Genomic DNA, 114416 nt, shown 5'->3' on the forward strand with positions numbered 1-114416 from the left:
GGGTGGCGGTGGGCGGCGCACTGGTGGGTGCGGGCGCGGCGGTGGTCGGCGTCGGGGTGCGCGGCAACGGGGGCAGGTGCGGGGTCGGCTTGGGTGTCGTCGTCGCAGTGGGCGGTGGGCAGACCGGCAGGACCGAGCCGCGTAGCTGCTCGATCTGTCGGATCGCGTCGTCGAGCGTGCCCGAGGGCAGCCCGGCGATGACCTGGGCGCGTTCGGACGGACGCATGTCGTCGACGGCGAGCAGCCGGCAGCCCAGGTCATCCAGGGATTGTCCTGCGCTGATCAGGGAGAGTTCGTTGCGGGCGTTCAGACACCCGAGCAGGTAGGGCTCCTGCAGCGAGACCCCGGCGAAGGAGCCCTGCACGCCCCGCATGATGGAGACGGTGCCGGCGTGTTCGCTGACGTAGTAGTTGTTGCGCACGATCTCGCGTGCGACGGCCAGGCCTGCGAGTACCACAAGGAGCAGCACAGTGGCGATGATGAACATGCGGCGCCGGGAGCGGGGTTTCGGTGGTGGTTCTTCTGGTTGGTGCACAACGGGTTTGGCGACATTGCGTTTCGGGTTGAACGCCGACGCGCGCCCGGCCGCGGTGTTCGGTGGGGCGCTCTGATCGTCGCTGCCGGACACCGCCCCGGCGAGGATCGGTTGGGTTTGGCCGTAGTCGTAGTCGACGACGTCGGCCACCACCAGGGTGACGTTGTCGGGACCGCCGCCACGCAACGCCAGTTCGACGAGACGGTCCGCACTCTCGGTGACGTCCGGGATCTGCAGCGCCTCGGCGATGGTGTCGTGGCTGACCGGGTCGGTGAGGCCGTCGGTGCACAGCAGGTACCGGTCTCCGACACGGGCCTCGCGCATGATCAGCGCCGGCTCCACCTCGTGGCCGGTCAGGGCCTTCATGATCAACGAGCGCTGCGGGTGGCTGTGCGCCTCCTCGGCGGTGATGCGGCCCTCGTCGACCAGGGTCTGTACGAACGAGTCGTCCTTGGTGATCTGGGTGAGCTCGCCGTCACGCAGCATGTAGCCGCGGGAGTCGCCGATATGCACCAGGCCGAGCCGGTTGCCCGCGAACAGGATGGCCGTCAGCGTGGTGCCCATGCCGTCGAGATCCGGGTCGGCCTCGATGTGCGCGGCGATCGCCGAGTTGCCTTCCCGGACAGCGTCGCCGAGTTTGCTCAGCAGGTCGCCGCCGGGCTCGTCGTCGTCGAGGTGGGCCAGGGCGGCGATGACCAGCTGTGAGGCGATCTCCCCGGCCGCGTGACCACCCATCCCGTCGGCGAGGGCCAGCAGGCGGGCGCCGGCGTAGACCGAGTCCTCGTTGTTGGCGCGGACCAGCCCGCGGTCGCTGCGCGCGGCGTATCGAAGTCCGAGGGTCATTTTGCTCCTCGCGTGCGCAGGATGCCTTTTGCTCCTCGCGTGCGCGGGATGCCGTTTGCTCCTCGCGTGCGCGGCGTCACGGGCGGAGCTCGATCACCGTTTTGCCGACCCGCACCGGTGTGCCCATCGGAACTCGTACCGCCGTCGTCACCTTCGCCCTGTCGAGGTATGTACCGTTGGTCGATCCTAGATCCTCTACATACCACTCCGGACCTCGTGGGGAGAGCCTGGCATGGCGGGTGGAGGCGTAGTCGTCGGTCAGCACCAGCGTGGAGTCATCGGCGCGTCCGATCAGGATGGGCTGGGTGCCCAGCGGGATCCGGGTACCCAGTAGCGCGCCCTCGGTGACCACCAACTGGCGGGGGACGTTTCTGCGGCCTCGGTTGGGTAGCAGGGTCCCGCGCAGCGCCAACCCCCGCCGAGCCATCACCGCGCCGGTGGGTGCGTAGATGTCGGTGCGCAGGATGCGAAGCACCGACCAGATGAACAGCCACAGCAACAGCAGGAAGCCGACGCGGGTCAGCTGCAGAACTAGCCCCTGCATCTGACGTCCTCTCCGTCCCCGTCATACGCCACGCGCAAGCGCTCGTAGGCGTCCTTTCGGCACCGCCACCATACTTCGGCGGCGTTCGACGTGAGGGTCAAGCAGAAAGCTTTCCCCGGGCTGTCGACCCTCAGTGAACGCGGACGATGATCTCGGAGTGGCCGAGCCGGATGACGTCACCGTCGGCCAGCTGCCACTCCTGTACGGGCGCATTGTTCACCGTGGTGCCGTTGGTGGAGTTGAGGTCTGACAATAGCGCGACCTGCCCGTCCCAGCGGATCTCCAGATGCCTGCGGGAGACGCCGGTGTCGGGCAGCCGGAACTGCGCGTCCTGACCCCGTCCGATCACATTGGCGCCTTCACGCAGCTGGTACGTGCGGCCGCTGCCGTCATCGAGCTGCAGAGTGACCGCGGTGCCCGCCGAGGGGTAGTCCCCCTGGCCGGCGCCGTAGCCGGGCGCGCCGTAACCGGGGCCGCCGTACCCCTGATCGCCGTAGCCCTGATCGCCGTAGCCCTGGTCGGAGTAGCCGGCCGGGGGCTCGCTGTAGCGGCCGTAGTCGGGCTGACCGTAGTCCTGGCGCCCGTAGGCCTGGCCGCCCTGTGAACCGTAGCCACCTTGATCCGGGTAGCCGCCCTGGTCCGGGTAGCCGCCCTGGTCCGGGTAGCCGCGTCCCGGCGGCGGGTAACCGCCGTCGTCGGGCCGACCCGGCGCGCGGCCGTAGTCGTAGTCATTGGCGGGGGGTCCGGGCGGGGGACCGTACCCGGGCTGCCCACCGGGAGGTGGACCGTAGCCGGGGGGAGGCTGGCGATACCCCTGGTCGGGGTAACCGCCCTGCGGCGGGCCGTACCCGGCGGGTGGGCGCTGTTCGTAGGACGGAGGCGGGTAGCCCTGGTCGGGGTAACCGCCCTGGTCCGGGTAGCCACCCTGGTCGGGGTAGCCACCACGCGGCGGATAGTTGGGCTCGCCTTGCGGCGGGTAGCCGCCCTGCTCAGACGGTGGATACGGGGGGCGCTGCTGATCGTCCGGCCGGTTGTACCGCTCGTCGTAGTATTCGTCTGCCGGCCGACCCTGTCCCTGGCCGGCGCGGTAGCTCGGATTGTCGGTCATCGGTGGTACTCCTGGTTCTGCGTTGGACGAAAGTTCTCGAGGTGGCGCGGGTTCGCCTGTGGTCGAGTCCGGGTTGACCGCACCACGCGCGCGTAACTGTCCGGTGTGCAGGTCGGGCGACTGCTCGAATCTGACGACCACATCACCATACGTTTGCCACCCCTGCTCATGGATGTATCCCTCCAAGTGCTTGGCGAACGTGGTCGAGGTGATGTCCGGGTCGGCGCTCACCTTGCGGTAATCGGGCACACTGAGGGTAATGACGTAGTCGTTCGGGGCCAAAATTCGTCCGCCACGTACTTCTTGTGCACCGCTGTCGGCCTCGCGTCGGAGCAGCGACTCCACTTCCGCTGGGACGATCGAGCCTCCGAATACCCTGGCGAAGGCGTCACCAACCGTCGACTCGAGTTTGCGCTCGAAGCGGTCGACCAAACCCATCGCCCCGGTCGCCTCCCTCGCTGATGTGCGGCATCTTTTCGCACGGTGGCGCCACCAGCGTGTCGGCTGGCAGCCATGCTTGCATGCATGGTATCGGCCGGGCCCGCCCTCGCGGGACCACCAGAACTCTGAGAAACCCATCGTGGCAGGTCACGGTCCTGGGGAAGCCCCTTTTGGCGATGACGGAGGCCGTGCCAGTACGGTTGGGGCGAGGGCCGGGGTGCGTGATAGGCTCCCTCGGTCATTCGGGCGAGTGGCGGAATGGCAGACGCGCTGGCTTCAGGTGCCAGTGTCCTTCGGGACGTGGGGGTTCAAGTCCCCCTTCGCCCACATAGAGGAGTTCTACGAACTGCTAGCGCAAAGGTCACGAACCAGAAATGGCTCGTGACCTTTGTGTTTGGGTGGGCCCGGTGCTTTGGGGGCGTCATTCGGCGGGCTAGGGACTTCCGCCGCTGAGTCCCGGTGTCACCGGGCACCGGTACTAGTCTGCCGAGGCAACAGTGGGCTTTCCATTCGACAGACACGCCAATCTTCACTCTTGGGGCCGGAAGCTGAGCAAGACGCGGTGCGCAGATGATCGCCGCCATCATCCGTGACTAGTCATCGTCCTTGCCGACCTTCTTCAAGTATCGAAACAAGCTGCAGACATACGCCTCGAATCCGAGAGCTTCACAACCGCAAGTCACACCTGAATCAGTCGCGCGCACCCACCCCGGACGCCTAATTTCGTGTTACGATATTGGAGGTGCATTCGGTGCGGATTCACTCTGCTGCGCTCAAGCATGGGCGCAGCGAAGGAGACATCCTCCACGCGTTGAAGCACGTTCACATCGAGCTAGACGTGATCGATGATGATCCACCGCGGACATGCATTTTCGGCTTCGCCCCTGACGCCACGCTGTATGGAGCTGATCGTGCTCCATACAGCGCAAGCCGATCTCGTAATCCACTGCATGAAGGCCCGGAAGCATCAGCTCGACAAAGCCCTACAAGCCCGAGGCGGATACTGACATGACCAAGAAAGCAGCGACCAGCACCGAGCGAGACGCCAATCGCAGCAGCGGAACCCGCCATCGCAGCGCCATTACAGGCAAGTTTGTGAAGACGTCCACCGCGGCGCGCAATCCAAGGACCACGGTCACCGAGCGCAACCCTGACAACGACAAGGTGACACGGCCGCCGCTGGGAACCCGTGATGACTCGCTGGGTGAAGGGGTGTCTTTGATGGAGCGCCACCTTCCGAGTGATCTCGATGAAGAGACCATCGAGCGACTGGCAGCCGAGGCCGAGGATGGAGTGCCACCCGAGAAGCTGCGTCGACGAGGGCGCCCCTCGATTGCCGAGGACGCCTCCAGTACTTATTCGGTGCGGCTACCCATTGGTTTGGTGACACTCACCGACGAACGTTCGGCCATCGATGGTGTAAGCCGAGGCGAGACTATCCGCCGAGCGCTGATCGAGTACCTCACGAAGTAGCAGAGGTCTCTTTCAAGTACCGGTACGCGGCCGCTCGGCGGAAAGTTTCGGTGGTTTGGTCACCGGCAACTGCCGCGCCCGACGAGTTGCCCGCGATGCGGCGCGGCGTTCACGACCCAACTCAAGTTCCAGTTCGGCCAGAGTAGCCATGATGCCAGCGACCGCGCGCCCGGTTGGAGTAGCGGTATTCACCCCCTCGCGTAAGGCGCGTAACAGAATTCGGCGTCCATCAAGGTCTGCGATGGTGCGTGTCACTTCAGCGGCTGAGCGGCCTAAGCGATCGATCGCACTCACGATCACAATGTCGCCGGAGCGGGCGTAATCAAGCAACCTGGCCAGGCCGGGACGCGCGGTACCAACCGCGCCAGACACCTCGTCACTGAACATCCGTCCGGGAGTGACGCCGGCCGCGCTGAGCGTAGAAACCTGGCCCCCGAGGTCCTGGCCAGAAGCGCTGACCCGCGCGTATCCGAGAATGGCCGTCACACCCACTACAGTCACACCAACCGCCGACAGTGAGGATCTGAGACACGCAGTGTGAGAAAAGAAATGAGACACTGCGACCTCGAGCTATGCGAACGTCACGCAGCGCGTGCAACCCTGTCTCGGTTCTCTAGAAACGAGACGGCAGCGAATGATGACCGTGCCCGGGTGGTCGGATGCCGCGCGTGACCGCCTTCTATGCGGTGGTCTGGCAGAACCGGATCGTGTTGGAGAACGGGTCGATGACTTCCATGGTGGGTCCGCCTGGTGAGTCGGCTTCGATCCCGGGGTTCATGCGGTCGTATCCAGTGGTGTGGAGTTCTTTGTGTAGCGCCGCGACGTCGCTGATCGGTACCCATACGGTCGATCCGGGGGTGCCGTCGCCGTGGTGTTCAGAGAGGTCGAGCACGAACCGGTCCCGGCGCAATCGCATGTAGAGGATTGATTGCGCGTACTCGAAGCGATGTAGCCACTCGATAGCGAAGTGCAGGTAATCGATGTAGAACTCGCGTGCTCGAGTTTCATCGAGGCTACGGAGGACCGGCACAGGAGCGCTCATGCCCCGGTGGGTCGGGAGCCCCGCAGCTGCAGTGTTCCAGTCGCGGAAGCCGAGTTGTTGGGCCACGATCTCCAAGGCCTTGGAGTGCGTGAGATTGGCGGCGGGTACTTGTTCCCGCAGGGTGCGTGCGGCTCGCTTGGCGTCGTCGAGGGTCAGATCCATCACTTCACCTACGTTTCCGATGCCGGTGTGCGATCAGCGCCCGCATTGCTGATTGTCCAGGCACCGTGTGACTCGTAGACGAGTGTGGTGGCGACCGATCCAGATGCGTTCACCTCACCGATATCTCGGCGCGGGCGGCGGGCCGCATCAAACCCGTGAATGACATTACTGACTGCCAGAAACGGAATCAATCCCTGGTCAAGTGTCGGTATAGGCGGGTAGAAGCGGCACGCCGCCGGAGGCAGGATCTGATCGACTTCGTTTCTCTAGAAACTAGACAAGGCGTGAGTCCCGCCGGTGAAGAGAAGGTCTGTTGTAAGGCGCATTGTCGCCTAGACGACCGGCTGCGAGGATCGGACATCGTGGATGTGCATCCCGAACAGCTCCTGATTTCTGAATTGACGGTGCAGACGCTGGTATCGACGCAGTTTCCTCAATGGCGTCACGCGGAGGTTCGACCGATCAAAAGCCCTGGCACCGTGAACGCAATCTTCCGTATCGGCGATCACCTTGTTGCCCGGTTCCCACTGGAGCTCGACGACGTCGCGGTCGTCCGCGAACGCTTAGAAGTAGAGGTCGCGGCAGCCAGTGAGCTGCTCGGCCGGTCACCTTTTGCTACTCCCGAGCCGATCGCTCTCGGCGCTGCAGGGTGTGGCTATCCGCTTCCGTGGTCGATCTACTCATGGCTTCCCGGCCAAATGGCGACAGCCGACAACGTCAGTGAATCGGTATCATTCGCACTTGATTTGGCGAGCTTCATCGAAGCCGTCCGAGCCATCGATACCGATGGTCGAACCTTTGATGGCAACGGCCGCGGTGGCGACATCCTCGCACACGACGACTGGATGCAGCAGTGCTTGACTAACAGCGAAGGTCTCCTCGATGTCGGCCCGCTACGGGCTTTGTGGGCCGAGATGCGTGAGATCCCACGCGGCCCAGACCCGGCTGCCATGAACCATGCCGACCTCATCCCACCGAACATTCTTATCGACGGGGAACACATCGTTGGAGTTCTCGATGTCGGTGGACTGCGTGCCGCCGACCCCGCCCTCGATCTGGTCGGCGCCTGGCACCTGCTCAATGCCCGAGGCCGCGCCATATTACGGGAACGTCTTGATTGCGACGATGCGCAATGGCAACGAGGTCGGGCGTGGGCCTTCCAGCAGGCCATGGGCGCGGTCTGGTATTACGTCGAAAGCAGCCCAACCATGAGCGCAGGTTGCCAGCGCACCCTGCAACGCATCGTCACTGACATCTGAAACAAGACGTGAGACGTCCACATTCTCTAGAAACGAGACGGGGCCACGTCTCCAGAGGCTGCGGGGCAAGCCGAGGGGTGAATTAGCGGGCTGGTTACCGTACGATCATCGGAACGGCAGCAGCTCGCGAAGCGGGATCGAGCGATCTGAGTCGAGCATCACGAGAGTGTCTGCATTGGCCGCGTTGAGCTGGATGATGAATTCGCGGCAGCGCCCGCAGGGAGGTAGGACCGCGCCGTGGCGGTCCACCGCGACGATTCGCATGATCTCGCTCTGACCAGCGGTAAGCATCGCAGCCGCGGCAGAGTGCTCGGCGCAGAAGCCCATTGATGACGCTGTGTCCACGCAGATGCCGACGAACACGTCGCCGCCAGCCGTCTCAATCGCAGCACCGACAGTGCCGCACGCGGCGGTCTCGCTCAACTGGCGTGGAGCGACCGCGGCCCGTGCCGCGGCGAGGAGCTGCTCGAAACCATTCACTGCTTGAGGATGCCCCTCCTACCGGCGTGTCACCAAGGCCCCAGTGTGTGCGGCAGGCCGACGTCAGTCAGGGATTGACCGCTTCGTGCGCACGAAATCAACGGTCGGCTGCCCCGTTATGCCAGGTGTCGCGCCCTACCGACACCCACACAAGACAAGCACCCACACAGATGCGGAATGGAGCAAATGCTATGTCAGACAATCAGATACGCAACGGCGATGAGCGGTCGATCATCGAGGGCATGCTCGACCGCAGCCGCGAAGCGCTCATCGACACTGTTCGCGGGCTATCCGAAACCGAGGCCCGACGCCGGCTTGTCACCTCGTTGACGACGCCGATCTCGCTGATCAAGCATGCCGCCGGCGCCGAGAGGATCTGGTTTCAGCGGTTCTGGGCGGGCCTAGCCGAATCCGAGTGCGACGGGCACTCGCGCTGCGACGAAGGCACCTTCACCGTGGCCGACGACGAGTCGGTGGCCGACATCATCGCCAAGTTCGAGCGCGCCAGCCAGAAATCACGGGCGATCGCGGCCAGGCTTCTCCTCGATGACACTAAGGACAACCCGCGAGAAGGAGCCGTCGGCATGCGCGCACGACCTCGGGGTGCCTGTCGGCAACGTCGTCGTGGATGACGAGTCGATGACGACTGTCGAGAAAATCGTGAACTCGACGCCACTGTTGGCGGATAGCCCGGCGGCGATCAGAATCGCATCGAGTACGTTCCATGCACGTCGTGCACGCCGGATCCTTGGTGATGAATCACCGGCATTGGCTGCGCGTTTGATCCGAGCGCGGGACTATTTGCCGATGGAGTATGGGCTGCTACACGCGGGCTTGGTGGCCTTCGAGGGCTACAGGGAACGGCGTGCCCGTTCCGTTCGGCGGCAGCATCCCAGATGTGAGACAAGATTTGATTGTGCTCGTTTCTCTACAAGCGAGACGGGGCTTGGGTGGGTGCAACCCAAAGAACGCTCACTTCAGCGCTCGCTCGCCGTAGCATCGGCTCTCCGTGAAGGTCTGAAACTGAGAGACTGTTGTGATGGCTTGGGCGCCTGAATCTGAGGCACTTCGTGGTTGTGTCGCGGTGGTTGCCGGCGCAACTAGAGGCGCTGGGCGCGGTATCGCCGCAGCCCTTGGTGAGGTCGGCGCAACCGTGATCTGCACCGGCCGCAGCAGCGTCACGGGCACCGGCGGATCCGACTATGACCGGCCCGAGACCATCGAGGAGACCGCCGGTCTGGTCACCCGGCTGGGCGGCAACGGGATCGCAATCCAGGTCGACCACCTCGACTCCGAGCAGGTTCGCGTGCTGGCCGAACGCGTGCGCGTCGAGCATGGCCGTATCCACGTGCTGGTCAACGACATCTGGGGGGCCGAGGTTCTCAAGGGCACGCCCGCGACCTGGAACACCCCCATCTGGGAACACGACCTCGACGACGGCCTGCGGATCTTGCGCCTGGCCATCGACACCCACCTCATCACATCCCACCATCTGCTTCCGTTGCTGATCGGCGAGCCCGGCGGGCTGCTCGTAGAAGTGACCGATGGAACTCGCGACTACAACGCCTCGCGGTACCGGATCTCGGCGTTCTACGACCTCGCCAAGGTCGCAGTGAACCGCCTGGCGTTCTCCCAAGGCCATGAGCTGAAAGAACACGGAGCCACGGCGGTGGCGATCACCCCGGGCTGGTTGCGTTCGGAGATGATGCTCGCGAATTTTGGTGTCACGGAGGGCAACTGGCGCACTGCTGTGGCACCGGGCGGCATCGAGGGATACCCCAGCGCCCCGGAAGGTTTCGCGGCCTCAGAATCACCGCGCTACGTCGGGCGTGGAGTCGCTGCGCTGGCCGCCGATCCGGAGCGGGCGAGGTGGAACCAGTGCTCGCTCACCTCTGCGCAACTCGCCCGAGAGTACGGATTCACCGACATCGACGGCTCCCAGCCTGACAGCTGGGCCGATCAGTAATGAAGTCCTGCGTGATGAGTGGCCCGAGGATGTGCCAAGTCGGACGATAAGCATCCCCGGACACCTGGAAGCAAGTTTCCGACGCCAACCCCCCTATTAGCTGAGACAGGTTCTGCGTCGACCAACTTCTCTACAAACGAGACAGAGTGGGCGGGTCCTGGCGTCAAGCCGCGGCTTAGCCGCACCCACTCCCGGAGCGGCCATCCCCCGGCCAAAGACCGTACTGACTAGGCGCCGTCACGGTGTTCTTTCACGAACTGTCGGATACAAGCATTCACCTCGTCAGGAAGCTCGGCAGGCAAGGCGTGAGTGGCTTTGGGCCACAGGCGATACCGCCACCCGGGGACTACAGATTCTATTCGCCGAATTCCCTTATCTGAATTGTGGACGGTGTTGCCCGCCAGAAGAACCTGGACCGGAGGATTCACTGAACGTAGCAGGCGCACACTAGGGAGAAATGGGAACGCGCCACGCATCGGTGGCGTGAAGGCGGCGAATCCGGCAACAAACAGCCCAGTGAGCATGTCACTGAAACTGCCCGGCGGATGCTGACCCATAATCCACGCGGCGCCACGTTGAGCCCGCACGGAACGCGGGCGCCGACCCAGCAGCCCAAAATGCCGCCAGCACCGCACAGAGAGTCTCGTTACCGTGCTAGCCGGATCAATCAGCGTCACGGTCGCTAAACGACTAGGCTCCCGCGCCGCGGTCTGGGTGACATGCCACCCCCCATTGGAATGCCCAACCAAATGCACATCGCGCAGCCCGATGCCCGCTAGAACTGCATCAATGGTGCGCGCGCAGCCTGCAGCCGTCAGCGCTGGTTTCGACCGAATACTCGCTCCGGGCTGGCCCAACATGTCCATCGTATAAACGGTGAAATCGCCAGTCAGACCCTTGATTTGTTCGCACCACATAGCCGAAGTCAGGTAAAAGCCGTGTACCAGTACGACCGGCACACCGCCGCTCGGCCCGTGCTGATACACCCGGACAATGCCGAACTCGGTCGGAACGTCAAGCACGACATCCGGCGGTGGGGTCAATGCCCGAAGCTCGTCATAGGTTGCCAGATAGCGCCGACGAGCGTCGGAGCTCTTGAACCCCCCGTCAATCAAACGAAACAAGAGGCAACCCTGCCGCCGTTCTGTTAGTCCTCCGGCCTTTACTGCAGCACTCCATTATTGGGAAGGTACATCTCTGGCGTCGTGTCAGAAACCACCACCCGGTTACCCCCACAGGTCGTCCCCTGCGTTGCGAGAGAGGATCTGAGTCGTCCAACTTCTCTAGAAATGAGATGACCCTGTGGTTCTCGCGCCGCACAACTCTGGCTCTGGCGGCTCAGCCTCGTTCAGCGGGCAAGCGGCGAAGAAGTGTGGCCGCTCCCTGACCGGACAGTTCGCCGAAAGCTGCCGAGCGGCCGGCGAGGGTCATCAGCAGTGCCTCTCCCGGTGCACGCACTTCGGGTCCGCTGCCGTACCTCCAGTCCACATCGGTCGCAATCAGTTGTAGCCCCCGGCCACGCCATGCGCTGCACAGGATCGGCACATAGAGCGATCGCTGTAAGGCAGCGCGGAGGCGCTGGGGCGGAATGACGCGCGCGATGCCCAGGGGCCGGCGGATATCTTGCTGGTGGATCATGGCATCGAGGAGGCCGATGGTGCCTCCGAATGCAGCCATGTAGCCACGTGGCTGCGCACGCTGTCGAATCAGGTCGACCAATTCAGCCGTCCCCAGATCGACGTAGTCAGCGATGGCGTTGGCGTTGAAGCGGTCCATGCTGCCGCCCGCATCGAGAAGGCGTTTTTTCGCGATCTGGGCATAGGAGAGTCCGTCGTAACTGATGACATGTGCGGCGAGATCACGTACCCGCCACTGGCTACACAGGGTCGGGTGGCTCCATTGGGCGGGATTGAAATCGGCAAGCAAGTTGGCAAGGTCTTCTCGCTCGCTTCGAACCATGGCGACGACACTCGCCATCGTCAATCGCGCCCCACAGCGGGCAACACCTGCGACGTCGCGCGCGATCGCAGGACTGCAAGCCCGACGAGGCCGAAAACAATGTCGGCGATGATTTCGAAAACTGCAGTCACCCAAGAGAACCAGGTGATCCGCGCAGCCGGCAACGCATTGATGAAGCTGTCACTAAAGAAGCCCCACGTCGGCAGCAGATGTGCAACGGCGAAGCCCGCTGCGCTGACAAAACCAACGACCACTGCAGCATGCGGTGCCCATCGGCTACCGAGAAACACCAGCATGATCGTGAGGACAGCTAAGGCGATTTGAGTCATTCCCGCCACCATCACTGCGGGCGGGATGACATCCATGCCTCGCCGCAAGTGGTCCGCGCCGTGCAGCGCTACCGCAGCTCCAAAGATTGCGGCGCTGAGACGGAATCGGTTGTCCCAGCGATCCCGGCTGAGCTGTGATTGTCCGCGCACGTGAACCCCTCGTCGCGCCAAACTGCTACTACACGCGGTAGTACTTTTGCGCAACGAAGTACAGGGCGCGATTCCGCTATTTACAGACAAAGACAGTGCTCGGCTTGGCGAAGGGAATTCGGACTGCGCCGTCAGGTTGCGCTCAGGGATGGCTGCCATCGGCTCACTGAGCCTGCCATTGCGCTGAAGAGTCGGTCGGGTGTGACGGCCAGTGACATGTTGCGCGCCGTTTCCAGCGCGGAGATCCTCGGTGTGGCGAAGTACGACCCGGCGTTGGACGCGGCGTACAACGTCAGCAAGCGCCTTCTTCGCTTGGACAGTCCCGAGATACTGTCACGGGCCAAGGTGATCGCGTCCTCCATCGCCAGCGCGGCGCCTTGGCCGAAGGTGGGCCGCATGGGATGGGCTGCGTCGCCGATCAGCACCACCTTGCCGCGCATCAAATGACGAGGCGGCCGAGCTTCGAAAATTTCGGGGGTAGAGACCTGGCTCGACCAGGCGGCGTCGATGAGGCTAGGGAGCGGATCAGGCCAGGTTTGGTAGTCATCCAGTCGCGCCTCGGGGCGGGTCGTGCCGCCGTAGATGTAGGTGCGCCCGTCGTGGAGCGGCAGTATCCCGAAATCGTTGGTGCACCCCCAGATTGGACCGAATCCGGCAGAAAGCTCGCGATCGACGATCCAGGACCAGCCCCGTATGCCGGTGGATCGAACCGGGGATGCCTTGGGCCATAACGATGTCCTGCACACTCCACGTGCTCCATCAGCTGCGACGATCAAATCGAACCGCTGCTCGGAATCGCCGACGGAGAGCACGCCGTCCGCACTGACCTGGGTCACCGTGCTGCTGTAATGCAGGCAATCGTGCGGAAGTTCGTCGGCAAGCCACCTGAGCAGCTCGCGCCGGGGGACGGCGGCGTACTGCCTCCCGCCAGTGAGTTCGGCCAAGGTCCGACGGATGAGCACACGGCCCGCCGGCGTTCGTACAGTGGCGGGCGTGTGTGACCACGGTTCAGTCTTAACGCGGTCGCGAACACCAAGGATCGATAGGCACGCCAAGGCGTTCGCGGCCAGGGAGATCGCTCCACCAGCAAAGGTGGGCCCGCCTGCCTTCTCGAACAAGCTGACATCGTGGCCGCCTCGACGGAACATGATCGCTGCCGCCAACCCTGCGAATCCACCACCGACGATCCCCACCCTCATCACCCAACGCTACGACGAGCTGTAGTAGATGTCGAGAGCGCGGAGTGCGGCGCCATTGCCGCCAAGCATCCGAGACAGAATCTGAGCCGTCCCCATTCTGTAGAAATGAGACACGCCGCAATCGTCGAGTACCGAACCAGAGCAGTCTGGGGGGCTCGCCGTCTTCCGCCGTGGGCGGTGTTGGTTACGGTGCGAGTCGCGGGATGGGCTGGTCGTCGTCGCGTGGACCGAAGAACCCGAATGCGTCGACGAGCTGCGTGCCAGGCGCCGGCGACCAATTCCACGTCCGGATCTGGCGCCGTGAACGGCGACTGAACATGGCGCGTAGCAGCTCATAGCCATCGGCGTGCAGTGTGACGGTGGTGTCACCGGAACCGCAGCGCCATTCGTCGTCGTATTCGTCGCGGACAACGACCGAGGCAATGCCGCGCAGCCGCCGTCCGAGCAGCCGCATCATCACCGGAAGAAACGGGTCGTACCAGTGGACGCGATCCGGCCGGGCCAAGCCCAAGGCCTCATGCAAATCGGCTTCATGGCAGATGAGGTCAGCGGCGATATTCGGGCCGTCAAACGTCTGGCCCACCAGCCCTGCCTCGATGGCCGGCCCGAGGCGGTCCCACTCGGCGAGCAGCTCGTCGAGGCACGCGTCGTGTCGTTCAGCGACGTGTCGCGCGGTCCAGGCGTCGCCCGGTGCTCCCTCAACCCGACCACACACCGCATCTGATGCGCCGCCGACCAGGTGAGACAGCAGGTCGTGAATCGACCACTCGGGGGTCGCGGGCACCGAGCGCCGCAGTTCGTCGGTGTCGAGCGAGGCGACCAGTTCGGTAACCCGGTGGCGGGTGTCGCGGTAGGTGACGTCAAGCATGGGCAGCCGCCGGGGCGTGGTGGCGGTCGCCGCTGCTGCGCGGCTGTGCGTGGAGGCGCGGTGCTCGATGCGGTTGCGGCGCAGTCGATTGCGCCAACAGGCGGGTTGTACGCCATCGACGGATGGTAGCTCGTGTCGGCGTTCGCCGTGCTGCGTCGAGCTGATCGTGATGGGTCATGTGTGTGTCCTCCCGGCGCCCGCCGGGAGCCCACCCGCAGACGCTAACACAAAAATAAGAAACATAAGGTATCGGTAAGGAAAGTTTAAGGCGGTGGGGTCCGGTGATCTTGGTGGCAGGGGGCCTCGAAGCACGGATGCGGCACTGTGAAGGCAAACCACCCACCAGAGCGCAGCACTCGTTGGACCAATCCAGGGGCGGCATCGAGATCAGCCATGTTGTTCAGCGACAACGCTGCCGGCACACCATCCATGGAAATGTCAGGCACGGTGTGCAGGGTGGTTCCGTCATCGACGCGGTAGATAACTCCAGCCAATGGGGCATGCTCGGCCGCTTCGGCATCCGCGATCAGCGTGCGTGTGGGATCTATGCCCACGACGCGTGCTCCGGCGGTTGCCGGCGCTCGGCTGACGATGGCCTCACCGCAACCAACGTCAAGAACATCGAGACCAAAAACTTTGCCTGACAGAGCATTCAGCAGAACGTCCCGCGAGAACTGGTACGTCGCCGACCTGCCGCGAACTAGTTCGGCGTACCGATCCGCGATACCCTCCCAATTGTCTTCCACCAGTGCCGATCTGGTCCAGTACAAGGTGTAGCTGGTGAGACAAGATGTGATCATTCCCGTTTCTCTACAAGCGAGACAGGAGTGCACCGCCTCCCGGGTACGGCAAGGTTTAGTTCCCAGTTTGCCGGGGCGTCATTTCGGGACGCGGTTGGCGCGTTTTGCGGTTCCCTTCCGCGATGAGACGCCAGACTGAGTCTGGACTTGCCGCTCGACGGTGGCGGTGAGCCGGCAGTTGAGCGGGGGCCTATGTCTGAGATCGAGACGGCGCGAGTGTGCCTCAGTCGGGACCGTGCCGTACTCGACATGGCTGGCGGTCGTTGTGATAGTTCGGCGCGGGGTCTGCAACGGCTGGTCTTCTCGGTAGTGGCTTCGCCGTGAGGGTGTTCGTGTTGTTGGGGCTGTGTGCGTTGGTGGCCGCTGAGGCGGTCGGGCTTGCGCTGCCCCGTCTGAGTGCGGCGTCGTGGTTCCCTGGTATCGCACTGGCACTGGCACTGGGGGCTGCCCGGTGGCTGCTGTTTCGTGGGTCCCGACCCGAGCCGGTTGACGACGCGGCCGATGGCACGGGGACTGCGCTGGGTCGGTGGGTGGAGCGGACAGAGTCTCAGATCGCGTGGTCGGAGGCCACGCGGGCGGACTGGGACCGGCGGTTGCGGCCCACGCTGGCGCGGCAATTTGAAATGGCAAGCCGGCAGCCACGGGCGAGAAACCCGGCGGCATTCGAGGCCACAGGCCGCGTCCACTTTGGCGATGACCTGTGGGCCTGGGTTGATCCGGAGAACGTCTCGAGCACGGGCACACGTGAACCGGGTCCGGGACGGGCGGTATTCATCGGCATTATCGAGCGTTTGGAGCGCATGTGAGCATCCCCTTGACGACAACTGCGGCGCGCTGCGAAACCATTCTCGACGAAGTCGCGAACGCCGTGGTGGGCAAACGCGATGCGTTGAGCCAGATTCTGACCACCGTGCTGGCGCGTGGGCACGTGCTCATCGAAGACCTACCCGGCTTGGGCAAGACGCTCATCGCGCGGTCCTTCGGCGCGGCGCTGGGATTGGACTTCATCCGCGTGCAGTTCACCCCGGATCTGCTCCCCGCCGATCTACTCGGCTCCACCATCTATGACATGCAGTCGGGGCGCTTCGAATTCCGCCAAGGCCCGATCTTCACCAATTTGCTGCTGGCCGATGAGATCAATCGGACACCGCCCAAGGCGCAAGCGGCGCTGCTGGAGGCGATGGCCGAGCGGCAAGTGAGCATCGACCGAACGACGCATCCGTTGCCTGCGCCGTTCATCGTGCTGGCCACCGACAACCCCATTGAGTACGAGGGCACCTATCCGCTGCCCGAAGCTCAGTTGGACCGGTTCGCCATCCGGCTCCAACTGCGCTATCTGTCCAAACCGGAGGAACGGGTCATGCTGCGTCGGCGCCTCGAACGCGGTTCGGCCGAGCCGCACGTCGGTCAGGTAGTCAACAAGGAGGAATTGTTGGCGATGCAGGAATCCGTCGAGCAGGTCATCGTCCAGGACGCGGTACTGGACTATGTCATTTCAATTGCCGACGCCACTCGCCAGCACCCGCAGATAGCTGTCGGGGCGAGCCCGCGCGCAGAACTGGACCTGGTGCAACTCGCCCGAGCTCACGCCCTGCTACGCGGTCGCGACTACGTGATCGGTGAGGACGTCAAAGCGCTCGCCGTGGCGGCGATGGCACACCGCATCAGCCTGCGCCCGGAAATGTGGGTGCGCCGGGTGCAGGCGAGTGACGTCCTAGCTGAACTGCTGGCGCGGATGCCCGTCCCACCGACACGGGGCACCCAGTGAACGAGGCCCGCGAGATCGACGTCGAACTCCTTTGGGGCCCGTCGCCATTGACGCGCGCGCTGGCGACGTGCGGGGCCGCGGTCCTGGCCGCCGCAGCGCTCAGCTCCCGTTGGCAACTGATCGTCTTCGCCGCTCCGCTGCTGGGGGTGCTGTGCTCGGTTCGCTGGCAGCGTGGTAGGCCCGCGGTGCGCATCAGCAGCTCTGCAGGTCGGCAGTACTTCTTCGAGTCCGAGCAGGCCCGATCGACGGTGACGGTGACGGCGGATACTGCCGTGGCACTGAGTCTTTCGACTGTCGATGGAATGGACCTCGAGGTCCTCGTCGAGGACGCGGCGGACCGTCAGACGGTCGCCGTGTCGGCGTCGCGGTGGGGACGCTACGTCGTGCGGGCTCACGTCGAAGCATTCGCCGCCGGTGGACTCCTCTGTGGGACGGCGACCGTCGAGGTCGCCGACTGCTGCGTCTTCCCCATCGCACCGCCCCAAGACACCAGCCTGCCCGACACCGACCTGCCAGACCGCCTAGGCACGCACCTCACCCGCCACGTCGGTCCCGGCGTCGAATTCGCCGACATCCGCGCCTACATCCCTGGCGACCAGCTCCGCACGGTGAACTGGCCGGTCAGCGCGCGACGTGGCGCCCTGCACGTAACCGAGCGGCTCACCGATCGTGCCGCCGACGTGGTGGTGCTGATCGACACCCACACCCAGCCACTCGGACCGGCCACCGAGGCCACCGATCGGATGGCCCGCGGGGCGGTGCAGGTGGTGCAGAGCGCCTTACGCCAGGGCGACCGCGCCGGGGTCGTTGCCCTAGGCACTCGCCGGACCCATTGGCTGGGTGCAGACATGGGCAAAGCCCAGTTCTACCGCATTCTGGACACCATCCTGGACGCCACCGGTGGACCCGAAACCGGGATGAGCACACTGGCACCCCCAGGAGCGGTCCCCACCGGGGCCATCGTGATCGCGTTCTCCACCCTGCTGGACACCGACTTTGCGCTGGCGCTGATCGACCTGCGCAAGCGCGGGCACACGGTGGTGGCCATCGACATCCTTGTGGGTGCTCCGTTCGCTGGCGACCGCGACCCGCTGGTAGCCCGGATGTGGGCGCTACAGCGATCATTCATGTACCGCGACATGGGCACCATCGGAGTGGACGTGGTGCCCTGGTCACCCGAGCACACCGTTGATCAGGCGATGGTGCTGATTCCACGCCACCGACGCCCGAAACTGCACCGACGATGACCTATCTCGCGAGGGCCCACCCGCTCTCGACCGGACTCGGGCTGGTGATGACGGTCGCGGCAGGCATCCACACCGCCGGCGTCACCATCATCCTCGCCATCCTCACCGGCCTTGCGGTGTTGGTGGGCATCAGGTTTCGCCGTGCAGCCACGCTGGCGGTCCTACTCGCCGCCGCCGCGGTCATGCTCACCGATGCGCCGCCGCTCGCGACGGGGTTGGCCGGCCTAGCTTCCGCCTGCTACCTGACGCTGCGCCACAACGAATGTGAGTCGATCAGACCGGCACCCGGATACTCACCGGCAATCGTCGCCGCCCTCGCCTTCGCCGCCCTCGCAGTATTGGCCGCCTCACTGCCGCTCGATATTCCGTGGCTGCCCATACTTGCCCCGCCGATCATGTTCCTGGCCTACATGATGGCCATCCAACCGCTCCGCCCCATCGCCATCGCAACCGAACTTTCTCATAGCGACAGGATCTGATCGATTTCGCATCTCTAGAATCGACTCAGCAAGTCCTAGCTGATAGCGGCCCGGACCGTTCAGGGAGGTGCCGCCACCTGTGGCCTGTGCGACAGTACGGTCATGACGATCTTCGTTGTTGACGCGAAAGTGGCCATCGACCTCGCCACCAACGGAGCGACCATTCCAGCCAAGCACAGCCTGACGGCTCCCACGCTGCTGCGCTCGCAGGTACTTGCCCTCGTGTACGAATCAGTCCACCGCGGTGATCTCGACGATCGGGCCGGACGAAAGGTTCTCGATGGTGTTCGTGGGCTGCGCATCCGGCTCCTCGGCGACCGATCGCTGCAGGACCACGCATGGCGAGTAGCCGCCAAGCTGAACTGGTCGGATACCTACCGAGCCGAGTACATCGCACTGACTCAGCTACAAGCGGACGCACTGGCAACCGCCGACCCTGAACTCGTGGCCGCAGCGCGCGGTTTCGTCGAAACCATGCCCCCGGCTGCCATCCTAAGCTCGTAGCACCGCCCTCAAGCATCCGCGCAGGTGACGTCTGGTGCGACACGATCTGATCGATCTCGTACCTCCACAAACGAGTCAGGAGCTGTCGTTGGCGTAGTGCGCCGCGGGCGGCGAGGTGACCACACATCCCATGCACACCACCTCCAGGAGGTGTCGTCGACGAGCATAGGTAGTGGCCTTTAACGCCGAGCCAATACGGGTTTGCAGACCATCGCGGCCGAACAAAGTACGTCCTGAGGTCCATCGAGCCGCGGTTGATGTCGCCCCCAACGTTGTTGGGGTCGTCCCGCTCGCGACGTCGAGTAGGCCCGCGCTGTTGGCCAGGCACAGTTCGATCCACTCGTCGTAGGACGCCAGATCACCGCCACGTCCATTGCCATCGTAGGTCCGGCCGCACGTATCGATTGCCCGCACAGCCAGGATTGGATGCGCGAAATCTATTGCAAAGGAATCGGATTGAGAGCAACTATCGGCAGTAGCCGGTTCACCTGCTAGCCAAGTGAACACCGACCAAGGCAACGGATAACCGGCGCCGGGTTCACCAATCCCCAGCGGGATCGGGGTAGCAACAGGGGTGCGCCCCTGGAGTTCATTCGCGGCAGCGGCCTGTAACTCGAGTTCTTGACGCACCGCCTTGACGTCATCGTTTGCGCTCAAGCGGAAATCTGGCCACTGCATCTTCGCCAACCCGGAAGGTGGCGTTCACAGTGCCATCGCCAGCGGCTTCTTGTATGGGTTTGCGTCGGAGTACGGCGCGGGCGATCTGAAAGGGTGCATAGTCAGCTTGGGCGATGAGTGTCGACTTTGCTGACCAGATCGCCGAGTGGCCTGCGGTGGTCAGATAGCCTGCGCCGGTCGGGCCGGCGAAGCTGGCCATGGCCACCGGCGCCCGGCAGGTCGCCGCGATGTTGCGTGCGCGGCATTGCTGTTCGGCAAGTTCCCAGTCGTGGTGAACGACGCCGCAGGCATAGAGATCCACACCGAGTTGTGCTGTGCCGCTGATATGTTCGTCGATTCCGGTGTCGCGGCATATCCCCAGACCGATGCGCCACCCGTCGAGGCTAATCGCAGTTGGCCCCGGTCCCGGCCAGAACCGTGCCTGCTCGTCGCCGCCGAGGTAGGTCTTGCGGTAGACAACGCTGGGACCAGTGGAGTCGACCAGCACGGTCGCGATGAAGCGGCGACCGTCGGATTCAACGGGAGCGCCTACTAAGGCGGCGGAACCCGTTGCGGCGCAGATTGATGTCAGCGGTTCCATGACGGCGCTGGCGATATCGACCGGGGATACATCCAGCTGGTAGCCAGTCAGGGACAGCTCTGGGAACACCACCAGTCGTGCGTGGGACTGCTCAATCAGCGCGGCGTGGGCATCGACGTTCGCGGCCACTGCGCCCGTGGCAATGCGTGGCTGAGCAACCGCGACCGACAACTCCACATTCAGATCCTGCCTCATATAGTGGCCCGCAGGAGCACTGGTCTCGCTAGTGCATTATCAGTAGTCATGCCGCACTTTCTTTGGGACCAGCACACCTGCCTGCCGTTACAGGTCGGCGCTGACGTCGATGTGTTGACCCGATATGAACACCGAGGCGGGACCTTCGTCTCGGTCAATGCCGGGTACTCACCACACTCATTCGCCGATGCCATTGCCCTGCTCAATCATTACCGCACCGCGGTGGAAGCGCATCCCGATCTTGAGCTCGCGCAAAGCGTAGACGACGTGGACCGCATCACCTCGACGGGCCGGATCGCCGTGGTCTTCGACCTGGAAGACTCCGCCCCGCTCGACGACGACCTCGACAGTTTGGCCACTCTGGCCAGTCTGGGAGTTCGTACCCTGCTACCCACTTACAACCACGCCAACCGTGCTGGCAGCGGCTGCTTGGATAACAACGACACGGGCCTAACGGTCTGGGGGAAAGCCATCATCGCCGAGATGAACGCGGTCGGGATCGTCGCCGACGGGTCACATTGCAGCACCAACACCGGACTCGACATGTGCCGCACGTCCGCAAGCCCAGTCGTGTATAGCCATTCGTGCATGAAGACGGTTTGGGACCACCCGCGCAATATCACCGATGACCAAGCCAGAGCCTGCGCCGATACCGGCGGTGTCGTCGGTATCACCGGGGTCGGGATCTTCCTCGGACCGAACACCCCAACACTGGAGGCGATGACGCGACATCTCGACTACGCCATCAACCTGATCGGGATCGACCACGTCGGCATCAGCAGCGACTTCTCTTTTGACCACGCCGACTTCAACGACGAGATACTGCGCAACCCACACTTGTTCGACGACAGCTACACCAGCTGGGGACCCATCCAATGGATGCCACCGGAGACTCTCCTCACACTGGGTGAGCACCTCAGCAGCGAAGGCTGGGCCGAAGCCGACATTCATGCCGTCCTTGGAGGCAACTTCTACCGAGTCGCACAACAAACGTGGCCGGGCGCCCAGATTCGCAGAAGCGAGTAGCCAAATCTCAGCTGAGGTGGGAGTAGCGCAGAGCAGTGTGACGACCCACGGTGCAGCAGGTCTCGTTCCGGACGTCACATCCGAAGCTGAGGGCTAGAAGTGTCCGCAGTTGGGAGTTGTGGGTACACCGTTGAATCGGTCAGCGATCCATTGCATGGCTGGCTCGGCGTCGACGACCATGGGTAGCGCGTGGTTGATGATCAGCTTGTTGAAGATCGGCGGGCCTTCGTTGGTGCGGAACTCGACGTCGCTGCCTTTCGCGCACCAGTCCCGGCCCAATTGGACTGCGGGTGCGTAGGGCACCAATGGGTCGTATCGGTTGCTGTTGATCAGCACGGGGGAATTGGGTTTCAGGGCGCCTAGCTTCTGCAGGTCGAGAATTCCCCGGAACTGTGGGTCTGCCAACAGGTCCGGTATCGGCTGATTGAAGTAGGGTTGTAGGTGCCGGAACGTGAATTTCATGATCGATTCCGCAATGCACTGGTTCTTGGTCTTGTCGACGAAATCCTGACCGCGGGGGGTCAGCAGGGCCCGAATCTTGGGCTCAGCTTCGGGGTAGGCCTGAAATACGCTGTTGAGTGCGTAGCCGATCACTCCGACAAGGGCGCTGCCGTCGGCGTAGGGCAATAGTTCGGCCAGGTCTGCCGGCGGCGCGCCGGCGTAGGTGCCCACGATGTCCAGTCCCGGGGCGTAGGCCGGTGCCAGTTCTGCGGCCGACGCCGCGGCGCCACCGCCTTGTGAGTACCCCCAGAACGCGACGGGGCCGTCGGGCAGAAGTGATGTGTTCGATAGTTTGCGGGCGGCCCGTGCTGCGTCGAGCATGGCATGCCCCTGGGAGAGTCGGTTGACGTAGGTGTGCGTCACGCCGATGGTCCCCAGACCCTCGTAGTCGGTCATCACGATGGCGAACCCTCGCCGGACCAGGGTCTCGACGAACCCCATGTCATAGTTGACCATGAAGTCCAGATAGGGCGACCAGTGGATGCCTTGGTTGAACATCCGCGACGGCGCGCACTGATCGCCTTGGCCTTGCGTGCCCGGGCCGTAGACGATCAGCGGCCGCGGCCCCTGTCCGGGCCAGGGGGTGAACGGTTCGAAGTAGGTGCCGGTCACCACATTGGGTTTGCCGTGGGCGTCGGTACTGCGGTACATGATGCGCGTCCCCGTGGCCTCTATGACCCCGAGTTGACCTGATGGTTCGAGCACCAGCCGGGACGGTTCGGTGCGAATGAGTTCGCCGGGACCGACGGCGGGCAACGGATCCGGTGGTGTGTAGAAAGCGGTGTACTCGTCCTCGTTGTAGTAGGGATACCAGTCATCTGCGTGGGCCAAACCGGCTGGTAGACAACTGATGACAACTCCAACAGAGATGGCGACCAGCAGCGCCCCGACCCGAATCATTACCGGACAGTAACAAAGTGATTGTGAATCGGCTACGTATTCGGTACTTGACACTCCGGGGTGTAGATGTAATGGGAACGTCCGGGTCGGGCTGGCAAAGGCAGTTGTGCGCAGAGCGAGAAATCGATGCCTGATTGAGTGGAGCCTGTCCGGTATGGCTCGCCCGCGGTGTGCGTTTGCGCGCAGCGCGCCGGCCGAGCGGGGCTCTCCGGTAACCACATCCCCGTCGATGTAGTCCAAAACCAGTGGGCTGCTCGCAGCTCGCCACCAAAAGTATTTATGCGCAGGCCTGTTCGGACGCTGTACGGACTCGGATATGGATCATCGGACTCGGGCCACTAGCGTTGCTGCTCGGCAACCGGCTCACCTCCCTGACCCGATCACTGCGTGTCAGCAACGAAAGGTTCATGGCAGCGACCGGGTGGTGCCCCCGCTTTCCCAGCGTCCGCGAGGGGTACCTGGCGATGGCCGAAACCCCTGTGTCAAAGGACTAACCGTATCCCAACACTTGCGTTCGCCGGATTCCCTGTTCGGCGTCATGGCCGGATCAGTCAGCCGATGGCGACCACCGATGCTCGGAAGCGCCACCATTTAGAGATTGTCACGGCGCCTGTGCGGGCGCGGTTTCGACGTGCGCATCGGCGCTGGGCGACACTGGACGGGTGTGGAGCGTGCGTGAGTTGGCCCGAGCGCAGCGGTGCGAGTTCGCCGACCTTCTCGACGAGCTGACCGCCGAGCAGTGGCTCGCGCCGAGCCTGTGCGAGGGCTGGCGGGTGTGCGATGTCGTCGCCCACACAATCGCCTACCTCGCGCAGACTCGCGTCGGCCTGGCGGTGGAGATGCTGCGGGCGGGGGGCAGCGTCGATCGTCTCAACGAGCGCGCGCTCAAGGGCCTCCGCCGTGACGACCCGAAGGCGCTCGCCGAGTTGATGCGTGCGGGCGCGCAGCCCGCTGGTGCCGGTGCGCTGTACGGCTGTCGGGTGGCGTTGATCGAGTGCCTGATTCACCAGCAAGATGTCCGCCGGCCGCTGGGGCTTACCCGGGACATTCCCGCGCAGTCGCTGATGGTGGCGCTGCGGTTCGCTTGGTGGAGCCCGGTGATCGGAGGGGCGCGCCGCATGCGGGGACTTCGTGCGGTGGCCAGTGACCTCGACTGGTCGGCCGGCCGTGGTGCGCAGGTAACCGGACCGGGGGAGGCGTTGCTGTTGGCGATGACCGGCCGCGCCTCCGCCGTCGTGGACGACCTCGCCGGTCCCGGCGTCCAGCGGCTGCTGGAGCCCCACCGATGAGGGCGCTGGCTGCTGAACCGGAAGGACCGTAGTGCTTCAAGGGAAAGTGGTGCTGCTCACCGGAGCCGCTCGAGGAATCGGCGCCAGCATCGCGCGGGCTGTTTCACCAGCGCGCCGTACGGGAACTCGACCACCGCTGACCGAGATAGCTGCCGTGAATACTCGGCGACATCGCCGCGGGAGTGACACGATGAGACGACCGCATTAACCGAACCGACACCGGGAGTGGTCGTGGAGTTCATCCAGGAGAATCTGGTCGCGCCCGTCAGCGACCTGCTGTACAGCTACATCCTGGTCTATCTGCTGGTGGGCGTGGGCATCTATTTCACGGTGCGCACCCGCTTCATCCAGGTCCGCTACTTCACCCGGATGATCAAGCAACTCACCCACTCCCGCACCCATTGCGACGGGGTGTCGCCGTTCCAGGCGTTCTGCGTCGGGTTGGCTTCCCGGGTCGGCACCGGCAACATCGCCGGCGTCGCCATCGCGCTGACCATCGGTGGGCCGGGGGCGATCTTCTGGATGTGGGTGGTCGCCGCGATCGGAATGGCCACCGCGCTCATCGAGTCCACATTGGGCCAGATCTTCAAGGTCCGCGCTGACGACGGTTCGTTCCGCGGCGGCCCGGCCTACTACATCCAGCGCGGCCTGGGTTCCCGGGCAGGCGGCGTCGTCTTCGCTGTCCTGCTGATCTTCACGTTCGGCATCGCGTTCAACATGGTGCAGGCCAACGCGATCAGCGATGTCGTCAACGGCGCATATGCCGTCGACGTCCGATGGATCACCGCCGGTCTGGTCATCCTCGCCGCGCCGGTGCTGTTCGGCGGGGTGCGGCGGGTGGCACGGGTCGCCGAGGTGGTGCTGCCGCTGATGGCGATCGTCTACGCGCTGCTGGCGCTGGTGATCGTCGCCCTCAACATCGACTTCCTGCCCGAGGTGCTGACCCAGATCATCGGCGGCGCTTTCGGTTTGACCGAACTGGCCGGCGGCTTCACCGGCGGCATCGCCGCGGCGCTGCTCAACGGCGTCAAACGCGGTCTGTTCTCCAACGAGGCCGGTATGGGCAGCGTCCCGAACGTGGCGGCAACGGCAACCGTGTCGCATCCGGTGAAGCAGGGCCTCATCCAATCGGTGGCCGTCTTCGTCGACACCATGGTGATCTGCACCGCGACCGCGTTCATCATCCTGGTGTCCGGGCCCAGCGTCTACGACCCGGCGACGCCCACCCGGGTGGAAGGTGCGACGTTGACGCAGGCGGCGATCGCCGACAGCCTCGGTACCTGGACGGTGTGGTTGGTGACGGTGCTCGTCTTCGTCTTCGCCTTCTCCTCGGTGCTCGGCAACTACGTCTACGCCGAGATCAACTTGTTCTTCTTGGGCGCCGGACGAAAACTGATCAACGTGTTCCGAGTGCTGGTGCTGGTCGCGATCGGCGTGGGTGGCGTCTCGCAGCTGACCGCGGTGTGGGCGCTTGCTGACGTGGCCATGGGGCTGATGGCACTGGTGAACCTGGTCGCGATCGTGTTGCTCGGCAAGTGGGCGTTCGCGGCGATCAAGGACTATCACCGGCAAGTCGACAGCGGCGTCGATCCCGTGTTTGTTGCCGAGGAAGCCGGCCTACCGGGGAGCCTGGAGGGCGACATCTGGCAACGTGAAGCCAAGGTCAAGAGCGAAACCTGAGCGCAGCACGATAAAGCAGCAGCGCCATCCCGCTGAGCAGTGACATCGCGCCGGTCAGGACGAGCAGCGTGCTCAGTCCAAGCCCGGGGATCACCGCACCGGCAAGGGCCGGCGCTGCGACCGAGCTGACGGCCCCCACGACCAGACACGCCGTGAACGCCGCGGCCGCGCGGTCGGGCACCAACTCGGCGGTCCAGACGGCCAGTACCGCTGACCCGGTCATGTAGCCCATGCCGAAGATGCACGCTGAGGCCGCCGTCGTGATCACGGAGTCACCTGCCAGCCCCAGCAGGGCCAGCGCCGCGGCGACGATCAGTAGGCACAGCGCGGCGACCCTGCTGCTACCGAGCCGCTGTGCGGCGGCCCCGGTCGCCACACCCACCACGCCGGTGACGCCGATCGCCGCGTACAGCGCCGGCACGGCGGCGGCCGGAAGGTCACCGCGGTCGAGCGCGTCCGATGCGTAGGTGAAGTAGATGACGACGGCCGCGAAGTACACCACGGAGTAGCCGGCCGGAATGCGCAGCGCTCGCGCGAGCGAGGGGGCGTTGGGCCGATCGTCCGGGCGTGGGTCCGGTTCCGTGCGCGGCACCAACCGGAGGTTCACCACGGCGGCGACCACGGCGCAGAGAGCGATACCGACCCAGACCAGCCGCCATGAGCCCAGCGCCGCGAAGACCGCTAAGCCGCCCAGGACCACCAGTCCGCCGCTGGTGCCGGTCGTGATGATGGCCAGCGCCCTCGGCTGCTGCCGCAGGGGCACCACGCGCGTCACGATGTCCGAATACGGCGCCCAGACCCAACCGCCCGCACCGCCGGCCAGGACCGCACCCACCGCCAACAGCCAGGGTGACTGCGCGACCGCCACGATCACCGCGCCCACTGCGCCGCAGACTCCGCCGACGGTCGTCGGAGCGCGGGAGCCGTGACGGGCGGCCAGCGGACCGGCCGACAGCAGACCGGCCAGGTAGCCCGCGAACGTGGCACTGGCGACGAGGCCGAGCACCAACTCCGACAACCGCAGTTCCTGGCGGATGTCGGGCAGCGTCAGACCGTATGCGTAACGGGCCATCCCGAAGGCGACTCCGACCACCGCCGCCCCGGCCAGGCCGACCCGGCCACCCGCGGACAGCGTCATGAACTCTTCCTCATCCTGTGGCCAAAGAACCCTGGAGTCGGTTCTACCCTGCGTCGGAGCTCACGTTACGTCGACGGTGCCGGCAGCAGTTCGGGCGGGCCGACGAGATGACCCACATGGTCAGGGCTGGGTTGTAGAATCCGGTGCCCAATCCGTTGCGCGCGGTCGGCTGAACACCGTGACGCCTGCCAGCAACTGCCACCCGATGATCGTGTAGATCGCCACCCGCTCCCAGGCGCCGTCGCCGAAGACCAGGTGAGCGTCCAGCATGCTGTTGAGCAACAGAAAGCCGGCCGAGACCAGCCCGACGATTCCGAGGGCCACCCCAGACCCGCCGAGAACGCGAAATCGACTGCGGCGCAGGAAAGCAGCGCCGGCGCTGATGATGGCCAGATTGCCTCCGACGATCGCGGCCGTCGCTCCGGCGACATGCACGACCGCGCCGGTGTCGGCGCCTCCGCCGGGGAACAGGCCCACGGCTGCGGAACCGACACCGTAGATCAGAGCCAGGCCGAAGAACCGCAGTCCGCCGGGGCCGAGCCGCATCGCGGCGACCACCAGGGCGGCGGCGAGCGCGAACGCCGCCCCTTGCACAATGAACGCGCCGCTCATCCAGGAAGCCCATGGTGAGCGTGCCGGCTGGCCGAGGTCGCTGATGTAGTCCACGGAGTAGCGGTAGCCGGGAATCTGCCCGGCGACAACGGCTTCGGTGACGAGGTACCACGCACCCGCGATCACCCAGAAAGCGCCGGCCAGTCGAAGCGCCGGTGATTCCGCGGTGATACGCACCCCGACAGGGTGCCACGGCCGTGAGACCGGCCCGGCTATCCTGGGCTGGTGAGCAGCCAGACAGTCGCGGGCGGAGTGGTGCACGAGCTGCCTGCCGACCTGCACGAGGCGCTGAAGGCCAATGGCGCTGCGCTCGCGGCCTGGAACGACATCACACCGTTGGCGCGCAACGAGTTCATCTGCTGGGTGGAGGACGCCAAACAGCAGAAGACGCGAGAACGGCGTATCCGCAGAACTCAGGAAGAGCTCGAGGAAGGCCAGCGTCGGCCGTGCTGCTGGCCTGGGTGCAAGCACCGCGAGCGCACCGGCAAGGCCTGAGGTTCGAGACGTCACCCACCGATCAGACCCAGCATGTTCAAGAAGTAGAGAACCGCGAAGGCGGCGTAGAAGAGCCCGGCGAAGCCCAGCAGTCCGATCGAAAACCGGCTTGGCCGCAGGGCATCGGGGATGCGGCGATTGACCGCCAGCGTGGTCAGCACGATGAACGGGGTGTGCACGCTGGCGACGATTCCGGACGCCGACATGACGACGACGGGATCCTGCACCACCACGATCACGAGGGCCGGGATGAGGCTGGTGAACGTCACCGCGAACAGGATCTTCAGTGCTCGCGCGGTCCCCATGGATTCCGGGCGCCAGCGGGTGACGCGCTCTGTCCACGAGATGTCGGCTTTCTCGCCGCCGCCGGCGGCGGCGTTGCGGCCCGCCCTTCCAGACAGCAGCATCGTGATGTCGGCGAAGGCACGCGACCATCCGTCCTGGTTGGCCAACACGCTGCCGCCAAGCGCAACCACGATCGCGGTGAACATCAACCAGTGTCCGACGGTTCCCCACACCTCTGACAGCAGCAGCATCAGATCGTCGGCGACATCGATTCCCGACGGCACGATGCCGGCTGGCGCGAGAAGTTCGGCGCCGAGAACCAGGAAAGCCGTGATGATCACCGTTCCGGTGAGCACGCCGACCGCGGCCGTGTTCGACAGGGTGCCGAACCACGAGCGCAACCGCGCAGTCCGCCCTTCCGCGGATTCCGGCGACCCGGTGTCCGCCTGACCTTCGGTTGAGGTCATCCCTCCGCCATACCCGCGGCGGGCGGTCCAGTAGGAAAACCACACGATCCCCATCGACCCCGCGAGGATCGTCCCGACCCAGGGCAGGATGAAGGGCACGCTGAGGTCCGACGGGACGCCGGGTACCACTCCCGCTAGCGGATCTCCGTCGGCCTGGAAGACCCATGCTGCTGCCACCACCGTGATGGCCACCAGGACCAGCGCCAAGACCAGGGCCACCCGGGAAACGGCGGGGTAGCCACCGCTGACCACCACCGTTGTCGTGATCAGCAGCAGCAGCAACGACCACAGGATCAAGCCGCCCGGTAGGACCGATGCGAATGCGCTGCCCACCAGGGCGCTGAGTCCTCCCACCCCGGCCACGGCAGCAACAAGCTGCGGAAGCAGAACCACCCACAGCGCCCAATTTCGGGGACCGGGAAGCGTGGAGAAACCGTCCAGCAGCGTCCGGCCGGTGGCCACCGCGAATCGACCAGCCTCCCGAATCATCACCCACATCAGGACGGCGACGCCCCATAGCAGCCAGAGCAGTTCGTAGCCGTATTCGGAGCCGACCCGCGGGGTGAACAGCACGGAACCGGACCCCACCGCCGACATCGCCCACAAAAGGCCCGGACCCCACCAGCGCAGGCGGGCAACACCGGTGGGCGGATCCGGCACGTGCTGTCGAAGTTCCACAGCCTGTCGAGAGGTCGTCCTGTGCATATTCTTCAGCCTTTGCCCGCGGTCCACCGCGCTAAACCCGGGAGGGAGGAAACGCGGCTGGGGCCGGTGTGCAATCAGAGCTTGGGCGTCGGCCCGGACCCCATCACCGTGTTCGTGACGTCCGCCGGGGTAACCAGCATTCCGTGATGGTGAAAGCGGTTGCCTCCCGCTCGTTTTGCGCGGTACATCGCATGGTCGGCCACGATCACGAGGTGGGTGAGAAGCCGATGAGCGTCCCCGTCTTCCGTCGGAACTCCGGTCAGCGGTGCACAGACGGTACCGACGCTGGCGGTGATCGGAACGGGCAGACCGGCGATGGTCTGACAGATCCGGGCGGCCAACGGCGCCGTGTCGGGAGTGGCCGCCAGTGTCGCGATGAGGAACTCTTCGCCGCCGCTGCGGCCGATCACCGCGGTCGGGCCGGCCGCGACGGGCAGCGCGCGGGCCACGGTGACCAGTGCCGCATCGCCGACGTGGTGGCCGTGGGTGTCGTTGACCGCTTTGAAGTTGTCGAGGTCCAGCAATGCCACGAACAGGTAGTGGACGGTGTCGTCGCGCTCGGCGAGCAGTTCCAGGGTCGCTTGAAAGAACGCGGGGCGATTGAGCAGCGTGGTCAGTGGGTCACGCGCGGCGTGCACCAGATCCGTGCCCAGCGCGCGGACGAGGAACTGGATGGCCAGCGGCATCGCAATGTTGATCAGCAAGACCAGGAACAGGTCGACGACGGCCAGGGCCGGGTGCCCGGAGGTCGCCAGCCTGATCGCGGCGGCCATGGCGACGCCCGCGGCGACGAAGAAGTTGTAGAGGACCAGCGCGGTGGAGTGGAAGAACGCGATGTAGGCACCGATGATCGCGAACGAGATGCAGCCGTTCAGCGAGGCCAGCGGGGTGGGGTAGGCCAGGCAGGCCAGGGCGATCGCGCCGTTGGACACGACGGCGAACAACTGCGACTGGCGTTGCGTGGGCCAGCGCCAGGCCCACAACAGCACCCCGGCCACCCCGCCACCTATGGCGAGCCAGGTCATCGCGACCGGCACGGCCCCGCGCGGGCCGTCCGAGCTGAGCAACAGCACCAGCAGACTCAACGCCAGGGAACCCGCGATCAAGGCCATCATCAGCCGCACCGGGGTGGTCATGCCGCGGGCACGCAGGTAGCCGCTGAGCCAGTCGTAGTGGCTGGGCTGCAGCCACCGTGGACTCTGCCCTGCGGCCATCGTCATCCCCCCGGTCGGTCAGGGCTTCCACCATCTACCGCGCAACGCCGGCGTTCGCAGAGGCCCCGCAAACAACATACTGACTGCGGTGACATGTCGACGACACCAATTTCGTAGCGCCAGGCCGCTGGTTGGCGTTCATTTCGGGGTTTCGGGTATGAAGACGGAGTGCGTCTGGACGATCGCGCTGCGCTATCTGCGGGGGTGGCGGCTGTCCGCGCGACCGCCGGTGCATTGCTCGGCTGGCCCGGCGGCTTGTTCAGTGCCGAGGGTGAGACCTTCGACGCGACCTTGACCATCGACGACGACGCCCGCGTGCCGGGCTCGGTCGCCCTACTTCGCCCGGGATCCGTCCATGAGGCTGTTGTGCAGGTGGGTCCGGACCGGCGGAACTCCGCGGTCCGCAAACTGTGCGTGAAGATCCCGGACGCCTACGGTCGCGGCCGCGATCAGGACTTCCTGCTGGCGTCTTCCGGCGACGGCGCGCCACTGCATCACGCCGCGCTGCCGACCGATTCGGTAGCCGCGCTGTACTCCTCGCTCTGGCTCTACCTTGCCGGCCTGCAACCGGTGCTGTTCGGGGCGCGCACCTCGACAACCGGCCGTGATCTACGGTTCGGCCCCGGAGATGAATTGAGCTTCGCGCTCAGCCCCCCGCTCGGTGAGTTTCGTCGAATCGCGGCGTTGACGCTGGCCGAACCGCACGACGGCCCCGTGCGGTTCTCGGGCCGCAACAGCGGTGGCAACCTCTGGCCGTTGCCGCCGGTCACGTTCTACTGAGCCGGTTAGTCCGGTGAGCCCTCGGAGTCGTCGAAGAACGCCCAGTGCCCGTCGTCGCCGGACTTGACCTCCATCCGCCAGCCGAGTTCTGAGTTGTCGGCTTTCTGGTCGACGAACCAGGCATGGGCGTCCTCGGCGCTCTCGATGTCCTTGGTGTCGACGACGTCTCCCTTGGGATTCAGTACGCGGTATGTAGCCATGGGCCGCGTATTCCCGTTGTGCCGCAGTCGAAACTGACCCGACCTACTCGCCGCGGCCCGTCTGCTGGCGTAGATCGTCGATCAGCTCGGAGGCCTGTGCTTTCGTCGCGTCCTCGGGAACCTCTTGGTCGGCCTCCTGGGCCAGCGTGTGCAGATAGCTGCGCTGCGCGCCCGTCATGGGCTCGTCACCGGTCACCCACTGAGAAGGCGTGGGAGGCGTCTCGCAGCTGACGACGGTAAGGGCGCCGGCCGCGAGAGTGCCCTCCGACCGGCAGTCGCCGCTGCCGACGATAGTTGCACTGCCGAACTGATTGTTTTAGTACAAACTTTGCTTGTGGCAGTTAACAGGTCGAAACATCGTGACCTGAGAAACATCGCCGGTCTGCAGACGCTGGTGATGGTCAGTGAGCTGGGCAGTCTCACCGAAGCCGCCCGCAGACTAGGCGTGACCCAGCAGGCGGTATCGGCTCGTCTGCAGTCACTTGAACAGGCGGCTGGGCGGCCGCTTCTTGTGCGCGGGCCCAAGGGTAGGACCCTGACAGCGGACGGCAAAGTGATTGCTGACGTCGCGTTGGAGGTCCTGAGCGCACTCGAGCGACTGGACACGGTGGTCGACTGCCTGCACACCCAGCGGTATGTCCTGCGCGCCGCCGCTAGTTACACCGTCGCCGAGTACCTGATTCCTCGTTGGCTGATGCAGCTGTCTCTGACCCACGGCGCCGACAATGCTCAGGTGACCGTGGCGGCGGTGAACAGCGCGACGGTGTTCGCCGAGGTCCTGGACGGCCTGCACGACGTGGGGTTCGTCGAGTCGCCCGACGTACCCGCAGGTCTGCATCATCGGGTCGTCGGTCGGGACGAGATGGTCGTGGTAGTGGCACCGAACCACCCCTGGGCCGGGACTGACGGCCGCGCGGTCGGCATCGACGAACTAGCCGCGACGCCGCTGGTGTGCAGGGAGGCAGGGTCCGGCACGAGATCGAGTTACGAGCGGCTGATCTCCTCGCGTAACCCTCGTCTGGCTGTCGCGCCGCCGGCGATCGAGTTGCCGACGACAGCGGCAATCAAGAACGCAGTGCGGTGGGGATTTGCACCAGCCGTACTGAGTTTGCTGAGCGTCCGTGAGGACCTCGACTACGGCCGCCTTCGGCGAGTAAGAGTCGACTCACCCGCTTTTGTGCGCGACATCAAGGCAGTGTGGCCCGCGTCGGTGAAGAGCTTGTCGGCGCCGGCACGCCAATTGATCGAAGTCGCGTCGAGGCGGCACTGAAGCTGGATCTGAGCGCCGTTAACCAAGCCGTAACTTCTCCCGTGGTAGATCCGCGAGACCGCTGTGAGTATGGAGCGCGTTGACAGCCGCAACCGATAGGACGGCCAGTATGCAGCTTCAGATGTGTTCGTGGATAGACGATCTGGGAGGCGGTGCACCCATTGGAGATCCGTTGGGTGTGCTGTGTTGCAGCGCGGACGAGGCAGCCGATGTGTTCGCGGTTGGCGGTGCGGTCCTCATATGTGATTTGAGCGCAGGCGAACTAGTGGCTGAACTGTGTGTGCCCGCCGAGGGGCTCACTACCAAGAAGTCGGCATTCCTGGTGCGACACACCTCAGGCATCATGACAGCCACCATTGACACGGTGGCAGCACAGCGTCTCGACCTGCCCCCGCTCCGCCTTGACTTTGAGCGAGACGCAGGAAGGTTCTGCGTTGCCGTAGATGCGAAGTCGCGCACGACAGGCATTTCTGCACAAGAGCGCGCACGAACCATCACGCGGATCGCCGATATAGACGCGAGACCAACCGACTTTGACCGTCCGGGACACGTGTTGCCGGTGGTGACCGGCGGCGCGTTCGCGGGAGCGCGATGGACGCGCTATGACGCCGCGGCTGCCCTCAGCCGTCGCGCGGGACTGAGCGGCGTCGTGGCGAGCGCTCCTCTCGTCGATGGCCTGGGCGCAACTGCGGTCCCATTCGTAGCCGACTTCGCGCGGGCTCATCAGATGAATCTGGTGTTTGCGAATCAACTGAAACCGAATTAACGCGTTTCCACATCTGTCCGTCAACGGCGATGGCCGGAACAGCCTCAGCGCATTGCCGAGCTGAGGCAACAGACCGACCCCTTGAGTTCTTCCACTAAGGAGATTTCATGTTCAGCCCGCCTGATCTACCTTCCGGCATGGGCATTGCGCTCATGCTGGGACTGGGAGCAGTACTGTTGGCCATCGCTCTGATCGTGCGGACGATGGTCAAGAACACGCACGATTTCGTGATCGCCGATCGCCGCATTGGGTTTGGGTTCGGAGTCGGCTCGGTCATCGCCGTGTGGACGTGGTCCATGGCAGTCATGATGTCTTCAGCCCAAGCGTTCACCTTTGGCACGTCCGGTTTGATCTGGTTCGTCGTGCCGAACGGCCTAGCTGTAATGGTGATGGTGGTCTTCGCTTCCCGGTTGCGGCGACAGATGCCAGCCGGGTACACGATCGTTGAGTTCATCCGGGAACGCTTTCAGAACAAGCCGGCAACCACCGTGATGCTCGTGGCGATGTTGTTGGGCTTGCTGGCAGAGATCTTCATTAATCTCTTCGGGGTAGTGATGGTCATGAGCGTCGTCTTCGAGCTGAACACCACTACGGTGCTCGTCGTCGCCCTGGCTACCGTGACGGTGTACTCCTACTTCGGCGGGCTATGGACCTCGGCCGTCACCGCAACCTTCAACACCTTGCTGATCACCGTGCCATCGGCCATCGTGGTGCTCTACGTACTGGCGAAAGTCGGGGGCCCCGGGGTGGTGTTCCAGGCGGTCGACGAAGCTGGACCCAATACCCTCAACGCATTCGACGGTACAGCCGCAGCCGCCTTCGGAATCTCGCTGGCGCTGGGACTTCTCGCGTCGACCATGGCAGATCAGACTTTCTGGCAGAAGGCATTCGCCATGAAGCCGGCCACCATGAGCCGCACATTCCTCTGGGCGGGAATCTGGTTCTACCCAATACCGCTGGTGATGGGCTTACTCGGCCTCGTGGGCTTGGGCCTCGGAGTTACCACCGCAGATCTTGGCGACGTAGGGTCGGGTGGGATCGGGCCGTACGTAGTCAGTCACCGGGGACTGCCTGTCATCCTGGTTGCGCTGTACGTCCTCGTGATTCTCAATGCCTGCTATTCATCGATGGACGGGGCGTTTGCCGCGCTTGCTTCCATCGTCGCGGTCGACTTGTTGAAGCGAGTGAGGCCGAATATGGCACCCAAGAAGCTCTTTCGTGCAACGAAAGCTTCGATCATCATTGCTGGGGTCATCGGTGGTCTGATCGTAAGTTCCGGCATCGACTACGTGGAGTTGGTGACCACCGTCTTCTTCCTCAAGGCGGCACTGATCGTTCCGCTTGCGCTAGCGATCTTCTGGTCACGAATGACCTCGACGGCATTCGTCTCGAGTCTGGTCCTGGCCATCGCCATCGGATACCCCGTGCGGCAGTACGTCGGTGAACTGCCGGGAATCGTGACGCTGGAGAGCATCTCGCTGATTGCCGCGGTGGGTGTCAGCTTGATGTCCCGGCAACGATTCGACTACACGACCTTGCGAAACAAGGGACCAGCGTTGGGTCAAGAGGAGCAGGCCATGCTGACGAACGTCCGAGCCGGAGCTAGCGAGAAGGATCCTGTCCTATGACCATCTTCTGGATCGTTGCCGTCCTTGGTGGCCTGGTGTGCATCGTCTATCTGACGCTGGGTGTGCGGGCCTTTACCACTGTGCGGCGAGACATACTGGCAGCAGCAGGCGGGACCACCGATGACCCTGGGGAACTTCCCACCGATATTCACCGCGGGTTCGTGTGGAAAGCGCTTGTGGGAGTGACCGCTTCGTCACTGGTAATTGTGCTGCTCGGGGTGGGGGGCATCTTCTGGTACCTACCCGTCATTCTGGCGATTGGTTCAGCAATAGCAGTGATCACGGGCTTCGTCATTGACGGCCGGCAGGCAGTCGCCGATGGCATCGGTCGTTCGAACCTACCCGAGAGGACAATCTAGATGACCAAGAAGAAGATGCACCTGCTGGGATTCGTCCAGCACGGGGTGATGAACCATGCGTCTACGATGTGGGCGCATCCGCGCGACAAGGTCGGATACCACTGGTCCAAGCCGGAGTACTGGCGGGATCTGGGCCGCACGATGGAACGCGGCCTTTTCGATGCGATGTTCATCGCCGACGAGTTGGCGCCCTACACCACCTACAAGGGCAGCTCGGACCCGGTGGTGAAGTATGCCGGGCAATGCCCAGTGCATGAACCCGCAGCGGTGGTCCCCATTGTCGGCGCGTTCACAAAGCACCTCGGAATCGGCATCACCTTGTCGACTTCCTTTGTCCCGCCGTACATGATGGCGCGCCAGCTCTCCACTCTCGATCACCTGACCGGTGGACGAGTCGGATGGAACATCGTCACCTCGTACTCCAAGAGTGAGTTCCAGGCGATGGGCAAGGACAACCTCACGCCACGCGACAAGCGCTATGAGGTCGTCGAAGAGTACATGGATCTGTGCTACCAGTTGTGGGACTCCTGGGATGACGATGCGATCGTCTACGACCGCGAGAACGGCATCTTTGCTGACCCGTCCAAGGTGAAAGAGGTCGACTTCCAGGGCGAGTTCTTCCGATCGAAGGGCCGGCATTTTGTCGCCCCCTCACCGCAGAAGCGCCCGGTGTTGTGGCAGGCTGGGTCGTCACCGCAAGGTCGTGAGTTTGCGGCCAAGCACGCTGAATCGGTCTTCGGCATCTTCCCGACGCCGAAGAGCATGCGCACCTACGCCGACGACATCCGCACCAGGGCCGATAACCTCGGACGCGACCCAGAATCGGTGAAGTTGATCTACGGCTTGCAGACCATCATCGATCGTGACAAGTCTCGGGCTAACGACAGGTACGCCGAGTTCGTCGAAAAGGTGCAGATCGAGAGCGCGCTCGGAATCCTCTCCGGTCACACAGGATTCGACTTCTCGACGCTCGGCCTGGACGACAACGTCGTGGATGCAGACGTGCAGGGTATCCGCGGTCTGTTTGACGCGATACTCGAGGCCAAGGATGGGGCTCCAGTCACGGTGCGGGAGGCCGCGCAGATCTACGGAGTGTCATTGGGCGCACCCGTTGCGGTGGGCACTCCGTCCGACGTGGCTGACCAGATGGAACAGTACATCGACGAGGGCGGATGCAATGGATTCATGATGCTGGCAACCGACACCCCGGGGTGTTTCAACGACATGACTGAGCTGCTGGTACCAGAGTTGCAGCGCCGCGGGCGCTTTCGGACGCGTTATCCAGGAACAACGTTGCGGGAGAGTCTGCAGGAGTACTGACGATACCCAGCTGAGTCAGATCATCCTGGTTCGCCCCAGCCGATCGAACTAGCAAGCGCACCGCTCGAGCGGACGCAATCGGAGTCCATGTTGCCGCGATCCCAATTGAAGCGGCTGAGGACGACCGTCGCCTCGTCCTGCGCAAGAGGAGTCAAGAACTACATGAGCACCGAACCGGATCTTGAGACCGAAGTCGACGACAGGGACCTACGGGCACTGCTCGCCCGGGTACCAAGCTGCGTCGTCGCGGTGACCGCCCGGGTGGACGACCGACCTGTGGTCATGGTCGTCAGCAGTTTCGTTGGAATCTCCCTGGCTCCAGCGTTGGTTGGGTTCTGTGCACAGGCCACGTCGACGACCTGGCCCTTGATCAAGCGGGCCGACTCGATCGGGCTTAGCGTGCTGGCGGAGCAGCACAAGAATGATGTCCGCACTATGGCAGCAAGAACCGGAGACAGACTTGCTGGCATGGAAACATTTGCCGTGGCCGATGGAACCCCCTTCATTTCTGGTGCCACAGCGTGGCTGCAGACCGATCTGCTGAGCGAAACGCTCCTTGGGGATCACGCATTCGCGGTGCTCTCAGTCAGAGGTCTGCGGGTCGGTGCGAAGGGGGCGCTCGTCTTCCACGAGGGCACGTTCAAGGGTTGCGCTCGACTGGTAGCGCACCCAGCAGGGTGACTCAGTGCCTAGGTCCACTTCACTGGACACAACGAAATGAACTGAGGCGGACGTGCATACAAACAGTCGGCTGGAGATGTACGTTCAGACCGAGGAGGTTCAGACCGAAGATCCGAGTGCAGTCGACAGTGGGGCGCCACCCAGCTGCGGGGAAAGCGGGCATCCCGGGATCGGATTCTTCCATCAGGTAACGCCGAACCTCTTCGCGTCGGTCATGGGCACGGGCATTGTCGCCACCGTGTCCGCGCGGTTCGTGGGGATCTCATCCGGGTTTGCATACTTCGGAACCGCGGTGTGGATCCTCGCTTCGACGTGGTTGTTCGTACTGATTGCGGGGCTCACCGGCAACTGGCTGAGGCACCGCGAAGAGGCGCTGGCACTCTTGCATAATCCGGTCAATCTCCCCTTCTACGGGACGATCCCCATGGCATTACTGACGGTCGGATCGGGTGCAATGCTCTTCGGGCCGGCCTTCTTCGGGTCGGCGGCCGTCTGGATAGCCGGAAGCTTCTGGATTCTCGGAACACTGCTGGGTATCGTCACCGCTGTCGCGGTACCCGTGCGGGCTGTGTTGTCCACGTATCAACCGTCCGATTACACACTGCCATCGTGGATGCTGCCGGTCGTACCCCCAATGGTGTCAGCCACCACCGGCGCTGGGTTGTTAGACCACATCCCGAATGCAGGGCTGCAAACAGCTCTCCGGATTTGCTGCTACAGCTTGTTCGGCATGGCGCTCATCGTCGGCATGCTGACTCTCGCAATGATTTACAGCAGACTTGTCTGCGACGGCACCCTCGCGCCAGCGATCGCACCCACCGTCTGGATTCCGCTGGGAGTCATCGGGCAGTCGATCGCCGCAGCGAACTTTCTCGGTGTCCACCACGGTACGGAGCTGTCAGGCGCGCTGTTTTCGCTCCACGAGTTGAGAACCATCGGCGTCGTATTCGGCACCGCCATGTTCGGGTTCGCGGTGTTCTGGGTTGCGTTCGCCATGGCGCTCACAGCTCATGGTGCTCGGGTGGGCATGTCCTTCTCGCTGAGTTGGTGGAGCCTGGTATTCCCCGTCGGCGCCACCGCACTCGGACTGTCTGCCCTCGCGGAAGCCACCGGACTGGCCGCGCTGGATGTGGGCGCGCTGTGCTTGTACGTCGCGTTGGTAAGCGTCTGGTGCGTTGTCGCAGTTGGCTCGATAGTCCGCGGCCAACTCGCTTGGTGGCGCTAATGCAGATCAGCGCGACTGACGACGGCGCCGTGAGTTTGTTGGCCAATCAACTCTCGCCGCGGCCCGTCTGCTGGCGTAGATCGTCGATCAGCTCGGAGGCCTGTGCTTTCGTCGCGTCCTCGGGAACCTCTTGGTCGGCCTCCTGGGCCAGCGTGTGCAGATAGCTGCGCTGCGCGCCCGTCATGGGCTCATCCCCGGTCACCCACTGCGACGTGTTCTTCTCGGGGTTCTCGCTCGGTGCTTGCTTGATGTTGTCGGTCATCTGGTCACCTCCGCACCCCGGGTGCCCGTCGCAAGTCTGTTCGAAACGCGGCGGTGGATGGGAAAACCGACAACCCGGATGAGCAGGGGAGTGCAGACCTGAAAGTATCGACACGTGGGCAACAACGAACGCTCGAAGATCGTGATGTCGGACGGCGAGATCGCTGAATTCATCGAACACAGCCGCACCGCCACGATGGCCACCGTGCTGCCGAGCGGCCGACCGCACCTGGTGGCGATGTGGTACGCCGTGCTCGACGGAGAGATCTGGTTCGAGACGAAGGCCAAGTCGCAGAAGGCGGTCAACCTGCGTCGTGACCCGACGATCACCGTGATGATCGAGGACGGTCAGACCTATGACACGCTGCGCGGTGTGTCCATCGACGGCACGGCCGAGATCATCGACGACCCCGACACCAACCTGCGGGTGGGCATCAGCGTGTGGGAGCGCTACACCGGGCCCTACAGCGATGAGATGCGCCCGTACGTCGACCAGATGATGAACAACCGCATCTGTGTGCGGGTCATCCCGTCCCGGATGCGCAGCTGGGATCACCGCAAGCTGGGCATGCCGGGCATGCCGCTCTCCGGCAGCACCGCCCAGTACCTCTGACCGGTCAGCGGCTCGCCAGGATCCTCTTGACGTCGGACGTGACCGGATCGACGAGGTCACCGAACTCGGCGTGCTTGTCGATGAAGCCAGAGACCATCGGACAGACGGGCACGATCCGTAGCCCGGCTTCCCGGGTCACTTCCAGCGCCTCGCGAACCACGATGGTCCCCAGCCCGCGTCCGCCGAATTCGTCGTCGATCTCGGTGTGCGGGAAGATGCGCTGGTTGTCGTGGTCGATGAACTCGGTGAAGCCGGCCTTCTGTCCGTCGACCGAGATGCTGAAGCGGTCAGCCTCGGCGGTGACGTCGGTGGGGGCGCCGGTTTTGTCGGTAGTCATGGTGTACATCTATACCCAGATTCACGGCTCCGGATTGCCGCGCGGCCGCAACCGCCCGTTCGGTAGGGCAGGCGCGGGCAGCCGATCGACGGTGCCGTGGTAGCCGTCGACGGCACCGAACCGCTCGTCGTGGCGTTCCCATTGCTCGCGGTAGGCCACGATCTCGTCATGGCTGCGGCCGACGAAGTTCCACCACATGACAAGGTGCTCGCCGAACGGGACGCCGCCCAGTAGCACTGCCCGCGCCGGACCGTCGCCGCGATTGGCCAGGTGCAGGCGCCGATGCCCCGGACGCTGGTAGGCCAGATCGGCGACCTCGAGCACCGACCCGCACGCTTCGATGACGCCCTGGTCGAGCAGCACGCCGTGCTCGAAGGTGTCGTCGATGTCGAGTGTCAGTTCCGCCCCCGGGTCGAGGTCCAGCTGGGCACCGAGCAGTGGGGTGAAGGTGTGCACCGGGGACCGGTCCCCCTCGAGTTCGCCGAGGAAGACCCGCAGGGTGGCGCCGCCCCGGGACTGCGGCCGCGGGACGTAGTGCGCGAAGTCGCGGCCGGTGTTCCGGGCGGCGTCGGGCAGCGCCACCCACAGCTGCACCCCGTGCAGCACCGAGGTGTTGGCCGTCGACACCTCGGAGTGGCAGATTCCCGCGCCCGCGGTCATCAGGTTCAGTTCCCCCGGCCGCACCAGCGAGTGGATTCCCGCGCTGTCGCGATGCTCGACCTCACCGCTGAACAGCCAGCTCACCGTCTGCAGGCCGGTGTGCGGATGCGGAGGTACGTCCATCCCGGGCCCGCCGCGCACGTCGTGCGGCCCGTAGTGGTCGGCAAAGCACCACGCGCCGATCAGCGACCGTTCCCGCTGGGGGAGGGTGCGGCGAACCCGGATCGCCCGCGGTCCTCCGAGGGGCACCTCGCGAGGGTGCAGCACACCTGCGAATGGCGAAGCGGCACACTCGACTTCGACAGGCGCGGCATCGGTGTTGCTCACGTGTCCACAGTAGCCTCCTCGACGGCGGGCAGGACCATCGCCGACCGGATCGTCTCGCGGTCCGCGTCGTCGATGCGGAAGACCCCGAAGCGGAATTTGTAGCCCCAGCGCGCTTTGTCCTCGATGAAGGCCAGCCGGTCGATCAGCGGCCGGATCGGGGCCGGCACACACTCCAGGAAGTCCACATTGCGCCGCCACGGCTGGAAGTCGGCCGAAACCTCGACCTGATAGGGCTCATCATCGGCGACCCGGCCGATCGCGGTGAACGCCTGCAACGGCGGACCGTCGGGGTGCGTCTCCCGCGGGGAGTAGAAAATGATCCAGTCGCCACGTGCCATCCTGCGCAGCATGTGCGGCTTGCCGTGATTGGCTTGTGTGAAGCGCCCCCGGACGCCGCGCTCGACATGGTCGCGGCTGACGGTGTTGATCCAGTTCGTCATGACCGAACGCTATGCCCGACCGCCGACAACTCGCTGCGTCCGCTCGGCGGGCTGTGGACAACCCGTCAACGCGGTTGTGGATAGAGTTCGACAGCATGGGCGACAGCGGGCTGACGGCAGAGCAACTGCGCATCACCACCTTCGAGAAGCCGCCGTGGCCGAAGCGGGGATATTCCGAGAAATCGGTGAACGACTTCCTCGCGTTGGCCGCACGCAGGCTCGAGGGACGGGGGCATCTGTGCGCCGACGACATCCGCGCGGTGCGCTTCGACAAGGCGCCGTTGGGTAAGCGCGGTTACCACCCGCAGCAGGTCGACGCGGTGCTCGCCGAAATCGCCACGGCGATCGACCATCTCGACACGTGACGCCGGAGGTGGTCGGCCATGACGGTGTCCGCCCCGACCTGGCGGAGTTGCTGCGGCGACGCGCACTGACCCAGGACGCGGCGCGGCCCGACGCGGTGCAACGCCGACACGACCGTGGCGGTCGCACCGCCCGGGAGAACGTCGAAGATCTCGTCGACCCCGGGTCCTTCGTCGAGTACGGCCGGTTCGCGATCGCCCCGCAGCGGATGCGCCGTGACATCGAGGACCTGATCACCCGCACTCCGGCCGACGGCCTGATCGCCGGCACCGCCCGGATCAACGGGGAACACTTCGGCGACGAGCGCTCGGCGTGCGCGGTGCTGTCCTACGACTACACCGTGCTCGCCGGGACGCAGGGCGCGTTGGGGCACCGCAAGAAGGACCGGCTCTTCGAGCTCATCGACCGGATGCGGCTGCCCACCGTGTTCTTCGCCGAAGGCGGCGGCGGCCGGCCGGGCGACACCGACTATCCGGTGGTATCCGCACTGGACACCCGCGCCTTCGCGCTGTGGGCCAAGCTGTCCGGGGTGGTGCCGCGGATCGCGGTGGTCAAGGGCCGATGCTTCGCCGGAAACGCCGTAATCGCAGGCGCTTCCGACCTGATCGTCGCGACCGCGGACGCGTCCCTGGGGATGGGTGGGCCGGCCATGATCGCGGGCGGCGGGCTCGGCGAGGTGCCGCCCGACGAGGTCGGACCGATGTCGGTGCAGGAACCCAACGGCAACGTCGACGTCGTCGTCGCCGACGAAGCCGAGGCGGTTGCGGTGACCAAGCGCCTGCTCGGCTACTTCCAGGGATCGCTGACGGAGTGGACCGAGGCCGATCAGACCATGTTGCGCACCGCGGTGCCCGAGCGGGAGCGACGCGCCTACGACGTCGTCCCCATCATCGAGACGCTTGCCGACGAAGGATCGGTCACCCTGCTTCGGCGGCGCTTCGCCCGGGAGATGGTCACGGCGCTCGTCCGTATCGAGGGCCGGCCCGTCGGCGTCATCGCCAACGACACCCGGTTCACCGCGGGGGCCATCACCGCTGCCGCCTCCGACAAGGCGGCGCGCTTCCTGCAGCTCTGCGACGCCTTCGGGCTACCCGTCGTATCTCTCATCGATTGTCCTGGCTACATGGTCGGCCCGGCGGCCGAGGCGGAGTCGCTGGTGCGGCGCGCATCACGAATGCTGGTCGCCGGCGCGGCACTTCGGGTTCCGATCATCGCGGTGGTCCTGCGCCGCGGATACGGGTTGGGAGCGCAGGCGATGGCCGGCGGCAGCCTGCACGAACCGGTGCTGACGGTCGCGTGGCCGGGAGCGCATCTGGGACCGATGGGCCTGGAGGGTGCGGTGCGGCTGGGCCTGCGCAAGGAACTCGACGTGATCACCGACGCCGACGAACGCGAGGCGCGGGTGCAGGCGGCCACGGCCGCCGCGCAGGAGAACGCGAAGGCCCTGAATGCGGCGATGCTGTTCGAGATCGACGACGTCATCGACCCGGCGGAGACCCGCACGGTCATCGCCGCGACGCTCGCGGCGGCGGGGAAACCGGCGCCGTCACGGGACCGGTTCGTCGACACCTGGTGACGTGGGCGGACCCGGGGATGTCACCTGGCGGTGCGCCTCCGCTCAGTCGGGTCTCGTCTCGTAGCGCAGCAGGACCGTGCCGCAGGGGAAGGTGCGGTTCTCCAACAGGCGCAGCGAGATCCAGGCCGGCAGTGTCGGGAAAAACGGTGTGCCGCCGCCCACGGCGGTGGGGGCGATCACGATCCTGAACTCGTCCACCAGTCCGGCTTGCACGATGGGTGCGGCCAGCGTCGCTCCAGCTACCTCCAACTGGCCCTCGGTTTCAGCTTTGAGCTTCGTCACCACCGCGACCGGGTCGCCGCGTTCCAGGCGGGAGTTCCAGTCGACGGACTCGAGGGTGCGAGAGAACACGACCTTGGGCATGTCGCGCCAGATGTGCGCGAAGTCAACGATCAGCGGGGTGGCGTCGGGGGCCTCGTCGGCGGTCGGCCAGTACGCGGACATCAGGTCGTAAAGCCGCCGCCCGTAGAACGACAGCGCGGTCTCCCGCTCGAAGTCGTTCCAGTATTGATGCAGTTCTTCGCTCGGATCGGACCAGTCGATGTTGCCTTGTGCGTCGGCGATGTATCCGTCGACCGACACGTTGAAGCCGTAGATCAGTTTGCCCATGCAGATCAGACTGCCCCGGAGGGCAATGCTCATCGCGACAACACACGGGCGACTACACCAGCGTAAGAAGTGGGGACGGTGCCGCCATGGCGCCTCTCGGCGAGTGGTCGCTCGTAGCGACTTGGTGGTTGGGGCCCGGGGCATGCCCGGCACCGTCGAGACATAGAACGGCACCAGTCCCAGGGATATTCCGGGGCTCGCACCCGCCGCCGACCCCCCGAGAGCGGCGGCGGGGCGGGGTCCGTCAGGCGGTTTCGGCGTAGTAGACGCGACGTTCACGGACGGGATAACCGTTGCGCTCGGCCAGCGACTGGAGCTGCCGCAGAGCAAACGTCCGTCCGCGGCCGGCCTCGGGCACGTAGATGCCGGCCCAGAGCCCCTCGGCCCGGGGCAGTTCGCATGCTTCCCGTGCGCACATCCACCGCCGGGGGCACGCTCGGCAGATGACCTTCGCCTCGTCGTCGGCCGTTGTCGTCCACCGCTCCGGTTCCCGGGTGCATGCGCCGACCGGTGTTTCGTCCCACGGCTTCACGTTCATCTGTTGTCGCTCCTCTGTGCGCTGGGGCGGCCGGTTCGCCGCGATGCGGGAAAGGTAACCGACAAACCATAGCGATGCAACAGTTACCGCAACGGAAACCGGTACGCGCCGGTGACCACCGGACCGACATCGCACCGCCCGGGCGAGCGAACAACGACGCTCAACTGCGTATATGCGTCGCCAGAGGTCGCTGGGACCGGAGAAGAAAACCCAGCGATTTCTGTAGCGTTGACGCGGTTTCCCGACGCGACAAGGTGTAGCTTTGACGCGGAACCATGGCGGACTATCGGACCGAGCCGTAGCAGTGGCATGTCAGCTCGGTACGATGTCCGCGCCGATCCGACCACACAGCACGAGGAATCCGGGTAGATGACCAACGCGGAGTCGATCGACGAATCGACCGACGCATTGGACCCCGGAATGGTCAGGGCGGGCGCGGCCGCAGCGGCACGCCGCCGAGAACTCGACATCAGCCAGCGCAGCCTCGCCGCGGACGGCATCATCAACGCCGGTGCGTTGATCGCGTTCGAGAAGGGCCGAAGCTGGCCGAGGGAACGGACCCGAGCAAAGCTGGAAGAGGTACTGCGCTGGCCGCCCGGCACCATCACCCGGCTGCGCAAGGGCGAGAGCCTGCGGCCCCGAGAACCCGTTGCTGCGCCGCCGGCCGCGACCGGTGGCGACGAGGTGTCGCTGATCGCGCAGGCGGTCATCACGGCGATCAGCACGTTCAACTCGACCGTCGCCGCGCTGCCGCCGACCGACGACCCCGCGTTCACCCCCCGCGTGACCGCCATCCTGTCGGATCTGCGTCAACTCGAGGCGGTCGCCGCGCGCGCGGCGCGGATCGGGAGGGTGACACCCGCGCTGATCAAGGCGCTGGGCACGGTCCGCAGCCTCTACGACGACCTGATGGTGCGCGCCGCGACCGCGCCGCATGCCACGCTCGGTCAGCGGCTCTACGCCGCCCGCCGCGGCGCGAACCTGACAGTGCTCGAAACCGCCCAGGCAGCAGGAGTTTCCGAGGAGACGATCCGGCAGGCCGAAGCGGAGGAACCGATCGCGGTGGCCGATGTCGGGGCCATCGAGGACCTGGTCACCCAGATCGCCTGAGCGCTGCGCTCAGGGCCGCTCGCGCGGCCGGCTGTCCCGCGTCGGGAAGTGCGACGCGAGGGCCGCGCAGATCTCGAGGAAACGGCGGCGGGTGGGTTGCGACATCTCGCGGGTTCCGTCGATCACGCCGCCGGGGCGCAGCTGGCCGTCGAACGGAACCTCGACCACCAGCTGTCCCTGACTCGAGAACTGTTGCGCGAGAATCGTCCTGGTGCGCTTGTCGGCATGACCGTCGGAGTCGTTGAGGACCACGATGGTGCGTTGCAGCAGGGTGGTCAGACCGCGGTTGGCCAGCCAGTCCAGCGTCTGCCCGGCCGCGGCTGCGCCGTCCACCCACGGCGTGGACACGACGACGAGCGCATCGAGGTCGCGCAGCACCTCCTGGGTGACGGGGGTGTCCATGGTCGAGCTGCAGTCGATGACCGAGATCGTGAAATGACGATCGAGGCGAGCAGTCGCCTCGCGGTAGATGGCCGGGTCGAGCACCCGCCGTCGTGCCGGGGTCGCCTCACCCGCGAGCACGAACAACCCGGCGGCGTTGTGGCCCACCCGGCTGCGCACATCGGCGAAGGTCTCCAGGTGCCGGTCGCCCGCCAGTTCCCAGAACGACCCCTGAGCCTTCGGGTCGACGCGGCTGCCGAGCTTGCCGAACGCGGTGTCGGCATCGACGGCGACCACCCGGTCGTCTTGGCGCAGCTCAGCGAGCACCGAGCCGATGACGGCCGACACCGTCGTCTTCCCGGCGCCCCCCTTGCCCATCACGCCGATCTTGAAGTGGCCGCGCAGCGGTCCCCGGATCGCGGCCTCGAGATCGGCGAGCCGGCGCTCCTCCGGCGACGGCCCGAGGTTGACGAGGCCGAATGTGGCTTTGTACAGGGCCAACCGCCAGCCGCGGCCGGGGGCGGTCTTGCGGGTGGGGACCAACTCCTCGGCGCGGATCCGGTCGGCGTAGGACCCGGGTCCCGGGTCTGGATGGCCGGGCCACGGGGCGCCGCCGCGGTGCTGCTGCGGTGCGCCGGGTGGCGGCGGAGGCGGGGACGGCCGAGCGGGTTGCGGCCATCGCGCCGGCCGCGGCTGGTTCCAGCCTTCGGGACCCTGCGGGCCCGGTCGGCCGGCCGCGGGCGCCGCGGGTGAGGCGTGCTCGGAGGTGGGTTCGAAGTCGGAACCCTCGGGCCCCGTCCACCCCGGCTCTTGCCGCAATGCGTCATCGCGGTTGGTCACAGCGTGTCTCCTCCGTGTGGTCCGTCGCGGGCGCTGCACCGTCCACTTCGGCTCAGCACCCGCAAGGCTAGCGGCCCGACAACCCGAGCAAACTGTCCACCGAGGCGTGCGCGACCCGGACAGTGACCGCCGTAGGACATGACCGGCGTCGGCCGACGGTATCGCGTCACGACGGCGTCCGACGGTCGGCTCGGCCCACGGTTGACCGTCCATGGGCGACAGAACATTTGCTGAGGCAGCGTAGTAACTGCTCCGAGAGGCAATCCGCATTGCTATTTGTGCCCTGCGGCGCCTCGTTGGTGCGTGCGGCCGCGGCCGAAATTGTGCACCGGAGGGGGTCTACCCGCTGGTACGCTCCCGATGGGAAGGGGTGTGCACGCATGGGTGTGTTCGACGATGTCGAGGATATCGGCAAAGTCGCCAGAGATGTCGCCAGAGATGTCGCGGGCAGCCGCGCTCCGCTCGCATCGCCTGTCCTGGACGCCGGGCGGTTGCTGATCGCCGGGATGCGGAAGACCACGGGCTCGGGCACCCCCGAATCGGGCGAGCCGTTCAGGCACGGCGCGGTGCGGTTCACCGGGGCCGCAGAAACGGTGAGTTCGGCGCATCCGGGCGGAGAGTGGCAAGGGGCGGGCGCGGAGGCTTACGCGGCTACAAACCGCCGCCAGTCCGAGCACGCGATGTTGATGGCGGTGCTGGACCGCGACGTGCAGGCCGTGATCGCGCGGGAAGCCCATCAGGTGGCCCACCACCGCGCCAGGCTGGACGACCAGTCGGACCACCTGGGCAGCCTGAGCTACGCGACCTCCGCGATCGGCCGCATTCCCGGCGTCGGCGAGGCGATGAAGGCCGCTTTCGAGTTGTCCGCGGTGAAAATCGCCCTGGGTGTCTGTAGTGAGGAGCTTGATGAGCTCTCGCAGGAGGTCGGCGACAACGCCGCACAGCTGCAGCACCTCGCCGGCCGGTACTCGGCGCTGACACACAGGAAAGCGGCCCCGGTCGAACCCGACGGGTTGCCCGGACAGCCGTCATCCGAGGATCCGACGACGTCAGAGTCGACGGACCCCGCGGCTGATCAGCCTCTGCCGGTCGCGGACCCGCCCCCGCCGACCGCTGCCGGGGCGACCGACCCCCCGCCGACCACCGACGTCGCCGGCGTGGCACCAGCCCCGGCCGGCGGACCTGCACAGCCCGAAACCGCACCCGTGATGCCGGCCGAGGCGATGTCGGGTATGTCGTCGGCATTCGGGCTCGTGGGCGGCATGATCGGGTCGATCGTCGCCCCGATGGCAGCCGTGATGACCGGGGTTGCAGGCGCCGTGAGCGAGTCGTTGTCGACGCTGACCGCGGCAGGCGGGCCCGACACCGATGGGTTGACCAGTGACGAGGTCGACGATCGGATGCCCAACCGCGACCGGACGGACGACGGTGCGGACCGTGACGCCGCCGCGGCAGGCTCCGACGCCGGTGGCGTTCCGCCGGCCGGCGCAGCCGACTCCCCAGGGCCGGCGCCGCCGCCGGCGGACAACCCGGCGCCCGAACGGCCGCCCGCACCCCCGGCCCCGACGAGACCGCCGCAATAGAGAGCAGGAGTTTCATATGTCCGGTGCCTCAGTGCAGGTCACCACCGCTCACCTTCGAGCCCTGGCCGCCAGACACGGCCTGGCGGCAGGCGAGTTCAGCCATGCCGGCGACTCGGTGTTCGATGTGGATGCCGGCATCCGCGCATCACACGGCACCGTCGCATGGCCCACCGCGCGCGCCGTCGAGGCGATTCAGCAGGCGAGGCGCGATGCCGCAGCCAGCGTCGCAGATCAGTCGCGCTCCCTGGGTGACACCCTGACCGCTGCCGCCGGGTGTTACGAGACAACCGATTTCGAATCGGGACGGCACCTCGAGGAACTGGTGGGCCGCGAAGTGATGTCGCCGGCGCCGCGGCTGTGGCGATGACGGCCGGCGCGTTCTTCGGAGACGGTGAGCCCACCCACTACGACGACGTGGTCGGAGTGGAGGTGACCATCGACGGCATGCTGGTCATCGCCGACCGCCTCCATCTCGTGGACTTCCCGCTGTCCCTGGGTATCCGGCCGAACATCCCCTACGAAGACCAGCGCACGATCGTGTGGGACCAGGTGACCAGGGACTTGACCGCGCAGGGGATTCTCACCGCGTTCGGCGACCCGCATCCGGAGGTCGCTGCAATGGTCGACGCGCTGAGCAGGCCCGACCGAACCCTGGACTGCCGTTGGTGGCGACGCGACGTGGGTGGCAAAATGGTGCGCTTCGTGGTGTGTCGCAAGGGGGAACGTCATGTCGTCGCCGCGCGCGATGAGGACATGCTGGTGCTGCAGCGGGTGGCTCCGCAGGTCGGTCTGTCGGCCATGGTGAATGTGGTCGTCGGTGATGCGACCGCGGCGGAGGTCGAACCGCTCACCGGTATCGCGGCGAAGCTGGCGGAAGCGCGCACCGCTGATCAACTCGGAAAGTACGGCTTGCCGTTGTCGTCGGCCCGGATCTACGCCGACGCGACGGCGAACCCGGACAGCTGGGTGGAGATCACCGCCAACGAGCGCCACCCCGGCGGGACGTACTCGCAGGCCGGGGTGGGTGCCGGGGTTCTCGATTCAGCACACGGCAGAATCGTGTCGATCCCGCGTCGGGTCAACGGGGAGCTGTACGGCAGCTTCCTGCCTGGGACGCCGGAGAACCTGCAACGGGCCCTGGACGGGCTCATGGATTTCCTCCCGTCCGGAACCTGGTTCGACCGCCATGTCACAGCCGACGCCGGCGAGCCCGACGCTTCGTTCCCGGACTGAGAAAGGCGATACACGGTGGCCGTACCCCCGCCCGGTGATTCCCCTCCCGAGGAGGTGAATCACGACGACCTGGCGGCGCTGGACTTCGGCGTCGTCGGTGACGGCGCGGGCGAGACGGACCTCGGGGCGATCCTCGGGGGGTACGGCTCCGGCGGTGCGGCCGAGGCCGCGGAACACGACGACGATGCGACGCCCACCTTCACGGTCACCAACCCGCCCGGAACGGTGACGGTGACTACCTACCTGGACGGACGGGTGCACCAGATCGAGCTGTCGCCGAAGGCGGCCGCGATGGCCGAGGCCGCCCTCGCCGAGGAGATCGTTCTCGTCGCCGATCTGGCCACCCGGGATGCAAGATCAGCCCAGTACACCTTCATGCTGGACGGCATGCGAGAACAGGGACACGACAACGTGGCCACCCGAGACTTTCTGAACCGTGATCTCGATCTGCCCACTCCGGAACAGGCGCGGGCCGCAAGGGCCGAACTGTTCACTACCCGCTATGCAGGTGAGGAATGACCGAACATCTGGCAAGTGTCTTCGGCACCGCGGTGGGCATGCTGCCCACCGCCCCGGCGCGGTCGCTGGACATGTTCACCGACATCACCAACGTCGACGAATCCGCCTGTGACGCTTGGGTGGGCCGTATCCGCTGCGGTGACACCGACCGGGTGACGATGTTCAGGGCGTGGTACTCGCGGACCAACTTCGGACAGCTCGCCGGAGCCGCCGAGATCTCGATGAACAGCCTGGGGGCCCGAATCCCGATCGGCGGGCAGTACGGCGATATCACCTATCCGGTGAACTCCCCGCTGGCCATCACGATGGGGTTCGCGGTCACCGAAGCCGCCGAGGGCAACTACGCCGACGCGATGGAAGCCCTCGAAGCCATCCCGTCCGCGGGCGCCGAGCACCTGGTGTCCTGGGTGAAGGCGGTGGTCTACGGTGCGGCGCAGCGCTGGACCGATGTGATCGAGGAGGTGCGGGGCGCCGGGTCGTGGCCGGACAAGTTCCTGGCGGCCGCGGCCGGGGTCGCGCACGGGGTCGCCGCAGCGAATCTCGGCCTGTTCACCGAGGCCGAACGACGCCTGATGGAATCGAACTCGTCACCGGCAGGCGAGGCGTGTGCTCCCGCGATCGCCTGGTTCCTGGCGATGACCCGCCGCAGCCAGGGCAACGAGGAGGCGGCGGTGGCCCTGCTGGAATGGCTGCAGGCCACTCATCCGTCTCCGAAAGTCGCGGCAGCGCTCAAAGATCCGACGTATCGGCTGGAAACCACAACGGCGGAGAAGATCGCTGCCCGGCGCGATCCGTGGGACCCCGCCAGCGTTGTCGCGGACAACTCCGGTCGCGAGAGACTGCTCGCGCAAGCGCAGTCGGAACTGGATCGTCAGATCGGCCTGACCCGGGTGAAGGACCAGATCGAGCGCTACCGTGCCGCCACCCAGATGGCCAGGGTCCGTGCGGCCCGCGGTATGAAGGTCGCCCAAGCGTCCAAGCACATGATCTTCACCGGCCCTCCGGGCACCGGCAAGACGACCATTGCACGTGTGGTCGCCAACATCCTTGCCGGCCTCGGGGTGATCACCGAACCGAAGCTCGTCGAGACATCGCGCAAGGACTTCGTCGCCGAGTATGAAGGGCAGTCAGCGGTCAAGACCGCCCGGACGATCGACCGGGCCATGGGCGGTGTGCTGTTCATCGACGAGGCCTACACGCTGGTGCAGGAACGTGACGGCCGCGCAGACCCGTTCGGCACAGAGGCCCTCGACACGCTACTGGCCCGGATGGAAAACGACCGAGACCGGCTCGTGGTGATCATCGCCGGCTACAGCAACGACATCGACCGTCTGCTGGAGACCAACGACGGCCTGCGCTCCCGGTTCTCCACGCGGATCGAGTTCGACTCCTACTCCCCGGAGGAGATCGTCGACATCGCCAAAGTGATCGCGGCCGGCAGCGATTCCACGCTCAGCGACGAGGCCGCCAAGCAGGTGCTGGATGCGGCGACACTGTTGACCCAGAGCACCGCGAGCGGCAAGCCGGCACTCGATGTCGCGGGCAACGGTCGATATGCGCGGCAGCTCGTGGAAGCCGGCGAGCAGTCCCGGGATATGCGGCTGGCGCGGTCACTGGACATCGAATCCCTTGCCACTGAACAGCTCAGCGAGATCAGCGGTGAGGACATGGCAGCCGCGATCTCGTCGGTGCACGGCCGACTGAATCTGAGCGGGTAGTCGATGGCGGGATTCCGGCTCACCACCAAGGTGCAGGTCAGCGGATGGCGCTTCCTGCTGCGCCGCGTCGAGCACGCGATCGTGCGCCGTGACACCAGGATGTTCGATGATCCGTTGCAGTTCTACAGCCGCGCCGTGACGGCGGGCATCGTCATCGCGGTCCTGATCTGCCTCGGTGCGGCGTTGCTCGCCTACTTCAAACCGCTCGGAAAGCGGGGTGGCGACAGCCTTCTGGTGGACCGCACCACCAACCAGCTGTACGTGGTACTTCCGGACAGCGGCCAGCTGCGGCCGGTGTACAACCTGACTTCCGCACGGTTGGTCCTCGGCAACAACAACACTCCGGTCGCGGTCAAGTCCGAGGAACTCGACAGGATGCCGAAGGGGCAGCCGCTCGGGATTCCGGGCGCACCGTACGCCACCCCGCTGTCTTCGGCGCCCGAATCGCAGTGGACGCTGTGCGACACCGTCATCAAGCCGGAAAGTGTTGCACCCAGCGTTGATACCGCGGTTCTGATCACCCCGCTCGCATTGGATTCTTCCGTCGGGCCGCTGCGCCCCGAGCAGGGCATGTTGATCTCCTACGAAACCCAGGACTGGTTGGTCACCGAGGCCGGTCGGCACGCCATCGACCTGTCTGACCGGGCCGTCACCTCCGCGGTCGGGATCCCCGTCACCGCCCGTTCGACGCCGATCTCCGAAGGCTTGTTCAATGCGCTGCCCGACGCTGGCCCGTGGCGGCTACCCGACATCCCCGGTGCGGGCGCGCCGAACACGGTGGGCCTGCCACCGGAACTGGTGATCGGCTCGGTGTTCATGACCGTCACCGATTCCGGTGAGCAAGCCGACGAACAGAACTATGTGGTGTTGGCCGACGGCGTGGCCAAGGTCAACGACACCACCGCGGCCGCGTTGCGTGCCACCAACTCCTATGGGTTGATCACGCCGCCGTCGATGGAGCCGAGCGCGGTGGCCCGCATCGTCGAGCAGGTGTACAACTCGCCGTTACCGGACGCTCCGATGGACGTCCTTCTCCGAGAGGAGATGCCGACGTTGTGCTGGTCCTGGCAACGTGAACCCGGCGATCAGGCACCCGAGACGACGGTGATCGCCGGGCGCCGGCTACCACTTCCGGCATCTGCGCTGAGCACCGGGATCCGCCAGATCACCGGCGACGCCACGGTGCATATCGACGGCGGCCAGTACATCCGGCTGCAGTCTCCCGACCCCCGCTACGGTGAGAGCCTTTACTACATCGATCCGCAGGGGGTGCGCTACGGACTCCCGGACGAGGACACCGCCTCGAAGCTGGGATTGAGCGCGCCACGAACGGCGCCCTGGCAGGTGGTCGGCCTGCTGGTCGACGGCCCGGTGTTGTCGAAGGAGGCGGCGCTGGTCGAGCACGACACGCTGCCCTCGAACCCGAACCCCCGCAAGGTCGGAGCCGAGGGCGCGGCCGCTCCGGCGGGGGTGAGCAACGGAGGCGGCGGATGACGACTCGCAAGTTCACCCCGATCATCAAGCGGGGGCCGCGGCTGACCCCCGGCGAGATCAACGTGACCCCGCCGGAGGACCTCGGCATCGACATCCCGCCGTCGGGTATGCAGAAGGCGCTGCCGTGGGTGCTCGGCGGATGCATGCTCGGCATGATCGCGATCATGATCTTCAGTGGGGTGCGCCAGCTTTCGCCGTACATGCTGATGATGCCCTTGATGATGGTGATGGCCGCTGTGGGTTTGGTGGCCAGCGGTGGCAGCGGTGGCAAGAAGGTGCCCGAGATCAACGCCGACCGCAAGGAGTATCTGCGTTACCTTGCGGGGCTGCGGACGAGGGTGACGTCCTCGGCCGCTGCGCAGGTGACCTTCTTCAACTACCACGCACCGCACCCCGATGACCTGCTGTCGATCATCGGCACCCACCGCCAGTGGTCGCGCACCGCCAACGCGGACTTCTACGCGGCGACCAGAATCGGTATCGGATCCGAACCCGCCGTGGACCGGTTGTTGAAGCCGGCCGTGGGTGGTGACCTCGCCGGTCCGGCTGGTGCCCCCCAGCCGCACCTCGAACCCGTCAGCCACATGTGGGTGACGAAGTTCCTGCGAACCCACGGCCTGATCCACGACTGCCCGAAACTGGTTCAGCTGCGCACCTTTCCGACGATCGCCGTCGGTGGTGACGCCGACGGAGCGGCGGGACTGCTGCGGGCGATGATCTGTCACCTCGCGGTGTTCCATCCGCCGGACCTGCTCCAGATCCGGGTGCTCACGGACAATCCCGAGGAACCGGACTGGGCGTGGTTGAAGTGGCTGCCGCACGTCCAGCATCAGTCCGATGCCGACGCGGCGGGCCCCACCCGGATGGTGTTCACCCGGCCCGACGGACTCAGCGACCTTGCCGCCCGAGGCCCGCACACCGCGGACGCCACGCCCAGTGGACCCCACGTCGTCGTCGTCGATCTCACCGGCGGTCGGGCCGGCTTCCCCGCCGACGGCCGATCCGGGGTCACCGTGCTGACATTGGGTAATCACCGGTCCTCCTACCGGATCCGCGTCGATGTCGACGGCACCGCCGACGACCGGCTGCCGAACCAGACGTTCCGACTGGTCGCCAGCCAGGTGGACCGGATGACTCCCGGCCAGGCCGAGCGGGTGGCACGCAAGCTCGCCGGCTGGTCGATCACCGGCACGATCATCGACAAGAGCACGCGGGTGCAGAAGAAGGTCGCCACCGAGTGGCACGAGATCGTCGGCGCACAGTCTGTCGAGGAGGTGACGCCCGCACGCTGGCGGATGTTCACCGACACCGACCGTGACCGGCTGCGGATCCCGTTCGGCCATGAACTCAAGACCGGCGGCATCATGCATCTCGACATCAAGGAGGGCGCCGAGTTCGGTGCCGGCCCGCACGGCATGCTGATCGGCACCACCGGATCGGGGAAGTCGGAGTTCCTCCGGACGCTGATCCTCTCCCTGGCCGCCACGCATCATCCCGACCAGGTGAACCTGCTCCTGACGGATTTCAAGGGTGGGTCGACATTCCTGGGGATGGAGAAGCTGCCGCACACCGCTGCGGTGGTCACCAACATGGAGGAAGAGGCCGAGCTCGTCAGCCGGATGGGGGAGGTGCTCACCGGTGAGCTCGACCGGCGGCAGTCGATCCTGCGTCAGGCCGGTATGCAGGTGGGCGCTGCCGGTGCGCTTTCCGGTGTTGCCGAATACGAGAAACACCGGGAACGCGGAGCCGATTTACCGCCACTGCCAACGTTGTTCGTCGTCGTCGACGAGTTCGCCGAGCTGTTGCAGAACCATCCCGACTTCATCGGGCTGTTCGACCGGATCTGTCGTGTGGGGCGTTCGCTGCGCGTGCATCTGCTGCTGGCCACGCAGTCGTTGAACACCGGCGGCACCCGCATCGACAAGTTGGAGCCCAACCTGACCTACCGGATCGCGTTGCGCACCACCAGCTCCGCGGAGTCCAAGGCGGTCATCGGCACCCCGGAGGCGCAGTACATCTCGAACAAGGAGAGCGGCGTCGGGTTCCTGCGGGTCGGGATGGAGGATCCGGTCAAATTCCAGACCGTGTACACCGGAAACCCCTACGTTCCGGCGACGGCGACGTCCGGCGACGGTGATGCCGCACCGCGGGCGGTCGACAACAGCATTCGGATCCACCGCTTCACCGCCGCCCCGATCCTCGACGCGACGGTGGCAGCCCAATGACCATCGAGCCGGAGCAGAAGGTGCTGCGCGAGGTCGTGCTCAACCAGCTCACGACCGGAGACAACCATGCCTATCGGATGTGGTTGCCCCCGTTGGCCGATCCCACTCCGGTCAACGAACTCGTCGCCCGCGACTACGACCGGCGGCCGCTCAGGATCGGGCTGGGCATCATGGACGAGCCACGACGGCACCGGCAGGAGGTGTGGGGCATCGACGTCGCCACCGCGGCCGGCAACATCGCCGTCGGTGGCGCGCCGCAGACGGGCAAGTCGACGTTCCTGCAGACGTTCATCCTGTCCGCTGCGGCGTCCCATACTCCACGCGACGTGCAGTTCTACTGCGTCGACATGGGCGGCGGCGGTCTGATGTACATCGAGGACCTGCCGCACGTCGGTGGCGTCGCCACCCGGGCCGAATCTGACCGCGTCAATCGGGTGGTTGCCGAGGTGAAAGCCGTACTGCGGCAGCGTGAGCAGACGTTCAAGCAGTACCGCGTCGGTTCGATGGCCGACTACCGGCAGATGCGCGAGGACCCGAACAACCCGGCGTCGGCGGATCCATTCGGCGACGTGTTCCTGGTGATCGACGGCTGGCCGGCCTTCGCCGCGGAGTTCACCGATTTGGAAGCCGTCGTGCAGGACATCGCGGGGCAGGGGCTCGCATACGGCGTGCACACCGTGATCTCCACGCCGCGGTGGACGGAGCTCAAGGCCCGCATTCGGGACTACCTGGGCACCAAAGTGGAGTTCCGGCTGGGCGACGTGAACGAGACGCAGGTGGACCGCATCACCCGTGAGATCCCGCTGAACCGGCCGGGGCGCGCCGTGTCAACCGACAAGCACCACTTGATGATCGGCGTTCCGAGGCTCGACGGCGTGCACAGCGCCGACGGCCTGGTGCCTGCCATGTCGGCAGCCGTGCAGGAGGTCGCTGCCCGCCACACCGACGAAGCGCCCCGGGTGCGCGTGCTGCCCGACCGGATCTACCTGCACCAACTGGACTCGGCGCCGCCCGGCCCGGACGCGGACTACCGCACCCGCTGGACAATTCCGGTCGGTGTGCGGGAGTCGGACCTCACGGTGGCGCACAGCCACATGCACACCAGTCCGCACCAGCTGATCTTCGGCGCACCGAAATCCGGAAAGACGACCATCGCCCACGCCGTGGCACGGGCGATCTGCGCCCGCAACAGCCCTGATCAGGTGCGCTTCATGGTCGCCGACTACCGGTCGGGTTTGTTGGAGGCGGTCCCGGACACGCATCTGCTGGCCGCCGGGGCGATCAACCGCAACCACACGACACTCGAAGCGTCGATCAACGCGTTGGCGATCAATCTGACCAAGCGGCTGCCACCGGCAGACCTGACTCCGTCGCAGCTGCGAGCACGGTCGTGGTGGACGGGCCCCGACATCGTGCTGCTGGTCGACGACTGGCACATGATCGTGGCGGCCGGTGGGATGTTGTCGCCGATGGCACCTCTCTCGCCGCTCTTGCCGGCGGCAGCCGACATCGGTCTGCACATCGTCGTGACCTGCCAGATGAGCCAGGCGCACCGGGCCACCATGGACAAGTTCGTCGGTGCGGCCTACGGCGCCGGAACTCCCACGATGTTTCTTTCCGGGGAGAAGCAGGACTTCCCGTCGCGCGAGATCCTGGTCAAGAAGCGGCCACCCGGTCAGGCCTTTTTTGTCACCCCGGATGGGAAAGAAGTGATCCAAGCGGCGTATGTGGATCCACCGGAAGAATAAGTGTGGAGAGCACCCCCTGACGGCGGTTAGTATTGGTTCCGGGAACGTCCAGCAAATTTGGGCGAAACTGCGAAAGCAATCGGGTCGGGGGATCTTCGAGTTCTCTCACTGGTGATTGCCGCCGTGTAAACGACAGTTGAATACACCGTTGTGTCCAAGACTGGTAGGAGTTAGCAAATGCAACCACTCAGCCACAATGCCGCTACTGCCGGTGTCGGCGGTCAGGTCGCCGCGAACGGCGCTCGGGGTCTGGCCACCGGCACTGCCGCTACGGCGCAGGTCACCGCACTCGCGCCGGCCGGTGCCGACGAGGTGTCCGCGAGCGCGGCCCTGATGTTCGCCTCCGAAGGAATCCAGACCCTGGGAATCAACGCGCTGGCTCAAGAGGAGCTGGCCCGCGCCGGTGCGACCGTCACGCAGATCGCAGCCACCTACCAGGCCGTGGACGCCGAGAACGGCGTGACGCTGGCCTGATCGACGAGCTGATTCGAGTCGAGTGAGCCATGGCCGGCCTCGGTATACCCATCCCACCCATCTGGGGGGCTTTTCCTCCCGAGATCAATACGGCGCGTCTGCAGTCCGGAGCAGGAGTTGCTCCGATGGTGCAGGCTGCCGCGGGGTGGGAAGCGTTTGCGATCTCGTTGGAGACGCAGGCTGACGAGTTGGCGGCCAGTCTGGCGTCGCTGGCCCAGATGTGGCAGGGGATGGCCAGCGAGCGGGCCATCACAGCGGCGATGCCGATGGTTCTCTGGCTCAGGACGCTGTCGCTGCAGGCGCACAAACGCGCAGTTCAGGCGTCCGCACAGGCCACGGCGTGGTCGACGGCGGCTACGACCACGCCGCAGCTGCCTGAGATCGAACTGAACCACGTGACCAACGCGGTGCTCAACGCCACGAACTTCCTGGGTGTGAACACGGTGCCGATCGCGGTCAACGAGGCTGACTACGTCCGGATGTGGAACCAGGCAGCCGGGGTGATGACCGCGTACGAGGCCGAGACGATGCTCAACTCGACATTCGAGCCGGTGCCGCCGCCCAAGCCCATCGTGCTCCCTGGTGGCGCCGAGGCTGCGATGGCCGTCGGCATGGCCGGTGCCGCCCCGATGGTGGCCGGTGCGGCGGTCCGCAACGCGACGTTCGCCAAGGTCAGCGGCTACGGCAAGTTCGAAGAGGCCAATCAGAAGGCGGGCCGGATGGAGCAGGCCGCCCACCAGGTCGCCAACCAGGGCCGGTCACCTGCAGATCAGGCGCAATCCCTGCAGCAGGCACCACAGCAGGGCATGCAAATGGGGATGCAGATGGCGTCTCAACTCGGGTCCACGCTGGGCCAGCTGCCCCAACAGATGATGCAGGGGGTCACGCAGCCGTTCCAGCAGCTCACTCAGCCGCTGCAGCAGATGTCGTCGATGTTCGGCCAGATGGGCGGCATGATGGGCGGCGACAAGGGTGCACAGGTCGGGATGCTCGGCGCGACCCCGTTTTCGAATCATCCCGCGATCGGCGGCACCGGTGCCGCGGCCGGTTCGGGCATGGTCCGGGCCGCGTCGCTTCCTGGGGCGGGTGGCACATCGGCACGCACCCCGCTGATGTCCAATCTCGTCGGCAAGGAGCTCGGACCCACGTTGAGTCCGGTCGCGGTAGGCGCCGGCGCGGCGGCGGGTGCCGCCGCCGCAGGGCTGGCCCCCGTTGGCAGCGGCGGCGGGATGGGCGGACCGATGGGAATGATGGGTCAGCGCGGCAAGAGCGGCGGCAACAAGGCCGGACTCAACGCGCCGGCGCCCTTGGAACACGACCTCAGCGAGGACGAAGAGGACGACTGGTGAGCGTCCCCAGCAACTTGCCGACCACCTGGGTCGGGAGGGCCTGCCGAGTCGGCGGGAGCACAGGTAAAGAGAGAGAAGGTCAGCAATGGCATTGGTGAATGCGGATACTCCGCAGTTAATGGCGGAGGCGGCGAACTTCGACCGGATCTCCGGTGAGCTTCAGTCCGTCCTCGCACAGGTCGAGTCGACCGCCGCGGGTCTGCAGCAGAGCCTGCACAGCGAGGGTGCCGGACAGGCCGCGCAGGCAGCGCTGCTGCGTTTCCATGAGGCGTCGAGTCAGCAGATCCGTCTGCTCACCGACATCTCGCAGAACATCCACACCAGCGGTACCTCGTACCTCAACACCGACGCGCAGAACGCCGATGCGCTCGCGACGCAGATGAACTTCTAGGTCGGATTCAAAGGGAAACGGAGAACACCGTGGGACAGATCAACTACGAGTTCGGCGCCATCGAGGCCGGTGCCGGCGAGATTCATGCCGCAGTCGGGCGTACCAACGGGCTGCTCGACGAGGGCCAGGGCTCGCTCGCCCGCCTGCAGGGCGCCTGGGTGGGCGACGGCTCGATGTCATACCAGGCCGTCCAGCAGCGCTGGGACGCCAACTCGACCGAGCTCAACCTCGCGCTGCAGCAGCTGGCGCAGGCAGTCAGCAATGCCGGCACCACCATGGGCGGCACCGAGAACGCCGTGATCGGAACCTTTACATAAGCGCCGGGGAGCACGTTGGTGGGCGACCGCTCCAGATGTTGGGATCGCCCACCGCGTGCACCGCGGCCTCCTTGCCAAAAATCTGAGAGGTACACATGTCGGCCGACTATGACCGGCTCTTCCACTCCCCGGACGCCGTGCGAACGGTCGACGAGGATGCGGACAGCGACACTCCGCCAGCCGGTCGGGACGTCGCGGCACCCCAGGGTGGCGTGATCCGAAATGACGCGACGCCGCCCGCGATGCCGGTCGCGGCGCCGCGGACGCAGGCTGCCGCCGCGCCCCCGCCCCGGCAGACCGAGATCACCAGCCAGATCCCGCCGATGCAGACGACGGGCCCGCAGCGTGTTCCGAACAACGGGATGATGCGCGCCCCGCAGACGTCGTCGTCGGGCGCACGTCACGAGCAGCAGCGTCCCTTGCCGGCTCCGGAACCGCGCCCGGCGCCGGCACCTGCGCCGTCGAGGCACTTCGCTGAAGGCGAGGGAGCCCATCGGACCGTGGCGCAGTCCGCGCCGACGTCGGCGGCGTCGATGGGCAACCACCGTGCGATCGACGCCCTATCGCACGTCGGGGTCCGCAGCGCGGTGAAGATGCCCTCGCAGCGCGGGTGGCGACACTGGATCTACATGCTGACGCGCATCAACCTCGGGCTCTCGCCGGACGAGATGTACGAGATGGACCTGCATGCCCGCATCCGGCGCAACGCCAGGGATTCCTATCAGATCGGTGTGTTCGGTCTGAAAGGCGGAGTGGGCAAGACAGCGGTGACCGTGGCGCTGGGCTCGGCGCTCAGCAAGGTCCGCGGTGACCGGATACTCGCGATCGATGCCGATCCCGACGGCGGGAACCTGGCCGACCGCGCCGGACGCCAGTCGGCGGCGACCATCGCGGATCTGCTGACCGACCAGGAACTGCACCGCTACAACGATATTCGGGCGTACACGAGCATGAACGGCGCGAACCTCGAAGTGCTCTCCTCGGAGGAGTACAGCGCGGCACGGCGCGAATTCAACGATGACGACTGGCAGGCGGCTACGGACATCGTGTCGCGCTACTACAATCTGGTGCTCGCCGACTGCGGCGCGGGGCTCTTCCAGCCCGGTGCCCGTGGCGTGCTGTCGACGGTGTCGGGTCTGGTGATCGTGGCCAGCGCCTCGATCGACGGAGCCCGCCAGGCGGCGATCACGATGGACTGGTTGCGACAGAACGGCTACCAGGATCTGCTGGGTCGGTCCTGCGTCGTGATCAATCACGTCACCCCGGGTAAACCGAACATCGACGTCGAGGACCTCGTGCAGCAGTTCGAGAGGCACGTGTCCCCGGGGCGGGTGATCGTGTTGCCGTGGGACAAACACATCGCCGCGGGCACCGAGATCCAGTTGGAGCTGTTGGGTAAGCAGTTTGAGCGCAAGGTCGTCGAGTTGGCGGCCGCGCTCTCGGACGACTTCGACAGGCTCGAACGGCGTTGACCGCGACGGCCGCGCCCACCTCGTCGACCGCCGTCACCCCCGGTGGGCCGTCGACCACCAGGGTCACGATTCTGACCGGTCGGCGGATGACCGATCTGGTGCTGCCCTGCGCGGCGCCGATCGAGACCTATGTCGACGAAACCGTGTCGGTGCTGGCCGAAATACTTTCGGACACACCGGCAGATATGCTGGCAGGCTTCGATTTCAAAGCGCAGGGTGCCTGGTCGTTCGCGCGTCCGGGTGCGCCGCCGATCAAACTCACCGAGTCCCTCGATGAGGCTGGCGTGGTCGACGGTTCGCTGTTGACCATCGTTCCGGTCAGTCGCACCGAACGCTACCGGCCGCTGGTCGAGGACGTCATCGATGCGATCGCGGTGCTCGATGAGACACCAGAGTTCGATCGCACCGCGTTGTACCGATTCGTCGGACTGGTGCTGCCGTTGGCGGCAGCGGCCGTCACCACGGTGGCGATGCTGTCATGGGCGTCCACGGGGCGTGACTGGTGGTGGGCGGTCGTTCTGGGCGTGCTGGGTTTGGCCCTGATGGGCGGCAGCGTGTTGTCCCAGCGCCGGTTCGGCAACCTCGATATGGCGGAGAGCCTGCTGGTGTCCTCACTGCTGACGCTGGGTGGGGCGGTCGCGCTGGCGGTGCCGCTACCTCGCGGCGTGGAATCGCTTGGGGCGCCGCAACTTGCCGGGGTCGGTTCGCTGCTGCTGCTGATAGTCCTGGCGACCAGAGGTGGGCCGCGGCGTCGAGCCGAGGTGGCAGCGTTCCTCGCGGTGGTCGCGACCGCGGTGACGATCGCCGCGGTGGCGTTCGGGTACGGATGGAATAATTGGGTGCCGGCGGGTGCGATCGCCTTCGGGCTGATCATCGTCACCAACGCGGCCAAGCTGACAGTGGCTGTGGCCCGAATCGCGCTGCCACCGATCCCGGCGCCCGGCGAGACGGTATCCAACGACGAGTTGCTGGATCCGGTGACCACGCCCGACGCGTCGGAGGAGTCAGAGACCTGGCAGGCGATCATCGCCTCGGTGCCCGACTCGGCCGCACGCCTGACCGAGCGCAGCCGGCTGGCGAAGCGGCTGCTGATCGGATTCCTCACGGCAGGTGCATTGATCCTCGCGGCCGGAGCTATAGCGGTTGTGGTGCAAGGGCACTTCTTCAAACACAGCCTGATCGTGGCGGGCCTGGTGACGGTTGTGTGCGGGTTCCGTTCCCGCCTCTACGCCGAGCGGTGGTGCGCCTGGGCGCTGATGGCGGCGGCTGTGGCGATCCCGACAGGCGTGATGATTCGGTTGTGCCTGTGGTATCCCGAGCGAGCCTGGCTGGTGCTGGGAATCTACGCGGTGCTGGCGTTGGTCGCGGTGATCCTGATCGGTGCCACCGAGGGCGTACGGAGGATGTCGCCGGTCACCAAACGGATTCTGGAGCTACTCGACGGGGTCGCGATCGCGGCGGTCATCCCGATGCTGCTGTGGATCGCCGGGGTGTACGACCTCCTTCGCAACCTACGGTTCTAGGGGAAACGACCGATGAGCAATCCACCTCCACTGTCGGTAGATCCGGAACAACTGGGTACGGCGGGCGGTGAGCTGCTGACGTCAGCCGGGCAACTACCGGCGGCCCCTGCACCGTTCATGCCTGTGGGAAAGGATCCGCTGTCGGCCGCGATCATCAGCCAGATCCCCCACATCGAAGAGCCTGTGATGACCCAATTGCCCGCAGTGCAGGCGCAGTCGACGAAGACCGCGAACAACGTCGTCGCCGCGGCGCAGGCGTACTCGTCGACCGACCAGCAACTCGGCGGGCAGATCAGCCAGGAGATGCAGACCCTTCCCAACACGACGCCCGGCGGGGGGTCGGGCGGACCGGCGTCGCCGGCCGGCGCCGATTCGATGGGCCAGATGACGGGTATGGTCGGCCAAGTGGCGCAGATGCCCATGCAGGTGATGGGTGCGGCGGCGGCGCTGCCGCAGGGCGTCATGCAGGGCGCTCAGCAGGTGGGTCAGCAGGTCCAACAGGTGGCCGGCCAGTTCGGTCAGGGCGGCACGGGTGGCCAGACAGGTTATGGCGGGCAAGGAGATTCCGCCGCGACGGCCAACAACTCCGGCGGCGGCTTCCCGGAGGGGGAGCGGGCCGAGGAGCCGAAGCCGGACGGTGGGCACGCCCGCGAGGACGACCCGGGTGACACAGGGCGCGACGGCGCGGCGGCCTCGGATCCGGGAGCCGAACGCGCCCCGGACACAACGGACATGAACCGCGACGGCGCTGCCGCGTCACCAGGTCCCGGACGCCACCGCGCCACCGAGCCTGATGACAGGATCGATCTGTGAGCCGATCGCTGAGGGTCGTCATTCCGTCGACGTCGTAGCGTTCACCGCGGGCGCCTACCCCGACGCCGCCGCCAGAACGGCCTGCACGCGGTTGCGGCGTTCTTCGATGGCCTTTCCGATCTCCTTGAGTAGCAAGGGCTTGCGCATCGCGAGGTCTTCGATGTCGTCGCGGTCGATCTGCAGGACGGTGACCTCTTCTAGCGCGACGGCGCTCGCGGTCACCGCTTCCCGGGTCAGCGCGCTCTGCCCCAGGAAGTCGCCGCGGTGCAGGGTCCGGACCGGGAGCTCTGCGCCGGTGTCGTCGTTGACGGTGAGCTGCACGCGTCCGGCCATCACGAACATCATCTGGGTGGGCAGTTCACCCTGCAGCTGTAGTGCCTCCCCGGCGCCGTATCGGGTCAGACGCACCTTCGGCAGCAGGAGCTCCTGCTCGGTACCGGTGAGGCGCAGCGTGGACGCGATCGCCTGCAACTGCTCCTGTGTCCTTGCCTCGGTGGCGAAGTCGTCGTCAGCGAGGTCCAGGTGCAGACCGGCCCGCCTGGCGGCGTACCAGGCCCACCGCAGGAACGTGGCGCGCGCCGGCCCGTCGTCGGCGGGGGAGCGCAGCGGAATGGTTGTGCGGTACTCGGTGGCGCCTGCGGGCATCGTCGACGGCCGCTCGTCGGTGCGCAACTGGGGTAGGCGACCGGCCACCCGCGACAGTGTCATGCACACCGCATCAGGCGAGTCGGTAGCCGCGAACACCGTCGACACCGAGATGGCGTGTGTCCCGCCCGGCCGGCTCAGGTTGGTGAACGACGCCCCCGCCAAAACCGAGTTGGGCATCACCTGCAAGCCGCTGCCGGTCTCGAGGTGGGTGGCGCGCCAGTTCACCTCGACGACACGGCCACGCGCGGTGGGAGTATCGAGCCAGTCGCCGATCTGGAACGGCTGCTCGAACAACAGCAGCAGCCCGGAGACGATCTGGCCGACAGAGTTCTGCAGCGCGAGGCCCAGGACGATGGAGCTGACACCCAGCGCGGTGAACAACCCGCCGACGTTGGCACCCCAGACCACCGACAGGATCAGCGCCAGACCGATGGCGATCAGCCCGAACCGCGCGACGTCGAGGAAGATCGTCGGCAACCGCTGACGCCAGCTCCCCTCGGGGGCGCTGTCGAACAGGGTCGCGTTGAGGCTCGACAACAACAGCACCAACACGACGAACCCGAGCGTCGTCGACACGATCCGGACGGGGGTCGTGTGCACCGACACCTGGTTGGCGCCGGTCAACAGCACCAGCAGCGCGGCCAGCGGCAGAATGTAGTTGCGCAGCAACTCCACTGGCCGAGTGAGCGCACTCCCACGGCGGTCCAGCGCGCTGCGCAGTTCGGTCAGCGCGATCAGCCCGATCGGCAACCCGATCGCGACCGACACTGCCCAGTAGAACCACGGCTGGCCGAAGTACTCCATCGCTAGCTGCTCTCCGCGAGGCGGTAGGTCTGTTCGTCGGTCCCGTCGTGGCTGATCACGGCAGCGGGGGTGAAGTCGTGGAAGTCGCGGACCACGTCGTACACCCGGGAGGTCACGTAGATGCCGGGTTGGGTAGATCCGCTGCGAACCTGATGGGCGAGATTGACTGTCCTGCCCCACATGTCGTAGGCGATGCTGGTCTTGCCGATCAGCCCGCTGCCCACAGTGCCGGTGTCGATGCCCGCTCGCAGCTGCAGGTTGTAGCCGCTCTCGGCGTTGTACCTGTCGATGATGTGCTGCATCTCGATCGCGAAATCCACAGTGCGACGGGAGTTGTCGAGGCGGGGCTGGTTGAGTCCGCAGCTGGCCAGATAGCCGTTGTGCATGGTGCGGACCTGCTCGATACCGAGATTCTCGGCCGCCGCGTCGAACTGGCGCACCAGCTTGTTGACGACCTTCAGCGACTCTTCGGGTGTCAGCCGCGCGGAGAGTTCGTCGAGCCCGACGATGTCGGCGAAGATGACGCTGACATCCGGGTGGTCGAGGGCGATGTTCTCCTCGCCCTCGCGGTAGCGCTGCACCACGGACTCCGGCATCAGGGACAACAACAATTTGGTGTTCTCCGCGCGCTGTTCCACCAGCAGTTGCTCGTGCAGAGACAGGTTGCGGCTCATCTCATTGAACGCCACCGTCAGGTCACCGAACTCATCGAGTGAACGCAGCGGAAGCACAACACCGTAATCGCCGGCGCTGATCTGGCGAGAGCCCTCCTCCAATCGCTTGATGGGCCGGACGAATCGGCGAGCCAGCACCATCGCGATCACACAGACGAGGAAGATGATCGCGGTGGTCGACAGCACCAGCGTTCGGGTGAATTTGGCGACCGGAGCGAACGCTTCGCTGACGTCGATCTTGGCCACGATGTTCCAGCGCAGTTGATCGTCGGGGATCGGCGCGTAGGCCTGCAGCGTCCTGCGCCCGAGGTAGTCATCGGCGATCAAGGTGCCTGTTCGGCCCTGGTCGGCCAGGCGCGTGGCCTCGGTACCGGCCGGTTGGATGAGCACCGTGGTGCCCTGCTGGATCGCTGCGTCGGCCACGTCGGGTGGAGTGCCGGCCTCGACCACCTCAGACCGGTAGGCATCACGATCCTCGAGGAACAGCCGGGAGTCCGACCGCATCAGCTCGTCGGCGCCCACCAGGAACGTCTCGCCCGTCGTCCCCATGCCGGCTTGTGCCCACTGCTTGTCCACCGTCATCAGGCGGTTGATCTTCGACATCGGCAACTGCAGCGCCAACACCCCGGTGACCTCGTCGAGAGGCCCCACCGGGCTGACCATCCACGCCGTCGGCTCCAGTGCGGGCTGATAGGCGCTGAAGTCGGTCATCTCGACGTAGTCGAGCGCATTGCTCTGCAACGCGTCGGTGAAGGCTTCGGTGAGGTCACCGCCGCGGAACGGGCCGTCGAGGACGTTGGTGCCGAGGTCGACGCCCTTGTTGGCGCTGTATACGACGTTGCCGTCCGTATCGATGAGCAGCGCATCCTCGAATTCGAAACGGTTGACGACGGTGCGGAAGAAGTTGTTGAAGCGGCTGTTGGCGACCGACCATGCGCTGTTGTCACCGGCGTCGTCGACCTCGATCCGCTCCGACGATTTCGCGAAGGGAATCGTGTAGTGGATCTGCAGGTACTTCTGCGCATACGAGGTCGGTAGCAGCGCCGGAACATCCAGTTGGACGCCGGTTTTGGCCTCTTCTTCGCGGGCGAAGACGTTGGTGTAATAGTCGACCAGCGCTTGCTCTTGGGCGGGGTCGATGGGGGGCGCGTCGGGGTTGTTGAGTTCGTTGAAGCCGTTGGTGTACGCCGCCATCGCCGTGCCGGCGTTGTTGGTGCGCGCGAACAGGATGATTGAGTTCTTCATGTCGTTGAGTTCGCCGGTGATCTGGCGACTCTGGGATTCACGAAGCTCGGTGAGGCGGTCGAACGCTGCGGCACGTAGAGATGTGCGGCCTGACTCGAAGCCGATATAGCCCACCACGGCGACCGACAGAATGCTGGTGACCAGCAGCATCAGCAGGAACTTGGACTGGATGCTGATCCGCGAGAGCACCTTGCCGAGGTGCCGGGGCAGCTCCACGGGGTAGGCAGCCTCGGGGTCGATACCTTTGGTCTTGAATCGCCTCGTGGTCATCGGCACATGACACTATCTTGCGGAGGCTGCCTACCGGTGGGAGTTGGGCCGGTGGCGCCTCATCTGGTCAAACGGACGCCTCGGTGTTGACGGCGTCGGCGACGAGGACGGCGAGGTGCTGCCAGTACACCCAGTCGGCGATGGATTGCCGTTGGGCGGCTGGGTCGGGGGCGGTGTGGGCGCGGTGTAGCGCCAGTTCCTGGGCGTGGTTGGCGTAGGTGATGAATGCTTCGAGGTGGGCGGTTCCGCGGTGAGGGCTGGTGCTCATCAGGGGTTTGGCCACTTCGAACCACAGCATGGCGGTCTCGTCGGCGGGTGCGGTCTTGTCGGCTGGTGCCGGGGGCAGAAGCTCGGTCAGTCCGAGATCGCTGACGGCCGCAAGGCGTTCGGCCGCGCCGGGGGCGATGACTTGTAACCGGTTGCGGCCCTGCATCTTCCCGTCGTCGGGGATGTCATCGTCGGTGAGGATGATTTTCGCGACGCCGGGGTCGAAGCTGGCGAACTGCTCCTCGGTGGCCACTACCGCACGCAGCTTGGTGTTGCGGTGCTGGGCCCAGCCCTGCACCGCGAGGATCGGGTACGTCGCCCATTTGGCCCGNTCGGCCGGGGGGATGGCTTCGTCGGCAGTGGCCATGCGCACGTGGTCGGGGAGGTTCACCCCGTCGGGGATGTAGGCCAGGCCGTAGCTGTTGGCGACCACGATGGTGCCGTCGGTGGTGACCGCGGTGACCCAGAAGAAGCCGAAGTCCATCACCCCGACGTTGAGGGCGGCGCCGATGTGGCGGGCCCGCTGGACGGGGTCGCCACCCTGGCTGCTGCGCCGCAGCGCGCCGGCGGTGGCCGCCGACTGGATCGCATCCCGCTCGGCGCGCGCTGTGGAGACGGGCACAGGTGCCGGCGCCGTCGCGGCGCCGCTGGCTGCCGACATGGGGGCGACGCCGGGACCGGTGGCTGCGGCCGGTGCGACGCCGGGTCCTCCGGGTGCAGGCGCGCCGGGCGGAGGTGGGGTCGTCGGTGGTCCCAGCGGCATCGGCGGGGCCGGGTTGGCACCGCTTGCGGGAGGGCCGCTGACCGGTGCGGCGCCGGCGCCGCCGGACGTCCCGCCGCCGCCGGCCGCGCCGGGGGAGGCAGCGCCGCCGGGCGGAGGCGCTGCAGCAGCCTGGTTGGTGGGCGCCGGCGCCGGGGCAGGCGACGTCGCCGGCGCGGACGACGCCAGCGGGGGTTGGGACGTCAGCGGCTGCAGCGGCGCAGTTGGCCTGGCGGACTTGGCCGTATCGGCGGGGGTGGCGTTCGGGTTGACGGCACCGGCGCCGGTTGGGGGATTCGACGCGGAGGGTGAGTCGGATGGACCGGGGCTGGACGAACCTGAGGTGGCTGGTGAGGGCGTTGGGCCGGTGCCGCCAGACGACGATCCGGATGAGCTCATCGGGCTGGCTGACGGTGTGGATGAACCGGACGGGGTGCTGGGACTCGGCCCGGCCGAACCCCCGACGCCGGCGTTCGGCGAAGGGGGACTCGTCAGGCGCGAGTCGATTGGATCAGGTGGCGGGGTACCACCACTGGATGGCGTTAGTTGGTTGATTCCGCCCGTGCCGGCGGCACCTATAGGTTCGACCGGTAGTGATGCCTTCTGGAAGCGGGGCGCGAATGTCCGAATCTCCGGTCGGGACCGCGTCGGGGTATCGGCATTCTTCTGTGGCGGCGTGGGCACGACCGGCGGAACCGATCCAGCAGGCGGTTGCCACGGCCCAAACTTGGGAACCTGCCCGCTCATCTCCCTGACCATTTGAGTGTGATCGAGCTTCCGCCGCTCTACCTCGGCGAGTATCTCCGCTTGGTGGTCGCCCTTCGGATTAGTTCGGATTCTACTAAACTCCGCCTCTGCAGCCTGCAAACTGGCATTTATAGACAACTTCGTATCAATGACAATTTGCGCGAGCCAGCTGTAGTAGGCAGATGCCTTTCCAAGGTGTTCGGTAAGCGTGTCCATCTCGCCGATACGCCCCAAAATGGCTGTGTGACCGGCGTCTGCGCCGCTACCAGACCACACGCCTCTGCTGAAGATCTGACCGAGTTTATCGCGCCAAGCGGAAGTGACCCAACCTACCTCATTTCGGAGGGTCAAGAATTCCTGTGCTCGCGCCAATAGGCCCGACTCGTCGATATCGGGCCAACCGGCAGGCTCTGTCATTTGTTCCACATACTCGACAGGGAACTTGATGATGCCCACGGTCTACATCCCCGCCGCGTAACACGCCTCATCGATTGCGACCACAAGTTCAGAAGCGACGCTATCTAGGTAGTTGTCGGACGGCACATAGGTTGGTATTGCCTGCACGTACGCGAATCGATACTTTGCGATTAGGTTCGCAAAATCTCTCCATACCGGGTTCTTGCTGCGCAGACCGAGTTGTTGGATTTCGCCTGCGTTGTCCCCCATTACCGTGACCATACTGGTGAAAAGCCGTTGTTGAGAAGGGGGCCATTGGCTCGCCGGAATTCCAGGATCTGCATTCTGCATCCAGTCTGACGCATTATCTCGATATGCGGCGACCATAGCGTGCCATTCTGTACAGAGCGGGGATCCGCTCTCGATAAACGGCTGTGGGCTGTTGATATCACCGATCGGGGCAACTTCTAGAGGTGCTACGCCTGGGGTGACCAGCATGCCACGTGCCGCGGCGGACCCGTAGCTAATGGCCCCACATATCCAATTCACGGTGCTTGACAGGCCGTTCGCGACTGCCGCAAGATGATTATCGGCAGCCGTATACTCGGGGATAGTTGCGGCATAAGTGCGCCAATATGCAATAGTCTGTTGGTAGAGTTCCCTCATCACTCGATGGGGCGTGAGCTTGACCAGCGCCGAAGTGGCGTCTGCTGCAGAATTCATTGCTGCCGCAATGTTCATGTGCATTTCTCGCTGATCTACAGTCCACGAACTCGCAGGAACCGACGCATCTCGGTTTTCCCAACCCTTTTCTTGTTGATCGAATAACGTCTGCGCTATCGGTGTCCAGGCGTCACAGGTGGGGTCGTCAGTTACCACATTTACTGGCCCGTCATCGTTGGCGCTGGCTACTTCCGAATTATCGATGGAACTACTCGGCGTCGAGGATGATCCGGGGGGCGGACTTGTGTCTGAGCTGCCGCGAGTGAACAGCAAAATCGCCACCACCGTGACAACGACGACCACGAGCAGAACGAGCCCACCGAGAATCCACTTCGAGCGATTGCCGCCGTTCTGAGGCGGTGGCTGCTGGCCCCACGGCGGCGATGGTCCCCATTGCGGTGGTCCTGGTGGGAAGCCTGGTGGCGGTGGCTGCTGGGGTGGCCAGGGTCCGGGCGGCGGCGCGGTCACGCGCGGCACTTCCGATCGTGCCTCTTCATCCCCGTTCCTCCCAGGTCAACACAACCTCGCTGTTGAGGTCGATCGCGATGCCGACGCAACCAGCTTAAGAGAGGTTGAGCCGAGCTTGTGTCGTTGATTTTGCACAACGCGGCTACTGTCGATCCGCCACCTCGGCGGTGACCTCGTGGTTGCCTATCGAATTCGCTCACTGTCCGCGCCCGTCTTGCGCTGGCAGCAGAGTTCTCGAGTCCGAGAGCCTTTGGTGAACAACCGCCGCCGTGGGTGTCTAGACGCTGAGTCAGCACGTGACTCCCCCTCCGGAACCGATGCCCGCACCGATCAGGAACGGCACGATCGTCAGCGGGATCACGGCCAGCGACACCACCAGGCCCGTGCCGAACCGTCTCGCCGCGCCCGATGCGAGCATCAGCGGGAAACCGACGATGACGAGCGCTCCGAATCCAACGCCGACATCCATCACCTGCAGCACGATCAGCATCAGGTAGGTGGTCCCTAGCAGGACACCCAATAGGCTGGCCGGTCCAAAGAACTCGCCGAGTTTGATATCGCGGTTCATATCGTCACCGCCGCCGCAACGAGTGTGCAAATGCCGGCGATGGCACCCGCGACCGCCGCCCCGGTGGTCCACGAAGAAGACCGTCGCGCCAGCCAGACCGACCCCAGCACAAGCACGAGTTCCACTATGACCACGGGGATGACCGTCGAGCTCAGCAGGACTGTACCGCCTCCGTCGAAGGCCATCTTCATCATCAACAGCAGAAGCAGCGCCGCTGACAGCAGGATCGGCACCCCCAATGTGGCTGCGACCCAGAAGGAGGTGTCTTGTCGTTGCCACCACTGCACGTGATCACTTCGAGAGTTCACTCATACCCTCCTAGCGGACCACGACGAGGTCGGGGATCTTGTCGGTCGGTCCGAGATCGGTCGGGGTACTGGGGTCGACCTGGCCCTGCACGTAGGGCACGGTGTCGCCGGGATAGCAGGTTCGCCCGGCAACTGGGGCCGCACAGGACTCGAACAGCTCGAGGGCCGATGCCATCGCCCGCTACTCAGGCCTGTGCTCGGACGCTTCGGCGGTGATCTCGGCGACCACCGCGTCGAGTCGCTCGCGATCGGCGTCGATCGCCGCACTCGCCTCGGCGCTGGCCTTCTGCAGCGCTTCGTTCACCCGCTGCTCCACCGTCTCCGCACCCAGCCGCAACAAGCCGTCCTGGATGTAGACATCCTTGAGCCAGTGGTGACCGTTCAACGTCACCTCGACAGTCTCGGTGTCATCGGAGGCGGTGAAGGAATCGCTGGCCATCTTGTCGAGCTGCTCGTCCATCAGGGACTGCAGTCGCCGCGCCTGCCTCAGAACGGCGGCGACCTCGGGATGCATGTCGTCCGTCATTGCGACTCCTTCTTCGTGTCATCGGGAGTGCCCCGGCGTCGGACTCGATTACCGATGACGGCCTCAGTCCACGGCCGCTCCTCGGTGTAGAGCTCCTCGTCCTGGGACAGCTGCGGATTCCGCTTCTTCTCGCCACTCCCGCCGCCTTGGCCGGCGCCCATCATCGGCGCCATGCCGCCCATCCCGCCACCGGCCATTCCGCCGCTGGCTGTCCCGCCACCAGCGGTAGCCGCCGGGGTGGTGGGAGCCACCACGGGCGCCGGGCCCACCGTCTCGGCGCTGACCGCCGGCTGCATCGGCGCGCTGGGCACTCCGCCGCCACCCCCTCCGCCGGAGCCGCCGCCCCCTGCCGCAGCAGGCCGCAGGCTCGGGTCTGTGGGCAGCTTCGGGTCGCCTTTGGCCCCCGGCATGCCGCCACCTGGTTGGCCCGCCCCGGGGGATCCACCGCCGGGAGCCCCGCCCGGTTGGCCGCCGCCCGGAGCTCCGCCGCCCTGCTGACTCCCCTGCTGGGCTCCTTGTTGCGCGCCCTGGGATGCCTGCTCCGCGGCCGACATCGGTGACACGGCTGGCTGTTCTGCAGCCGGCGCCGCTCCCGGTGGCTGGCCCCCGCCGCCCGGCTGCTGGGCGCCAGAGCCCTCGGCTCCGGGTTCTCTGGCCGGTACGCCCCGACCGCGAGGATCACCGTTGCCGGTGACCGGCGTGGTGGGGGCGGCGGAGTTCGGTCGAGGCTCGGGCGGCGGCACCTGCTTGGGATTGCCCGTCGCAGCGTATGTTTCGCGAACCGCCTCCGATTGATGCTGCAGCTGCTCCATTTTCAGGCTGAGAGTGCGGGCGGCACTGCCGCCGGCGGCGATCGCTGCGGGCATCTGGGCTTCCAGCGCCTCGTACTCCACCCGAATCGGCTCATGCGTCGACCGCGCTGTCTCGTGCGCGGCCGCCAGCGTGTACGCCTCTGCAGCGAGCTGCTCCCATTTGCCGGCCAGCTCGACGAGCCAACCCCCGAATCGTTGGAACTTCGCGTAGGCCGCCTCGGCCGCGGCGCCCTCCCAATTCTCGATCTTGATCTGGAACGGTTGCGCGGCCCCGAGAAGTGTTGTCGCATTGGCCGACCACGCTGTCGCCGCCGCTCGCAGCGAGGCTGCCTGATCGCCGCCATTGAGCAGCATGTCGGCTCGCTTGACGTCGACGAACCCGTCCTGGTCGGCTGACACAGGTTGAAACGGAGCCATCGACCCGGGGGCGGGCGGCTCGGGCACACTGTTGGAACCGACCGGCACCGGGGCCGGCGGCGCCGGCGGCGGTCCGTCGGGAATCGTGGCGTCGATGCTGGTCTTCGCGGCGTCGTCGACACGACGGTACGCGCCCCCGACAAGGCGCAGGGTGTCGGCAAGTCGCTGGCTCTCCGCGATGCCGTACTTCTGGTAATCGGCGAGCGCGGCAGCGTTCTTCGATAGATTGGTCACCGCGGCATACGAAGACTGCAGCGTGTCCGGACGGCTCAAGGGAACTTCGCCGGGGTCAGGACCCCAGGGAATGGAATCGACAATCTCCGCTTTGCGGTCCAGATCGTCGGGGTCGACCTTGACTTCGTCCCCCGCCATTACGCCTCCTCCAGAAGCACGCTAACTCTCCAGGACCATCTGGTAGCGACTCTCCTCGCGCGGGTTGATCATTCGAATGGGCAGCTGCTTGTGCCTCGGAGTGTCGATGAAGTTGTTGCGCAGCATGACTCGACCGATTCCCGCATGGGGCTCCAGGTAGGTCGTCGAATTCGGCCAGGAGACTTTGGCCTCCGGGCCGATACGGGCGTTGATGTATCCGGCGAACTCCCGGAACTGCGGTCGCAGGGTGATGTCCGCTCCCGCCGCGGCAGAGCGCACCACGAACTGGGTGAACAGTCGGGCGTCGCCCAGGTTGATGCTGACGTCGACGTCGTCGAACGGCATGTACACCGGGTAGCGGTCGGCGGTCTCTCCCACCAGCACTCCCGCCGATCCGATGGGCACCTCGTAGTGCCGGTCGGTGACCGGGCTCTCGCCCAGGAGGGCGGCCCGCTGGCCACCGTAGAGACACGAGAATCCGCGCGGTGTCGACGGATTGGCCAGCGTCGTCAACAGCACCGTGGTGGTCGGTGCCGATCCGGGCACGATGCGGACACGTGTCAGCGTGTGGTCGGCGCGCGCCGACCACCAGACATCGGGCCCGCCTGCTGCGGTATAGGCAGCGGTGAACGTGCTGCGGCCCTTGATCATCGACCAGCTCTCGCGTTCGAAGCTGATCTCGGTGGCGTTGTCGTAATCGTCGAAGCTGCGGGCGGGACGCGCGTCGATACCGTTGCTGGCCAGATGATCTGCGATCCGCGTGGTGGACGCCACCAGATACTGCGCCAGTCCCGAGACGCCGGTGTCCCGGCGCAGCGCTGACTTGCGCGTGGCCTCGGGATCTGCGCGCAGCAGCAGCCAAGTCCGACGGTTGGCCGGCGCCGGATAAGGCCCGACGACCTGTTCGTAGAGCGCGACCAACGCTGCGGGTGCGGTCTTGCCGACGCGGTATCCCGCCGACACCACGTCGGCCTCCAGGTCGGGGCAGTAGCCGGCCAGCAGATCCTCGACCAGCTGGGTGTCGACGACGTCATCGGTGAATGCCTCGCCATTGACGATCACCGTCGGGGTGAACGGCCGGGGAACCAACTCGATCGCCGACACCATGTGGTCGCCCTGCCAGCGCAGCGCGACATGATCACCCGGCATCACGGTCGCACCGACTGCTGGAGCCGATGGCGGAGTCGGCGGCTGCCGACGCCGCCGACGCCAGGAGAACAGCGCGGCGCCCCACCCGGAGGCCCGGCGGCCGCGCACCGTCAACACCGACGCCAGTCCGATAAGGACACCCAGGACGATGCCCAACCACAGCATGTCGAGTTCGGCGAACAGCAGGACGCACGCCGGGATCAGCACCGCCGCCCATAGCGCATGGCCGGTGCTGAACCGCAACCCGAACACTGCGAGGAACTTGGTCATCGGCGCCTCAGCGCCCGTCGGGCCAACGCCCCGATCCCCAGGATCGCCGCCAGGCTGGTGCCGACTACGACGACCCCGGTGATCGGCGCGCGATCGGGCGGTGGAATGTGCACCGGCGGCGGGATCTCCTTGACCGCGTACGGGATATCCGCGGGGCCGGCCGGAACGTCCCACGTCAGCGCGGCGACCGGATCGATGACCCCCGCGCCGACGACGTTGTCCACGCCGCCGCCCGGATGCCGAGCGGTCGCGGTGATCCGGTTGATCACCTGCGCCGGAGTCAGTTCAGGGAAGCGCTGTTTGAGCAACGCCGCCAACCCCGACACGTACGCCGCGGCGAACGAGGTGCCGCTGATCGGGATGGGCCCGTCCTCCCCCTGCAGCGCGTTGACGGGATTGCCGTCATACCCCAGGGCCACCAGGTTCTCGCCCGGCGCGGCCGCCCCGACCCACGGACCCTGCATGGAGAAGCCGCTGGGCTGGCCGTTGGGCGCGATACTGCCCACGGTCAGCACCAGCGGCGAGTACCAAGCCGGCGAGACGACGGTCTGCACCTCCTGCCAGCCGCGCGGGTCGGCGGGCACGGCCGGGTCCGGCGGGGGATTCTGCGTGCAGTCGCCGCCCGAATTGCCGGCGGCGACAACGATGGTCGTGCTCTTGACGTTGACGGCGTAGTGAATCGCGGCGCCGACGACCCTTTCATCGATCGGGCGCGTCACCTTGTAGCAGGCCGCTTCGCTGATGTTGATGACCTGGGCGCCGATGTTCGCGGCGTGCACGATCGCCCGGGCCAGGCTGCGCAGCGACCCCGCGGTCTGCGTGGCGTTGGGGTCGTTGGGGTCGTTACGGGCGCCCACCGGCGAGAAACTGTCCGAGGTCTGCCTCAGCGACAAGATCCGGGCATCGGGTGCCACCCCGATGAAGGCATCGGTCGGGGCCGGCCGGCCGGCGATGACAGCCGCGGTGAGGGTGCCGTGGGCGTCGCAGTCGGACATCCCGTCGCCGGCCTGATCGACGAAGTCACCACCGGGTTCGGCCGGTACCCGAGGCGACCCGTTCACACCGGTGTCGATGACCGCCACAGTTACCCCGGCGCCGGTTGCGAACTTCTGCGCGTCGGCCAGCCTGAGGTAGTCGTTGGGCCACGGCCTGTCGGCGAAGTTCGAGTTCGGGAACACGGTCGGCGCCGCGCAGATCCGGCGCTGCTCCATCGGCTGGTCCGGCCCCGTTTCGTCTGGCGGGATAGCTGCGGGATCGATGACCGGGGGTTCGATCGCCCCGGCCGGGGGAGCCGTCAGCAACACCAGGATCAATGCCGAGATCAGCGCACCTAACCGGCGCACGCGTCGTCACCCCCCGAAACACCCGACCAGCGAATGGTGTGCCGTAACGCCCGCAGCAAACTAGATGCTGCGCTTCGGGCCACACCAAAATCCACGTCGAGCGTACTCACCGATTGCACCAGGCAATCGTAAGGGTGCCCCGCGAGGGGTCATTCCGCTTTCTTGCGGCCCCCACGCGCCGGAACTGCGTTCCACGCGCGCCCCACCTCGGCCTTTTTCGCATGGAATGCAGTTCCGGGGGGAGCGGTCAGGGCGAGCAGTGCCAGTTGTCAGCCAAGATGCAGCGGATCTGCTCATCGAGGTTCTCGTCGAGCAGGACCACGGTCACAGGTGGCCCGCCGATGTCTGGCGCGATGTATTCGGCCAGGTCCCGCATGTATTCCACGTTCGCAGGGTCATCCCACGCACCGCCGGCGTCGACGAACGAAAATGCGCGATCGCGGCCTCGACCCGCGATCAGGACCTCAGCCGGTCCGGAGTTGTCGAAGTAGCCGGCGTTGACCAAGACCTCGCCGAAGCGTTGGGCGTCGTCGCGGGTGGCCCCTTGCGCGTAGTAGACCTGCTGACCCTGGCCGAAGTCGACTGAGTCCTGAAAGTCGACCAGGGCCTTGGGGTTGAGTCCGGAGACGAACAGCATGACCAAGGAGACGCCGACCAGAAGTGTCGTAATACCCAGACCGATGAGAGCGTCGATCCCCGGGGAGACCCGCGTCCCGCCCGCGGCCCGGTGCGCATCGAAGCGGCGGCCCTGCAGCCATCGCGCCGCAAAATAGCCGAACATGACTTGCGGCACCAAGAACACGACGGGTGGAACCCCGGCCGGAACGACCCACGCCAGCCGGCCCAGGATCACCGTCGTGAGCAATCCCCCGACAACGGCCGCCGCAGCGAACCACTTCTGGCCCCATTTCCAGTAGTTGAGCGCGAGCACGATGCCACCGGCGATCAGCATGCCGCAGATGGTGGCCCAGGCGACACCCGACGGCGAGTGCAGCCGATGGCTTGGGGATGGGACCCCATGCGGCGAGGACGGCTGCTGCGGAACCTGCGGGGGAGGCTGAGATTCCATCGTGGCTCCGGGTGCGAGGTTGAAGACCGCGCGTTTTCGTGCAGTACTCCGATGATCGCGCATCGTCCGGCCAGATACCGCCGGAACGGTATTCCACGCGGGACCCATTCGGGATTCCGCGCATGGAATACCGTTCCAGCGGGGGTGAAACTCAGGCGTCGAGGTCCTGCTCGACCAGGTCGGCGACGGCGTTCAACGCGGCCTCGTCCTCTGACTCCACGGTCACCTCGGCGCCCTTGCCGGCACCCAGGGTCATGATCATCAGGGCCGAACCGGCGTCGACGGGCTCACCGCCGTCCGTCGACAGCGTGACCGGAACACCGGCGTTGACGACGGCCTCGGCGATGATGGCGGCCGGACGGGCGTGCAGGCCGATGGCCGAGCCGACGATGACGGACTTGCTGGGCATGGATTCTCCTTAGTTGTTGGTGAGATGGAACTGGTCAGGCGGCGACGAGCTCGGATTCTTGCTTGGCGCCGGGTTTGATGAACTGCTTGGCGGCGACGACGGCGAGCGCGCCGGCGACCATCCCGGCCAGGATCGCGATGATGAAGCCGAACTTGTTGTCGATCGCGAAGAGTACGAAGATCCCGCCGTGCGGCGCGCGTGACGTCGCACCGAAGGCCATGCACAGCGCGCCGGTGATGGCTCCGCCGAACATCATCGACGGGATGACGCGCAGCGGGTCGGCCGCCGCGAACGGGATGGCGCCTTCGGAGATGAACGTCGCACCGAGAAGCCAAGCGGCCCGGCCGTTCTCCCGCTCCGGCTCACTGAACAACCCGGGCCGGATGGTGGTGGCCAGCGCCATCGCCAGCGGCGGCACCATGCCGGCCGCCATCACGGTCGCCATGATCTCGAACGACGCGGTGGTGGCCGCCGCCAATCCGGCGGTGGCGAATGCGTAGGCCGCCTTGTTGACCGGGCCGCCCAGGTCGAAGCACATCATCAGGCCGAGGATGATCCCCAGGAAGATCGCCGACGTACCGGACAGGCCACTGAGCCATTCGGTCAGGCTGGTGTTGACCCAGGCCAGCGGCCGGCCGACCAGGAAGAACATGATCAGGCCGACGAACAGGGACGCGAACAGTGGGGTGATGACCACCGGCATGAGGCCGCGGAACCATTGGGGCACCTTGATATTGCTGATCCACAGTGCTGCGAACCCGGCCATCACACCGCCGACGATGCCGCCGATGAAGCCGCCGCCGATGAACACCGCCAGCGCACCGGCGGTGAATCCCGGTGCGATACCGGGCCGGTCGGCGATCGCGAACGAGATGTAGCCGGCAAGAGCCGGGACCAGGAAGCCGAACGCCAACCCGCCGAGGGTGAACAGGATCGCCCCCAGATACTGGGCGAACCCGCCCGGGGGCAGGTCGGTCAGCGAGTTGTTCAGCGCGATGTCGTTGCCGGTGTCGGCGATCTCGTAGCCCGCGAACAGGAAGCCCAGCGCGATCAGCAGACCGCCGGCCGCGACGAACGGGATCATGTAGCTCACGCCGGTCAGCAGGATCTGGCGCGTCCTGGTGCCCCAGCCGACATTCCCCGACGGGGCGTCCTCGGCCGCGGACCCGGAGCCCTCCACCCGCGGCGCGTTCGGATTATCGGCTGCGGCAAGGGCTTCGGCGACCATCTTGGCTGGTTCGTTGATCGCGCGTTTCACCCCGGAGGCCACCACGGGCTTGCCGGCGAACCGGCCCTTGTCCTTGACCCCGACGTCGGTGGCGAAGATGACGGCGTCGGCCTTGGCGATGGTGTCGGCCGGCAGCGGGGTGCTGCCCGAGGAGCCCTGGGTCTCCACGACCAGCGTGACACCGGCCTCCTTGGCCGCCGCGGACAGCGCGTCGGCGGCCATGTAGGTGTGCGCGATCCCGGTCGGGCAGGCGGTGATCGCGACGATCGACTTGGCCGGCTTCTCCTCGGCGGGCGCCGCGGGCGCGCTCGGCGCCGCCGCCGGAGCGGGCTTGACCACCCCGTCGACGAGGTCGACGATCTCGGCGGCGGTGCCTGCGGTGCGCAGCGATTCGACGAAGTCTTTACGCACCAGTGCCCTTGCCAGGCTGGACAGCAGCTTCATGTGCTCCTGCCCGCCGGCGTCGGGCGCCGCGATCAGGAACGCCAGGTCCGCCGGACCGTCGGGAGCGCCGAAGTCCACCGGCGGACGCAACCGGGCGAACCCGATGGTCGGGGAGTCGACATACGGCGAGCGACAGTGCGGGATCGCGATGCCGCCCGGCAGGCCGGTCGCGGACTGTTCCTCGCGGGCCATCGCGGCACCGATGAGTCCGTCGGCGTCGGTGGTGCGGCCCGCGGCGGCGAGGCTGCCCGCCAGCTTGGCGATCACCGCTTGCTTGTCACCCTCGACGTCGGTGTCGAGCAGCACCAGATCAGCGGTGATGATCGGTGGGGAAGAGGTGGAGCTTGTCATGGCACTACTCTCGTCTTTCGTTGTCACTGGTTGGCAGGAATCGGTGAGATCGGCGACACGTGAACCGCATTCAGGTCGATCTCGGCGGGGGTGGGCAGTGTGGTCCCTGGTAGTGCGGCCGCGGCGCTGCCGTAGGCCACGGCCATCTGCAGCCGCTGGGGTGGCACAGCGCCACCGACGTCGGCGCGGACGTATCCCGCCAGCGACGAGTCGCCGGCGCCCACGGTGCTGCGCGGAACGATCGGTGGCGGCGTGGCCATCCAGGCGCCGTTCTGGTCGACCAGCACGGCTCCCGCGGCGCCGAGGGTGGCCAGTACCGCGCCGATCCCGCGGTCGATCAGCTGGCGGGCCGCCGACACCACCGGTTCGGGATCACCCTGTTCCACGGCGTCTTCCAACGCCTGGGCGGACAACCCGAGGACCCCGGCGAGCTCCTCGGCGTTCGGCTTGATCAGGTCGGGGGCACCGCGGTCCAGCGAGGCGACCAGTGCGGCCAGCGGCGCGTCGGACGTGTCGACCGCGACCCGGCACGGACGGGAGGCCAGCAGCGCGACCACGTCGCCGTACCAGCTGTGCGGGACTCCCGGCGGCAGCGACCCCGACATCACCACCCAGGCGGCGCCGTCGGCCGCCTCGAGCACCGCATCGGTCAGGGCCCGCACCGCCGCGTCGTCGAGCGCCGCGCCGGGCTCGTTGATCTTGGTGGTGGTGCCGTCCTGCTCGGTGATGGTCAGGTTGGTGCGGGCCGGCTCGGCGGTCGGCACGATCCGATAGGACACCCCGGAGGATTGCAGGGCACTCACCAACGGGTCGTTGGCGGCGGCGGGCAGCACGGCGAGCGACTCGACGCCGGCGAGGGTGAGCGCGCGGGCGACGTTGACGCCCTTGCCGCCGGCCTGGCTGGTGACCGACGTGACGCGGTGCACCGCGCCGCGGGTCAGCGGCGACGGCAGCGTGACGGTGCGGTCGATGCTCGGGTTGGGGGTGACGGTGACGATCACGATTGACCTCCTGCGCAGATGACTTCGATACCCTGCTCGCTCAGCTCCGCCTTGTCGGCGGCACTGATCTCCGGGTCGGTGATGAGGGTGTCGACGCTGGTGATGGGGGCGAAGCTGACGAAGTCCTCGCGGCCGACCTTCGAGGAGTCCGCGGCGACGACGACGTAGTTGGCGGCTTGGACCATCGCCCTCTTGACGGCGGCCTCGTCGCTGTCGGGGGTGGACAGCCCGTGGCGCACGCTGAGGGCGTTGGTGCCGATGAACGCGATGTCGACGCGCAGCGTGTCCAGCACCCGCAGCGTCTGCTCACCGACTGCGGCCTGGGTGACCCCGCGTACCCGCCCGCCGAGCAACTGCAGCGACACGGACGGCACGGTGGCCAACCGGGCCGCGACCGGCACCGAGTTGGTGACGACGACCAACGGTCGATCCGTGGGCACCCGCCCGGCGATCCGCATGGTCGTGGTGCCGGCGTCGAGCAGCACGCTGGCGCCGCTGAGGGGGAAGAACTCCGCCGCGGCGGCCGCGATCGCGTCCTTGTGCTCCGAGCGGGTGACGTCGCGTTCCCCCACGCCGGGTTCGACGAGGTGCAGCGCCCGCACCGGGACCGCGCCGCCGTGCACCCGACGCACCACACCCGCCTTGTCCAGGACCGCCAGATCGCGCCGCACCGTCTCGGTAGTGACGTCGTACGCCTGGGCCAGCTCGGTGACGGACGCGCGGCCCTTCGCCATCACCAGCGAGGCGATGGCTTGCTGCCGCTCTTCGGGGTACATATGGCTCCGTTTGTGTGGGTATTCACCCTGCTGAATGTTGATATATTTGGTTTTACTCTTGAATGTGTTGACTTGTCAATGTTTTCTTGTAATCTGGTTCACATGACTGCGACTACTCCGCTTACATCACCCTCCGCCGCGTCGGGAACGGTGCTCCAGGGTGTCCCCGTCGTCACGGGGGTCCAGTACGCACCGGTGATCCGTCCCGGCAAGCTGCCCGACGTCGATCGGGAGTCCACCAAGGACCTCGCGGAAGAGGAGAGGCCGGCCGAGGGGGAGCGCTTCAACGCCGCAGCGTCGGCCGTGGCCACCCGGTTGCGGGAGCGCGCCGCGCACGCCACCGGTGTGGCGTCCGAGGTGCTGGCCGCCACGGCCACGCTGGCGCAAGACCGCGCCTGGCTCGGCGCGACCGAGAAGCGGATCAAGGAAGGCGCCCCGGCGGTGCGCGCGGTCGTCGGCGCCGTCGACCAGTTCGTCGACATGTTCACCAAGATGGGCGGGCTGATGGCCGAACGGGTCACCGACCTGCGGGACATCCGCGACCGGGTGATCGCCGAACTCAACGGCCTGCCCGAACCCGGCGTCCCGGTGCCCGACAAGCCGTCGATCCTGTGCGCCGAGGACCTGGCGCCCGCCGATACCGCCGGACTGGACCCCAAGCTCGTCGTCGCGCTGGCCACCACTCTCGGCGGCCCCACCAGCCACACCGCGATCATCGCCCGGCAGTTGGGCATCCCCTGCGTCGTCGCCGTCGCCGGTCTCGACGACGTCCCCGCGGGGATGATGGTGCTCGTTGACGGCACCCGCGGAACCGTCACCGTGACCCCGGACGAGGCGGCGGCCCGCGAGGCCGTGGCCGACGCCGAGCGCGCCGCAGCGCAGGCCGCGAACTGGTCGGGGCCGGGAGCGACGTCCGACGGGCACGCGGTCGCCGTGCTCGCCAACGTCCAGGACGCCGCCGCGGCCCGCTCCGCTCGGGAGACCCCGGCCGAGGGCATCGGGTTGTTCCGCACCGAACTGTGCTTCCTCAACACCGACACCGAACCGACCGTCGAGGAACAGGCCGACATCTACGCCGAGGTGCTCGAGGCGTTCGCCGGGTGCAAGGTTGTGATCCGCACGCTCGACGCCGGCTCGGACAAGCCCCTCAAATTCGCCGGGCACCCCGACGAGGCCAACCCCGCGCTGGGCGTACGCGGCATCCGCATCGCCGAGAACAACCCCGGTCTGCTGACCCACCAACTCGAGGGCATCGCCGCGGCCGCCGAGCGCTCCGGCAACCAGCCGTGGGTGATGGCGCCGATGATCGCCACCCCGCAGGAAGCGGAACGCTTTGCCGCCCAGGCACGTTCGCTCGGGCTGACCCCCGGTGTGATGATCGAGGTGCCCGCGGCCGCGCTGCTCGCCGAGCAGATCCTCGAGCACGTGGATTTCCTGTCGATCGGGACCAACGACCTTGCCCAGTACACGATGGCCGCGGACCGGATGTCGGCCGAGCTGGCGACGCTCACCGACCCGTGGCAGCCGGCGGTGGTGCAGCTGGTGGCGATGACGGCCCGGGCCGGCGCCGCGGTGGGCAAGCCGGTCGGTGTCTGCGGTGAGGCTGCCGCCGACCCGCTGTTGGCGTGTGTGCTGACCGGACTCGGCGTGACGTCACTGTCGGCGGCCGCGGCGGCGGTGCAGAACGTGGGCGCCAAGCTCGCGCAGGTCAGCCTGGCGCAGTGCCGGGAAGCGGCCGAGGCCGTGCTGAAGACTTCCAGCGCGGCGGACGCCCGCGCGGCGGCGCTGGCCGTGCTGGGCTGACGGGAATCGATCGGCACGCCGTCCGCTGGGCGTGGCCCGCACGGCCTTCGTCGACGGCCACGGGGGAGTGGTTCAGGCTTTCAGGGTGGGGGTCAGCGCCACGGCGAGGATCTTCGTGTCCCGGGTGGCGACGGTGAGATTGCGGCGCAGCGCCTGAGCAACGATGATCCGGTCGAAGGGGTCACGATGATCCCAGGGGAGCCGCCCGGCGAGGATCGCATCCTCGGAATCGATGGGCAGGTCGTCGACGCGCATGGCCTCCAGCTGACCAGCCCAGGTCGCCAACAGCGTCAAGCCAACCAGCCGGCCCAGCCGCCGGATGTGGATGCGTGCCCAGCTGCCCTGAGGCGACTGGGGACGGGTGCCATGATTCCCCCCAATCGCCAGTAGGCGGCTGGCCTCTCACGATGGGTGAACGCGCAGTAGACCACGCCACATAGCACTTTTCACCGCGTGGATACAGGAGCGCGGGCCTTCCCTTGCTTTGATAACAAATCTCTGGTTTTCTATCCACATCCAGGGCTGAACTCGAATGTCGTCATCAACTCGGTGAGGACTTGCAGGGACGACGGGAGTGATGACAATGTCCATCAAGGTGGTGCAATGGGGCACCGGATGGTTAGGCACTCAGGCGGTACACACCTTGCTTGCACACCCAGACCTCGAGTTGGTTGGTGTGTACACGCCAACTGCCGAAAAGGTCGGCAAAGACGTCGGCGATATTGTTGGCCTTCCGAAGGTCGGAGTTAAAGCAACAGACGCGGTGGACGAAATCCTGGCTCTAGGCGCAGACTGCCATCTGTTCATGCTGCTCGGCGCAGAACCAGGAACGGCAAAGCCCGTCACCGAGAGGCTCGTCAAGATCCTGCGCGCCGGACAAAACGTGTGCCAGACATCGTTGATACCAATGTGCTACCCAGAATACGCGCCAGAAGAATTACGTGGTCCCATCGAAGCTGCCTGCGCAGAGGGAAATTCACGATTATTCACCACCGGGATCTTCCCAGGGATTATCAACGACCTCATGACGACGCCGTTCCTGGCGTGTAGTGAACGTGTCGACCTCGTTCGAATCACAGAGATGCTGAACTACGGCGAGTACTACGGTGCTGATTTTGCACGTGGCATGGGCGTCGGCGGACCTATCCCCGATCCGAAGTCCATGGAGGGGGCGCTCGCAGGACATGATGCGGCCGGACACATGAGTCCTCCAATTCGCTTCCTGGGCAGCCGAATCGGTGCTGAGATCGATGAGATTCGCTTGGCAGGTGTTGAGTTCGCTCCTGCGGTAAACCGTGTGGAAGTGGAAGACCTTGTTATTGAGCCCGGATCAGTGGGTGCATACAAATTATGCTACGAAGGACTATCCAAGGGCCGCCCAGTCGTCGAGACGTGGTTCGTCACACGTTTCGACTACGATTCGGCTTCAGATTGGCCTGCGCCACGCAGTGGGTCGAAAGGCTGCTACCGGATCGAGATTGAAGGGTCGCTATCTCTGAAGGTCGATATCGACCTGATGGGCCGGCGCGACTCACCCTCGCAAACAAGGGGATTCCCGACGAGCGGTGCAGCGTTAGGCGCAAATCTTCTAGGCGCCAGCGCCGCGGTCAACGCAATTCCTCTTGTGTTGAAGTTGGATCCCGGTGTTTATGGAATGTCAGATCTTCATCACAACGGAGACCTCCGCCTGTTCAGCGGACTGTGATGCCACACTGCCGTACCTATTCGGGGCACGGCGCTTCTGCTTGATCGAAGGCGCTTATGTGAACGAGGGCGCCGGGGCGCGTTCCACCATCGACAAAGGCGCCGAACGCCGGGTCAATTCACTCGCCGCGACGTGCTGGGGCCTATCCGCCATGCTCTCGCGCGGGGCGTTCCACATCTGATGGCCCCAGCGGCCGCCGAAACGCACTTGGTCGCGTCGTCTTACCGGGTGCCAGTCGCCGCCTCCGCGGCCAACCCTCCTCCCAGCTGCTCGCGCCTGGCATGTATGAAAGCTGAAGCGTGAACCCGCCTTCGGCGGGCAGCATGGCCGAGCACCAGAGGCCCGCCGGCCGACCTTCTTCCCATTCCCGAACCGGGCGCCCCGGCTGGAAAGTGATTGCCTGGTCAGCCGCGCGAGTCGTCACCACGACGCGGACAAATCTCTGGTCGCATCTTGATAAGTTAGAAAACAAGGATTAGGTTACGAGCTGATGGAGTGGCCCACTCCTGATGCCAAGAGCCGAACATCGCTTCGAGTAGGGGGTGACCGGGTGTCTGGTCTACTCGGGCAATCGAGTGCCACGGGTCGCCGCCGGGGGATGGACCGCAATCGGGTTGCCCGGCCGATTCCGATATCGGACCGTTGCACACAGTCGCCACCGGTCCTAGGTGGAGCTGATGCTCCCGGTGTCCATACGAGAGGTACGTTCGGTAGAGCCTCGGATCCAGTACGCAGTAGCCGGCCAGCGGAAGTGTGGCGCATCCGGCGGGTCCGCAGTTGACCAAAGAGACCAACGGGCCTGCCCGCCGATCCGCAACAGCCAAGCAGCCTAACCCCGCAACGAGCGCGCGGAAGCACAGATCTCTCTCGCCCGGACTGTTCCGCCCGCTCGCCGGCGCCACTTTCGTGCTGGTGATCGCTGGAATAGTAGTACTGGCCGCAGCGCTATTCAACGGCAGCCTCACTAAAACCGTTCCAGTAACGGTTATTTCAGACCGCGCTGGGTTGGTAATGAACCCCGATGCCAAGGTCAAACTGCGGGACATACAGGTAGGTACGGTACGTTCGATCGAGGCGCGACCAGATGGTATGGCAGCGATCCACCTATCCATGGACCCATCTCAGCTACAGTTCATACCGGCTAACACAGAGGTTGACATCGCCTCGCCAACCCTGTTCGGTTCAAAAGCTGTGCAGCTGCGGATCCCTTCTGATCCATCGGTCGAGAGACTGCATGCGGGACAGGTCGTCCAAGGCAAGCACGTGATGGTAGAGGCGAATACCGTTTTCGAACGTCTGACTGACGTCCTCGACGGAATCGATCCGGCCAAGCTCAACCAAATCCTCGGCGCCGTCGCTTCGGCGCTCAACGGCAACGGGGAAAAGGTCGGCCAGTCGTTGTCCGAACTGAACGAGCTGCTTGGCGTGCTCGAGCCGAGCCTGCCGAACCTTAGCCACGACATTGATGCATCGGTCCCCATGTTGACCGCATATGCCGACGCTGCGCCCGATTTGATGAACGCCATCGACAACACCAGCCAGATCAGCCGGACGATCACCGACCAGCAGCAGCACCTGGACAAGTTCTTGGTCAGCGCAATCGGTCTTGCTGATGAGGGCAATGCGGTTATCGGCGGCAACCGCGACGCACTCGCAGGCCTCCTTCAGCTGCTCATCCCCACTACCGAAGTGCTCAGCAAGTATCACGAGGGGCTCGGCTGCTCCCTGAAAGGGCTAATACCGTTCGCCAACATGACGCCTTCGCCGGTACCGGGTGCGATGATTGCGGCGGGACTTACTCTTGGCACTGAACGCTATCGCTATCCACAAGACCTGCCAAAAGTCGCCGCCAAGGGCCGGTCATACTGCGCAGAACTCGGCCTGCCCGAAATCAAACCAGGAGATCGTCCGCCGATCATCATCGGCGATGTGGGTTCCAATCCTACGAAGTACGGAAACCAGGGAATTCTCTTGAATTCTGACGCGCTGAAGCAATGGCTGTTCGGACCAATCCCAGGTCCGCCGCGAAACACGTCCCAGATTGGCATGCCGGGATGAGGCGCACCACCGCAACCTTCATCAAGGTGACCGTCTTCGGTGTGGTCATGTCGCTGTGTATGACCTTTCTGTTCCTCATTTTCGCTGAGTCGAGAGCTGGTTCGACGAGTTCTTATTCAGCGATGTTCGCCAACGCCTCCCGATTGGATGCAGGTGATTCAGTTCGGGTTGCCGGCATTAGGGTCGGCACTGTCGAAGACGTAACACTCGACGAAAGCGGCACGGTTCTCGTGACTTTCGACGCGGACCGCTCCGTAGCGCTGAGCGCGGATACCCGTGCCGAGATCAAGTATCTGAATTTGATCGGCGACCGCTACCTAGAATTGGTGGTTGACGAGACGGCCCCGGACCGCCTTGCGCCGGGCGCACGAATCCCCCTCGATCGGACGGCTCCTGCTCTCAGCCTCGACTTGCTCCTCGGTGGCTTGAAGCCAGTGATACAAGGCCTCGACGCTCGCGAAGTCAATGCCTTGACGTCGTCGATCGTGCAGATCTTGCAGGGGCAGGGCGGAACGCTCGAATCCCTGTTCTCCAAGTCATCCTCATTCACCAACGCTATCGCCGACAACAATCAGGTGGTCCAGCAGCTCATCGATCAGCTGCAAGATTCGTTGAGCGTCCTGTCTCAGGAAGGGGACGAGTTTTCGGAAACGGTCGATCGGTTGGAGCACCTTGTTCGCGGGCTTAGTCAGGATCGAGACCCTATCGGCATCGCTATCGAAGCACTGGACAAGGGAACTGCCTCGCTAACAGATCTTCTCGGCTCCGCGCGGGAACCCCTGACAGCTGACATCGCAGAGTTGAATCGCCTCGCCGCGAATATCGCTGGAGATAAGGATCGAATCGACGGCACCTTGCAGATGTTGCCTGACGTGTATCGCAAACTTGCCCGTGTCGGCTCCTACGGAAGTTTCTTCCCGTACTACATATGCGGGCTCACCATTCGAGCAAGCGACCTTGAGGGTCGAACAGTCGTTTTCCCGTGGATTACGCAAGAAACGGGAAGGTGCGTTGAATAGATGATCCAGAAGTATCGGGGCAGCCAACTCATGGCATCCGGGTTCATCGGAATCGTTCTGATGACTCTCATCATCGTGGCGGGCCTTCAACCAGAGCGGATTGTGCAGTGGGCGACGTCGCTCACCTACCAGGCACGATTCGCCGAGGCGGGCGGCTTGAGCGTTGGCAATGACGTCACCTTGGCAGGAATCAAGGTTGGGCAGGTGTCGAGCGTTGCGCTCGACACTGACACCGTTCTGGTGACATTCAGGACAAACTCTCGATATCGGCTCGGGTCGCAGACAACTGCGCACATCGAGACGGGTTCGCTGCTCGGCGAGCGAGTACTTTCACTCGTTTCAGCTGGCGGAGGGACGCTCGATCGCCGCGAAGTGATCCCGCTGACCCGCACCTCCTCGCCGTATTCGTTGAATGAGGCTGTCGGCGACTTGACGACAAACATCGCTGGCACCGACACCGGGGATGTGAACCAGTCACTCGACACGCTCACCGCAATGCTCGACCAAATCGCCCCGCAGTTGGGGCCAACATTCGACGGGGTCTCGCGATTGTCGAAATCGCTGAATGGTCGTAACGAGAGTCTGACTGCCTTGCTCAAGACAGCAAGCGATGTCACCGGAATATTCGCTGAGCGCAGCCAACAGGTCAACGCTCTGCTCCTGAATGCCAACGACCTGTTCGGCGTGTTGGATGAACGCCGCCACGCCATCGCCAGTCTGCTGGCCAATACTTCTGCACTGTCACGTCAGCTGTCGGGACTCGTCGCCGACAACGAGCAGCAGCTCGCGCCGACGCTCGAACGGCTGAACTCGATTAGTCAGATGCTTGAGAAGAACCGTGACAACATCGCCAAGGTACTGCCGGGGCTTGCGAAGTATCAGCTCACCCAGGGCGAGATCGTCTCCAACGGGCCCTACTACAACGCGATTGTTCCGAATCTTCCTCCAGCACAGTTGCTCCAACCGTTCCTGGACTACGCATTTGGCATGAGGCGTGGCCAGGAGGGCGGGCCACCTGTAGACGGTGTCGGCCCGAGGACCGAATTTCCGTTCCCCGTCAACGGCATTCCGCAACCGGGAGACCTTCCTCCACGATGACAAGATCTCGATTCGTCACCGCGACGGCTTTGGGCCTCGTGGTCCTGATCGCCGCGAGTGCTGCGTTCCTGACCTATCGGGCGATGACCGAGTCAAGAACGATCTTCGCGTACTTTTCCTCTGCGACGTCCATCTATCCTGGGGACGAGGTACGGGTCCTCGGCGTGAAGGTCGGCAGGGTTGCCGCCATTACGCCAGATGGAACCGAGGCCGAAATGACCCTCGAAGTAGATCACAACGTGCAAATTCCTGTTGACGCCAAAGCTGTGATCATCTCGCCTAACCTGGTGTCCGCCAGATATGTTCAACTCACCCCCGCGTACAGTGGCACGGGACCGACTATGGGCGATGGCGGCGTAATACCTCTTAGCCGAACAGCCGTCCCGGTCGAGTGGGATGAAGTGAAGTCCCAATTAATGCGACTGGCAACAGATCTAGGGCCACAAACTTCGGCGTCCAGCACTGCCCTGGCTAGACTGATCGATAGCGCCGCCAATGCGATGGGCGGTAATGGTGTGAAACTTCGGGAGACCCTACGGCAGTTGTCCGGCGCAGCGCGAATCTTCGCCGAAGGCAGCGGCAACATCGTCGACATCATCAAGTATCTCCAGACATTCGTCAGTGCGCTCCGCGACAGCAAAGAACAAATCGTCCTCTTCGAGAATCGCTTCGCGAGCTTGACCACGGTCTTGAGCGACAGTTCGTCCGATCTGGATGCAGCCCTGAAGGACCTGTCGACGGTGATTGTCGATGTCCAGCGATTCGTCGCTGGGAGCCGTCACCAGGCGGCTGAGCAGGTGCGCAGCCTGACCAGCGTGACTCAGAATCTGGTAGATAACCGGAAGTCGCTGGAGAACGTCCTGCACCTCACGCCGACGTCGATCGCGAACTACCACAACATCTACTACCCAAACGCAGGCGGAGTGTCCGGTGCTTTTTCGCTGAACAATTTCTCAAACCCTATCTGGTTCATCTGCGGGATGATCGGAGCGCTTGAAAACACCACGGCACCGGAGACGGCCAAACGTTGCGCGCAGTATCTTGGTCCCGCCTTGAAATCGTTGAACTTCAATAACGTTCCGCTCCCGATCAATGCGTACCTACGACCGTCGGTGAATCCGGAGAAAATCATCTACACCGACCCCAAACTGGCCCCTGGGGGCGCAGGGCCGGGCGACCTCCCCGAACCACCACCCGTTGTCTCCGCTTACACAGGACGCGGCGATGTGCCTGCGCCACCGGGTTGGCAACAACCCGCGCCTCCGCCAGGCCTGTATGGGTCCGGCGAGGTTCCGGCTATTCCGTCACCCGCATTATTCCCGAATGCACCGATTCCAGCACCGCCGACGATACTTCCTGGTCCCGCGAGCATTGACAACATGCTCATGCCGCCGACCGCACCGCCCGATGCTCCAAGGGACCAGCCCGTCTTGCCATCAGGTCCGCTCTTGCCTGCCGAAAGGGCCTCCCAACCATGAGACGCGGACGATACCCAGTCCGACAAGGGATCGTAAGCTGCTGCCTTGCGGTTGCGCTCACAGGCTGTGCGTTCCAAGGGTTGAATTCATGGCCGCTGCCTGGGACTCGTGGATCGAGTGCCGATAGCGTGAAGTTTCACGTCGAGGTGCCCAATGTCGCGACGCTGACATCGAACTCGCCCGTGATGATCGATGACGTGGTCGTGGGCAGCGTTGGAAAAATGACTGTGGACGGCGGACATGCTGACGTCGAGATTTCTGTCGAGCCTGACGTTGTCGTCCCAGAAAACGCAGTGGCCACCGTGGGGCAGACAAGTCTGCTGGGCTCAATGCACTTATCTTTGGATCCCCCCCTCGGGGAGAGCCCGAGAGGTCGGCTACAGCCGGGGGCCACACTGGGATTGAACAGATCATCGACCTATCCGACAACCGAGGAGACTCTGTCCTCGCTGTCGACGCTGGTGAACGGCGGAGGCTTGGGTCAGATCGGTGACATCATCCACAACATGAATGCCGTGCTCTCAGGCCGGGAACCCGAAATACGGCAACTGATCAGTCGTCTCGACAACGTCATCGGCGTCCTCGATCAGCAGCAGGCCGACATCATCGCTTCCATTCAACAACTGAATCGGCTCGCCGGCACGTTTTCCGGGCACCGTGATGTCATCGCCCGTGCGCTGAAGGAGATTCCGCCGGCCTTGGACGTCTTGGTGAAAGCACGGCCGCAGTTGACGAGAGCACTTCGCAAGCTCGGCGAGTTCGCCGACATGACAACGCATCTCGTCGCAGATACTCAACACGACCTCGTGACCAATCTGCACAATTTGGAGCCAGCATTACGATCGCTCGCTGACGTCGGGCCTCAACTCAACAACGTGTTGATGTATGCGACGGCCTTCCCGTACGGGCCGGCTGCGGCAGACCGGATAGTCAGAGGCGACTACATCAATCTCTTCGCCATTTTCGACATCACGTATCCTCGATTGAAGAAGTCGTTGCTCTTGGGTACGCGATGGGGCGATGAGAATGCGCAGCTGATCCCAGCGCCGGGAGACCCCTGGTACCTCAACTACACATATGAACCACTGAAGGTCGGCATCGTCGACCCGCCGGCACAGCCCGATGGCCCCAGACAACCTGCGGCGGAACCGTTGCTCCCCGTCCCGACACCTTTGGTGCCCCCGGGTCGTCCAGGCGCTCCGGCGGCGCAGTCACCTCAGATATTCGCGGGTCCTTACGATTTCGGCCCAGAGGGCGCCTCGTCGCCGACTGTGCCTAGCGCTCCTCAACCGACACCGGAGGGCCCAGGCTGATGCTGACACGTCTTGTCCGAATTCAGCTAGTCGTTTTCACCGTGTTCTCGGTTGTGGCTGTGACGGTGATGATGTTCAACTACATGCGTCTCCCGACGCTACTAGGTGTCGGCCGGTTGACGGTGACGTTGGAACTCCCGGCCGGCGGCGGACTGTATCGCTTCAGCAACGTGACGTATCGCGGTGTACAGATGGGCACGGTCACGTCGATGGCCCTCACAGACGGTGGTGCCAAGGCGACCCTGAGCCTGAGCAGTTCGCCGAAGATTCCCGTCGATCTTCGGGCAGACGTGCGCAGCGTGTCGCCGATAGGCGAGCAGTACGTAGATCTGCAACCACTGTCCAAGGGCGGGCCGTTTCTGACTGATGGCGCTGTAATTCCGCTGCAGCAGACTGCTATTCCGCAGCAGGTAGGCCCGATGTTGGACCAGGTGAGTGCTCTCGTGCAGAGTATCCCGAAGGACGAGATCGGGCGTCTGGTCGACGAGGGATTCAACGGACTCAATGGTGCGGGTAACGAGTTCAGAACGCTGCTTGATGCGCTCGCCACAGTAACGCATGACATCAACGGTGTGTCACGCCAAACGCAACGCCTTGTCGACGATGCAGGACCTCTCCTTGACTCACAGGCTGAAACCGCGGACGCGATTCGGGCGTGGGGAAGAGGTCTGGCCGACGTCACAACCGTAGTAGCGGAGAATGAACCAGATTTGCGCGCCATCCTCGAACGTGGACCAGGTTTCGCCGCCGAGGTCTCGGCGTTGCTGGACCAAGTGAAGCCGACGCTACCGCTGCTGCTGGGCAACCTCTCCACTGTTGGCCAGATCCTTGTGACGTATAACCCCGGTGTGGAGCAGCTTCTCGTTCTGGTCCCCGGCGTTGTTGCGGCGCAACAATCATTCGGGCTTCTCAAGAACAACCCGTACGGAATACCATTGAGCGACTTCACGTTTACTGTCGGGGATCCTCCAGCATGCACTGTGGGTTTTCTACCGCCGTCAGAATGGCGCGATCCCGACGAAACTTCTGTCATCGATACACCCGATGACTTGTACTGCAAACTGCCGCAGGATTCCCCGATATCCGTGCGCGGCGCCCGGAACTTCCCCTGCATGGCCCATCCGGGAAAGCGTGCTCCGACAGTGGAGCTCTGCGACGACCCGAGAGGCTTTCAGCCACTGGCAATGCGGCAACACTCGCTTGGGCCGTACCCGTTCGACCCGAACCTGGTCGCTCAAGGAATCCCGCCCGATGACCGATTGACAAACGAACACATTTCCGCCCCGGTCGAGGGAACGCCGGTAGCTCCAGTCCTGCCGCCAAAGCGTGGGGCGCCAGAGGATGAGCCCCCAGTGCCCTCAGAGCCGTTTGACCCCGCCACAACCGAACCGAGTGTTCCCCACGGCCGCCACCTGCCCGAAGGGCACCCGCCGCCCGCTGCTGCGCCCAGCGGTATTGCGAGCCAACGTGGCGGCGAGGCCTCGGGTGCCTCAGTGGCGATAGCAGGCTATGACCCGCGTACAGGCCGCTATACGACGCCGGATGGCAAGTTGCAGCAATTGACCAACGTGGGCGAACCCTCGGGCCCGCGTTCGTGGAAGGATCTCCTACCGTTCTGATGCACGTGGCGAGACCAGTGTCGAGCCGGCCCACCTTCGCGGGCCCACCATGATCGGCGAACACCTGCGTGTTCCCCGTGGTCACCTATTCGAGCTTCTCCAATCGCATAGGTAACTCGATCGTGACAGGTTTGTTGACGCCGCATGCGCCGCTTGGCCCACGAGTCCTCTCGATGCCGATAAGCAAGTCGTTTCCCACCGGCAGCTTGTCTCCCGTCGCGGGATCCATTGCAAAGAACGTCATTGTCTGACGACCGGGTGCCGTCGTGCCGTCTCGGCAAGGCACCCAGTTCTCGACGTCACGTCTCATCAACCAAAAATCACCCATGAAGCGAACAGGGGCCGTCCAGCCTTCGTCACTCACCACTGTGCCCTCACAACTGATCGGACTGCTACACGTGCTATCTATGGTCCAGGTCTGGACTTTCGTGGGCTCGTCCATGTACACCTCGTTGGTTTTTGCCCAGTCGCCATTCGACACGACTCGATAGGGGCCATTGAGTTCCAGCCCGTAGTTGGAGGCTTGGGCGAGGCCGGCCGTGTGCACTCCGTGCAGCATCACCGCCGCCAGTGCGCCGGTGACACTCAGTCCGCCCATGAGACAGCGCAACAACCCAGTACGCATTTCTCTGCGCACTGTTGTCGAGTTCGGCAGGGTCACCGGAAGGCCAAACACGCTGCTGTGCTCAGCCTTCAGGAGTTTCGGGGACGTGGGGCTCCATGTTGTCAGGCATCGCGCTCACCCCACGTCTTTCGCAGAGCTCAAGGATCTCATCGACTATCGAAGTCGGCACGATGAAGTCGTCGACGTTGGCGATCTGTTCAATACGTTCTGCGATGTCCTCGACCGTGGGCTCTTGGTCGACTGGCGCGAGCCACCCTTGGCTGAGTCCGATGAACACCCGTGCGAACCGGCCTGCAGCTGCTGAGTAGTAATGATGCGTAAGTGAGCACGCGCTGCTTGCCAGATAAACCACAATCGGAACGACCAGCTCAGGCCGAATCGAGCGCATGAAACCGGACTGCATCAGGAGCTTCTCGTCCCCTACGGTTTCTGTTGCCATTCTTGAAATGCCGCTGGGCAGAACTGCGTTGGCCTTGATGCCATGCGCCTCACCCTCGATGGCGATGACGTTGGTCAAGCCGGCCAAACCGGTCTTGGCCGCAGCATAGTGAGCGGCCATCGGTTGGCCGAACATACCGGCTGACGAGGAGATGAAGACGAGGCGCCCCCCTCCTTGTCTTTTCATCACGCGGTACGCGGCCTGGCTGAGATAGAACCCGCCGTCGAGGTGAACGTTCAACATCCGTCGCCATTCGTCGGGTTGCAGGTCCTCGAATGCGGTAGTGCCGAAGATGCCGGCATTGCTGATCACCGCGTCGAGACGGCCAAAGCTCTCGACCGCGGCCTCGATGATCCGGCCCGCGCTTTGAGGATCAGACACCGAGTCGTATGACGCGACTGCACTGCCTCCCATATCGACGATCTCTGCGGCCACTTCGTCCGCAATCTTGGAATCGGTGCCGTCCCCCTTCGTCGAACAACCAAGGTCGTTCACCAGGACGCTGGCGCCGCGGCGCGCTACTTCGAGCGCGTAGAGCCGACCCAGCCCACGCCCGGCTCCCGTGACGAGAACTGACTGCCCACTGAAATCAATCAACCTCTGCCGCTTCCGTCGGTAATGGGATCCGACATGCAATGCCGGAGTGGACCGCGACTAGCTTTGACGCCGCGCTGTGACGCGAACCGCACGTGAGTACTCTACCCAGCAGATCAAGCAGGACACAAATCTCTGGTTCTGTGACTCCGGCAAGGAGCTGACCTGCGCCGGGGGGTAGAAACAACGGAACAACTACCAGGAACACGAGCCCAGAAACCAGATCTCTGTTTATTGTCGGCAAGGCTTGCTACAGTTCAGTTCGGAAAGCCGTCAGCTCGCACATGAGCGCCCTGGATCAACGCGAAGACCACATTCGGGCGGGCCTGAGAAGGGAGAGTTGCCTTGAAGTTTGGCATTTTCTACGAGATGTTCGTTCCGGAGTACCCGCCGGACGCGGAGGCACGTATCGTTCGACAAACGGTTGACCAGATCGTGTTCGCCGATAAGCAAGGATTCGACTACGTCTGGTTGACCGAGCATCACTTCCTCAAGCGCTTCTCACACATGTCCGCGCCAGAAGTCGTGTTCGGCGCCGCTGCCTACCAAACTGAACGGATCAGGTTCGGCTTCGGACTGGCGCTCACGCCGCCCGCCTACAACCATCCGGTGCGGGTCGCGGAGCGGGTCGCCATGCTCGACTGTTTGTCGGGTGGACGGGTCGACCTCGGTTCCGGGCGTTCCACCACGCCCGCGGAATTGTATGGATTCGGGCTCGATCCCGAGGAGTCGCGGGCTCAGTGGCAGGAGGGTCTCGAGGCAGTCACTCACCTTCTGGCCACCGAAGACGTCCCGTTTGAGGGTAAGTTCGTCAACATCCCCGCCCGTACCGTTGTGCCTCGGCCCGTTCAGACACCGCATCCTCCGTTGTGGGTGGGCGGTGTGGGGCCAGGCAACGCCGAGCGAGCAGCCAAACGCGGCATGGGCATGTTGTTCTTCGCCCAGCAGACTGACTACGACGCACTGACTACCTCGATCGAGGCGTACCACGCGAACATCGACCAGGCCGAGCCGTTCCACGGTGTGGTGAACAAGCAGACCGCCGGCTTCATCAACGGCCTCTGTAGCTATGACCGCGACGAGATCCGGGCGATGGCAGCAGTCAACATGCTGGAGCACGCGGTGCATGGAACCGACTGGATGACACAGGGCTGGCCAGGCGGACAGGCGACGCCCAGTTATGCCCACGTCACGAATGGCACCGCCGGCGACTTGAAGGCGGCACTCGAGGCCGACCCTCAGGGCGTGCAGGATCTCATGGTCAACGAGGGTTTCCTGATGGCGGGGACGCCGGAGGACTGCGCCAAGATCCTCGATTCGTTCAAGGCGAGCGGTGTGGACCAGGTGATCATCCACATGCAGATGGGCGGTACCCCTCATGACCGCATCATGGAGTCCATTGAGCTCATCGGTTCAGAACTGATACCGAACTACCGATGACGGACTCTCGAACTCGACAGTGGGACGAGTACGAACGTGTCGACGGGGTCGCGGTGGTCACGGGTGGCGCAAGCGGTATCGGGCTATCGATGGCACGGGCGTATGCAGCACGGGGGGCGCGCGTCCTGATCGCTGATGTTGACCAGGCTGCACTGGATCGAGCCTGCGTAGACCTACTGCGTTCTGGTTCAGAAGTCAGGGCCATGACCGTCGATGTGACTGCTCTTGATGCGGTCACGTCATTGAGCCATGTAGCTGGTGAGATGGGCCCCATTGCCGCCGTCTGCCTCAACGCAGGCGTCATGGCTTCTGGTTCTCCCGCATGGGAAATCAAGCCCGAGCTCGTCGATTTCGTCATGAGCGTGAACCTGCGGTCACTTTTCGGTTGCGTAGCCGCCTTTGTCCCTAGATTGATCGCCCAATCGCGTCCCGCGGAGTTGATTATTACGGCATCGATGGCCGGCTTGACAGCCGTTCCTTTCAGTGCGGCCTACGCGGCGAGCAAGGCAGGCGCGATCGCGTTGGCGAAGTCGCTCCGAATCGAGCTGGAACAGACCGCGCCGTCGGTGCGTCTTGCGCTGCTGAATCCGGGAATGGTCGCAACGAATCTGATCCGCACCTCAGCCGTGCGCGGTCCACTCGGGAACGGTCCGGATCCAACAACCGATGGTATGCATGAAGCTCTCAATGCGGCTGGCGTCAACCCGGATGACGCAGTGGGGTGGGCGTTTGACGCGCTTCGAGACGGAACATTCTGGGCGCTACCACCGGCGCGGGATCCCTTCGTCGGCGTGTTGACCGCCGAACTAGATCAGCTCAAAGCGGCCTTGCAGAGTTGACGGTCCACGGTGACGTCACCGTTGTCGGAGAAAATGCTGGGGAGTTCCCCAGGCCGTCACTATGAATTGTCGACCTCGCTCGTCCCGGGATAGCGGTTCAAGAGATGGCGGCCCATAGAGCGCCGTGAAAGAGCACTAAATGGCACCGAAACTCTCAAGCTCCTCAACCGGGCCACCGTCATGGGCGGCAGCGCCATGCCACCCGCACAGCCATTTCGAGCCGCTTGACCCGGTAGTAAACAACTATTAGGTTTCAATGCAACCGCCGGAAAGGATGGCCGGATCGCGATGACCTACCGGGTAGCGCAATGGGGCACAGGCAATGTGGGTAGGCACGCGTTGCGGATGATCATCGAGCGTCCGAATCTCGACCTCGTCGGGTTGCGCGTGTACGACCCAGCCAAAGTCGGTGTTGACGCAGGTAACTTCGTCGGGATGGCACCCGTCGGCGTATCAGCGACCGACGACAGTGAAACGATCCTCGCGCTTGATGCCGACTGTGTGAACTACAACGCGTTGGGTGCGGAATCGAATAACGATGCGCTCGGCGATATCACGCGAATTCTGGCATCGGGAAAGAATGTGGTCTCCAGCGCTGGTGCGGACTACGCCTACGTCCGACCGGATGTGAGCATCGACCCCGACGGACATCGCAAACTTGTCGAAGCCTGCCACCAAGGCGAAACATCGTTCTACATGGGCGGCATCAATCCCGGTTTCGCGATGGATCAATGGCCGATCGCATTGTCGCGACTGTGCCGCCGTATCGAACGGATGCACGTCACCGAGATCGTTGACTGCAGAGGCTATGACTCCTCACTCATGCAGGGCACTATGGGCTTTGGTCTACCCCCGGAGGCAGAAAGTCCATTGGACCGGCATCTGAGCAACGTGACCAACACGACCTTCTACCTGTCCCTGCGCATGCTGGCCGATGCGATCGGGTTGAAGCTCGACGATGTCAAGTACTCGCGGGAGGCGGCGACGACTGACGTACCTCTTGACGGCGTAGTCGGTCGATACGAGCCCGGCACCATCGTTGCACAGCGGTTGCGAATCGACGGAATAGTGGACGGCGAACCGCGGTTGTCGCTGTTCTGGGTCTGGCGGCTTACCGACGATGTCGCGCCCGAGTGGCCGCGGTCCGGATTCAAGTGGTTGTTCAAGGTCGAGGGAGATCCTGACATCGACTCCGAGATCGAACTCGATACCGCTACCGACGCCGGCCGGCCGACGTCGCTGACGACAGCAGCCCTTCTCATCAATGCACTGCCTGCAGTCTGCGACGCGCAACCCGGTCTCATCGACAACCTCACTCTGGCCCCACATAGCGGCCGGGCTCTCTGACTGACTCAGTCAGCCAGCAAAGATCTTCGACGAGGAGAAGACGGATGGCCTATCGCGTGATCCAGTGGGGCACAGGGAATGTCGGTAAGCATGCCCTGCGACACATCGTCGAGCGTCCGGACTTCGAGCTGGTCGGGCTGCGGGTCTACAACCCGGACAAAGTCGGCAAGGACGCAGGCGACGTGCTCGGGGTGCGGTCCACCGGGATCATCGCAACCGACGATCGCGACGAAATCCTTTCCCTTGAGGCAGATTGCGTCTCGTACAACCCGCTGGGCGGCACGCTCGAGGCAGGCGAAACAGCCTTGGACGACATCTGTGCCCTGCTCGCATCAGGGAAGAACGTCGTGTCCAGCGCTGTCGAGCAGATGGCGTATCTGCTTCCCGACCTCGCGCTGGCCGGTGTGGGAGATCGCGCCTACGACCGCCTCAGTGAAGCGTGCGACCAAGGGCAGACGACATTTTTTCATGTCGGTATCAATCCCGGCTACACCATGGATTTTTGGCCGCTGCAGCTCAGCAGGCTGAGCCGACGGATCGACCGCATCTACGTGGCCGAAATACTCTCTATGGCCGACTACCCCTCCGAGCATATGATGCGCGACGCAATGGGCTTCGCGCGCCCGCCGGCGCCAGACAACCCCGTCGATGCGTGGATGAGCAGAACGCACGACACGCCCTTCTATCTGTGCATGCGCATGATCGCAGATAGCCTCGGTGTCGAACTAGACGACGTCCGCTACGGCGGCAGAGAGGTGGCTCTGGCCGAAAAGCCGTTCGAGATCGCCATCGGCACTGTAGAAGTCGGCACTGTCGCTGCGATGAAGTTCCATCTCGAAGGCATCGTCAAAGGCCGTGTCGCCATCCATCTGGAGTGGGTATGGCGGTTGACCGATGATGTCGCTCACGATTGGCCGAAGGGCGAAGGTCTGTGGATCCTCGATATTGCCGGCGACCCTCACATCAAATCGAAGATCCAAACAGCGACGACCTTTGATTCTCGCCGTCCTGTGTCGCTGTTGGTGTCGACAACGTGTCTCAATGCAATTCCCACTGTGTGTTCGGCGAAGCCCGGGCTCCTCAACAATCTTCGCCTGCCCGCCCACGGGGGCGGATACCTATGCTCCCCGGCGTCGGCATAGGCCTCAGGTGCCGCGAACAGCTGTGTATTCGGCGACATCGGCGTGCCCGGGGGCGGGCAAGTCCCATCGATACGCACTCAGCACCCCAGTTCCCACCCTCGAACTGCAGAATGCGTTCCGTCAGCATTGACGCAACACTCGGCCACCTTTAAGGTCAAAACCAAAGGTTTGTATTCCAGGCGGCTTCCGTCAGCGGTTATCGCGCATCCGCTGGGCACACGGACCGTGTGGTGAACGTGGCGCTGACGGCAACAGCCGTCTGGACAGGCGCATCCGCACGTCGGGTGACGCGAGGGCGAGAAGAAGGGGCACTGTGACGGGCTACGACGGAATCGACTACTTCACCGATGAAGGAATTCGAACCGACCCCTATCCCTTCTTCGACCAGCTTCGCGAGAAGTGCCCGATCCTGCCGGGCGCGGTTCCCGGCGTCACCGTCATCACCGGGTACCAGGAAGCGCTGAGCACCTACAAGAGCCAGGCAATGTCATGTGCCAATTCGGTGGTCGGCCCGTTCGCCCCACTGCCGTTCGAACCCGAAGGCGACGACATCAGCGAGCAGTTGGACGAATTTCGCGGCCAGATCCCGTTGGCCGACCACATCACCAACATGGACGCGCCCCAGCACACCCGGTCGCGTGGGCTGTTGAACAGGCTGATCACTCCGAAACGTCTCAGCGAGAACGAGGAGTTCATGTGGCGCCTCGCGGACGAGCGGCTCGATCTCATCGTCGAAGAGGGAAAGTGCGAGTTCGTCGGCGACTTCGCAAAGCCGTTTACACTCCTGGTGATTGCCGACCTCCTCGGAGTGCCTGTTGAGGACCACGCGTCGCTCTGCGCATCGCTGAAACCGGGCTTGGTCGAGGGGATCTCGGATGAGACGATGCACAACCCGTTGATGTGGATCGAGTCAACGTTCGCCGACTACATCCAACAGCGTCGACAAGCACCTCAAAACGATGTCCTCTCACATCTCGCTGCGGCCAAGTACCCCGAGGGCGATACCCCCCCTGTCGATGACGTGGTGAAGCTGGCCACTCTCGTGTTCGCCGCCGGGCTGGAAACGACGGTCAAGCTGTTGAGCGCAGCGATCCGTAACCTGGCAGAGGACAAGGTTTTGCAGGAACGTCTCCGAGCAGATCGCTCACTCATTCCGGCCTTCCTCGAGGAGACATTGCGGCTGGAGAGCCCTGTGAAAACTCACTTCCGCCTCGCCCGCCAATCGACGGAGATCGGCGGGTGTCCGATCAAGGCGGGCACGACGCTGATGCTGCTGCCAGGAGCAAGCAACAGAGATGAGCGGAAATTCGAGGATCCGAACACTTTTAAGCTCGACCGCCCCAATGTCCGCGAGCATCTCGCCTTCGGCCGCGGCGCCCATAGCTGTCCAGGTGCCCCGTTGGCGCGGGCGGAGGCCAAGATCGCACTGAACCGCATCCTCGACCGGATGGCGGACATCTCCATCGACGACGCGCATCACGGCCCGGCAGACACGCGCGAGTATTCCTACGAAGTGCCATTCGTGTTACGTGGGTTGGCTGAGCTCTACATCACCTACGTCCCGGTCGACGCGCCCGCCAACAATCGTCGTCCAGCCAAATCGCAGGCCAGCGCCTAAGCCCGGCATCTGGCGGTCGCACGGCCACCAAGGCTGGTTCTTCCGCGTGCGGATGCCGGCATCTTCGCGCCGGCACATGGTTCTCGGCCGAGGTTGTGCTCACACCCTGCGCTTGGCACGGGTGATGGCGTCGACTGTGTCGGCGTCTCCCTCGAAGTCGGCATTGATCTGCGTGCGTCCGAACACGAAGAGGAGCAACTCACCGACGTCGGCGGTGACCATCACGCGGGGACCGCGTCCGATCTTCGAGACAACAGACAGATCACGCGTGCGCAAAGTGACCTGCGCCGGGAGCCGCGGTAGCACAACGCGGCTCATGACCATGGTCACACGACGGAGGGCGCGCTGCGCCGGCACGCTCATTTCCCGGGGAGTCCAGCCGTCGGCCACCCGCCGAATGTCTTCATGATGCACGAACATCTCGTGAATGCTGGCGACCGAATCGAGCCACTTGAACGGCGAATAGGCAGGCGGCCCAGTAGATAGCCGGGTCAACATCGCCTGCCAGTTGGCGTACGCGCGGATGTCGGCTTGGATCCGCTCGGTCCGGTTGGAGAAGCGCGCTATCGCGATGCCCGGCAGATAGTCGATCCGGTTCTCCCGGGCAAGCAGATGGGCAGCGAGATCTCGCACTGTCCAGCCGGCGCACAGTGTTGGTGCGTCAGGCCCCACCGCGCGCATGCTGGCAAGCAAGGCCGCACGTTCATCCCGGGCGACAGTCATTTCCAGTGTCGGCTTCAGGGAAGGAAGTAGCCGCCGCCGTGCGAGGGTAGGGACAGGTTGTCGAGTATTCCTGGAGGGGCTTCGCAGACGATCGGCACAGCGTTGAGCAACAGGGTCGCCACCGCGATGGACGTTCCGCGCCCGGCGTCTTCTGTTGTGCCGATGTCGATGGAGGACTCGATCGACGGATTGCCCTCGACACGCAGGATCCAACGACTGTCACCTGTGGGCCATTCGGGCGCCACGGAATCGGTGATCCGCCAGATCCACTCGAGCGTGATCGCCGGCCGCTCGTTGATGAATCCACGATAATGGAATTTCACCGCGGCGACGGTTCCGGCAGGGATTTCACCAGCGGCAATGGAGATCGGTTCGTCAGTGACAGCGACTTCGCGGGAATACTCGACATCACCGAGTTCCACCTTCAGTCCGTCGGCGATCATGCGCATCGAGAGATAGAACGCCGACTCGTGAACATCGCCCATATGGGCGTCGATCGCGCTCGGCGCGTCGGGTGGAAGTCCGAAGCCCATGATCTCTCGGACCATGTGGAACGACGGATAGCGGGTCATGTCAACGACTTCGATCGCGTGAAGGTGGTCGATGCGCCCGCAGAGCCTGCTCATGTGCAGCGGCCACATGTCCATGGTGAAGCCGGGATTGATGCCGACGTGGAAGAACGTGGACTTGCCCTGCGCACACGCGCGTTCTATGCGCTCGTGTGAGTCACCGGCGCCCTTCATGGCCAGCCCCGGCGGAAAGTACGCATGGAACTCGACGGCGCTGGAAACGACATTCTTGCCCGACGCGAGTAGTCGGCAGATGTCGTCGAGCGGGCCGCCGGTTTCATCGAGCGTGGAGCCGAGCGGGCTATAGCAGACGCAGTCGGCGTCGAGCGCCAGGATCGCATCGACGTCGTCGGTGGCCTTCACTCCGGTGGGCGGCTGACCACCGAGCAGATCGGCGGCATCGGTCCCGACCTTGTCGGGGTTGTACACACGCACACCGGTCAACTCGAAGTCGGGGCGCTCTACGATAGCCCGCAGCGCGTGCCGACCGACATTGCCGGTGCCCCATTGGATGACTCGATAGCTCATGGCTTCTACACCTCGTCGAATCGGGCGACAAGTTTGGTCGGCGTGAGATCGGTCTTGATGCCTTCCGGGTCGAGCTGATTGGCGACGAGGAAGCCGCTGCCGACCCACCCGCGATGCATCCACTTGCCGAAAGTGATACAGGTGCCGGGTGATCCACACGTCGCCGGCAGCATCTTGACCCGCTCGATGGCTTCCTTTGTTGCCAGAGGTGTCAGCGGATGAGTATCGCCCAGCGCGTGAGCGATGACGTTGGCGATGTCATAAACCTGCGTCGGAATACAGTACTGCGGGCGCCGGCCGTACTCTTTCTCGTAGTCGTCGAGCATCGCTTGGGCGACAGTGTTCGCCGCGTCCCACTGGTCCATCCCCGTCCACCCCTGGACCGCTCGCCAGATATGTTCGTTGATCCACGAATTCTGGAACGACGTCGGCATGTACCGGGGCGGATCCCACTGCAGTTCTTCGAACGTCTGCCAGCTCATGATCATCGGGAAGAAGAACCCGCAATGGACGAGGGCGGGGACCTTCGCGTCGTAAAGGCGCTTGACCGCCGCGGAACTGTCGGTGAACGTCTGAGGTAGCCGCTCGACCGCGGTGATCTGTATGCCCTCTCGCGCGGCGGCCCGAACGAAATTCTTGTAGTAGAGCTCACCCATCAACGACTGCTCGGCCAGAACCCCGACTTCCTTATGGCCGGCCTTGCGAATCAGCCTGGCCCAGAACACCGGTTCCTCGACGTGTGAGCCCATCGGTAGGGAAAAGGTCCATTCCCCGAGGAAGTCTTCAGATGCGCACATGCTGACCGACGGCACATGGAAGCGCTTCTCGATCTCGAGTTTTGTCGGGACGGCATTGTCGACGATCGAGGGCCCAATGACTGCGAGGCAGCCCTCGTCGACAAGCTCGCCGTAGGCGTCGATGACTGCCTTCACCGTGCCCTTGGGCATCCCGTCCACCTCGCGGATCACCAGCTCGACGGGCCGGTCGATCAGACCGCTCTCGTAAGCTCTCTTGAACGCGAGCTCTGCGGGTGCGACGACGTCGGTCTTCAGTCCCTGCGGCCAGTCGTCGGGAATGATGATGTCCATCAAGTAGCCCACCTTGATGGGCGCCTTGGCTTCGTAATATGACGACGTCACCCACAGTCCTTTCGTAGCGTGGTCACTTGGTGAGATAGCCGCCGTCGACCGGCAACGCGAGGCCGGTCACATTGGCGGACATATCCGAGGCGAGATACAACGCCGCCGATGCGCAGTCTTCGGCGGTGATGAGACGACCGAGCGGGTGCAGGGTCTTGGCCATGTCGAGCAGCTCCGGATCGAGCTCGGTGAACGCATCGTCGTCGGATCGGCCGAAGTTGGTCAGCACTGCCGCAGGACATACGCAGTTGACCCGGATGCCGTGTGGGGCCGCTTCAGCGGCCAATGCGCGCGTCAACTGGATGACCATTGCCTTGATCGAACCGTAAACGACGCTGCCCCATCCGACGATCCCTGCGATCGATCCGGTGTTGACGATGACGCCGCCGTCGCCTTGCTTCTTGAACTGAACAACGGCGGCGCGGCACCCGTGGAAAACTCCGCGTCCATTGACCGCAAAGAGGCGTTCAACGTCGGCGTCGGTGTGTTCTTCGAAGGGTTGACCCACCCGGTTGGAGGCAATGCCGGCGTTGTTGAACATGACATCGAGGCGGCCGAATTCGTCCACCGCCCTCTGGACCGCGGCATCGACGTCCGCAGCGTTGGACACATCGCACGTGAGGGCCACGGCGGTGCCGCCGCCCTCGGCCACGGCGCGCGCAGCATCCTCGGCCCACTGGCCGCGGATGTCGGCGCACACCACGCGCGCTCCCTCGCGAGCGAACAGCAGCGCCGACGCAAGGCCTATTCCCGAGCCGGCACCGGTGATGACAACGGATTTTCCCTGGAGGAGGTTCATATTCATGTCCGATCAACAGTCATCGACGAGCCATTTCACGAAGCGTTGCAACGGGTAGAACCCGTCGTGGGGGAAGCCGGGCGCAACGTCGATGACCTGACCCATGGGCACGAGTCGTTGCATACCGCGGGCGGCCAAACCGTCACGCAACCCAACGCCCCGCTCCGGTGGATAGATTCCGATGGTCTGCGTGGCGACGTTGACGTACTCGAAGGCATCCTCAAGTGAAGGCACGGCCACCACATTCACAGTCTTGGCAGAGGGATGGAATTCGACGGGTTCGTCGGTCAATATCACCAAACCCGACCCGTCATCCGCGCCGAACACATCGCACATATCCGACATCGTCGCGAGCACTTGGATCTCCTCGCGGACCTCGGCCGGCAAAGGTGTCGGAACGACAGCATCAGCGAGCGGGCGTTCCTGTGCGAGTTGCTTGGCAAGTGCTTCGCACCACGCGGTCAACTCGGTGCGGGTGCCCTCGGCGTAGATGAATCGGCTTGCAGCACAAACCTCTTGATTGAACAGGCTGGCGTCGTCAGCTGCCGCGCTGGCCGATTCCTGCAACGTTTCGCCACTGTCAAGCGCCTCGCGTCCCAGAAGGGAAATCGAAACCTTGGGATCAAACGAGACCAGGTCGAATCCTGGGGCGACGTATTTGATGGCGTTCTGGATCGCCGCATCACCGCCCCACGCGGAGATGCGATCGAAATACTGCGACCGGAACAGCGCACCCTCGACTACATCGTCTCCACCACGCCAGTAGACGCAGGAGAATGACTGCGTCACAGGGTGGTCCGGATCCATCTCGGCCATTGTCCGCAAGATGGCGGTGCCGGTGAAAAGGTCATTGGAGGGCAACTTGAGAAGATTGACGCCCTTGGTCAAGGCGCCGCGCAGAATGGTGGCGGCGGTGACCCCTGGCGCGTTTCCGGCGAGAATGTGCACGAGCCGCGGCGGAAACGCGCGCACTCGCCGAATTTTTCCGTGGAGATCGATGATCGGTTTCCAGCCGTCCAACGACTCGCGGCCGACCTCTTGATCGACGGTGAACCACATCTCGTCGGGTTGAAACGCGTATTTGAGTCCGCGGTAGCCTTGTTCGAGGATTCGTGCACCCAGCGAGCTGCACGCCACGCTCGCACTCAGGGCTTCCTGCAGGTGCGGGTTGGTGTCCAGATCGAGGCGATTCCCGAGTTCGGTGAGAAACTCGATGATCTCCACCAACGGCATCTCGAAGGCGGGGCCAGGCTCTGATCTCGGCCAGATGAGTTCATCCAGATCGATGCGGGGGGTGGTGAAATCACCGTAGTCGGCGCAATCTGTGCCGTCTGACGGGCGGCGGACCTGCCCGCGGACCACATGGGGGACGGCCATCCGTGTCGCGGTCATTCCATGATCCCTCGGACGTAGGTGTCGATCGTCCCAGCACACGTCAGTCGGTCATCGCCGCCTTCGGCTGTGCTGTATCGCGTAATGCTGTCGAGTGCGATGCTGAAGTTCGGCGTGCTGAAGTCCGCGGTAACCCGGTCGCCGGTGATCACACCTCCCCACCGCCCGTCGACAGCGAGGTCCAAGAAAGCGAAGCGCCCTTCGGCGGTGCCCCCATGCTGGTGGATCACGTTCTGGCCACTGTCATCCAACAACAAGGGAATGACCCACGGTGGTGGGCGGTAGCCGCCGTCGATCCCGGCGAAGGGAGCCGAGAGCTCAGACATGCCATACGCATTGGGCAGGTCAGCGCTACTCATTCCGAAGAACCCCAGAATCTGCTCCTGAAAATCGGCGGGCAGATCCGCGCCCTTGGTCCCGCCGCCGGCTGCCACCCTGGTGTTCGGATGGAAGTCTCCCGCCGTTGCACCGCGCGCTCTGGCCATCGTGACGATCGTCCACATCTGGGCCCATGGGCCGAGGATGATCATCGGGTCATGGCGGTGTTCCAGGATCTTGTCGACGATGAACTCCAGGCGCTTGGACATCGCTTCCTGGCGGGCCGCGCTCTCCTGCTGAAATGTCGCAATCTCGCTCGGTTTCGCCTTGCCTGAGCCGATCGCCGCGCGCAGTCGCGCCAGTCTGCTCATATCGCTGAGCCGCAGTCGTTCCTCGGAAAGATAGAAGACAGCGTCCGGCCGACCCATGGCTTCGGCAAGGCGGCGAAAGTGCCGCACGGATCGATGGGGTCCGTCCTGCGGACCTAGAATGAAGACAACGCGGTCGTTCTTCGGTTCGCCGTAGGAGCGCAGCATCTCGTGGTCGAAGTTGAGCAGGGAGAAGTCCCGATCGGATGCTGTCGCCGGAAGGAACGAGTTCTTCCCACTGGTGCCGCTCGTAACAGTCACATGGTGACCGTTGTCCTTCAGACGATCTAGCCAATCGTCGGAATCACTCAGATCGTCTGTTTCGAAGCCGGTGACGCGTGTCGCCGACAAGGTGTCCAACCACCGACTCATCAGGTCCCACCGACCCTTGGAGATAAACGTTTCCGAGTAGGACTTGTAGTTCGAGTGGGCGAAGAGCAAGGGAACGAGGTCATCAAGGGCCCGAATCTCGTTGACACCTGTCTCTTGTGCCAATCGCGACAGAACGGGGACCTGTGTTCGTTTGAGCCCGAGCACCTCGTTGGCAGCGTCGAGCCACAAGGGTTCGAGCTCCGAACGGGGAATCTCGTGGAATTTCGGGTCGGACACGAGTCCGACTAGGCGGTCGCGGGTGGATGTCATGGCTGTTGTCTCCCAGGTCGGTTTCTCATGGCAGCGGCGACCACCGAACTGACCGCAGGTACCGACCACAGGAGTGCACCCCGTCGGGCAACTGAGGTGTCAACGACCCAGGCCAATCGTCCCAGCCGATGTCGGTGCGCCATGCATTGACGAAGTCGTCCGCGTCGTTGATTCGGTAGACAACGCGCGCCGCGGTGTCGGTTTCCAGCGCCGGCCGGAATGCAGTGTCGAAGGTGAGTACGTCGTTGTTGCCGCCGCGGAATTGGCCAGCAGCCATCGTCTGTGCGAGTACCTCGTCGATCCCCGGCCCTTCGAGGATGTCCTCGCGGAAGAACGCCGTGTCGTGGTCGATGTCTGCCACCGGGATCTCGGCAAGTTCGAGTTCTGGTGCGTCCATCCATTCAGCGCGCACCAGCAGGGTGCTGTGACAGCGGTATCGCAACGCCGCGACCTTGGTGGCATACGCTGCTAGGTCGCCATAGCGCATACGGTGAGCAAGACGGTCGAGCGCGACGCCGTCGCGGACCGCTGTCAGCATCGTCACGAGGTAGCCCTCTGATGAGCCGTGTACCGCGTGTCGATACGACAGAAACCTGGTGTCGTCATCGGCGACCGCCGTCGCATAGCCCTCGCGGACAGCGTCTTCGAAGTCGAACTGATGAGCGCCGATGACCACGACGGTGTCGTGAATGAAAAGCATTACAACCTCATCCGATTGGTGACCACGGCACCGAACGCATCAAGCGCGATGTCCAGGTGTCGCGGACTTTCAGGCCGTCGACCATCCACATGCCGGGCACGACCGCTTCTCGCGGAATCTCCATGGTGAGCATTCTTGTCAGAGCCTCAGCGTTGGCGACCTGGGACACCATGATGTTCTCAGGTTGTGTGCCGCCGCCGATGACAGTTTCGAAGCACGCCCACAACTGGGTACCGAGCTCCGCGAACTCACGCATGAAGGCATGCACTTCAGCAAGTTTCGTCTCGAACTCCCGCTGCATGCCGGGCTGCGGGAGCACGAAGTCGTGGACGTAGAGATCACCTTGTTCCCGATGGGGCTCAGGACCCCCTGGTATCAAAGCGAGATCAACGTCGAGAGTGCTGAAGTTCAGCTGTGAAGCGACCCGTCGGGCCACCGCCCGTCGTGCGGCACCGAGGGCTGTGGCGCCTTCCCGGAGGTCACCGTGTCGAATGCGTTCGCCGAGGCGTTGAAGCGCTGCACCGTCGGCCACGGCCGTCCAGGTGACGATTTCAGGCCCGGAAACGGCGCCGGGCAACGAGCGGGCACACCAGACCAGGCGGACGTCATCGTCGCGCGCCAACGCCGGTGCCCACTGGCATCGAAGAAGCTCTTCGAATGCGGCACCGGAGGTGCCGCTCAATTGATGAACCTCGTTAACGAAGAGCACTCGCGCGCCCGCTCCTCTCCGGGTGAGAACTGCGGTGAGGCCGATCCGAACGGCCTACATTTGCTAGATAACCTAATACTTGTTTACCGATAAACGCAAGGAGAGTGGAGATCTGTTTTCATCCGATTCTAGGAGGTTGGCGCCCGTATCGATGGTGTCGATCGAGCGATCAGAAATTGCTCATGCACCGGCAAAGTCGATGATACCGCGGATGTTTCGGCCATCCCTCATGTCGGCGATCGCCTCGTTGATCTCATCGAGCGCATACCGGCGGGTGACCATCTCGTCGAGATTGAGCGATCCTGCCCGGTACATCGACAAGAGCTGGGGCATGCTCACCCGAGGGTTCATTTCACCGTAGGTGGTGCCCTTGAGTTGCTTGACGGAGTTGGTCATGTCCACCGCGATCAGGGGTACCGACATCTCGGATACCGGCGTCATGCCAGTCAGCACACAGGTGCCCCCTTTGCGAGTCAGCATCATGCCCACGGGGATGAGATCGGCATGGACGACACCTGCGCACAGCACCACTCGATCCGCCATGACCCCCAAGGTCAATTCACGGACGAGTTCGATCGCGTCGTGTGCCCAGCTGGCCGTGTGGGTTGCCCCGAACTGTTTGGCGGAGTCCCGCTTGAAGGCGACGGGGTCGACGGCGACGATGTTTGTGGCGCCAGCGTTGCGCGCACCTTGTACTGCACCCACTCCGACGCCGCCTAGGCCCACGATGACCACGGTGTCGCCAGATCGAGTGCCGGCCGACACGGTCGCCGATCCCCATCCCGTGGTCACGCCGCAGGACACCAGGGAGACGGCGTGGAAAGGGTAGCTATCGTCGACCTTGATCAATGAGTTTTGCGAGACCACAACGTATTCTGCAAATGTGCCGAGCTGCGTCGTGGCCATCAGGGCGTCGGTACCAAGGTGGCGGCGCACGGTTCCGTCGGTGGTCATCTCCTTCCTGAACAGCTGGGCGCCGACGTCGCAGATATAGCTCTGACCACTGACACACCACCGGCATTTGCCGCACGCGGGTATGAACGACATCCCGACATGATCACCCGGCCGGAAGTCGCTGACTTCGGGCCCGACCTGCTCGACGATGCCGGCGCCCTCGTGTCCACCCAGGAGCGGGAACATCTCAGGGGTTTGCAGCCCTGCAGCGCGCATCATGTCGGCCATCTCGGGCGAGGGCAGGCAATCGCCGGTGGCAAAATGGTCATCGGTGTGGCAGACACTTGCGTTGACCATCCGAACCAGGACTTCGCCGGCGCGCGGCTCGTCGAGCTCGATCTCGCACACTTCCCAATCCATACCGACTCCGCGCAGGACTGCGCCTTGACACTTCACCATGTTCTCCGGCTCTGTGGTTGATGGTGGTTCATGTCTCGTCTTCTTCGATCTGCAGTGAGCTGACGACCATGGCCAAGGCGAAATACCCGCCGATCGTCACGACAAGATCCATCAACTCCTCGTCGCTGAAATGCTGGCAGAGTCGGCTCCACGTCGGCTGCGCGATCTTGTAGTACCTCGCGAGATCGTCGACTGCGCGGACCACGAGCTCGTCCTTCTCATCGCTGCATTGCTCTACCCGGATCTCGATCATTTCTGGGACGGTCAGGCCAGTTTCAAGTGCGATCGACACATGGTGCGACCACAAGTAGCGGCACTGGGTGCGGTGCGCAACTCGTAGTATCGCAACTTCTCGAGCACGCGGACTAAGGCGGGAATTCCGTAGCAGATAGGCGTTGAATGGCAGATACGCTCCGGCGAGGTCGGGATGGCGCACCAGCGTCGCCAGCAGGTTGCCGGATTCTTTCGGGTTGGCCCGCTCCGCGGGCATCATGGACACCAGAGCCTCAGCAATCCTGTCGTCCCACTCGTCGGCAGGCAACGGCCGAATTCTCGGCTCTTCGAACTCTGACATCCGCAGGTTCTCTCCTCGGATTGGGCAAATGTTCGCACGCATGTCTGGTGACATGGCACGTCGAGCCGACGACCTCATCTGTCAGAAGTTCAGGTACACGTTCTTGATTGACAAGAACTCCTCGATCCCGAGGCGGCTGCCTTGCCGTCCGTATCCGCTTTGCTTCATCCCGCCGAACGGTGCGGCCGGGGATAGCGATACGGGGCCGGTGTTGTTGATCTGCACGCTGCCGGCGTGCAGCGAATCGACGAGTCGACGTGCACGTGCCATGTCATTGGTGTGCGCGTAGGCCGCCAGCCCGAACTGAGTGTCATTGGCCAGTGCTACCGCCTGGTCCTCGTCGTCGAACGGCATCACGCACAGAACGGGGCCGAAGATTTCGGTCTGAGCAATAGTGGACCTGTTGTCGACGTCGATCAGCATCGTGGGCTCCACGAAGAAACCGGACGCTAGGTCGCCACCGATCCGATTGCCGCCCATGATCACTCTGCCCGCACCGGACGCCTTAGCATCGGCGACGATATGCACGATGCGGTTGGCCGATGCTTCGGTGATCACCGGTCCCATGGTCACACCAGGGTCGAATGGCCGTCCGATGCTCACCTTGCTGACGAGGTCTGCGACCCCGTCGATGACCTTCTCGTAAATGGGGCGTTCGACGAGAAGCCGAGTCGGCATCGTACAGCCCTGACCGGCGTTGAACGTCCAGCGCGCGGCTTGCGGAATGACTTGGCTGAGGTCGGCGTCGGAGAAGACGATATTCGCCGACTTGCCGCCAAGTTCCATCACCATGGGCTTGAGGGTCTGCGCGCATGCCGCTTGGAGCTTGCGAGCCGTCGCAACGCCACCCGTGAAGCTGATTTTATCGATGCCTGGGTGCGAGGCGATGGCGTGTCCGATCTCGGGTCCGCCGTTCACGACATTCACCACACCGGGGGGGATGCCGGCTTCCAGACACAGGCGGCCGAATGTCAACGCCGAAAACGGGGCAATTTCAGGAGATTTGATGACCAGGGTGCAGCCGGCCGCAAGCGCCGGCGCGCCGCCCATGGCGCAGAATCCCAGCGGTCCGTTCGAGGCGACGAACAGACCGACGACGCCGACTGGTTCCGGCACCGTGAAATCCAGGCCCGGCATCGGATAGGCGTTGATGCGTTCGCCGCTGAGTTTGTCGGCCCAGCCGGCGTAGTAACGAAACCAGAGCGAGGGAAACCAACCGGCCATCGGGCTGAAAGGTTGTCCGCCCTCGAGCGCGATGATCGTGCCCAGTTCATCCCCGTGGGCCTGCAGCAGTTCCGCGAGTTTGATCAGAACGTCGCGACGAGCGTCGGGAGTCCACCGCCGCCAATCCTCGAAAGCTGCCCTCGCGGTGGCCACCGCTTCGTCCAGCTCGTTGAGCGAGGCCATCGCGACTGCCTTGTTCACCTGCCCAGTAGCGGGATTCAGATGCTCAAGCTGCCCGCCCTGCGACGATCCGATCCTGCGGTCACCGATGACGAGTTCGGTTTCGAGGCATGCGGTGCGGTCCTCAGCCACGTGCATTTCTCCGATCACCAGCATCGAACAGAACAGGAATCTCAGTGGCCGCACGCTCGTACATCCCAATGATCCGGGGGGATTCGGCCGCGGGATCGAGACGAAGATTCGGGAGTCGGTCGAGTAGGGCGCCGATCGCGGTGGTGAGCTCGGCGAACGCGACATGCATCCCGAGGCACACATGGGGTCCGCTGCCGAACGCGAAGGTCGGCTTCTGGGCGCGGTATATGTCGAACTCGTCAGGGCGATCCCATCGAGCGGGATCTCGGTTTGCCGCAGCGAGATTGATGTGGACGACCGAACCTTTCGGCATGTGAACGCCGTAGAAATCGACGTCTTTGGTGGTGTACCTGGAGAACATCGGGTCGGTGGGCATCCACCGCAGCGATTCCTTGATCACCAACCGAAGCGCTTCGCGGTCCTCGCGGACGGCGGCGAGCAATTCAGGCCGCTGCAGCAGCAGGTGGAGCGTGATCCCCATCTGCTTCCAGGTGGTTCCAGAGCCGGCGGCCAGCAAGAGCAGTGCGAATGAATAGATTTCGGCATCGCTGAGGCGGTGTACCGTGCCGTCTTCGTCCTTCATCTCGGCATGCACAAGAATGCTTATGAGGTCATCCTGGGGGTTGGCACGCCGAGACTCGACGATCGGTGTGAGTATCTCGACGATCTCCATCGGTGCCAGGATCGCCGCCCGAACGTCCAAGGCGCGCTCCACGGGGATACCGAAGCTACCGGTGATCGTCAAGACGGGGATGGCGGCGCAGAAGTCCACGTTCAGCTCAGCATGGCCGTCTTCGACAATGCCGTCGATGAGGGTATG

111 protein-coding genes, 1 tRNA gene and 1 pseudogene (1 of these 113 running past the window's edge) are annotated in these 114416 nt (G+C 64.7%); 55 read left to right on the forward strand and 58 right to left on the reverse strand.

Annotated features, from left to right (window positions below; all coding sequences use genetic code 11):
* The 3 genes from BEMPMBAN_RS15520 to BEMPMBAN_RS15530 form a co-directional block, all read right to left on the reverse strand.
* A partial coding sequence (locus BEMPMBAN_RS15520; protein WP_159231502.1) for a PP2C family protein-serine/threonine phosphatase occupies positions 1 to 1378 on the reverse strand: 1378 nt, incomplete at its 3' end.
* 76 nt (positions 1379 to 1454) lie between these two features.
* Positions 1455 to 1922 carry an FHA domain-containing protein FhaB/FipA gene (locus BEMPMBAN_RS15525; protein WP_159231505.1) on the reverse strand — a complete coding sequence of 156 codons (468 nt, stop codon included), beginning with the start codon at positions 1920 to 1922 and terminating at the stop codon, positions 1455 to 1457.
* Positions 1923 to 2052: 130 nt separating this feature from the next.
* A complete protein-coding gene (locus tag BEMPMBAN_RS15530) occupies positions 2053 to 3468 on the reverse strand; it encodes an FhaA domain-containing protein (protein ID WP_159231507.1) in 1416 nt (471 codons plus the stop codon).
* 247 nt (positions 3469 to 3715) lie between these two features.
* Between BEMPMBAN_RS15530 and BEMPMBAN_RS15535 the strand changes: the two genes are divergently transcribed.
* Positions 3716 to 3798 (forward strand) — tRNA-Leu (locus tag BEMPMBAN_RS15535).
* A gap of 681 nt (positions 3799 to 4479) precedes the next feature.
* Positions 4480 to 4944 (forward strand): hypothetical protein, encoded by a 465-nt coding sequence (locus BEMPMBAN_RS15540; protein WP_159231509.1) that lies wholly within the window; start codon positions 4480 to 4482, stop codon positions 4942 to 4944.
* A 30-nt stretch (positions 4945 to 4974) separates the two neighbouring features.
* Here BEMPMBAN_RS15540 and BEMPMBAN_RS15545 read toward each other — a convergent pair.
* Positions 4975 to 5430, reverse strand: a pseudogene (locus tag BEMPMBAN_RS15545) (recombinase family protein); the annotation flags it as partial.
* A 193-nt stretch (positions 5431 to 5623) separates the two neighbouring features.
* Positions 5624 to 6148 (reverse strand): glyoxalase superfamily protein, encoded by a 525-nt coding sequence (locus BEMPMBAN_RS15550; RefSeq protein WP_159231513.1) that lies wholly within the window; start codon positions 6146 to 6148, stop codon positions 5624 to 5626.
* A gap of 368 nt (positions 6149 to 6516) precedes the next feature.
* On the opposite strand from BEMPMBAN_RS15550, the gene BEMPMBAN_RS15555 reads away from it, so the two are divergent.
* The gene (locus BEMPMBAN_RS15555; protein WP_159232061.1) at positions 6517 to 7407 is read left to right on the forward strand and encodes an aminoglycoside phosphotransferase family protein; all 891 of its coding nucleotides are present in this window, start codon (positions 6517 to 6519) and stop codon (positions 7405 to 7407) included.
* Between the two features lie 105 nt (positions 7408 to 7512).
* Here the strand turns inward: BEMPMBAN_RS15555 and BEMPMBAN_RS15560 are convergent, their stop codons facing one another.
* Positions 7513 to 7887, reverse strand: coding sequence for a cytidine deaminase family protein (locus BEMPMBAN_RS15560; protein WP_159231515.1), 375 nt, complete (start codon positions 7885 to 7887; stop codon positions 7513 to 7515).
* 191 nt (positions 7888 to 8078) lie between these two features.
* On the opposite strand from BEMPMBAN_RS15560, the gene BEMPMBAN_RS15565 reads away from it, so the two are divergent.
* From BEMPMBAN_RS15565 to BEMPMBAN_RS15575, 3 genes are read left to right on the forward strand one after another with little or no spacing between them, the layout of a single operon-like run.
* On the forward strand, positions 8079 to 8519 hold the full coding sequence (locus BEMPMBAN_RS15565) for a mycothiol transferase (protein ID WP_159231517.1): 441 nt from the start codon (positions 8079 to 8081) through the stop codon (positions 8517 to 8519).
* A 7-nt stretch (positions 8520 to 8526) separates the two neighbouring features.
* Positions 8527 to 8943 carry a hypothetical protein gene (locus BEMPMBAN_RS33170; RefSeq protein WP_425294984.1) on the forward strand — a complete coding sequence of 139 codons (417 nt, stop codon included), beginning with the start codon at positions 8527 to 8529 and terminating at the stop codon, positions 8941 to 8943.
* Positions 8927 to 9853: an SDR family oxidoreductase gene (locus BEMPMBAN_RS15575; protein WP_159231521.1), complete on the forward strand. Its 927-nt coding sequence runs from the start codon at positions 8927 to 8929 to the stop codon at positions 9851 to 9853. Before BEMPMBAN_RS33170 ends, BEMPMBAN_RS15575 begins: the two co-directional genes overlap by 17 nt.
* Before the next feature lie 227 nt (positions 9854 to 10080).
* Here BEMPMBAN_RS15575 and BEMPMBAN_RS15580 read toward each other — a convergent pair whose 3' ends face one another.
* The 6 genes from BEMPMBAN_RS15580 to BEMPMBAN_RS33175 form a co-directional block, all read right to left on the reverse strand.
* Positions 10081 to 10977, reverse strand: a complete 897-nt coding sequence (locus tag BEMPMBAN_RS15580; RefSeq protein WP_234897489.1) for an alpha/beta fold hydrolase — start codon at positions 10975 to 10977, stop codon at positions 10081 to 10083.
* Between the two features lie 214 nt (positions 10978 to 11191).
* Entirely contained in the window at positions 11192 to 11812 is a 621-nt protein-coding gene (locus tag BEMPMBAN_RS15585; RefSeq protein WP_234897490.1) for a maleylpyruvate isomerase family mycothiol-dependent enzyme, read from the reverse strand.
* A gap of 20 nt (positions 11813 to 11832) precedes the next feature.
* Positions 11833 to 12291, reverse strand: coding sequence for a hypothetical protein (locus BEMPMBAN_RS15590; protein ID WP_234897491.1), 459 nt, complete (start codon positions 12289 to 12291; stop codon positions 11833 to 11835).
* Between the two features lie 131 nt (positions 12292 to 12422).
* The gene (locus BEMPMBAN_RS15595) at positions 12423 to 13484 is read right to left on the reverse strand and encodes an FAD-dependent monooxygenase (RefSeq protein ID WP_159231525.1); all 1062 of its coding nucleotides are present in this window, start codon (positions 13482 to 13484) and stop codon (positions 12423 to 12425) included.
* A gap of 190 nt (positions 13485 to 13674) precedes the next feature.
* Positions 13675 to 14358: a maleylpyruvate isomerase N-terminal domain-containing protein gene (locus tag BEMPMBAN_RS15600; protein ID WP_159231527.1), complete on the reverse strand. Its 684-nt coding sequence runs from the start codon at positions 14356 to 14358 to the stop codon at positions 13675 to 13677.
* Between the two features lie 263 nt (positions 14359 to 14621).
* Complete coding sequence (locus tag BEMPMBAN_RS33175) at positions 14622 to 15158, reverse strand: class I SAM-dependent methyltransferase (RefSeq protein WP_159231529.1); 537 nt, start codon at positions 15156 to 15158, stop codon at positions 14622 to 14624.
* 802 nt (positions 15159 to 15960) lie between these two features.
* Here BEMPMBAN_RS33175 and BEMPMBAN_RS15610 point away from each other — a divergent pair.
* The 4 genes from BEMPMBAN_RS15610 to BEMPMBAN_RS15625 all read left to right on the forward strand — a co-directional run bounded on the left by BEMPMBAN_RS15610 (position 15961) and on the right by BEMPMBAN_RS15625 (position 19156).
* The gene (locus tag BEMPMBAN_RS15610) at positions 15961 to 16926 is read left to right on the forward strand and encodes an AAA family ATPase (protein WP_159231531.1); all 966 of its coding nucleotides are present in this window, start codon (positions 15961 to 15963) and stop codon (positions 16924 to 16926) included.
* The gene (locus BEMPMBAN_RS15615; RefSeq protein WP_159231533.1) at positions 16923 to 18173 is read left to right on the forward strand and encodes a DUF58 domain-containing protein; all 1251 of its coding nucleotides are present in this window, start codon (positions 16923 to 16925) and stop codon (positions 18171 to 18173) included. Before BEMPMBAN_RS15610 ends, BEMPMBAN_RS15615 begins: the two co-directional genes overlap by 4 nt.
* Positions 18170 to 18652, forward strand: coding sequence for a hypothetical protein (locus BEMPMBAN_RS15620; protein ID WP_159231535.1), 483 nt, complete (start codon positions 18170 to 18172; stop codon positions 18650 to 18652). Before BEMPMBAN_RS15615 ends, BEMPMBAN_RS15620 begins: the two co-directional genes overlap by 4 nt.
* A 102-nt stretch (positions 18653 to 18754) precedes the next feature.
* Entirely contained in the window at positions 18755 to 19156 is a 402-nt protein-coding gene (locus BEMPMBAN_RS15625) for a type II toxin-antitoxin system VapC family toxin (protein WP_159231537.1), read from the forward strand.
* Positions 19157 to 19231: 75 nt separating this feature from the next.
* Here the strand turns inward: BEMPMBAN_RS15625 and BEMPMBAN_RS15630 are convergent, their stop codons facing one another.
* Together BEMPMBAN_RS15630 and BEMPMBAN_RS15635 are read right to left on the reverse strand one after the other, a co-directional pair.
* A complete protein-coding gene (locus BEMPMBAN_RS15630; protein WP_159231539.1) occupies positions 19232 to 19813 on the reverse strand; it encodes a phosphotransferase in 582 nt (193 codons plus the stop codon).
* Complete coding sequence (locus BEMPMBAN_RS15635; protein WP_159232068.1) at positions 19797 to 20597, reverse strand: carbon-nitrogen hydrolase family protein; 801 nt, start codon at positions 20595 to 20597, stop codon at positions 19797 to 19799. Before BEMPMBAN_RS15635 ends, BEMPMBAN_RS15630 begins: the two co-directional genes overlap by 17 nt.
* A 60-nt stretch (positions 20598 to 20657) precedes the next feature.
* Here BEMPMBAN_RS15635 and BEMPMBAN_RS15640 point away from each other — a divergent pair, with 60 nt between their 5' ends.
* The gene (locus tag BEMPMBAN_RS15640; protein WP_159232070.1) at positions 20658 to 21635 is read left to right on the forward strand and encodes a dipeptidase; all 978 of its coding nucleotides are present in this window, start codon (positions 20658 to 20660) and stop codon (positions 21633 to 21635) included.
* Between the two features lie 93 nt (positions 21636 to 21728).
* Here BEMPMBAN_RS15640 and BEMPMBAN_RS15645 read toward each other — a convergent pair whose 3' ends face one another.
* Entirely contained in the window at positions 21729 to 23036 is a 1308-nt protein-coding gene (locus BEMPMBAN_RS15645) for a lipase family protein (RefSeq protein WP_159231541.1), read from the reverse strand.
* Positions 23037 to 23698: 662 nt separating this feature from the next.
* Between BEMPMBAN_RS15645 and BEMPMBAN_RS15650 the strand changes: the two genes are divergently transcribed.
* Together BEMPMBAN_RS15650 and BEMPMBAN_RS15655 are read left to right on the forward strand one after the other, a co-directional pair.
* On the forward strand, positions 23699 to 24325 hold the full coding sequence (locus BEMPMBAN_RS15650) for a maleylpyruvate isomerase family mycothiol-dependent enzyme (protein ID WP_159231543.1): 627 nt from the start codon (positions 23699 to 23701) through the stop codon (positions 24323 to 24325).
* 231 nt (positions 24326 to 24556) lie between these two features.
* A complete protein-coding gene (locus BEMPMBAN_RS15655; RefSeq protein WP_159231545.1) occupies positions 24557 to 26005 on the forward strand; it encodes an alanine/glycine:cation symporter family protein in 1449 nt (482 codons plus the stop codon).
* Here BEMPMBAN_RS15655 and BEMPMBAN_RS15660 read toward each other — a convergent pair.
* On the reverse strand, positions 25989 to 27143 hold the full coding sequence (locus BEMPMBAN_RS15660) for an MFS transporter (protein WP_159231547.1): 1155 nt from the start codon (positions 27141 to 27143) through the stop codon (positions 25989 to 25991). The genes BEMPMBAN_RS15655 and BEMPMBAN_RS15660 overlap by 17 nt on opposite strands.
* A gap of 120 nt (positions 27144 to 27263) precedes the next feature.
* Entirely contained in the window at positions 27264 to 27932 is a 669-nt protein-coding gene (locus BEMPMBAN_RS15665; RefSeq protein ID WP_159231549.1) for a DUF998 domain-containing protein, read from the reverse strand.
* A 48-nt stretch (positions 27933 to 27980) separates the two neighbouring features.
* On the opposite strand from BEMPMBAN_RS15665, the gene BEMPMBAN_RS15670 reads away from it, so the two are divergent.
* Positions 27981 to 28250, forward strand: a complete 270-nt coding sequence (locus BEMPMBAN_RS15670; protein WP_159231551.1) for a YdeI/OmpD-associated family protein — start codon at positions 27981 to 27983, stop codon at positions 28248 to 28250.
* A gap of 11 nt (positions 28251 to 28261) precedes the next feature.
* Here BEMPMBAN_RS15670 and BEMPMBAN_RS15675 read toward each other — a convergent pair whose 3' ends face one another.
* Both BEMPMBAN_RS15675 and BEMPMBAN_RS15680 read right to left on the reverse strand, forming a co-directional pair.
* Positions 28262 to 29680: an Nramp family divalent metal transporter gene (locus BEMPMBAN_RS15675; protein WP_159231553.1), complete on the reverse strand. Its 1419-nt coding sequence runs from the start codon at positions 29678 to 29680 to the stop codon at positions 28262 to 28264.
* Between the two features lie 101 nt (positions 29681 to 29781).
* Positions 29782 to 30921 (reverse strand): GGDEF domain-containing protein, encoded by a 1140-nt coding sequence (locus BEMPMBAN_RS15680; RefSeq protein ID WP_159231555.1) that lies wholly within the window; start codon positions 30919 to 30921, stop codon positions 29782 to 29784.
* A 168-nt stretch (positions 30922 to 31089) separates the two neighbouring features.
* On the opposite strand from BEMPMBAN_RS15680, the gene BEMPMBAN_RS15685 reads away from it, so the two are divergent.
* On the forward strand, positions 31090 to 31701 hold the full coding sequence (locus tag BEMPMBAN_RS15685) for a hypothetical protein (protein ID WP_159231557.1): 612 nt from the start codon (positions 31090 to 31092) through the stop codon (positions 31699 to 31701).
* Between the two features lie 5 nt (positions 31702 to 31706).
* On the opposite strand, the gene BEMPMBAN_RS15690 is transcribed toward BEMPMBAN_RS15685, so the two are convergent.
* Positions 31707 to 31901: a hypothetical protein gene (locus tag BEMPMBAN_RS15690; RefSeq protein WP_159231559.1), complete on the reverse strand. Its 195-nt coding sequence runs from the start codon at positions 31899 to 31901 to the stop codon at positions 31707 to 31709.
* A gap of 43 nt (positions 31902 to 31944) precedes the next feature.
* Positions 31945 to 32097 (reverse strand): DUF3072 domain-containing protein, encoded by a 153-nt coding sequence (locus BEMPMBAN_RS15695; protein WP_234897493.1) that lies wholly within the window; start codon positions 32095 to 32097, stop codon positions 31945 to 31947.
* A gap of 138 nt (positions 32098 to 32235) precedes the next feature.
* Between BEMPMBAN_RS15695 and BEMPMBAN_RS15700 the strand changes: the two genes are divergently transcribed.
* The 7 genes from BEMPMBAN_RS15700 to BEMPMBAN_RS15730 all read left to right on the forward strand — a co-directional run bounded on the left by BEMPMBAN_RS15700 (position 32236) and on the right by BEMPMBAN_RS15730 (position 39150).
* Positions 32236 to 33171, forward strand: a complete 936-nt coding sequence (locus BEMPMBAN_RS15700) for a LysR family transcriptional regulator (protein ID WP_234897494.1) — start codon at positions 32236 to 32238, stop codon at positions 33169 to 33171.
* 109 nt (positions 33172 to 33280) lie between these two features.
* Positions 33281 to 33937 (forward strand): 3,4-dihydroxy-2-butanone-4-phosphate synthase, encoded by a 657-nt coding sequence (locus BEMPMBAN_RS15705; protein WP_234897495.1) that lies wholly within the window; start codon positions 33281 to 33283, stop codon positions 33935 to 33937.
* A gap of 107 nt (positions 33938 to 34044) precedes the next feature.
* Positions 34045 to 35565 carry a sodium:solute symporter family transporter gene (locus BEMPMBAN_RS15710; protein WP_200845997.1) on the forward strand — a complete coding sequence of 507 codons (1521 nt, stop codon included), beginning with the start codon at positions 34045 to 34047 and terminating at the stop codon, positions 35563 to 35565.
* Positions 35562 to 35924, forward strand: a complete 363-nt coding sequence (locus tag BEMPMBAN_RS15715; RefSeq protein ID WP_159231563.1) for a hypothetical protein — start codon at positions 35562 to 35564, stop codon at positions 35922 to 35924. The genes BEMPMBAN_RS15710 and BEMPMBAN_RS15715 overlap by 4 nt, the downstream gene beginning before the upstream one ends.
* Positions 35925 to 37244 carry an LLM class flavin-dependent oxidoreductase gene (locus BEMPMBAN_RS15720; protein ID WP_159231572.1) on the forward strand — a complete coding sequence of 440 codons (1320 nt, stop codon included), beginning with the start codon at positions 35925 to 35927 and terminating at the stop codon, positions 37242 to 37244.
* 162 nt (positions 37245 to 37406) lie between these two features.
* Positions 37407 to 37925, forward strand: coding sequence for a flavin reductase family protein (locus tag BEMPMBAN_RS15725; RefSeq protein ID WP_159231574.1), 519 nt, complete (start codon positions 37407 to 37409; stop codon positions 37923 to 37925).
* 76 nt (positions 37926 to 38001) lie between these two features.
* A complete protein-coding gene (locus BEMPMBAN_RS15730; RefSeq protein WP_159231576.1) occupies positions 38002 to 39150 on the forward strand; it encodes a TDT family transporter in 1149 nt (382 codons plus the stop codon).
* A gap of 46 nt (positions 39151 to 39196) precedes the next feature.
* Here the strand turns inward: BEMPMBAN_RS15730 and BEMPMBAN_RS15735 are convergent, their stop codons facing one another.
* Positions 39197 to 39412 carry a DUF3072 domain-containing protein gene (locus BEMPMBAN_RS15735; protein ID WP_159231578.1) on the reverse strand — a complete coding sequence of 72 codons (216 nt, stop codon included), beginning with the start codon at positions 39410 to 39412 and terminating at the stop codon, positions 39197 to 39199.
* A 114-nt stretch (positions 39413 to 39526) separates the two neighbouring features.
* On the opposite strand from BEMPMBAN_RS15735, the gene BEMPMBAN_RS15740 reads away from it, so the two are divergent.
* Complete coding sequence (locus BEMPMBAN_RS15740) at positions 39527 to 40024, forward strand: pyridoxamine 5'-phosphate oxidase family protein (protein ID WP_159231579.1); 498 nt, start codon at positions 39527 to 39529, stop codon at positions 40022 to 40024.
* A gap of 4 nt (positions 40025 to 40028) precedes the next feature.
* Here BEMPMBAN_RS15740 and BEMPMBAN_RS15745 read toward each other — a convergent pair whose 3' ends face one another.
* The 3 genes from BEMPMBAN_RS15745 to BEMPMBAN_RS15755 are packed head-to-tail and all read right to left on the reverse strand — an operon-like array spanning position 40029 to position 41788.
* Entirely contained in the window at positions 40029 to 40361 is a 333-nt protein-coding gene (locus BEMPMBAN_RS15745; protein WP_159231582.1) for a GNAT family N-acetyltransferase, read from the reverse strand.
* A 21-nt stretch (positions 40362 to 40382) separates the two neighbouring features.
* Positions 40383 to 41348 carry a pirin family protein gene (locus BEMPMBAN_RS15750; protein WP_159231583.1) on the reverse strand — a complete coding sequence of 322 codons (966 nt, stop codon included), beginning with the start codon at positions 41346 to 41348 and terminating at the stop codon, positions 40383 to 40385.
* The gene (locus tag BEMPMBAN_RS15755; protein ID WP_159231593.1) at positions 41345 to 41788 is read right to left on the reverse strand and encodes an EVE domain-containing protein; all 444 of its coding nucleotides are present in this window, start codon (positions 41786 to 41788) and stop codon (positions 41345 to 41347) included. Before BEMPMBAN_RS15755 ends, BEMPMBAN_RS15750 begins: the two co-directional genes overlap by 4 nt.
* 95 nt (positions 41789 to 41883) lie before the next feature.
* On the opposite strand from BEMPMBAN_RS15755, the gene BEMPMBAN_RS15760 reads away from it, so the two are divergent.
* Positions 41884 to 42153: a DivIVA domain-containing protein gene (locus BEMPMBAN_RS15760; protein WP_159231595.1), complete on the forward strand. Its 270-nt coding sequence runs from the start codon at positions 41884 to 41886 to the stop codon at positions 42151 to 42153.
* Entirely contained in the window at positions 42150 to 43727 is a 1578-nt protein-coding gene (locus tag BEMPMBAN_RS15765; RefSeq protein ID WP_234897496.1) for an acyl-CoA carboxylase subunit beta, read from the forward strand. Before BEMPMBAN_RS15760 ends, BEMPMBAN_RS15765 begins: the two co-directional genes overlap by 4 nt.
* Positions 43728 to 43769: 42 nt before the next feature.
* Here BEMPMBAN_RS15765 and BEMPMBAN_RS15770 read toward each other — a convergent pair whose 3' ends face one another.
* Positions 43770 to 44336 carry a dihydrofolate reductase family protein gene (locus tag BEMPMBAN_RS15770; RefSeq protein ID WP_159231597.1) on the reverse strand — a complete coding sequence of 189 codons (567 nt, stop codon included), beginning with the start codon at positions 44334 to 44336 and terminating at the stop codon, positions 43770 to 43772.
* A gap of 244 nt (positions 44337 to 44580) precedes the next feature.
* Positions 44581 to 44874, reverse strand: a complete 294-nt coding sequence (locus BEMPMBAN_RS15775) for a WhiB family transcriptional regulator (protein WP_159231599.1) — start codon at positions 44872 to 44874, stop codon at positions 44581 to 44583.
* Between the two features lie 369 nt (positions 44875 to 45243).
* Between BEMPMBAN_RS15775 and BEMPMBAN_RS15780 the strand changes: the two genes are divergently transcribed.
* Positions 45244 to 45984 (forward strand): transcriptional regulator, encoded by a 741-nt coding sequence (locus tag BEMPMBAN_RS15780; RefSeq protein ID WP_159231601.1) that lies wholly within the window; start codon positions 45244 to 45246, stop codon positions 45982 to 45984.
* 9 nt (positions 45985 to 45993) lie between these two features.
* Here the strand turns inward: BEMPMBAN_RS15780 and BEMPMBAN_RS15785 are convergent, their stop codons facing one another.
* Positions 45994 to 47205: a MinD/ParA family ATP-binding protein gene (locus BEMPMBAN_RS15785; protein WP_159231603.1), complete on the reverse strand. Its 1212-nt coding sequence runs from the start codon at positions 47203 to 47205 to the stop codon at positions 45994 to 45996.
* Between the two features lie 380 nt (positions 47206 to 47585).
* On the opposite strand from BEMPMBAN_RS15785, the gene BEMPMBAN_RS15790 reads away from it, so the two are divergent.
* The 15 genes from BEMPMBAN_RS15790 to BEMPMBAN_RS15860 all read left to right on the forward strand — a co-directional run bounded on the left by BEMPMBAN_RS15790 (position 47586) and on the right by BEMPMBAN_RS15860 (position 64064).
* Positions 47586 to 48788, forward strand: a complete 1203-nt coding sequence (locus tag BEMPMBAN_RS15790; RefSeq protein ID WP_159231605.1) for an EspA/EspE family type VII secretion system effector — start codon at positions 47586 to 47588, stop codon at positions 48786 to 48788.
* A gap of 16 nt (positions 48789 to 48804) precedes the next feature.
* Entirely contained in the window at positions 48805 to 49155 is a 351-nt protein-coding gene (locus BEMPMBAN_RS15795) for a type VII secretion target (protein WP_159231607.1), read from the forward strand.
* Positions 49152 to 50021, forward strand: a complete 870-nt coding sequence (locus BEMPMBAN_RS15800) for an ESX secretion-associated protein EspG (protein WP_159231609.1) — start codon at positions 49152 to 49154, stop codon at positions 50019 to 50021. Before BEMPMBAN_RS15795 ends, BEMPMBAN_RS15800 begins: the two co-directional genes overlap by 4 nt.
* Before the next feature lie 15 nt (positions 50022 to 50036).
* Positions 50037 to 50540 (forward strand): DUF2694 family protein, encoded by a 504-nt coding sequence (locus BEMPMBAN_RS15805; protein ID WP_159231611.1) that lies wholly within the window; start codon positions 50037 to 50039, stop codon positions 50538 to 50540.
* Entirely contained in the window at positions 50537 to 52258 is a 1722-nt protein-coding gene (gene eccA, locus BEMPMBAN_RS15810; protein WP_159231613.1) for a type VII secretion AAA-ATPase EccA, read from the forward strand. The genes BEMPMBAN_RS15805 and eccA overlap by 4 nt, the downstream gene beginning before the upstream one ends.
* A 3-nt stretch (positions 52259 to 52261) precedes the next feature.
* A complete protein-coding gene (eccB, locus tag BEMPMBAN_RS15815) occupies positions 52262 to 53752 on the forward strand; it encodes a type VII secretion protein EccB (RefSeq protein WP_159231615.1) in 1491 nt (496 codons plus the stop codon).
* A complete protein-coding gene (eccCa, locus tag BEMPMBAN_RS15820; RefSeq protein WP_159231617.1) occupies positions 53749 to 55977 on the forward strand; it encodes a type VII secretion protein EccCa in 2229 nt (742 codons plus the stop codon). The genes eccB and eccCa overlap by 4 nt, the downstream gene beginning before the upstream one ends.
* Complete coding sequence (gene eccCb, locus BEMPMBAN_RS15825) at positions 55974 to 57725, forward strand: type VII secretion protein EccCb (RefSeq protein WP_159231619.1); 1752 nt, start codon at positions 55974 to 55976, stop codon at positions 57723 to 57725. Before eccCa ends, eccCb begins: the two co-directional genes overlap by 4 nt.
* A 177-nt stretch (positions 57726 to 57902) precedes the next feature.
* A complete protein-coding gene (locus tag BEMPMBAN_RS15830) occupies positions 57903 to 58199 on the forward strand; it encodes a PE family protein (protein ID WP_159231627.1) in 297 nt (98 codons plus the stop codon).
* 29 nt (positions 58200 to 58228) lie between these two features.
* Positions 58229 to 59548, forward strand: coding sequence for a PPE family protein (locus BEMPMBAN_RS15835; protein WP_159231635.1), 1320 nt, complete (start codon positions 58229 to 58231; stop codon positions 59546 to 59548).
* Positions 59549 to 59633: 85 nt separating this feature from the next.
* Positions 59634 to 59939 carry a WXG100 family type VII secretion target gene (locus BEMPMBAN_RS15840; protein ID WP_159231637.1) on the forward strand — a complete coding sequence of 102 codons (306 nt, stop codon included), beginning with the start codon at positions 59634 to 59636 and terminating at the stop codon, positions 59937 to 59939.
* A gap of 29 nt (positions 59940 to 59968) precedes the next feature.
* Complete coding sequence (locus tag BEMPMBAN_RS15845) at positions 59969 to 60256, forward strand: WXG100 family type VII secretion target (RefSeq protein ID WP_159231639.1); 288 nt, start codon at positions 59969 to 59971, stop codon at positions 60254 to 60256.
* Positions 60257 to 60351: 95 nt separating this feature from the next.
* Positions 60352 to 61728 (forward strand): MinD/ParA family ATP-binding protein, encoded by a 1377-nt coding sequence (locus BEMPMBAN_RS15850; protein WP_159231641.1) that lies wholly within the window; start codon positions 60352 to 60354, stop codon positions 61726 to 61728.
* Positions 61725 to 63251, forward strand: coding sequence for a type VII secretion integral membrane protein EccD (gene eccD / locus BEMPMBAN_RS15855; protein WP_159231643.1), 1527 nt, complete (start codon positions 61725 to 61727; stop codon positions 63249 to 63251). Before BEMPMBAN_RS15850 ends, eccD begins: the two co-directional genes overlap by 4 nt.
* Positions 63252 to 63263: 12 nt before the next feature.
* Positions 63264 to 64064 (forward strand): type VII secretion target, encoded by an 801-nt coding sequence (locus BEMPMBAN_RS15860; protein ID WP_159231645.1) that lies wholly within the window; start codon positions 63264 to 63266, stop codon positions 64062 to 64064.
* Positions 64065 to 64118: 54 nt separating this feature from the next.
* Here the strand turns inward: BEMPMBAN_RS15860 and BEMPMBAN_RS15865 are convergent, their stop codons facing one another.
* The gene (locus BEMPMBAN_RS15865) at positions 64119 to 65516 is read right to left on the reverse strand and encodes a mechanosensitive ion channel domain-containing protein (protein ID WP_159231647.1); all 1398 of its coding nucleotides are present in this window, start codon (positions 65514 to 65516) and stop codon (positions 64119 to 64121) included.
* Between the two features lie 2 nt (positions 65517 to 65518).
* The gene (locus tag BEMPMBAN_RS15870) at positions 65519 to 67705 is read right to left on the reverse strand and encodes an adenylate/guanylate cyclase domain-containing protein (protein ID WP_200845998.1); all 2187 of its coding nucleotides are present in this window, start codon (positions 67703 to 67705) and stop codon (positions 65519 to 65521) included.
* 725 nt (positions 67706 to 68430) lie between these two features.
* Here BEMPMBAN_RS15870 and BEMPMBAN_RS15880 point away from each other — a divergent pair.
* Positions 68431 to 69495 carry a hypothetical protein gene (locus BEMPMBAN_RS15880; RefSeq protein ID WP_234897497.1) on the forward strand — a complete coding sequence of 355 codons (1065 nt, stop codon included), beginning with the start codon at positions 68431 to 68433 and terminating at the stop codon, positions 69493 to 69495.
* 443 nt (positions 69496 to 69938) lie between these two features.
* Here the strand turns inward: BEMPMBAN_RS15880 and BEMPMBAN_RS15885 are convergent, their stop codons facing one another.
* From BEMPMBAN_RS15885 to BEMPMBAN_RS15945, 13 genes are all read right to left on the reverse strand, one after another.
* Positions 69939 to 70901 (reverse strand): ESX-1 system-associated protein, encoded by a 963-nt coding sequence (locus BEMPMBAN_RS15885; protein ID WP_159231654.1) that lies wholly within the window; start codon positions 70899 to 70901, stop codon positions 69939 to 69941.
* A 454-nt stretch (positions 70902 to 71355) separates the two neighbouring features.
* Complete coding sequence (locus tag BEMPMBAN_RS15890) at positions 71356 to 71634, reverse strand: hypothetical protein (RefSeq protein ID WP_159231656.1); 279 nt, start codon at positions 71632 to 71634, stop codon at positions 71356 to 71358.
* Positions 71631 to 71942, reverse strand: a complete 312-nt coding sequence (locus tag BEMPMBAN_RS15895) for a hypothetical protein (protein ID WP_159231658.1) — start codon at positions 71940 to 71942, stop codon at positions 71631 to 71633. Before BEMPMBAN_RS15895 ends, BEMPMBAN_RS15890 begins: the two co-directional genes overlap by 4 nt.
* Positions 71943 to 71952: 10 nt before the next feature.
* On the reverse strand, positions 71953 to 72117 hold the full coding sequence (locus BEMPMBAN_RS15900; protein WP_159231660.1) for a hypothetical protein: 165 nt from the start codon (positions 72115 to 72117) through the stop codon (positions 71953 to 71955).
* 6 nt (positions 72118 to 72123) lie between these two features.
* Positions 72124 to 72468, reverse strand: coding sequence for a YbaB/EbfC family nucleoid-associated protein (locus BEMPMBAN_RS15905; protein ID WP_159231662.1), 345 nt, complete (start codon positions 72466 to 72468; stop codon positions 72124 to 72126).
* Complete coding sequence (locus BEMPMBAN_RS15910) at positions 72465 to 74069, reverse strand: PPE domain-containing protein (RefSeq protein ID WP_159231670.1); 1605 nt, start codon at positions 74067 to 74069, stop codon at positions 72465 to 72467. Before BEMPMBAN_RS15910 ends, BEMPMBAN_RS15905 begins: the two co-directional genes overlap by 4 nt.
* Before the next feature lie 21 nt (positions 74070 to 74090).
* Positions 74091 to 75488 carry a type VII secretion protein EccE gene (gene eccE / locus BEMPMBAN_RS15915; protein WP_159231673.1) on the reverse strand — a complete coding sequence of 466 codons (1398 nt, stop codon included), beginning with the start codon at positions 75486 to 75488 and terminating at the stop codon, positions 74091 to 74093.
* Positions 75485 to 76831 (reverse strand): type VII secretion-associated serine protease mycosin, encoded by a 1347-nt coding sequence (gene mycP / locus BEMPMBAN_RS15920; RefSeq protein ID WP_159231675.1) that lies wholly within the window; start codon positions 76829 to 76831, stop codon positions 75485 to 75487. The genes eccE and mycP overlap by 4 nt, the downstream gene beginning before the upstream one ends.
* 247 nt (positions 76832 to 77078) lie before the next feature.
* Positions 77079 to 77783, reverse strand: coding sequence for a hypothetical protein (locus BEMPMBAN_RS15925; RefSeq protein WP_159231677.1), 705 nt, complete (start codon positions 77781 to 77783; stop codon positions 77079 to 77081).
* A 268-nt stretch (positions 77784 to 78051) separates the two neighbouring features.
* Positions 78052 to 78309, reverse strand: a complete 258-nt coding sequence (locus BEMPMBAN_RS15930; RefSeq protein ID WP_159231679.1) for an HPr family phosphocarrier protein — start codon at positions 78307 to 78309, stop codon at positions 78052 to 78054.
* A gap of 34 nt (positions 78310 to 78343) precedes the next feature.
* Positions 78344 to 80332: a PTS fructose transporter subunit IIABC gene (locus tag BEMPMBAN_RS15935; RefSeq protein ID WP_159231681.1), complete on the reverse strand. Its 1989-nt coding sequence runs from the start codon at positions 80330 to 80332 to the stop codon at positions 78344 to 78346.
* 23 nt (positions 80333 to 80355) lie between these two features.
* Positions 80356 to 81333 carry a 1-phosphofructokinase gene (gene pfkB, locus BEMPMBAN_RS15940; protein WP_159231683.1) on the reverse strand — a complete coding sequence of 326 codons (978 nt, stop codon included), beginning with the start codon at positions 81331 to 81333 and terminating at the stop codon, positions 80356 to 80358.
* Positions 81330 to 82109, reverse strand: coding sequence for a DeoR/GlpR family DNA-binding transcription regulator (locus BEMPMBAN_RS15945; protein WP_159231685.1), 780 nt, complete (start codon positions 82107 to 82109; stop codon positions 81330 to 81332). Before BEMPMBAN_RS15945 ends, pfkB begins: the two co-directional genes overlap by 4 nt.
* Positions 82110 to 82211: 102 nt before the next feature.
* Here BEMPMBAN_RS15945 and ptsP point away from each other — a divergent pair, with 102 nt between their 5' ends.
* The gene (gene ptsP / locus BEMPMBAN_RS15950; protein ID WP_200845999.1) at positions 82212 to 83912 is read left to right on the forward strand and encodes a phosphoenolpyruvate--protein phosphotransferase; all 1701 of its coding nucleotides are present in this window, start codon (positions 82212 to 82214) and stop codon (positions 83910 to 83912) included.
* A gap of 72 nt (positions 83913 to 83984) precedes the next feature.
* Here the strand turns inward: ptsP and BEMPMBAN_RS15955 are convergent, their stop codons facing one another.
* Complete coding sequence (locus BEMPMBAN_RS15955; protein WP_234897498.1) at positions 83985 to 84206, reverse strand: PIN domain-containing protein; 222 nt, start codon at positions 84204 to 84206, stop codon at positions 83985 to 83987.
* Positions 84207 to 84495: 289 nt separating this feature from the next.
* Here BEMPMBAN_RS15955 and BEMPMBAN_RS15960 point away from each other — a divergent pair, with 289 nt between their 5' ends.
* The 7 genes from BEMPMBAN_RS15960 (at position 84496) to BEMPMBAN_RS15990 (ending at position 94202) form a co-directional block, all read left to right on the forward strand.
* The gene (locus BEMPMBAN_RS15960) at positions 84496 to 85617 is read left to right on the forward strand and encodes a hypothetical protein (RefSeq protein WP_159231689.1); all 1122 of its coding nucleotides are present in this window, start codon (positions 84496 to 84498) and stop codon (positions 85615 to 85617) included.
* A gap of 777 nt (positions 85618 to 86394) precedes the next feature.
* A complete protein-coding gene (locus tag BEMPMBAN_RS15965; protein ID WP_234897499.1) occupies positions 86395 to 87675 on the forward strand; it encodes an MCE family protein in 1281 nt (426 codons plus the stop codon).
* Positions 87672 to 88694, forward strand: a complete 1023-nt coding sequence (locus BEMPMBAN_RS15970) for an MCE family protein (RefSeq protein WP_159231691.1) — start codon at positions 87672 to 87674, stop codon at positions 88692 to 88694. The genes BEMPMBAN_RS15965 and BEMPMBAN_RS15970 overlap by 4 nt, the downstream gene beginning before the upstream one ends.
* Positions 88695 to 88697: 3 nt before the next feature.
* Positions 88698 to 89792, forward strand: coding sequence for an MCE family protein (locus BEMPMBAN_RS15975; RefSeq protein WP_159232086.1), 1095 nt, complete (start codon positions 88698 to 88700; stop codon positions 89790 to 89792).
* Positions 89789 to 91270 carry an MCE family protein gene (locus BEMPMBAN_RS15980; RefSeq protein ID WP_159231693.1) on the forward strand — a complete coding sequence of 494 codons (1482 nt, stop codon included), beginning with the start codon at positions 89789 to 89791 and terminating at the stop codon, positions 91268 to 91270. The genes BEMPMBAN_RS15975 and BEMPMBAN_RS15980 overlap by 4 nt, the downstream gene beginning before the upstream one ends.
* Complete coding sequence (locus tag BEMPMBAN_RS15985; RefSeq protein WP_159231695.1) at positions 91267 to 92583, forward strand: MCE family protein; 1317 nt, start codon at positions 91267 to 91269, stop codon at positions 92581 to 92583. The genes BEMPMBAN_RS15980 and BEMPMBAN_RS15985 overlap by 4 nt, the downstream gene beginning before the upstream one ends.
* The gene (locus tag BEMPMBAN_RS15990) at positions 92583 to 94202 is read left to right on the forward strand and encodes an MlaD family protein (RefSeq protein WP_159231697.1); all 1620 of its coding nucleotides are present in this window, start codon (positions 92583 to 92585) and stop codon (positions 94200 to 94202) included. Before BEMPMBAN_RS15985 ends, BEMPMBAN_RS15990 begins: the two co-directional genes overlap by 1 nt.
* Before the next feature lie 85 nt (positions 94203 to 94287).
* On the opposite strand, the gene BEMPMBAN_RS15995 is transcribed toward BEMPMBAN_RS15990, so the two are convergent.
* Positions 94288 to 94863, reverse strand: a complete 576-nt coding sequence (locus BEMPMBAN_RS15995; protein ID WP_234897500.1) for an Rv2253/PknI dimerization domain-containing protein — start codon at positions 94861 to 94863, stop codon at positions 94288 to 94290.
* Positions 94864 to 94888: 25 nt separating this feature from the next.
* Positions 94889 to 95863 carry an SDR family NAD(P)-dependent oxidoreductase gene (locus tag BEMPMBAN_RS16000; protein ID WP_159231699.1) on the reverse strand — a complete coding sequence of 325 codons (975 nt, stop codon included), beginning with the start codon at positions 95861 to 95863 and terminating at the stop codon, positions 94889 to 94891.
* A 342-nt stretch (positions 95864 to 96205) separates the two neighbouring features.
* Between BEMPMBAN_RS16000 and BEMPMBAN_RS16005 the strand changes: the two genes are divergently transcribed.
* From BEMPMBAN_RS16005 to BEMPMBAN_RS16025, 5 genes are all read left to right on the forward strand, one after another.
* Complete coding sequence (locus BEMPMBAN_RS16005; protein WP_159231701.1) at positions 96206 to 97300, forward strand: LLM class flavin-dependent oxidoreductase; 1095 nt, start codon at positions 96206 to 96208, stop codon at positions 97298 to 97300.
* Positions 97297 to 98139, forward strand: coding sequence for an SDR family NAD(P)-dependent oxidoreductase (locus BEMPMBAN_RS16010; RefSeq protein WP_159231703.1), 843 nt, complete (start codon positions 97297 to 97299; stop codon positions 98137 to 98139). The genes BEMPMBAN_RS16005 and BEMPMBAN_RS16010 overlap by 4 nt, the downstream gene beginning before the upstream one ends.
* A 435-nt stretch (positions 98140 to 98574) precedes the next feature.
* A complete protein-coding gene (locus BEMPMBAN_RS16015; protein WP_159231705.1) occupies positions 98575 to 99486 on the forward strand; it encodes a hypothetical protein in 912 nt (303 codons plus the stop codon).
* A 44-nt stretch (positions 99487 to 99530) separates the two neighbouring features.
* Positions 99531 to 100628 carry an NAD(P)H-dependent amine dehydrogenase family protein gene (locus tag BEMPMBAN_RS16020; RefSeq protein ID WP_159231707.1) on the forward strand — a complete coding sequence of 366 codons (1098 nt, stop codon included), beginning with the start codon at positions 99531 to 99533 and terminating at the stop codon, positions 100626 to 100628.
* 313 nt (positions 100629 to 100941) lie between these two features.
* Positions 100942 to 102246 (forward strand): cytochrome P450, encoded by a 1305-nt coding sequence (locus tag BEMPMBAN_RS16025; RefSeq protein ID WP_159231709.1) that lies wholly within the window; start codon positions 100942 to 100944, stop codon positions 102244 to 102246.
* A gap of 99 nt (positions 102247 to 102345) precedes the next feature.
* Here the strand turns inward: BEMPMBAN_RS16025 and BEMPMBAN_RS16030 are convergent, their stop codons facing one another.
* The 12 genes from BEMPMBAN_RS16030 to BEMPMBAN_RS16085 form a co-directional block, all read right to left on the reverse strand.
* Positions 102346 to 102969 carry a TIGR03085 family metal-binding protein gene (locus BEMPMBAN_RS16030; protein WP_159231711.1) on the reverse strand — a complete coding sequence of 208 codons (624 nt, stop codon included), beginning with the start codon at positions 102967 to 102969 and terminating at the stop codon, positions 102346 to 102348.
* A 14-nt stretch (positions 102970 to 102983) separates the two neighbouring features.
* Positions 102984 to 104066: an NAD(P)H-dependent amine dehydrogenase family protein gene (locus BEMPMBAN_RS16035; RefSeq protein ID WP_159231714.1), complete on the reverse strand. Its 1083-nt coding sequence runs from the start codon at positions 104064 to 104066 to the stop codon at positions 102984 to 102986.
* A 5-nt stretch (positions 104067 to 104071) separates the two neighbouring features.
* Positions 104072 to 105154: an ABC transporter substrate-binding protein gene (locus tag BEMPMBAN_RS16040; RefSeq protein WP_159232090.1), complete on the reverse strand. Its 1083-nt coding sequence runs from the start codon at positions 105152 to 105154 to the stop codon at positions 104072 to 104074.
* 73 nt (positions 105155 to 105227) lie between these two features.
* A complete protein-coding gene (locus BEMPMBAN_RS16045) occupies positions 105228 to 106004 on the reverse strand; it encodes an SDR family NAD(P)-dependent oxidoreductase (protein ID WP_200846000.1) in 777 nt (258 codons plus the stop codon).
* A gap of 12 nt (positions 106005 to 106016) precedes the next feature.
* Positions 106017 to 107237, reverse strand: a complete 1221-nt coding sequence (locus BEMPMBAN_RS16050) for an acyl-CoA reductase (RefSeq protein WP_234897501.1) — start codon at positions 107235 to 107237, stop codon at positions 106017 to 106019.
* Between the two features lie 155 nt (positions 107238 to 107392).
* Positions 107393 to 108724, reverse strand: coding sequence for a hypothetical protein (locus BEMPMBAN_RS16055; protein ID WP_159231720.1), 1332 nt, complete (start codon positions 108722 to 108724; stop codon positions 107393 to 107395).
* A gap of 25 nt (positions 108725 to 108749) precedes the next feature.
* On the reverse strand, positions 108750 to 109424 hold the full coding sequence (locus BEMPMBAN_RS16060) for a hypothetical protein (protein ID WP_159231722.1): 675 nt from the start codon (positions 109422 to 109424) through the stop codon (positions 108750 to 108752).
* Between the two features lie 7 nt (positions 109425 to 109431).
* On the reverse strand, positions 109432 to 110106 hold the full coding sequence (locus BEMPMBAN_RS16065; protein ID WP_159231724.1) for a hypothetical protein: 675 nt from the start codon (positions 110104 to 110106) through the stop codon (positions 109432 to 109434).
* A 207-nt stretch (positions 110107 to 110313) separates the two neighbouring features.
* Positions 110314 to 111486, reverse strand: coding sequence for an NDMA-dependent alcohol dehydrogenase (locus BEMPMBAN_RS16070; protein ID WP_159231726.1), 1173 nt, complete (start codon positions 111484 to 111486; stop codon positions 110314 to 110316).
* A gap of 28 nt (positions 111487 to 111514) precedes the next feature.
* On the reverse strand, positions 111515 to 112060 hold the full coding sequence (locus BEMPMBAN_RS16075) for a carboxymuconolactone decarboxylase family protein (RefSeq protein WP_159232092.1): 546 nt from the start codon (positions 112058 to 112060) through the stop codon (positions 111515 to 111517).
* Between the two features lie 81 nt (positions 112061 to 112141).
* On the reverse strand, positions 112142 to 113620 hold the full coding sequence (locus BEMPMBAN_RS16080) for an aldehyde dehydrogenase family protein (RefSeq protein WP_234897503.1): 1479 nt from the start codon (positions 113618 to 113620) through the stop codon (positions 112142 to 112144).
* Positions 113589 to 114416 carry the 3' portion of a cytochrome P450 gene (locus BEMPMBAN_RS16085; RefSeq protein WP_234897504.1) on the reverse strand. The gene runs 261 nt beyond the window's last position, so the window shows 828 of its 1089 coding nt (coding positions 262-1089); its start codon lies beyond the right edge, outside the window; its stop codon occupies positions 113589 to 113591. The genes BEMPMBAN_RS16080 and BEMPMBAN_RS16085 overlap by 32 nt, the downstream gene beginning before the upstream one ends.

Source organism: Mycolicibacterium austroafricanum (assembly GCF_902705885.1).
GTDB classification, from domain to species: domain Bacteria; phylum Actinomycetota; class Actinomycetes; order Mycobacteriales; family Mycobacteriaceae; genus Mycobacterium; species Mycobacterium vanbaalenii_A.

Coding starts and splice junctions, on each gene's coding strand:
- BEMPMBAN_RS15525 (WP_159231505.1), bottom strand. CDS start 1,922: ATGCAGGGGCTAGTTCTGCAGCTGACCCGCGTCGGCTTCCTGCTGTTG.
- BEMPMBAN_RS15530 (WP_159231507.1), bottom strand. CDS start 3,468: ATGGGTTTGGTCGACCGCTTCGAGCGCAAACTCGAGTCGACGGTTGGT.
- BEMPMBAN_RS15540 (WP_159231509.1), top strand. CDS start 4,480: ATGACCAAGAAAGCAGCGACCAGCACCGAGCGAGACGCCAATCGCAGC.
- BEMPMBAN_RS15550 (WP_159231513.1), bottom strand. CDS start 6,148: ATGGATCTGACCCTCGACGACGCCAAGCGAGCCGCACGCACCCTGCGG.
- BEMPMBAN_RS15565 (WP_159231517.1), top strand. CDS start 8,079: ATGTCAGACAATCAGATACGCAACGGCGATGAGCGGTCGATCATCGAG.
- BEMPMBAN_RS33170 (WP_425294984.1), top strand. CDS start 8,527: ATGACGACTGTCGAGAAAATCGTGAACTCGACGCCACTGTTGGCGGAT.
- BEMPMBAN_RS15575 (WP_159231521.1), top strand. CDS start 8,927: ATGGCTTGGGCGCCTGAATCTGAGGCACTTCGTGGTTGTGTCGCGGTG.
- BEMPMBAN_RS15585 (WP_234897490.1), bottom strand. CDS start 11,812: ATGGTTCGAAGCGAGCGAGAAGACCTTGCCAACTTGCTTGCCGATTTC.
- BEMPMBAN_RS15600 (WP_159231527.1), bottom strand. CDS start 14,358: ATGCTTGACGTCACCTACCGCGACACCCGCCACCGGGTTACCGAACTG.
- BEMPMBAN_RS33175 (WP_159231529.1), bottom strand. CDS start 15,158: ATGATCACATCTTGTCTCACCAGCTACACCTTGTACTGGACCAGATCG.
- BEMPMBAN_RS15620 (WP_159231535.1), top strand. CDS start 18,170: ATGACCTATCTCGCGAGGGCCCACCCGCTCTCGACCGGACTCGGGCTG.
- BEMPMBAN_RS15625 (WP_159231537.1), top strand. CDS start 18,755: ATGACGATCTTCGTTGTTGACGCGAAAGTGGCCATCGACCTCGCCACC.
- BEMPMBAN_RS15640 (WP_159232070.1), top strand. CDS start 20,658: ATGCCGCACTTTCTTTGGGACCAGCACACCTGCCTGCCGTTACAGGTC.
- BEMPMBAN_RS15645 (WP_159231541.1), bottom strand. CDS start 23,036: ATGATTCGGGTCGGGGCGCTGCTGGTCGCCATCTCTGTTGGAGTTGTC.
- BEMPMBAN_RS15660 (WP_159231547.1), bottom strand. CDS start 27,143: ATGACGCTGTCCGCGGGTGGCCGGGTCGGCCTGGCCGGGGCGGCGGTG.
- BEMPMBAN_RS15680 (WP_159231555.1), bottom strand. CDS start 30,921: ATGGCCGCAGGGCAGAGTCCACGGTGGCTGCAGCCCAGCCACTACGAC.
- BEMPMBAN_RS15690 (WP_159231559.1), bottom strand. CDS start 31,901: ATGGCTACATACCGCGTACTGAATCCCAAGGGAGACGTCGTCGACACC.
- BEMPMBAN_RS15705 (WP_234897495.1), top strand. CDS start 33,281: ATGCAGCTTCAGATGTGTTCGTGGATAGACGATCTGGGAGGCGGTGCA.
- BEMPMBAN_RS15710 (WP_200845997.1), top strand. CDS start 34,045: ATGTTCAGCCCGCCTGATCTACCTTCCGGCATGGGCATTGCGCTCATG.
- BEMPMBAN_RS15715 (WP_159231563.1), top strand. CDS start 35,562: ATGACCATCTTCTGGATCGTTGCCGTCCTTGGTGGCCTGGTGTGCATC.
- BEMPMBAN_RS15720 (WP_159231572.1), top strand. CDS start 35,925: ATGACCAAGAAGAAGATGCACCTGCTGGGATTCGTCCAGCACGGGGTG.
- BEMPMBAN_RS15725 (WP_159231574.1), top strand. CDS start 37,407: ATGAGCACCGAACCGGATCTTGAGACCGAAGTCGACGACAGGGACCTA.
- BEMPMBAN_RS15730 (WP_159231576.1), top strand. CDS start 38,002: ATGTACGTTCAGACCGAGGAGGTTCAGACCGAAGATCCGAGTGCAGTC.
- BEMPMBAN_RS15735 (WP_159231578.1), bottom strand. CDS start 39,412: ATGACCGACAACATCAAGCAAGCACCGAGCGAGAACCCCGAGAAGAAC.
- BEMPMBAN_RS15745 (WP_159231582.1), bottom strand. CDS start 40,361: ATGACTACCGACAAAACCGGCGCCCCCACCGACGTCACCGCCGAGGCT.
- BEMPMBAN_RS15755 (WP_159231593.1), bottom strand. CDS start 41,788: ATGACGAACTGGATCAACACCGTCAGCCGCGACCATGTCGAGCGCGGC.
- BEMPMBAN_RS15760 (WP_159231595.1), top strand. CDS start 41,884: ATGGGCGACAGCGGGCTGACGGCAGAGCAACTGCGCATCACCACCTTC.
- BEMPMBAN_RS15770 (WP_159231597.1), bottom strand. CDS start 44,336: ATGGGCAAACTGATCTACGGCTTCAACGTGTCGGTCGACGGATACATC.
- BEMPMBAN_RS15775 (WP_159231599.1), bottom strand. CDS start 44,874: ATGAACGTGAAGCCGTGGGACGAAACACCGGTCGGCGCATGCACCCGG.
- BEMPMBAN_RS15780 (WP_159231601.1), top strand. CDS start 45,244: ATGACCAACGCGGAGTCGATCGACGAATCGACCGACGCATTGGACCCC.
- BEMPMBAN_RS15790 (WP_159231605.1), top strand. CDS start 47,586: ATGGGTGTGTTCGACGATGTCGAGGATATCGGCAAAGTCGCCAGAGAT.
- BEMPMBAN_RS15795 (WP_159231607.1), top strand. CDS start 48,805: ATGTCCGGTGCCTCAGTGCAGGTCACCACCGCTCACCTTCGAGCCCTG.
- BEMPMBAN_RS15800 (WP_159231609.1), top strand. CDS start 49,152: ATGACGGCCGGCGCGTTCTTCGGAGACGGTGAGCCCACCCACTACGAC.
- eccA (WP_159231613.1), top strand. CDS start 50,537: ATGACCGAACATCTGGCAAGTGTCTTCGGCACCGCGGTGGGCATGCTG.
- eccB (WP_159231615.1), top strand. CDS start 52,262: ATGGCGGGATTCCGGCTCACCACCAAGGTGCAGGTCAGCGGATGGCGC.
- eccCa (WP_159231617.1), top strand. CDS start 53,749: ATGACGACTCGCAAGTTCACCCCGATCATCAAGCGGGGGCCGCGGCTG.
- eccCb (WP_159231619.1), top strand. CDS start 55,974: ATGACCATCGAGCCGGAGCAGAAGGTGCTGCGCGAGGTCGTGCTCAAC.
- BEMPMBAN_RS15830 (WP_159231627.1), top strand. CDS start 57,903: ATGCAACCACTCAGCCACAATGCCGCTACTGCCGGTGTCGGCGGTCAG.
- BEMPMBAN_RS15835 (WP_159231635.1), top strand. CDS start 58,229: ATGGCCGGCCTCGGTATACCCATCCCACCCATCTGGGGGGCTTTTCCT.
- BEMPMBAN_RS15840 (WP_159231637.1), top strand. CDS start 59,634: ATGGCATTGGTGAATGCGGATACTCCGCAGTTAATGGCGGAGGCGGCG.
- BEMPMBAN_RS15850 (WP_159231641.1), top strand. CDS start 60,352: ATGTCGGCCGACTATGACCGGCTCTTCCACTCCCCGGACGCCGTGCGA.
- BEMPMBAN_RS15860 (WP_159231645.1), top strand. CDS start 63,264: ATGAGCAATCCACCTCCACTGTCGGTAGATCCGGAACAACTGGGTACG.
- BEMPMBAN_RS15865 (WP_159231647.1), bottom strand. CDS start 65,516: ATGGAGTACTTCGGCCAGCCGTGGTTCTACTGGGCAGTGTCGGTCGCG.
- BEMPMBAN_RS15870 (WP_200845998.1), bottom strand. CDS start 67,705: ATGACCACGAGGCGATTCAAGACCAAAGGTATCGACCCCGAGGCTGCC.
- BEMPMBAN_RS15890 (WP_159231656.1), bottom strand. CDS start 71,634: ATGAACCGCGATATCAAACTCGGCGAGTTCTTTGGACCGGCCAGCCTA.
- BEMPMBAN_RS15900 (WP_159231660.1), bottom strand. CDS start 72,117: ATGGCATCGGCCCTCGAGCTGTTCGAGTCCTGTGCGGCCCCAGTTGCC.
- BEMPMBAN_RS15905 (WP_159231662.1), bottom strand. CDS start 72,468: ATGACGGACGACATGCATCCCGAGGTCGCCGCCGTTCTGAGGCAGGCG.
- BEMPMBAN_RS15910 (WP_159231670.1), bottom strand. CDS start 74,069: ATGGCGGGGGACGAAGTCAAGGTCGACCCCGACGATCTGGACCGCAAA.
- eccE (WP_159231673.1), bottom strand. CDS start 75,488: ATGACCAAGTTCCTCGCAGTGTTCGGGTTGCGGTTCAGCACCGGCCAT.
- BEMPMBAN_RS15925 (WP_159231677.1), bottom strand. CDS start 77,783: ATGCTGATCGCCGGTGGCATCGTGCTCGCGCTCAACTACTGGAAATGG.
- BEMPMBAN_RS15930 (WP_159231679.1), bottom strand. CDS start 78,309: ATGCCCAGCAAGTCCGTCATCGTCGGCTCGGCCATCGGCCTGCACGCC.
- BEMPMBAN_RS15935 (WP_159231681.1), bottom strand. CDS start 80,332: ATGACAAGCTCCACCTCTTCCCCACCGATCATCACCGCTGATCTGGTG.
- BEMPMBAN_RS15945 (WP_159231685.1), bottom strand. CDS start 82,109: ATGTACCCCGAAGAGCGGCAGCAAGCCATCGCCTCGCTGGTGATGGCG.
- ptsP (WP_200845999.1), top strand. CDS start 82,212: ATGACTGCGACTACTCCGCTTACATCACCCTCCGCCGCGTCGGGAACG.
- BEMPMBAN_RS15960 (WP_159231689.1), top strand. CDS start 84,496: ATGTCCATCAAGGTGGTGCAATGGGGCACCGGATGGTTAGGCACTCAG.
- BEMPMBAN_RS15970 (WP_159231691.1), top strand. CDS start 87,672: ATGAGGCGCACCACCGCAACCTTCATCAAGGTGACCGTCTTCGGTGTG.
- BEMPMBAN_RS15980 (WP_159231693.1), top strand. CDS start 89,789: ATGACAAGATCTCGATTCGTCACCGCGACGGCTTTGGGCCTCGTGGTC.
- BEMPMBAN_RS15985 (WP_159231695.1), top strand. CDS start 91,267: ATGAGACGCGGACGATACCCAGTCCGACAAGGGATCGTAAGCTGCTGC.
- BEMPMBAN_RS15990 (WP_159231697.1), top strand. CDS start 92,583: ATGCTGACACGTCTTGTCCGAATTCAGCTAGTCGTTTTCACCGTGTTC.
- BEMPMBAN_RS16010 (WP_159231703.1), top strand. CDS start 97,297: ATGACGGACTCTCGAACTCGACAGTGGGACGAGTACGAACGTGTCGAC.
- BEMPMBAN_RS16015 (WP_159231705.1), top strand. CDS start 98,575: ATGGCACCCGTCGGCGTATCAGCGACCGACGACAGTGAAACGATCCTC.
- BEMPMBAN_RS16020 (WP_159231707.1), top strand. CDS start 99,531: ATGGCCTATCGCGTGATCCAGTGGGGCACAGGGAATGTCGGTAAGCAT.
- BEMPMBAN_RS16030 (WP_159231711.1), bottom strand. CDS start 102,969: ATGACTGTCGCCCGGGATGAACGTGCGGCCTTGCTTGCCAGCATGCGC.
- BEMPMBAN_RS16035 (WP_159231714.1), bottom strand. CDS start 104,066: ATGAGCTATCGAGTCATCCAATGGGGCACCGGCAATGTCGGTCGGCAC.
- BEMPMBAN_RS16040 (WP_159232090.1), bottom strand. CDS start 105,154: ATGGACATCATCATTCCCGACGACTGGCCGCAGGGACTGAAGACCGAC.
- BEMPMBAN_RS16045 (WP_200846000.1), bottom strand. CDS start 106,004: ATGAACCTCCTCCAGGGAAAATCCGTTGTCATCACCGGTGCCGGCTCG.
- BEMPMBAN_RS16050 (WP_234897501.1), bottom strand. CDS start 107,237: ATGCCGTTGGTGGAGATCATCGAGTTTCTCACCGAACTCGGGAATCGC.
- BEMPMBAN_RS16055 (WP_159231720.1), bottom strand. CDS start 108,724: ATGACATCCACCCGCGACCGCCTAGTCGGACTCGTGTCCGACCCGAAA.
- BEMPMBAN_RS16060 (WP_159231722.1), bottom strand. CDS start 109,424: ATGCTTTTCATTCACGACACCGTCGTGGTCATCGGCGCTCATCAGTTC.
- BEMPMBAN_RS16070 (WP_159231726.1), bottom strand. CDS start 111,486: ATGGTGAAGTGTCAAGGCGCAGTCCTGCGCGGAGTCGGTATGGATTGG.
- BEMPMBAN_RS16075 (WP_159232092.1), bottom strand. CDS start 112,060: ATGTCAGAGTTCGAAGAGCCGAGAATTCGGCCGTTGCCTGCCGACGAG.
- BEMPMBAN_RS16080 (WP_234897503.1), bottom strand. CDS start 113,620: ATGCTGGTGATCGGAGAAATGCACGTGGCTGAGGACCGCACCGCATGC.